Annotated in this window: 109 protein-coding genes, 8 tRNA genes and 2 other annotated features (2 of these 119 running past the window's edge); of the genes, 56 read left to right on the top strand and 61 right to left on the bottom strand. The window is 39.9% G+C overall.

Translation table 11 applies throughout. From position 1 onward, the window contains the following. The 4 genes from ACSYTJ_RS01130 to ACSYTJ_RS01115 all read right to left on the bottom strand — a co-directional run. On the bottom strand, window positions 1-7,701 hold the beginning of the coding sequence (locus ACSYTJ_RS01130; RefSeq protein ID WP_491719948.1) for a DUF5776 domain-containing protein. The gene continues 20,607 nt to the left of window position 1, outside the view; 7,701 of the gene's 28,308 nt are visible here — the first part of the coding sequence; its start codon is at window positions 7,699-7,701; its stop codon lies beyond the left edge, outside the window. A 264-nt stretch (window positions 7,702-7,965) separates the two neighbouring features. Then, on the bottom strand, window positions 7,966-9,654 hold the full coding sequence (gene ade / locus ACSYTJ_RS01125) for an adenine deaminase (protein WP_491719947.1): 1,689 nt from the start codon (window positions 9,652-9,654) through the stop codon (window positions 7,966-7,968). 116 nt (window positions 9,655-9,770) lie between these two features. Further along, window positions 9,771-10,790: an NAD(P)-dependent alcohol dehydrogenase gene (locus ACSYTJ_RS01120; protein ID WP_491717038.1), complete on the bottom strand. Its 1,020-nt coding sequence runs from the start codon at window positions 10,788-10,790 to the stop codon at window positions 9,771-9,773. Between the two features lie 11 nt (window positions 10,791-10,801). After that, window positions 10,802-11,686 (bottom strand): LysR family transcriptional regulator, encoded by an 885-nt coding sequence (locus ACSYTJ_RS01115; protein WP_491717037.1) that lies wholly within the window; start codon window positions 11,684-11,686, stop codon window positions 10,802-10,804. Between the two features lie 139 nt (window positions 11,687-11,825). On the opposite strand from ACSYTJ_RS01115, the gene ACSYTJ_RS01110 reads away from it, so the two are divergent. The 4 genes from ACSYTJ_RS01110 (at window position 11,826) to ACSYTJ_RS01095 (ending at window position 18,137) form a co-directional block, all read left to right on the top strand. Beyond that, complete coding sequence (locus ACSYTJ_RS01110; protein ID WP_491719946.1) at window positions 11,826-13,445, top strand: malolactic enzyme; 1,620 nt, start codon at window positions 11,826-11,828, stop codon at window positions 13,443-13,445. A 154-nt stretch (window positions 13,446-13,599) separates the two neighbouring features. Further along, window positions 13,600-14,940 (top strand): dihydrolipoyl dehydrogenase family protein, encoded by a 1,341-nt coding sequence (locus ACSYTJ_RS01105; RefSeq protein ID WP_491719945.1) that lies wholly within the window; start codon window positions 13,600-13,602, stop codon window positions 14,938-14,940. Between the two features lie 85 nt (window positions 14,941-15,025). Then, window positions 15,026-16,354: a dihydrolipoyl dehydrogenase family protein gene (locus tag ACSYTJ_RS01100; RefSeq protein WP_491719944.1), complete on the top strand. Its 1,329-nt coding sequence runs from the start codon at window positions 15,026-15,028 to the stop codon at window positions 16,352-16,354. A 106-nt stretch (window positions 16,355-16,460) separates the two neighbouring features. Continuing rightward, a complete protein-coding gene (locus ACSYTJ_RS01095) occupies window positions 16,461-18,137 on the top strand; it encodes a glycoside hydrolase family 13 protein (protein WP_491719943.1) in 1,677 nt (558 codons plus the stop codon). 75 nt (window positions 18,138-18,212) lie between these two features. Here the strand turns inward: ACSYTJ_RS01095 and ACSYTJ_RS01090 are convergent, their stop codons facing one another. Then, window positions 18,213-18,548 (bottom strand): hypothetical protein, encoded by a 336-nt coding sequence (locus ACSYTJ_RS01090; RefSeq protein WP_491717032.1) that lies wholly within the window; start codon window positions 18,546-18,548, stop codon window positions 18,213-18,215. Window positions 18,549-18,672: 124 nt separating this feature from the next. Beyond that, entirely contained in the window at window positions 18,673-19,695 is a 1,023-nt protein-coding gene (locus ACSYTJ_RS01085; protein ID WP_491719942.1) for a YeiH family protein, read from the bottom strand. A gap of 114 nt (window positions 19,696-19,809) precedes the next feature. On the opposite strand from ACSYTJ_RS01085, the gene ACSYTJ_RS01080 reads away from it, so the two are divergent. Beyond that, on the top strand, window positions 19,810-20,625 hold the full coding sequence (locus ACSYTJ_RS01080; RefSeq protein ID WP_491720119.1) for a LysR family transcriptional regulator: 816 nt from the start codon (window positions 19,810-19,812) through the stop codon (window positions 20,623-20,625). Window positions 20,626-20,712: 87 nt separating this feature from the next. Continuing rightward, a complete protein-coding gene (locus tag ACSYTJ_RS01075; protein WP_491719941.1) occupies window positions 20,713-21,504 on the top strand; it encodes a DUF975 family protein in 792 nt (263 codons plus the stop codon). Between the two features lie 56 nt (window positions 21,505-21,560). On the opposite strand, the gene ACSYTJ_RS01070 is transcribed toward ACSYTJ_RS01075, so the two are convergent. After that, a complete protein-coding gene (locus ACSYTJ_RS01070) occupies window positions 21,561-21,821 on the bottom strand; it encodes a hypothetical protein (protein ID WP_491717029.1) in 261 nt (86 codons plus the stop codon). Between the two features lie 265 nt (window positions 21,822-22,086). Between ACSYTJ_RS01070 and ACSYTJ_RS01065 the strand changes: the two genes are divergently transcribed. Both ACSYTJ_RS01065 and ACSYTJ_RS01060 read left to right on the top strand, forming a co-directional pair. Beyond that, window positions 22,087-24,738: an HAD-IC family P-type ATPase gene (locus ACSYTJ_RS01065; RefSeq protein ID WP_491719940.1), complete on the top strand. Its 2,652-nt coding sequence runs from the start codon at window positions 22,087-22,089 to the stop codon at window positions 24,736-24,738. 82 nt (window positions 24,739-24,820) lie between these two features. Beyond that, window positions 24,821-25,519, top strand: a complete 699-nt coding sequence (locus tag ACSYTJ_RS01060) for a DUF975 family protein (RefSeq protein WP_491719939.1) — start codon at window positions 24,821-24,823, stop codon at window positions 25,517-25,519. 17 nt (window positions 25,520-25,536) lie between these two features. On the opposite strand, the gene ACSYTJ_RS01055 is transcribed toward ACSYTJ_RS01060, so the two are convergent. From ACSYTJ_RS01055 to ACSYTJ_RS01040, 4 genes are all read right to left on the bottom strand, one after another. Next, entirely contained in the window at window positions 25,537-25,863 is a 327-nt protein-coding gene (locus ACSYTJ_RS01055; protein WP_491717026.1) for a hypothetical protein, read from the bottom strand. Then, window positions 25,851-26,312, bottom strand: a complete 462-nt coding sequence (locus ACSYTJ_RS01050) for a VanZ family protein (protein ID WP_491719938.1) — start codon at window positions 26,310-26,312, stop codon at window positions 25,851-25,853. The genes ACSYTJ_RS01055 and ACSYTJ_RS01050 overlap by 13 nt, the downstream gene beginning before the upstream one ends. 82 nt (window positions 26,313-26,394) lie before the next feature. Next, complete coding sequence (locus tag ACSYTJ_RS01045; RefSeq protein WP_491719937.1) at window positions 26,395-26,823, bottom strand: universal stress protein; 429 nt, start codon at window positions 26,821-26,823, stop codon at window positions 26,395-26,397. Window positions 26,824-26,853: 30 nt separating this feature from the next. Beyond that, window positions 26,854-28,419 carry an Nramp family divalent metal transporter gene (locus tag ACSYTJ_RS01040; RefSeq protein WP_491717272.1) on the bottom strand — a complete coding sequence of 522 codons (1,566 nt, stop codon included), beginning with the start codon at window positions 28,417-28,419 and terminating at the stop codon, window positions 26,854-26,856. 293 nt (window positions 28,420-28,712) lie between these two features. Between ACSYTJ_RS01040 and ACSYTJ_RS01035 the strand changes: the two genes are divergently transcribed. After that, entirely contained in the window at window positions 28,713-30,083 is a 1,371-nt protein-coding gene (locus tag ACSYTJ_RS01035; RefSeq protein ID WP_491719936.1) for a class II fumarate hydratase, read from the top strand. A gap of 327 nt (window positions 30,084-30,410) precedes the next feature. Further along, on the top strand, window positions 30,411-31,415 hold the full coding sequence (locus ACSYTJ_RS01030; RefSeq protein ID WP_491719935.1) for a GH25 family lysozyme: 1,005 nt from the start codon (window positions 30,411-30,413) through the stop codon (window positions 31,413-31,415). 99 nt (window positions 31,416-31,514) lie between these two features. On the opposite strand, the gene ACSYTJ_RS01025 is transcribed toward ACSYTJ_RS01030, so the two are convergent. The 8 genes from ACSYTJ_RS01025 to ACSYTJ_RS00990 all read right to left on the bottom strand — a co-directional run bounded on the left by ACSYTJ_RS01025 (window position 31,515) and on the right by ACSYTJ_RS00990 (window position 36,575). Further along, a complete protein-coding gene (locus ACSYTJ_RS01025; protein WP_491719934.1) occupies window positions 31,515-31,985 on the bottom strand; it encodes a C40 family peptidase in 471 nt (156 codons plus the stop codon). A gap of 191 nt (window positions 31,986-32,176) precedes the next feature. Then, a complete protein-coding gene (locus tag ACSYTJ_RS01020) occupies window positions 32,177-32,407 on the bottom strand; it encodes a PspC domain-containing protein (protein WP_491717019.1) in 231 nt (76 codons plus the stop codon). 16 nt (window positions 32,408-32,423) lie between these two features. Continuing rightward, window positions 32,424-33,110 (bottom strand): CPBP family intramembrane glutamic endopeptidase, encoded by a 687-nt coding sequence (locus ACSYTJ_RS01015; protein ID WP_491719933.1) that lies wholly within the window; start codon window positions 33,108-33,110, stop codon window positions 32,424-32,426. Between the two features lie 13 nt (window positions 33,111-33,123). Then, the gene (locus tag ACSYTJ_RS01010; protein ID WP_491720118.1) at window positions 33,124-33,876 is read right to left on the bottom strand and encodes a sulfite exporter TauE/SafE family protein; all 753 of its coding nucleotides are present in this window, start codon (window positions 33,874-33,876) and stop codon (window positions 33,124-33,126) included. 90 nt (window positions 33,877-33,966) lie between these two features. Then, entirely contained in the window at window positions 33,967-34,368 is a 402-nt protein-coding gene (locus ACSYTJ_RS01005; protein ID WP_491719932.1) for a DUF3021 domain-containing protein, read from the bottom strand. Further along, entirely contained in the window at window positions 34,365-34,820 is a 456-nt protein-coding gene (locus tag ACSYTJ_RS01000) for a LytTR family DNA-binding domain-containing protein (RefSeq protein ID WP_491719931.1), read from the bottom strand. Before ACSYTJ_RS01000 ends, ACSYTJ_RS01005 begins: the two co-directional genes overlap by 4 nt. Continuing rightward, the gene (locus tag ACSYTJ_RS00995) at window positions 34,810-35,685 is read right to left on the bottom strand and encodes an ABC transporter permease (RefSeq protein WP_491719930.1); all 876 of its coding nucleotides are present in this window, start codon (window positions 35,683-35,685) and stop codon (window positions 34,810-34,812) included. The genes ACSYTJ_RS01000 and ACSYTJ_RS00995 overlap by 11 nt, the downstream gene beginning before the upstream one ends. Then, window positions 35,685-36,575, bottom strand: coding sequence for an ABC transporter ATP-binding protein (locus tag ACSYTJ_RS00990; RefSeq protein WP_491719929.1), 891 nt, complete (start codon window positions 36,573-36,575; stop codon window positions 35,685-35,687). Before ACSYTJ_RS00990 ends, ACSYTJ_RS00995 begins: the two co-directional genes overlap by 1 nt. A 180-nt stretch (window positions 36,576-36,755) precedes the next feature. On the opposite strand from ACSYTJ_RS00990, the gene ACSYTJ_RS00985 reads away from it, so the two are divergent. Further along, a complete protein-coding gene (locus ACSYTJ_RS00985) occupies window positions 36,756-37,706 on the top strand; it encodes a hypothetical protein (protein ID WP_491719928.1) in 951 nt (316 codons plus the stop codon). Window positions 37,707-37,762: 56 nt separating this feature from the next. Here the strand turns inward: ACSYTJ_RS00985 and ACSYTJ_RS00980 are convergent, their stop codons facing one another. The 4 genes from ACSYTJ_RS00980 to ACSYTJ_RS00965 all read right to left on the bottom strand — a co-directional run bounded on the left by ACSYTJ_RS00980 (window position 37,763) and on the right by ACSYTJ_RS00965 (window position 41,438). After that, window positions 37,763-38,665 (bottom strand): CAP domain-containing protein, encoded by a 903-nt coding sequence (locus ACSYTJ_RS00980; RefSeq protein ID WP_491719927.1) that lies wholly within the window; start codon window positions 38,663-38,665, stop codon window positions 37,763-37,765. Between the two features lie 22 nt (window positions 38,666-38,687). Then, window positions 38,688-39,590 (bottom strand): CAP domain-containing protein, encoded by a 903-nt coding sequence (locus ACSYTJ_RS00975; protein ID WP_491719926.1) that lies wholly within the window; start codon window positions 39,588-39,590, stop codon window positions 38,688-38,690. Between the two features lie 22 nt (window positions 39,591-39,612). Beyond that, window positions 39,613-40,515, bottom strand: a complete 903-nt coding sequence (locus tag ACSYTJ_RS00970; protein ID WP_491719925.1) for a CAP domain-containing protein — start codon at window positions 40,513-40,515, stop codon at window positions 39,613-39,615. Between the two features lie 92 nt (window positions 40,516-40,607). Beyond that, window positions 40,608-41,438 carry a CAP domain-containing protein gene (locus ACSYTJ_RS00965; protein ID WP_491719924.1) on the bottom strand — a complete coding sequence of 277 codons (831 nt, stop codon included), beginning with the start codon at window positions 41,436-41,438 and terminating at the stop codon, window positions 40,608-40,610. Window positions 41,439-41,825: 387 nt separating this feature from the next. On the opposite strand from ACSYTJ_RS00965, the gene ACSYTJ_RS00960 reads away from it, so the two are divergent. The 4 genes from ACSYTJ_RS00960 to ACSYTJ_RS00945 all read left to right on the top strand — a co-directional run bounded on the left by ACSYTJ_RS00960 (window position 41,826) and on the right by ACSYTJ_RS00945 (window position 44,803). Beyond that, window positions 41,826-42,326: a hypothetical protein gene (locus ACSYTJ_RS00960; RefSeq protein ID WP_491719923.1), complete on the top strand. Its 501-nt coding sequence runs from the start codon at window positions 41,826-41,828 to the stop codon at window positions 42,324-42,326. A gap of 692 nt (window positions 42,327-43,018) precedes the next feature. Next, window positions 43,019-43,558, top strand: a complete 540-nt coding sequence (locus tag ACSYTJ_RS00955; protein WP_491719922.1) for a hypothetical protein — start codon at window positions 43,019-43,021, stop codon at window positions 43,556-43,558. Window positions 43,559-43,643: 85 nt separating this feature from the next. Then, on the top strand, window positions 43,644-44,066 hold the full coding sequence (locus ACSYTJ_RS00950) for a ribonuclease H family protein (protein ID WP_491717005.1): 423 nt from the start codon (window positions 43,644-43,646) through the stop codon (window positions 44,064-44,066). A 212-nt stretch (window positions 44,067-44,278) separates the two neighbouring features. Further along, window positions 44,279-44,803 (top strand): hypothetical protein, encoded by a 525-nt coding sequence (locus ACSYTJ_RS00945; RefSeq protein ID WP_491717004.1) that lies wholly within the window; start codon window positions 44,279-44,281, stop codon window positions 44,801-44,803. 959 nt (window positions 44,804-45,762) lie between these two features. On the opposite strand, the gene ACSYTJ_RS00940 is transcribed toward ACSYTJ_RS00945, so the two are convergent. The 4 genes from ACSYTJ_RS00940 to ACSYTJ_RS00925 form a co-directional block, all read right to left on the bottom strand. Further along, entirely contained in the window at window positions 45,763-46,086 is a 324-nt protein-coding gene (locus ACSYTJ_RS00940) for a carboxymuconolactone decarboxylase family protein (RefSeq protein WP_491717003.1), read from the bottom strand. After that, window positions 46,086-46,523 carry a cupin domain-containing protein gene (locus tag ACSYTJ_RS00935; protein WP_491719921.1) on the bottom strand — a complete coding sequence of 146 codons (438 nt, stop codon included), beginning with the start codon at window positions 46,521-46,523 and terminating at the stop codon, window positions 46,086-46,088. Before ACSYTJ_RS00935 ends, ACSYTJ_RS00940 begins: the two co-directional genes overlap by 1 nt. Before the next feature lie 14 nt (window positions 46,524-46,537). Further along, on the bottom strand, window positions 46,538-46,945 hold the full coding sequence (locus tag ACSYTJ_RS00930; protein WP_491719920.1) for a MerR family transcriptional regulator: 408 nt from the start codon (window positions 46,943-46,945) through the stop codon (window positions 46,538-46,540). Window positions 46,946-47,054: 109 nt separating this feature from the next. Continuing rightward, window positions 47,055-48,611 carry a hypothetical protein gene (locus ACSYTJ_RS00925; RefSeq protein WP_491719919.1) on the bottom strand — a complete coding sequence of 519 codons (1,557 nt, stop codon included), beginning with the start codon at window positions 48,609-48,611 and terminating at the stop codon, window positions 47,055-47,057. Between the two features lie 130 nt (window positions 48,612-48,741). Between ACSYTJ_RS00925 and ACSYTJ_RS00920 the strand changes: the two genes are divergently transcribed. Next, window positions 48,742-49,473, top strand: coding sequence for a gamma-glutamyl-gamma-aminobutyrate hydrolase family protein (locus ACSYTJ_RS00920; RefSeq protein ID WP_491719918.1), 732 nt, complete (start codon window positions 48,742-48,744; stop codon window positions 49,471-49,473). 220 nt (window positions 49,474-49,693) lie between these two features. Beyond that, entirely contained in the window at window positions 49,694-49,987 is a 294-nt protein-coding gene (locus ACSYTJ_RS00915) for a hypothetical protein (protein ID WP_491716998.1), read from the top strand. Window positions 49,988-50,113: 126 nt separating this feature from the next. Here ACSYTJ_RS00915 and ACSYTJ_RS00910 read toward each other — a convergent pair whose 3' ends face one another. After that, complete coding sequence (locus ACSYTJ_RS00910; RefSeq protein ID WP_491719917.1) at window positions 50,114-50,794, bottom strand: class I SAM-dependent methyltransferase; 681 nt, start codon at window positions 50,792-50,794, stop codon at window positions 50,114-50,116. Window positions 50,795-50,901: 107 nt separating this feature from the next. Beyond that, complete coding sequence (locus tag ACSYTJ_RS00905) at window positions 50,902-51,522, bottom strand: YdhK family protein (RefSeq protein ID WP_491719916.1); 621 nt, start codon at window positions 51,520-51,522, stop codon at window positions 50,902-50,904. A 171-nt stretch (window positions 51,523-51,693) separates the two neighbouring features. Between ACSYTJ_RS00905 and ACSYTJ_RS00900 the strand changes: the two genes are divergently transcribed. Then, entirely contained in the window at window positions 51,694-52,761 is a 1,068-nt protein-coding gene (locus ACSYTJ_RS00900) for a hypothetical protein (RefSeq protein WP_491719915.1), read from the top strand. A gap of 56 nt (window positions 52,762-52,817) precedes the next feature. Here ACSYTJ_RS00900 and budA read toward each other — a convergent pair whose 3' ends face one another. Together budA and ACSYTJ_RS00890 are read right to left on the bottom strand one after the other, a co-directional pair. Beyond that, on the bottom strand, window positions 52,818-53,528 hold the full coding sequence (gene budA, locus ACSYTJ_RS00895) for an acetolactate decarboxylase (protein WP_491716994.1): 711 nt from the start codon (window positions 53,526-53,528) through the stop codon (window positions 52,818-52,820). A 131-nt stretch (window positions 53,529-53,659) separates the two neighbouring features. Then, window positions 53,660-54,661, bottom strand: a complete 1,002-nt coding sequence (locus ACSYTJ_RS00890; protein WP_491719914.1) for a C40 family peptidase — start codon at window positions 54,659-54,661, stop codon at window positions 53,660-53,662. 335 nt (window positions 54,662-54,996) lie between these two features. On the opposite strand from ACSYTJ_RS00890, the gene ACSYTJ_RS00885 reads away from it, so the two are divergent. The 9 genes from ACSYTJ_RS00885 (at window position 54,997) to ACSYTJ_RS00845 (ending at window position 56,105) form a co-directional block, all read left to right on the top strand. Continuing rightward, window positions 54,997-55,134 (top strand): hypothetical protein, encoded by a 138-nt coding sequence (locus ACSYTJ_RS00885; RefSeq protein WP_491716992.1) that lies wholly within the window; start codon window positions 54,997-54,999, stop codon window positions 55,132-55,134. A gap of 120 nt (window positions 55,135-55,254) precedes the next feature. Beyond that, window positions 55,255-55,326: transfer RNA gene (locus tag ACSYTJ_RS00880), tRNA-Asn, on the top strand. Window positions 55,327-55,364: 38 nt separating this feature from the next. Beyond that, window positions 55,365-55,436 (top strand) — tRNA-Asn (locus ACSYTJ_RS00875). Between the two features lie 40 nt (window positions 55,437-55,476). Continuing rightward, window positions 55,477-55,548, top strand: a tRNA-Asn gene (locus ACSYTJ_RS00870). 41 nt (window positions 55,549-55,589) lie between these two features. After that, window positions 55,590-55,661: transfer RNA gene (locus ACSYTJ_RS00865), tRNA-Asn, on the top strand. Window positions 55,662-55,700: 39 nt separating this feature from the next. Continuing rightward, window positions 55,701-55,772, top strand: a tRNA-Asn gene (locus ACSYTJ_RS00860). Between the two features lie 40 nt (window positions 55,773-55,812). Continuing rightward, window positions 55,813-55,884 (top strand) — tRNA-Asn (locus ACSYTJ_RS00855). Between the two features lie 39 nt (window positions 55,885-55,923). Next, window positions 55,924-55,995: transfer RNA gene (locus ACSYTJ_RS00850), tRNA-Asn, on the top strand. A gap of 38 nt (window positions 55,996-56,033) precedes the next feature. After that, window positions 56,034-56,105: transfer RNA gene (locus ACSYTJ_RS00845), tRNA-Asn, on the top strand. Window positions 56,106-56,153: 48 nt separating this feature from the next. Here ACSYTJ_RS00845 and ACSYTJ_RS00840 read toward each other — a convergent pair. From ACSYTJ_RS00840 to ACSYTJ_RS00830, 3 genes are all read right to left on the bottom strand, one after another. Beyond that, a complete protein-coding gene (locus tag ACSYTJ_RS00840; protein ID WP_491716991.1) occupies window positions 56,154-56,405 on the bottom strand; it encodes a hypothetical protein in 252 nt (83 codons plus the stop codon). Between the two features lie 81 nt (window positions 56,406-56,486). Then, complete coding sequence (locus tag ACSYTJ_RS00835) at window positions 56,487-56,852, bottom strand: TIGR02328 family protein (RefSeq protein WP_491719913.1); 366 nt, start codon at window positions 56,850-56,852, stop codon at window positions 56,487-56,489. After that, on the bottom strand, window positions 56,853-57,233 hold the full coding sequence (locus tag ACSYTJ_RS00830; RefSeq protein WP_491719912.1) for a YbgA family protein: 381 nt from the start codon (window positions 57,231-57,233) through the stop codon (window positions 56,853-56,855). Window positions 57,234-57,481: 248 nt separating this feature from the next. Here ACSYTJ_RS00830 and ACSYTJ_RS00825 point away from each other — a divergent pair, with 248 nt between their 5' ends. Then, window positions 57,482-57,844, top strand: a complete 363-nt coding sequence (locus ACSYTJ_RS00825) for a hypothetical protein (protein ID WP_491719911.1) — start codon at window positions 57,482-57,484, stop codon at window positions 57,842-57,844. Between the two features lie 19 nt (window positions 57,845-57,863). Beyond that, a complete protein-coding gene (locus ACSYTJ_RS00820; protein ID WP_491716987.1) occupies window positions 57,864-58,727 on the top strand; it encodes an aldo/keto reductase in 864 nt (287 codons plus the stop codon). Window positions 58,728-58,767: 40 nt separating this feature from the next. Here the strand turns inward: ACSYTJ_RS00820 and ACSYTJ_RS00815 are convergent, their stop codons facing one another. Beyond that, entirely contained in the window at window positions 58,768-60,162 is a 1,395-nt protein-coding gene (locus ACSYTJ_RS00815) for a flavocytochrome c (protein WP_491719910.1), read from the bottom strand. A 147-nt stretch (window positions 60,163-60,309) separates the two neighbouring features. On the opposite strand from ACSYTJ_RS00815, the gene ACSYTJ_RS00810 reads away from it, so the two are divergent. The 8 genes from ACSYTJ_RS00810 (at window position 60,310) to ACSYTJ_RS00775 (ending at window position 70,234) form a co-directional block, all read left to right on the top strand. Continuing rightward, complete coding sequence (locus ACSYTJ_RS00810) at window positions 60,310-60,753, top strand: CopY/TcrY family copper transport repressor (RefSeq protein WP_491719909.1); 444 nt, start codon at window positions 60,310-60,312, stop codon at window positions 60,751-60,753. A 356-nt stretch (window positions 60,754-61,109) separates the two neighbouring features. Beyond that, window positions 61,110-63,158 carry a heavy metal translocating P-type ATPase gene (locus ACSYTJ_RS00805; protein WP_491720117.1) on the top strand — a complete coding sequence of 683 codons (2,049 nt, stop codon included), beginning with the start codon at window positions 61,110-61,112 and terminating at the stop codon, window positions 63,156-63,158. 197 nt (window positions 63,159-63,355) lie between these two features. Further along, a complete protein-coding gene (locus ACSYTJ_RS00800; protein ID WP_491719908.1) occupies window positions 63,356-64,354 on the top strand; it encodes a CAP domain-containing protein in 999 nt (332 codons plus the stop codon). A gap of 203 nt (window positions 64,355-64,557) precedes the next feature. After that, window positions 64,558-65,901 carry an aspartate aminotransferase family protein gene (locus ACSYTJ_RS00795; protein WP_491719907.1) on the top strand — a complete coding sequence of 448 codons (1,344 nt, stop codon included), beginning with the start codon at window positions 64,558-64,560 and terminating at the stop codon, window positions 65,899-65,901. Window positions 65,902-65,921: 20 nt separating this feature from the next. Then, window positions 65,922-67,376, top strand: coding sequence for an APC family permease (locus ACSYTJ_RS00790; RefSeq protein WP_491719906.1), 1,455 nt, complete (start codon window positions 65,922-65,924; stop codon window positions 67,374-67,376). 68 nt (window positions 67,377-67,444) lie between these two features. Beyond that, entirely contained in the window at window positions 67,445-68,029 is a 585-nt protein-coding gene (locus tag ACSYTJ_RS00785) for a TetR/AcrR family transcriptional regulator (RefSeq protein ID WP_491719905.1), read from the top strand. Window positions 68,030-68,126: 97 nt separating this feature from the next. Next, window positions 68,127-69,386: a YhgE/Pip domain-containing protein gene (locus ACSYTJ_RS00780; RefSeq protein WP_491719904.1), complete on the top strand. Its 1,260-nt coding sequence runs from the start codon at window positions 68,127-68,129 to the stop codon at window positions 69,384-69,386. 98 nt (window positions 69,387-69,484) lie between these two features. Beyond that, entirely contained in the window at window positions 69,485-70,234 is a 750-nt protein-coding gene (locus tag ACSYTJ_RS00775) for a DUF1003 domain-containing protein (protein ID WP_491719903.1), read from the top strand. Window positions 70,235-70,347: 113 nt separating this feature from the next. Here ACSYTJ_RS00775 and ACSYTJ_RS00770 read toward each other — a convergent pair whose 3' ends face one another. Continuing rightward, complete coding sequence (locus ACSYTJ_RS00770; RefSeq protein ID WP_491719902.1) at window positions 70,348-70,638, bottom strand: hypothetical protein; 291 nt, start codon at window positions 70,636-70,638, stop codon at window positions 70,348-70,350. A gap of 670 nt (window positions 70,639-71,308) precedes the next feature. On the opposite strand from ACSYTJ_RS00770, the gene ACSYTJ_RS00765 reads away from it, so the two are divergent. Together ACSYTJ_RS00765 and ACSYTJ_RS00760 are read left to right on the top strand one after the other, a co-directional pair. Next, entirely contained in the window at window positions 71,309-71,584 is a 276-nt protein-coding gene (locus ACSYTJ_RS00765) for a type II toxin-antitoxin system Phd/YefM family antitoxin (RefSeq protein ID WP_491719901.1), read from the top strand. Further along, the gene (locus ACSYTJ_RS00760; RefSeq protein ID WP_491719900.1) at window positions 71,584-71,907 is read left to right on the top strand and encodes a type II toxin-antitoxin system mRNA interferase toxin, RelE/StbE family; all 324 of its coding nucleotides are present in this window, start codon (window positions 71,584-71,586) and stop codon (window positions 71,905-71,907) included. The genes ACSYTJ_RS00765 and ACSYTJ_RS00760 overlap by 1 nt, the downstream gene beginning before the upstream one ends. A 310-nt stretch (window positions 71,908-72,217) precedes the next feature. On the opposite strand, the gene ACSYTJ_RS00755 is transcribed toward ACSYTJ_RS00760, so the two are convergent. The 7 genes from ACSYTJ_RS00755 to ACSYTJ_RS00725 form a co-directional block, all read right to left on the bottom strand. Next, complete coding sequence (locus ACSYTJ_RS00755; RefSeq protein ID WP_491719899.1) at window positions 72,218-73,081, bottom strand: NAD(P)-dependent oxidoreductase; 864 nt, start codon at window positions 73,079-73,081, stop codon at window positions 72,218-72,220. A gap of 123 nt (window positions 73,082-73,204) precedes the next feature. Next, window positions 73,205-73,330, bottom strand: a complete 126-nt coding sequence (locus tag ACSYTJ_RS00750; protein ID WP_491716975.1) for a hypothetical protein — start codon at window positions 73,328-73,330, stop codon at window positions 73,205-73,207. A gap of 30 nt (window positions 73,331-73,360) precedes the next feature. After that, on the bottom strand, window positions 73,361-73,834 hold the full coding sequence (locus ACSYTJ_RS00745) for an S-ribosylhomocysteine lyase (protein ID WP_491716974.1): 474 nt from the start codon (window positions 73,832-73,834) through the stop codon (window positions 73,361-73,363). A gap of 42 nt (window positions 73,835-73,876) precedes the next feature. Continuing rightward, the gene (locus tag ACSYTJ_RS00740; RefSeq protein WP_491716973.1) at window positions 73,877-74,752 is read right to left on the bottom strand and encodes a MetQ/NlpA family ABC transporter substrate-binding protein; all 876 of its coding nucleotides are present in this window, start codon (window positions 74,750-74,752) and stop codon (window positions 73,877-73,879) included. Window positions 74,753-74,764: 12 nt separating this feature from the next. Further along, window positions 74,765-75,436, bottom strand: a complete 672-nt coding sequence (locus ACSYTJ_RS00735) for a methionine ABC transporter permease (RefSeq protein ID WP_491716972.1) — start codon at window positions 75,434-75,436, stop codon at window positions 74,765-74,767. After that, window positions 75,426-76,466 carry a methionine ABC transporter ATP-binding protein gene (locus ACSYTJ_RS00730; RefSeq protein ID WP_491719898.1) on the bottom strand — a complete coding sequence of 347 codons (1,041 nt, stop codon included), beginning with the start codon at window positions 76,464-76,466 and terminating at the stop codon, window positions 75,426-75,428. The genes ACSYTJ_RS00735 and ACSYTJ_RS00730 overlap by 11 nt, the downstream gene beginning before the upstream one ends. Window positions 76,467-76,524: 58 nt before the next feature. Continuing rightward, window positions 76,525-76,738, bottom strand: a binding site (T-box leader). A 6-nt stretch (window positions 76,739-76,744) separates the two neighbouring features. Then, window positions 76,745-77,890 (bottom strand): 5-methyltetrahydropteroyltriglutamate--homocysteine S-methyltransferase, encoded by a 1,146-nt coding sequence (locus ACSYTJ_RS00725; RefSeq protein WP_491719897.1) that lies wholly within the window; start codon window positions 77,888-77,890, stop codon window positions 76,745-76,747. A 57-nt stretch (window positions 77,891-77,947) separates the two neighbouring features. Beyond that, window positions 77,948-78,179 (bottom strand) — a binding site (T-box leader). 406 nt (window positions 78,180-78,585) lie between these two features. Here ACSYTJ_RS00725 and ACSYTJ_RS00720 point away from each other — a divergent pair. From ACSYTJ_RS00720 to ACSYTJ_RS00700, 5 genes are all read left to right on the top strand, one after another. Next, window positions 78,586-79,617, top strand: a complete 1,032-nt coding sequence (locus ACSYTJ_RS00720) for an ABC transporter ATP-binding protein (RefSeq protein WP_491716969.1) — start codon at window positions 78,586-78,588, stop codon at window positions 79,615-79,617. Next, a complete protein-coding gene (locus ACSYTJ_RS00715) occupies window positions 79,614-80,591 on the top strand; it encodes an ABC transporter ATP-binding protein (protein WP_491716968.1) in 978 nt (325 codons plus the stop codon). The genes ACSYTJ_RS00720 and ACSYTJ_RS00715 overlap by 4 nt, the downstream gene beginning before the upstream one ends. Then, window positions 80,591-81,550 carry an ABC transporter permease gene (locus ACSYTJ_RS00710; RefSeq protein ID WP_491716967.1) on the top strand — a complete coding sequence of 320 codons (960 nt, stop codon included), beginning with the start codon at window positions 80,591-80,593 and terminating at the stop codon, window positions 81,548-81,550. Before ACSYTJ_RS00715 ends, ACSYTJ_RS00710 begins: the two co-directional genes overlap by 1 nt. Before the next feature lie 11 nt (window positions 81,551-81,561). After that, entirely contained in the window at window positions 81,562-82,506 is a 945-nt protein-coding gene (locus tag ACSYTJ_RS00705) for an ABC transporter permease (protein ID WP_491716966.1), read from the top strand. Between the two features lie 235 nt (window positions 82,507-82,741). Further along, on the top strand, window positions 82,742-84,520 hold the full coding sequence (locus ACSYTJ_RS00700; protein WP_491719896.1) for an oligopeptide ABC transporter substrate-binding protein: 1,779 nt from the start codon (window positions 82,742-82,744) through the stop codon (window positions 84,518-84,520). A gap of 78 nt (window positions 84,521-84,598) precedes the next feature. Here the strand turns inward: ACSYTJ_RS00700 and ACSYTJ_RS00695 are convergent, their stop codons facing one another. Next, complete coding sequence (locus ACSYTJ_RS00695) at window positions 84,599-85,561, bottom strand: NAD(P)-dependent oxidoreductase (protein ID WP_491719895.1); 963 nt, start codon at window positions 85,559-85,561, stop codon at window positions 84,599-84,601. A gap of 268 nt (window positions 85,562-85,829) precedes the next feature. Between ACSYTJ_RS00695 and argF the strand changes: the two genes are divergently transcribed. Genes argF through argD form a run of 5 tightly spaced genes read left to right on the top strand, consistent with a single transcriptional unit; the run spans window position 85,830 to window position 91,000 of the window. After that, a complete protein-coding gene (argF, locus tag ACSYTJ_RS00690; protein ID WP_491719894.1) occupies window positions 85,830-86,876 on the top strand; it encodes an ornithine carbamoyltransferase in 1,047 nt (348 codons plus the stop codon). 21 nt (window positions 86,877-86,897) lie between these two features. After that, the gene (gene argC / locus ACSYTJ_RS00685; protein ID WP_491719893.1) at window positions 86,898-87,926 is read left to right on the top strand and encodes an N-acetyl-gamma-glutamyl-phosphate reductase; all 1,029 of its coding nucleotides are present in this window, start codon (window positions 86,898-86,900) and stop codon (window positions 87,924-87,926) included. Between the two features lie 11 nt (window positions 87,927-87,937). Further along, the gene (gene argJ, locus ACSYTJ_RS00680) at window positions 87,938-89,125 is read left to right on the top strand and encodes a bifunctional glutamate N-acetyltransferase/amino-acid acetyltransferase ArgJ (RefSeq protein WP_491719892.1); all 1,188 of its coding nucleotides are present in this window, start codon (window positions 87,938-87,940) and stop codon (window positions 89,123-89,125) included. 5 nt (window positions 89,126-89,130) lie between these two features. Then, complete coding sequence (gene argB, locus ACSYTJ_RS00675; RefSeq protein WP_491716960.1) at window positions 89,131-89,856, top strand: acetylglutamate kinase; 726 nt, start codon at window positions 89,131-89,133, stop codon at window positions 89,854-89,856. Window positions 89,857-89,869: 13 nt separating this feature from the next. Then, window positions 89,870-91,000, top strand: a complete 1,131-nt coding sequence (gene argD / locus ACSYTJ_RS00670; RefSeq protein WP_491719891.1) for an acetylornithine transaminase — start codon at window positions 89,870-89,872, stop codon at window positions 90,998-91,000. A gap of 59 nt (window positions 91,001-91,059) precedes the next feature. Here the strand turns inward: argD and ACSYTJ_RS00665 are convergent, their stop codons facing one another. From ACSYTJ_RS00665 to ACSYTJ_RS00640, 6 genes are all read right to left on the bottom strand, one after another. Continuing rightward, complete coding sequence (locus ACSYTJ_RS00665) at window positions 91,060-91,953, bottom strand: tyrosine-protein phosphatase (RefSeq protein WP_491719890.1); 894 nt, start codon at window positions 91,951-91,953, stop codon at window positions 91,060-91,062. A gap of 171 nt (window positions 91,954-92,124) precedes the next feature. Continuing rightward, complete coding sequence (locus ACSYTJ_RS00660; protein ID WP_491719889.1) at window positions 92,125-92,358, bottom strand: SHOCT domain-containing protein; 234 nt, start codon at window positions 92,356-92,358, stop codon at window positions 92,125-92,127. 54 nt (window positions 92,359-92,412) lie between these two features. Continuing rightward, window positions 92,413-93,114 (bottom strand): hypothetical protein, encoded by a 702-nt coding sequence (locus ACSYTJ_RS00655; RefSeq protein ID WP_491719888.1) that lies wholly within the window; start codon window positions 93,112-93,114, stop codon window positions 92,413-92,415. Window positions 93,115-93,525: 411 nt separating this feature from the next. Beyond that, window positions 93,526-94,167 carry a JAB domain-containing protein gene (locus ACSYTJ_RS00650; protein WP_491719887.1) on the bottom strand — a complete coding sequence of 214 codons (642 nt, stop codon included), beginning with the start codon at window positions 94,165-94,167 and terminating at the stop codon, window positions 93,526-93,528. A gap of 104 nt (window positions 94,168-94,271) precedes the next feature. Then, window positions 94,272-96,113 carry a DUF262 domain-containing protein gene (locus ACSYTJ_RS00645; protein WP_491719886.1) on the bottom strand — a complete coding sequence of 614 codons (1,842 nt, stop codon included), beginning with the start codon at window positions 96,111-96,113 and terminating at the stop codon, window positions 94,272-94,274. Between the two features lie 16 nt (window positions 96,114-96,129). Further along, window positions 96,130-97,881: a DUF262 domain-containing protein gene (locus ACSYTJ_RS00640; RefSeq protein WP_491719885.1), complete on the bottom strand. Its 1,752-nt coding sequence runs from the start codon at window positions 97,879-97,881 to the stop codon at window positions 96,130-96,132. Between the two features lie 334 nt (window positions 97,882-98,215). On the opposite strand from ACSYTJ_RS00640, the gene ACSYTJ_RS00635 reads away from it, so the two are divergent. After that, window positions 98,216-98,551, top strand: coding sequence for an ArsR/SmtB family transcription factor (locus tag ACSYTJ_RS00635; protein ID WP_491719884.1), 336 nt, complete (start codon window positions 98,216-98,218; stop codon window positions 98,549-98,551). 154 nt (window positions 98,552-98,705) lie between these two features. On the opposite strand, the gene ACSYTJ_RS00630 is transcribed toward ACSYTJ_RS00635, so the two are convergent. Continuing rightward, entirely contained in the window at window positions 98,706-99,293 is a 588-nt protein-coding gene (locus tag ACSYTJ_RS00630) for a TetR/AcrR family transcriptional regulator (protein WP_491719883.1), read from the bottom strand. 134 nt (window positions 99,294-99,427) lie between these two features. Between ACSYTJ_RS00630 and ACSYTJ_RS00625 the strand changes: the two genes are divergently transcribed. Together ACSYTJ_RS00625 and ACSYTJ_RS00620 are read left to right on the top strand one after the other, a co-directional pair. Beyond that, window positions 99,428-100,870: an MDR family MFS transporter gene (locus ACSYTJ_RS00625; RefSeq protein ID WP_491719882.1), complete on the top strand. Its 1,443-nt coding sequence runs from the start codon at window positions 99,428-99,430 to the stop codon at window positions 100,868-100,870. 13 nt (window positions 100,871-100,883) lie between these two features. After that, window positions 100,884-101,675: a DUF4811 domain-containing protein gene (locus tag ACSYTJ_RS00620; RefSeq protein WP_491719881.1), complete on the top strand. Its 792-nt coding sequence runs from the start codon at window positions 100,884-100,886 to the stop codon at window positions 101,673-101,675. Between the two features lie 29 nt (window positions 101,676-101,704). On the opposite strand, the gene ACSYTJ_RS00615 is transcribed toward ACSYTJ_RS00620, so the two are convergent. The 4 genes from ACSYTJ_RS00615 to ACSYTJ_RS00600 all read right to left on the bottom strand — a co-directional run bounded on the left by ACSYTJ_RS00615 (window position 101,705) and on the right by ACSYTJ_RS00600 (window position 105,247). Next, window positions 101,705-102,223, bottom strand: a complete 519-nt coding sequence (locus ACSYTJ_RS00615) for a GNAT family N-acetyltransferase (RefSeq protein ID WP_491719880.1) — start codon at window positions 102,221-102,223, stop codon at window positions 101,705-101,707. A 3-nt stretch (window positions 102,224-102,226) separates the two neighbouring features. Then, window positions 102,227-102,676, bottom strand: coding sequence for a GNAT family N-acetyltransferase (locus ACSYTJ_RS00610; protein ID WP_491716950.1), 450 nt, complete (start codon window positions 102,674-102,676; stop codon window positions 102,227-102,229). 249 nt (window positions 102,677-102,925) lie between these two features. Further along, window positions 102,926-104,329 (bottom strand): glucose-6-phosphate isomerase, encoded by a 1,404-nt coding sequence (locus tag ACSYTJ_RS00605; protein WP_491716949.1) that lies wholly within the window; start codon window positions 104,327-104,329, stop codon window positions 102,926-102,928. Window positions 104,330-104,353: 24 nt separating this feature from the next. After that, window positions 104,354-105,247 carry an ROK family protein gene (locus tag ACSYTJ_RS00600; RefSeq protein ID WP_491716948.1) on the bottom strand — a complete coding sequence of 298 codons (894 nt, stop codon included), beginning with the start codon at window positions 105,245-105,247 and terminating at the stop codon, window positions 104,354-104,356. 232 nt (window positions 105,248-105,479) lie between these two features. On the opposite strand from ACSYTJ_RS00600, the gene ACSYTJ_RS00595 reads away from it, so the two are divergent. Continuing rightward, window positions 105,480-106,376, top strand: coding sequence for an ROK family protein (locus ACSYTJ_RS00595; RefSeq protein ID WP_491716947.1), 897 nt, complete (start codon window positions 105,480-105,482; stop codon window positions 106,374-106,376). An 87-nt stretch (window positions 106,377-106,463) separates the two neighbouring features. Here ACSYTJ_RS00595 and ACSYTJ_RS00590 read toward each other — a convergent pair whose 3' ends face one another. Beyond that, the gene (locus tag ACSYTJ_RS00590; protein WP_491719879.1) at window positions 106,464-107,651 is read right to left on the bottom strand and encodes a metal-dependent hydrolase family protein; all 1,188 of its coding nucleotides are present in this window, start codon (window positions 107,649-107,651) and stop codon (window positions 106,464-106,466) included. Window positions 107,652-108,161: 510 nt separating this feature from the next. On the opposite strand from ACSYTJ_RS00590, the gene ACSYTJ_RS00585 reads away from it, so the two are divergent. The 3 genes from ACSYTJ_RS00585 to ACSYTJ_RS00575 all read left to right on the top strand — a co-directional run bounded on the left by ACSYTJ_RS00585 (window position 108,162) and on the right by ACSYTJ_RS00575 (window position 110,827). Further along, the gene (locus ACSYTJ_RS00585) at window positions 108,162-109,511 is read left to right on the top strand and encodes a glutamate--cysteine ligase (RefSeq protein ID WP_491716945.1); all 1,350 of its coding nucleotides are present in this window, start codon (window positions 108,162-108,164) and stop codon (window positions 109,509-109,511) included. Between the two features lie 163 nt (window positions 109,512-109,674). Continuing rightward, window positions 109,675-110,250, top strand: coding sequence for a TetR/AcrR family transcriptional regulator (locus tag ACSYTJ_RS00580; protein ID WP_491719878.1), 576 nt, complete (start codon window positions 109,675-109,677; stop codon window positions 110,248-110,250). After that, entirely contained in the window at window positions 110,240-110,827 is a 588-nt protein-coding gene (locus ACSYTJ_RS00575) for a TetR/AcrR family transcriptional regulator (protein ID WP_491716943.1), read from the top strand. The genes ACSYTJ_RS00580 and ACSYTJ_RS00575 overlap by 11 nt, the downstream gene beginning before the upstream one ends. Window positions 110,828-110,860: 33 nt before the next feature. Here ACSYTJ_RS00575 and ACSYTJ_RS00570 read toward each other — a convergent pair whose 3' ends face one another. From ACSYTJ_RS00570 to ACSYTJ_RS00550, 5 genes are all read right to left on the bottom strand, one after another. Continuing rightward, complete coding sequence (locus ACSYTJ_RS00570; protein WP_491719877.1) at window positions 110,861-111,217, bottom strand: MerR family transcriptional regulator; 357 nt, start codon at window positions 111,215-111,217, stop codon at window positions 110,861-110,863. Continuing rightward, window positions 111,217-111,960, bottom strand: coding sequence for an SDR family oxidoreductase (locus ACSYTJ_RS00565; RefSeq protein WP_491716941.1), 744 nt, complete (start codon window positions 111,958-111,960; stop codon window positions 111,217-111,219). Before ACSYTJ_RS00565 ends, ACSYTJ_RS00570 begins: the two co-directional genes overlap by 1 nt. Window positions 111,961-112,035: 75 nt before the next feature. Beyond that, complete coding sequence (locus ACSYTJ_RS00560; protein WP_491719876.1) at window positions 112,036-112,560, bottom strand: GNAT family N-acetyltransferase; 525 nt, start codon at window positions 112,558-112,560, stop codon at window positions 112,036-112,038. A gap of 165 nt (window positions 112,561-112,725) precedes the next feature. Next, window positions 112,726-113,544, bottom strand: coding sequence for a zinc ribbon domain-containing protein (locus ACSYTJ_RS00555; RefSeq protein WP_491719875.1), 819 nt, complete (start codon window positions 113,542-113,544; stop codon window positions 112,726-112,728). 57 nt (window positions 113,545-113,601) lie between these two features. After that, a protein-coding gene (locus ACSYTJ_RS00550) for an AAA family ATPase (protein WP_491719874.1) crosses the window boundary here: on the bottom strand, window positions 113,602-115,343 show its 3' portion. The gene runs 754 nt beyond the window's last position; 1,742 of the gene's 2,496 nt are visible here — the last part of the coding sequence; the start codon falls outside the window, past its right edge; it ends in the stop codon at window positions 113,602-113,604.

Below are 115,343 nucleotides of genomic sequence, written 5' to 3'. Positions count from 1 at the left end.
AGCGGCGGCAGCATAAGATGCAGCGTTGCTGGTAGCTTGGCTAAGGGCAGTATTCGCTTCATCAGCAGCTTGACTAGCAGCAATGGCATCTTGGCTAGCTTGGTTAGCAGCACTGGATGCTTCTAACGCCTTGGCAGAGGCACTTGCAGTGTCAATTGCGGCATTACTAATGGCTGCAGAAGCACTCGCAACTGATGCGTTATTGCTATTCAGGCTGTTTAAGCTGTTCACCACGCTGGTTGCACTGTTAACAGCACTACCATTTGGTATGGAGGCGGTGGAAGCAGCGCTTGCTTGTGATGAAGCATCTGTAATTTGTGTTAAATCATTTTGGGCATTACTAATCGCAGTCGTTGCATTTTGACTGTTTTGGGTGGCTTGTGAATTAGCACCAGCTGCGGAACTGGCGTAACTAGCTCCACTCCCTGCGTTGTTGCGAGCGACATCAAAAGCACTCTGAGCAGCATCACGCGCCTCACTAGCGATGTTACTTGCACTATTGGCTTTACTTAAAGCAGCGCTAGCAAGCGACTCTTGAGCGGCCGCATTCGAATTAGCTTCGCTAGCCTTAATGGCTGCAGAACTAGCACTACTTGCTACCAACGATGAGGCATTCGCAATTGAAGAAGCTAGGTCAATATTGCCATTAGAAACAGCACTGGCAACTGCTGATGAGGCACTAGCAGTGTAGCTAGCGGCACTAGCAGCAACGTAAGCAGCAACAGAGGCCACCTGTGAGTAGCCATCAGCAGCTTGTTTAGCACTATTAGCATCTTGCACCGCTTGGGAAGCGTCAGAATCAGCTTGTGCAGCAAAGCTATTGGCAAAACTGATGGTGCCAGAAGCACTCTTGATCACTTCGTTATTTGGATTATTAGCTGCCATTGAACTAACATCGGCTGCAAAACTAGCAGTGGAGCTATGAGCGCTAAACACATCTGGATAGACACTGCTGGTGTTAGTAGCTAAATCAGAAGCTGAATCAGCATGTTGGCTTGCTCCAGAAGCATCGGATGATCCAGAGGCAGCTAGACTGGCAACGCTATTGGCAACGGAAGCCACACTGCTAGCCTTACTAGCGACTGTGTTAGCACTATTATTGGCAGCAGTCACAGCTGAACTAGCGGCATCATTAGCATCCTTAGCAGCTTGGGCGGCAGTCGAACTAGCAGAAGCTGCCGTACTAAAGGCCGTACTTGCTTGTTGATCAGCAGCTTCAGCGGCACTATAAGCAGCGTTAGCTGAATTAGCAGCATTGCTGGCCGCAACTTCTGCAGCGCTAGCCTGGTTCGCATAGCTGTCTGCAGCAGAATGATCACCAGCTAAGGCAGCACTGGATGTTTGCGACGATGCTAGTGAAGCCTGTTGCGCAGCTTCACTGGCTTGACTAGCAGCGATCGAAGCATTGGAATAGGCAGTCGCAGCGTTACTCTTAGCAGTTTCAACTTGCTGGGTTGCATTCGAAGCAACGCTAGCGGCAGAAATAGCAACGGAATTAGCTGAACTAGCCTTGCTATTCGCTGAAACAACATCGGCATTATCAGAATGATTGTTCGCTAAGCTACTAGTTAGTTGATTGGCTTCATTGGCAACCACGGCGTTGCTATTGGTTGCAACGTTATCTTGATTGACTTGACTAGCGTATGAATTAATTGCATCAGAAAATTGGCTTGCCCCAGAAGCATTGGATGAACCGAAAGCTGCATGACTCGCAGCACTATTTTCAACACTTGCAGCTGAATTGGCAGAGCTGGCCTTACTATTTGCAGAACTATTGGCCCGTGAATTAATTACATCAAGCGCAGAACTAGCGGTATTAAAGGCATTTGCGGCATCTGTTTGCGCTTGTGAGGCCGCGAGTGATTGTTGCTTAGCAGTATCGCTGGCGGCTGCAGCAATCACACTGGCACTTTGCGCACTCGTGGCTGCAATGCTGGCATGGATAACGGCTGCACTAGCAAGTGAGGCGTATGATTGAGCAGCTACGGTGTCGTTAGCACTCAATGCTGAAGAAGCTGCATTGACAGCACTTTGAACGTCACTAGCGGCAGCGTTGGCACTGGAAGTGTATTCGGCTGCAGCGGAAGATTGCGCAATCGCTTCGTCAGCTGCGGATTTAGCAATTGTAATTGCACTAGCCGCACTCTTAGCGGCATCATTGGCGCTACTTAAGGCTTCAACATTGACCTTAGCGGCACTTTGAATCACATCGTCAGTTGGGTAAACGGAGGCGATAGATTGGGCTTGCGTATTCTTATCATTAGTTTGAGCAGCGTAAGAACTAGCTGCATTTGAAAAATCAGAAACCACTGTCAAGGCTGATTGGGTCGCACTAGTATTAGTATTCACACCTGTGGCAGCGCTACTTGCTAGGTTAACGGCTGAACCAGCTTGACTGGTGTAATTCGATAATGCTGTATCGATATCACTAGCTTGGTTGTTCAGCTCTTTGACACGCTCACCGATCTGGTTCAATGCATCGTTAGCTGCATTGGCTGCATCTTCAGCATCCTTAGCAGCCTGTTGAGCAGTGGAATTTTGTTGATCTGCAGTTTGAGCGGCAGTCTTAGCTGCATCTTGGGCCGTTTTAGCACCTGAAGCAGCGGCACTAGCCTTATCGGCAGCAGTGCTGGCAACGGAAGCATAGGAACTAGCCAGGGAATGATTTCCATTGCTGAGTGCTTCGTGTGCAGCATCAGATGCCGCCTTAGTTGCACTCTCTTGAGCAGCAGCATAAGAAGCATAAGAAGCAGCAAGCGATGATTGGTTAGTCGCTTCATCACGGGCACTTTGAGCAGCACTTAAGGCATCGCTAGCAGCCGTGCTGGCAGCGGAGGCCTTAGCAGAAGCGCTACTTGCTTGTTGGTAAGCGTTATTGATGACTGTATCACTTGGGTATTGACTAGCGACCGATTGGGCGCCATTAGCGGCACTACTGGTGTCGCTAGCAAATGAACTGGTCTTGTTTTGCGCATCAGCGGTACTTGCAGCGTCACTTTGGGCTAAGCTAGCTTCCTGGCTTGCACCATTAGCGGCACTACTACCATAGGCTGCATAACTAGCTGCTTGAGCAGCAGATGATGCTTGGGAACTGGCCGAGTCTAGCGCTCCCGTGTTGATCTCATTGATCCGTTCTACAGCCTGGCTGGTCGCATTACTAGCATCAAGCGCTGCTTGGGACGCAGCTTGTTGCGCATTGGAAGCATTGGCTTGTGCAGTTTGGGCGGCATTAGCAGCAGCATTAGCATTATCGTTAGCTTGATTTGCGACATTTGCAGCATCACTAGCACGTGAAGCGGCTTGACTAGCGACTGCAGCGTAAGAACTAGCTAATGAATAATCACCATTTTGTACGGCTTGACTAGCAGCTGAAATTGCCGACTTAGTTGCTGAATCTTCATTAGAAGCAACAACAGCTTGGCTAGCAGCAATCGCAGCCTGACTATTAGCATCGTTTTCAGCACTTTGGGCAACGCTAGCAGCTGCAGAAGCAACTGATTGAGCACTACTTGCCAATGATTGGGCACTGTTAACAACCGATGCAGCACTACTAATGACCGCATCACTAGGGTAAGCACTAACCATCGATGAGACTTGACTACTGTCAGCGCTAACTTGATTTTGGTATGAAGTGGTTTGACTATTTTCAGCTGACGCACTATTGGCGTAGTCAACGGCAGAATTAGCATGTTGACTGGCCCCATCAGCATTCGACTGACCAACGGCAGCGTAACTAGCGGTTGAAGAAGCAGCTGACGCCATTGAACTAGCAATTGCATTACTACTACTAATTAACGTTGTTGCTTGTGATAACGCATCAGCAGCTGCGTTCGATGCAACTTGGCTGGCGGAGGCGGCGGCACTACTTTGTTGAACCGCACTATTCGACGCATCGTTAGCAGCTTGGGAGGCAGCATAGGCACTTGAAATGGCTTGTGATGCAACAGAAGCAGCCGTGCTAGCTGCACTCGCAGCATTTTGTGCGGATTGAAGCGCTGTCGATGCTTGAGCTGAATTACCAGCAGCAGAATAGCTTGCCACTACGCTCGCGGCATCAATCGCACTTTGCTTGGCAGCCGCAGCACTCGACAGTGCATTGGAAGCTGCCTGGCTAATTGAGGCGGCAGAATTAGCAATTGAAGTAGCAGCAGAACTAAGGGCGGTTGCCTGTTCAGAAGCACTTTTTGCGTCAATTGCGGCCTGACTAGCCACGCTGTTAGCACTACTGATCGTCGCATCGTGCGGATGTAGTGAAGCCAAGCTAGCAGTCACACTAGCAGCCGAACTAGCTTCAATATTGGCATTCGACACACCTAAAGAAGCCGATGCAATTGCACTTGAATCGGTTCCAACGCTATTTTCAATTGAGTTGACTTGTCTTTGCGCATTAGAAGCATTAGAAGCAGCTAGCGAAGCATTATTAACTGCTTCACTCGCCGCAATATTGTAGTCTTCCGCGGTGATCGAATTAAATAAACTATTGGCATTACTGTAAAGGGAAGCTGCTGAACTAGCCGCTTTACTAGCATTAGAAGCTGCATCAGAGGCAATTGAACGTTGCGTACTTGCAGAAGCAGCAGCAGTTGAGGCCGCCGAATTAGCAGCACTGGCTGCAGAGGCCGCAGAAATTGCTGCACTAGATAGGCTTGCGTATTGACTATCATCCCGAACCGAAGCAATTGCACTGGCCAGACTTTGTGCCACTGAGGCCGCAGAACTGGCAACGTTAGCTTGACTACTTGCATCTACGGCAAGTTGATTGGCAACGGAATTAGCTGCGGATGCTGAAGCAGCGTAGGAACTCGCGTTGCTCTTGTAGCTATTCAAAGCACTTTGGGCACTACTTAACGCTGCAGAAGCAGAAAGGTAGTCATCACGATTAACCGCATTACTATTTTGATCTAAAGTCCCCAGCATTGCGTTCAATGAATCGTTCAGTTCATTGATTGCATTCGAGTTGGCAATTGTTTGTTCGTTAAATTGGTTGGCCCCACTGTAAGCTGAAGAGAACCCGTGGGCCGCTTTACTAGCTTCGGCAGCATAGCTACTAGCGGTATTAGCTAAGGTCGCTGCTGAACTCGCATTCGAAGAGGAGGTATCCTTTTGCGCATTATTAGTGATCGTTCCAGTTTGAGTACCAGTATCAGCAACGTCAGGCGTTTTACCTGGGTTATTAATCGTCGTTTCTGTCGTGGTATTGTTCCCAGAATTCTTGATCGTATTACTTTGGTTTGACACCCCAAATTGCGCTGTCACCGTAACCGTAGTCGGTGTAGTAGCACCAACAGCGTTCAATGGCTCAACTAACGTGTAGGTGTAGCGGCCATCCGCTTGTTTAGTAAAGGCGGAAAGTGGCAGCTTAATTGTATATTGATTGGAGTAATTACCATTATTAGGAACGGTACTAGTGGCGGGTTGGTATGGGTTGGTGATCATTCCACCGTCTCGGACTTCATTCTTCCCATTCGTGGTTACCCGAACGTAAATTTCCTTTGAAGAATTAGGTAGTTCACTTAAATTAGCAGGAATATTAGCCAAAATTAACTTTGTAACCACATCGTAGCCAGAAGCGGCGTTGTTAACGGTGGTCCTTAGGTTCGAATTCCCGTTAAAGAATACACTTGGCACGGCTGAGAATTTCAGGTAGGTCGTGGTCCCATTGTTAAACTGACTTAACACACTGTTAGTGACTTCCTTACCGGAGGCATCTAGGACCTTAACGCTATTGTTGTTCACGTTAACGTAAAATTGGGCATTACTATCAATGGCCTTGTCAACTTGAGTCACAACTGAATAAGCGGTTAACGGAATTTTAGCAAATAAGGTCCCGGCACCGGTCGTGTATTGGTTATTGACCCCGTTCAGACTAAAGATCACCCTTTTCCCGGGGTTATTGATCAAAATGTTTCCTTGATTACTTAGTAATGTAAATTTAGACCCAGTCGCTCCATCGGTGGAAATTTCGGCATTCCCATCGTTCAAGACGTTCAAGTTCCCAGAGATGCTAATTAATGACCCAGAGTTAGAATTAACGGCAGAACTCCCGTGGGCGATGAAGGTCCCCCCGTTATTCACGAGCACCGTCCCGGCAATTACGTTTGGGTTGGCAGACTTAGGGTTATCAACGTGTTCAATGTCTAAGACCCCGTTATTGGTAACAGTAATGTCTCCGCTAACGTTGATTCCAGAAGCGTTCGCTTGCGGAGCGACCTTTAACGTGGCGTTATTGATTGTCACGTTGGCACCCTTCCGAACGATTAATCCGACGGAGTTGGCTCCATCAACGTTATCTTCAGGCGTTCCACTCCCATTTTTAGGCACCAGGTTCATGGTTGAGCCTTCATTTAACGTTAACCCACCGGAAAGGTCGATTACGTTCCCCCCGAAGTCATACCCATTGTAGGTACTGCCCTTCATTAAGGACATTTGTGAAATTTGGAGATTTTGTTGGTTGACAGAACCGTCATTTCTGTTTCCCTGGGTAACAACTGTCTGGAAGTCATTTCCATTGATCACACTGGTGTATTTCCCGACCGAATTAACGTTTACGGTTCCAAAAATCTGCACGTTAGCGTTGGTGGCGTTCACCAATTGTGATCCAGTATAGGTAATATTAGAGTAGTTGATCGTTCCGGCTTTATTGGTCCCTGCGGTCCCAATCTTAACCGGGCCATAGTAGTTGGTCCCGTACATGGTAAGGTTCTTCACTGTTACTACGGCATTGGCAGCCCCACCGTTAAATCCATAACCAGCGGCCCCAAAGTCAATTGAGTGCCCCTGCCCATCAATGGTGATCGATGATTTACTACTAAGGTTAATATTGGTTCCACCAGCCCCCTTATTCCCAAAGTCATCGGTGACCTTAATCACCGCAACACTGGTGTTTCTCATGGCAGCATCAAACGCAGCCCAAGTTCCAACATAGGCAACACTGCCGGATTCGGCAGGTAGGCTACTGTAGTCGGCACTATCAGAAGTGCTGGCTGCTCGATCGGTCAAACTATTGGTCGTTACATCAACATCAGAAGTCGTCTCAACGGCCGCTCTAGCTAACAAGTCGCTTTCGTTGATTCCAGATAATGAATCAGCGCTGACGGTAACGGCGGAGAGTTGGTTCACGCTGGCAGAAGATGCACTGCTATTAGCATCTTCTGCGCTGCTTGAGCTGACGTTACTGGATGATTGACTGCTTTTCGATGCTGATGAAGATGCATTAGAGCTCTTTGAAGTCGTTGAAGAACTGCTACTGCTCTCTAATGAAACTGATGCAACACTGCTAATCACGCTGGCAGAATTACTACTACCACTTGATTGATCGGCTGAACTAGTATCCGTGCTTGAACTGTTACTGCTGATACTATAATTCATGATCGTTGCATCTGAAGATGCGCTGACCGTGCTTTCACTGGAATTATTTTCAGCACTGGTAACGCTAGCGGCACCGCTTTGTTGGGAAGAAGCAACCGTTGGCTGGCTACTATCACTAGCGACACTACTAGTGTTATTACTATCGCTATCCTCATTAGATGAAGAATAGTTAGAAGAACTGGTATTCGCATGTGCTAAAACGGATTGTCCAGACAACACGCCCGCACCTAATACAGTAAACATTGATAGTGACACCACTACCCATTGTTTTTTAACCTTCCGAAGTACTTTTTTATCATTTACTTTATTAATTTTAAATTTGTTATAGAGCAAAATTATTAGGCCCCTTTCTTTCTTTTCCGATTAACTAGATCGATTCGAACTATAATTGATATTTGTTTATGTAATTATATTATCATTTTATCGTGGAGTTTACTATACAAAAAGTCCATCAAAGGCTGATATTAAAGAAATAATAAAGGATTAGTCTTGTACAAAATATCAGTCTAACGATTATTGATTTATTTTTGCATTTACAAATTAATAAATGAAAATAAAAAAGATTAAACTAATCGTAGATAGTCTAATCCTTAGTAATTATTTTATGCGATTTGATTTATTTTGTACATTAATAAATGATTGTTTTTCAAAGTCATAGAGCCCTTGATCAGTGAGCTTGATCGTAGGGATGACGGTCAGTGTCAAAAACGAGAGGGTAATGAATGGATTAAAGTCGATTGCACCACTAATTTGTTGGTAGGCATTGGTAATCTTGGTCAAATCCTCACTGGCTGATTGCCAATCTTTGTTAGACATTAACCCGCCGACTGCCAGTGGCATTGTTGCCAATTCTTTTTCATCGTCGACCACGCTAATGCCGCCACCCACTTTGGTGACAGCTTGCAGTGCTCTAAAAATTGCATCATCATTCGTTCCGACAACGACTAAATTATGTGAATCATGGGCAATCGTAGTCGCCACCGCACCCGATTTAAGGTTAAAGCCGTGAACTAATCCAACCCCTACCGTTCCTAAGTCATGGTGGCGTTCCACCACGACCATTTTCAAAATATCATTTTTTAGATCCGCACTAAATTGCCCATCATGAACTGGAACGGGTAAAACTAGGTGATCCGTTTCAATGTGATTATTTTGAATCCCGATCACATTACATTCTGGATGCTCGCCAACTAACGGTAATTTCAGATCTGCTTTCGTAACGTGGTGATGAACCGAATCTGCCGCAAAGGCAAGTGGTTTAGTATCTAAATCTTGTGCTTTAATCCAATGTCCCGCCTTCATTACCCGTTGAACATCAACTTGATACGGATCAGAAACGATTAATAAATCAGCAGCGGCATTCGGGGCTAGCATCCCTAAATTCTGCACCCGATGTGCTAACGCCGCATTATAACTAGCCATCGTATAAGCGGTTTCGGGCCGAATACCAAACTCAATCGCAAGGCGGACGCAGTAATTAATGCCCCCCTCATCTAAGATGGTGTTGACGAACTTATCATCGGTACAAAACGAAAATTGTTGGGCATTGCCTTCATTAACGACTTGGATCGTATTTTGTAAATCACGTTCCACGGTCCCTTCACGCAAGAAAATATTAAAGCCCTCCGCCAGACGCGCTGCAATTTGTGATTGGTTCACGCTTTCATGATCGGTATTGATCCCCACCTGACGGTATGTATCTAACATTTGACGATTAAAACCAGCCCCGTGACCGTCAACTTGGTAGCCTAGGCTTAGAGCATCATTAATTTTAGCCATAATGCCAGGACTGCGCTTTAAAACGGCTGGATAATCCATCACTTCGGCTAACCCCTTGACCTCTGGTTCACGATAAAACGGACGTAAGTCATCAGCGCTCAAGGTTGCTCCGTTATTTTCAAAGGGCGTCGCAGGAACTGATGATGGTAACATTACATCGACATCCAAAGGGGTTTGTCGCGCATCATCAATCATATATTGAACCCCAGGCACACCAGCAACGTTTGCGATTTCGTGTGGATCGGTAAAAATAGTCGTCGTCCCAAGTGGCAAAATGACCTTCGCTAGTTCGGAAGGGACTAATAAAGAACTTTCCACGTGAACATGACTATCAATAAAACCTGGAACAATGTATTGATCATAAGCATCGTAGGTTTGTTCGGCAGTGAATGGCTGGTCTCCAGTCGCAATGATCTTGCCCCCATCGATCCAAAGTTGATTCGCCTCAAATCGGCGTGCGTAAACATTTAAAACATTGTTTCCCTTGACTAGTAAATCAACTTGCATTTAGATTCCCCATTTCAATCAAATTATGTAAAATTATTTCAATTATCAATCATCGAAATTTCTTTGTCAACACTCGATGCAGGACAAACAAAAACACCACTGGATAACCAATGGTGCTAGCGTTCTTCATTATATTTTTGATCATCAAAATCCATTGTGATCGAAATCTTACCGTCGATCGGATTTTTAATCGCATACTTAATCGCATCTTTAATGTAACGCACTGAAAAAGTAGCATCGATTTCTGGATGCAAAACGCCCCGTTGAGCGAGATTGGCTACTTTCCAAAGCCAATCGGGTCTAACAAAGAGGTGTTCAAAATGCCCTTGATACCATCTAAAGCCGACTTCCATCATGTCGCCGAATGGATTCGTTTCAATCCCGCGCTTTCCTTGATGGATTTCAACGTAGTAACCATTCGGATTTAAGAAGCGCCGAATGTAGCTAGGCGAACGATGCCCATTGACCACAATGATGCTATCAAATTTACCCTTCAATTGCTTTTGCCAGTTCGGTTTCGCCTCGATCAAATCTGCTAAATAAAAATTGGCAGCCACGTTTAAATTTTCGGTGGCACAAACTCCAGTGACCTCGCCACCCAGTGAGCTGGCGTATTGCAGTGCGAATTGTCCAACCCCACCACTGATTCCAATAATCAAGACCCGTTTATTAAAATCAATTTTGGCCCCGTTCACAGCGGTAACAGCAGTCCCAGCAGCCATTGGTAAGGCTGCACAATCCCTAAAGTTTAAATTTGAGGGCGTAAAAGCAACGTTATTTTCGTTCGCACAAACATAATCAGCCCACGCTCCGTATTGAAAGTCATCGGTGATTCCGAACACCTTATCACCAACTTGGATATCGCGAACGTCGGTGCCGACTCCCTCAACGATGCCAGCAAAATCGCAACCCATGATCTTATTGATTGCGGGGTTCACGAAGCGGTCGAACATTCTAAAATTAAGTGCCTTTCGACTAGCTCGTTCAGGCTTAGCGTAACGAAAATAATCTAGGTAGTTAATGGATGAATTTTTTACCCTGACCAACACCTGATCAGGAGCTGGTTCGGGGCGATGTACCGATTCAATTTTTAGGTCTGCTAAACGCCCTGATTTAGTAGATACTACTCCCTTCATTTTTTCACCTCCTATTTATTAATCAAAGCAGCCCTAATCTGATTTAAAATTTCAGATTGCAGCTGATTAAAAAGATGGGAACGTCGATAGACAATGCTGGTAACGAAACTAGGCACATCTTGATCCAATAGGTCGACCTTGACCACATCTGGATTCCGATCAGACACAAGGGTGGTGAAACACCCAATTCCGACGTTTTCCCGAATCATGTTCAAGATACTATGAATCCCACTGGAACGAAAAATAATTTGTGGCCGAAAGTGATTACGTTTTGCCATCGCGTTAATAACATTATTATGAATAAAACCGCTTTTAAAAAGAATAAAGGCCTCGCGTTTTAAATCCTGAAAGAACACCCCCTGCTGTTGTGCCAAAGGATTGTCTTTTGAGACATAGATTGCGAACGGACGCCGATCAAATTCCTCTGAAATAATCGTCGCTTCTTCCAACGGATTAACCGAGCCCAGCAATGCTAAATCGATCTGACCGCTTTTAAGCGCATTCAAAGTAGCAGCAGAACCCAATTCAACGGTCTCAATTTTATCTAATAAGTGATGCTGCTTCAAGCGCGCTGCGACCTTAGCAAAGTAATGGTTTTCGATCGTCGGTGGAAGCCCCAATATTAACTTTGCACGCTTAAAATTGGCAATTTCAGCCTTAGCTAACTGAACGTTCTTAATGATCGATTTAGCATGGAGCAATAATTGGTTTCCGCTATCAGTGATCGTCAGCTCTTGACTGCGGTATCTAATAATTAATTTACTATCCATCTCACGTTCGAGTCGTTGCAAGGCAAATGTGATCGTCGGTTGACTAACCTTAAATTCATGAGCTACTTTAGAAAAATTTTTAATTTCTGTCAAGGCAATAAAATATTCTAAATCGCGTGTATTCATTCAATACCCCTTTCACCAGTGTTCAACGACTCCTTATAAAAATATTTTATCACAAATTTAATCTTTGACTATTAAATAATGTAAGGATTAATATTAATTTATTATAAATACTTTAGCATCTTTACTAGGAGGACTTGCAATGGGATATAACATTTTAAATGATCCATTCAAAAATAAGGGCACTGCTTTCACGATGGCGGAAAGAAAGGCCCTTGGCTTACAAGGATTGCTGCCACCATTCGTTCAATCACTAGATGATCAGGCTACCCAAGCATATGGACAATTTCAATCCAAACCATCAGCGATTGAAAAGCGCGTTTTCTTAATGACGCTCTTCAACGAAAATCGGGTGCTATTCTACAAGTTATTTAGTCAACACGTCGTTGAATTCATGCCGATCGTCTACGATCCAACGATTGCCGAATCAATTGAAAACTACAGCGAATTATTCGTTCAACCACAAAACGCTACCTTCCTATCGATTAACGATCAAGATTCGATTGAACAATCACTAAGAAATGCTGCTGACGGGCGTGACATTCGCCTGATCGTAGTTTCCGATGCCGAAGGAATCTTAGGGATTGGTGATTGGGGCACGAACGGTGTCGATATCGCCGTTGGAAAACTGATGGTTTATACTGCCGCTGCTGGGATCGATCCATCGCAAGTCCTTCCCGTCATCTTAGATGCTGGCACTAATAATGAAGCGTTGTTGAACGACCCGTTATACCTTGGTAACCACCAAAAAAGAGTTTACGGTGAAAAATACTACGCATTCGTTGACCAATTCGTAGAAACTGCCGAAAAGCTATTTCCTGACATGTACCTACACTTCGAAGACTTCGGGCGTTCCAATGCTGCTAACATCTTAAACAAATATAAGGAACAATATACCGTCTTTAATGATGATATCCAAGGAACTGGGATCATCGTATTGGCAGGAATCCTGGGTGCTCTTAACATCTCAGGCGAAAAGCTCACAGACCAAAAATACCTCTGCTTCGGAGCTGGGACTGCTGGGGCTGGAATCGTTTCACGGGTCTGTGCAGAATTCGTTCAACAGGGATTGAGTGAAGCAGAAGCTAAAAAACACTTCTACCTCGTTGATAAACAGGGGCTTTTGTTCGATGACGATGATACGCTCACCCCAGAACAAAGACCATTCGCCCGCTCACGTTCTGAATTTGATAATCCAGATGCACTCACCGACCTATCCGCAGTTGTCAAAGCTGTCCACCCTACCATCATGGTCGGAACTTCGACTCAACCGGGTTCATTCACCGAAGACATCATCAAGGAAATGGCCGCCCATGCCGATCGGCCAATCATCTTCCCAATCTCCAACCCAACTAAGTTAGCGGAAGCAAAGGCTGAAGACCTCTTGAAGTGGACCGACGGTAAGGCATTGATCGGTACTGGTATCCCAGTTGATGATATTGAATATAACGGGGTTACCTACCAAATTGGCCAAGCTAACAACGCATTGGTTTATCCTGGATTAGGGCTCGGGGCAATTGCTTCGACCGCAAGCGTATTAAACGATGAAATGATTTCTGCAGCCGCCCATTCATTAAGCGGCATCGTCGATCCTAAAAAGCCTGGTGCTGCTGTTTTACCACCTGTTTCTAAGCTCTATGCATTCTCGGAAACGGTTGCTAAGGCCGTTGCCAATAGTGCTGTGCAACAAGGATTGACCCGTGAAAAGATTCAAGACGTTGACCAAGCCATTCAAGATACAAAATGGGAACCTAAATATTAATTGCCAATTAGGCGCTGGTGTATCAACACTTGGCGCCTTTTGATTTTCAATGAGCAAATGCTTTGTACACAAACAAAGTAAATGCTAGAATAACAATGTAGTAAAAATGTAGAATAAAAATGGATAAAAAATAACTTAATTGGAGGCATTTTTTATGGCTACAAATTACGATTATGATGTTCTTTATTTAGGTGCCGGTCATGGTACTTTTGATGGTGCGATTCCTTTAGCAGGCACTGGTAAAAAGGTTGCTGTTGTTGAAGCTGAAGCAATTGGTGGGACTTGCCCTAACTGGGGATGTAACGCTAAGATTGCTTTGGATGCACCCGTTGCTTTAACTCGTGAACAAGAAAGAATTAAAGATCAATTGAATGGTGAACAATTAACCATTAACTGGACTGCTAATATGTCACGCAAGCATTCCATTATTGATGTTTTACCTGGTGCCATCGAAGGTTTGATGACTAGTGCTGGCATCGATGTTATCAAGGGTTACGGTAAATTAACAGATCCTCACACTGTTGAAGTTGACGGCGAAAAGAAGACTGCTGATAAGATCGTAATTGCTACTGGACTCACTCCCCACAAGCTAAATCTTCCTGGAACTGAATTAACCCATAATAGTAAGGACTTCCTTGCATTAACTCACCTTCCAAAGCGGATTACGATTGTCGGTGGTGGTTACATTGCCATGGAATTTGCTACCATTGCTAATGCCGCTGGTGCTGACGTTACCGTTATGCTCCACAGCGACGTAGCATTACGTCCATTCTACCAACCATTCGTTAAGAAGGTCTTAGTTGACTTACAAAGACGTGGTGTGCACTTCGTCAAGAACAGTAACGTTCGTGGATTCAAGAAGGATGGCGACGCATTTGCTGTTGAATACGGTGAAAACGACACCTTAGCTACTGACTGGATCTTAGATGCTACTGGTCGGGTTCCTAACGTTCATGGCTTTGGCCTTGAAGAAGTTGGCGTTAAGTTTGACGAACGTCACGGAATTAATGTTAACGACCATCTCCAAACTAGCGTTGAAAACATCTACGCTTCAGGAGACGTGATTAACAGCAAGCAACCTAAGTTGACCCCTACTGCTATTTTCGAATCCACTTACCTCACTGGATTACTATCAGGACAAAGCGATGCTCCAATCGACTTCCCTGCCGTTGGTACTAACGCCTTTACTTCCCCACGGATCTCAGAAGCTGGAGTTTCAGTTGCTGAAGCCGAAAAGGATGATAACTACAAGGTTGTTAAGACTGACTTAAAGGATGACTGGTACTACCAAGTTGATAACGACACAGTTGCAGAACGGGCATTGGTATTCGATAAGGAAGGCCACTTAGTTGGTGCTTCTGAAGTTAGTTCCCATGCTGTTGAATCAATCAATACCTTGTTGCCAGCAATTGAATTTAAGTTAACGAAGGAACAAATCGGGCGGATTATCCAAATCTTCCCATCAGTTGCTAGTGATGTATGGGCAACCATCTAATTTAAAATTAACTAATCAATAACTAACGAAAAAACGAAGTACAATTAGTGCTTCGCTTTTTTGTTACATTAAGGAGGAATTGCGAATGACAAAGTATGATTATGACGTCTTATTCATTGGCGCTGGCCATGGTTCCGATGGAGCTCCGCAACTGGCTAAAGCTGGCTACCACGTTGCAAAGGTCGAAGCGCAAAGAGTCGGCGGCACCTGCACTAACTGGGGTTGTAATGCCAAACTAGTATTAGATGGTCCAGTCGAACTAACCCGCCAGCAAGAACGAATGCAAGCAGTCGTGAACGGAAAATTAACATTGGATTGGGCTGCTAACATGCGCTATAAGCATGCGGTCATCGATCCACTCGCTGATGGATTGGAAAATAAGTTCACCAACTTGGGCATCGACATGCTCCATGGCTGGGCGAACATGCGCGATCCACACACCGTTGATATCGATGGAAAAGTCACGACTGCTGATAAAATTGTGATTGCAACGGGATTACACCCGCATCAACTTGCAGTCCCAGGCACCGAGCTAGCACATAATAGCAAGGATTTCCTAGCACTGGATGAACTCCCCAAAGACATTGTGATTATCGGTAGCGGCTACATCGCCATGGAATTCGCGACGATTGCTAACCAGTTCGGTGCCCACGTGACCGTGATGATGCACGGTGACAAGGCGTTGCGCAAGTTCTACCAACCCTATGCTCAAGCAGTGGTAGCTGATTTGAGTAAACGTGGGGTGCAATTTGTCCCGAACGCTAACGTCAGTGGCTTTACTAAGGATGGCGACCGTTTCTCCGTTGAATATGGAGAGCATCAGATTCAAACTACCGATTGGATCTTAGATGCAACGGGACGGGTCCCAAACGTTGCTGGATACGGACTGGACGAATTGGGGATCGAATATGATCAACATGGTATTAAGGTCAATGAACACCTACAGACCAACGTAGCAAATATCTTCGCCGCTGGTGACATTACGGATACCAAGTACCCTAACCTCACTCCATCGGCAACCTTTCAATCCAAATACATCGCTCGCTTCATTAGTGGTGAAACCAATCAACCGATTGAAGACCCCGTCATTCCATCGGTCACTTTTACATCGCCACGAATTGCGGAAGCGGGCGTGTCAATTGCACAAGCAGAGGCTAGTGATCAATATCAGGTCATTCATGCCGATTTAACGAAGGACTGGTTCCGTCAAGTTGACCATCAACACCTTGCTAAACAAGCATTGGTATTCGATAAAGCCAAACACTTAGTCGGGGTCACTGAGATGAGTGAACAAGCAGATAACGCCATCAATTCGCTATTGCCAGCGATTGCACTCAAGATGAATCCAAAGCAGATTCAATCGATCATCCCGCTATTCCCATCCATCACCCATGAAGTCTGGAAAAAGCTATAGCGGCTGTTCATTATTTTTACTTTAAGCCAATTCATTTAGTTAAGGCGTTCTTTTGAACTATGCTAAAATATAGTCAATACTTAATTACCAAGGAGGAGTTTGGAATATGTCAAAAAACGATTGGTTCAAGGATTCAGTTGTTTATCAAATTTACCCAATGAGTTTTCAAGATAGTAACGGCGATGGAATCGGTGACTTGAAGGGAATCGAAAACCGCCTCGATTACATTAAAAAATTAGGGGCCAACACGATTTGGTTAAACCCCATTTATAAATCACCTAACAAGGACAATGGTTACGACATTGCAGACTACCAAGCAATCCAACCAGCTTATGGATCAATGGCTGACTTCGACTCACTGCTAAGTGCGATGCATGAAAAGGGCATTAAGTTATTAATGGACCTCGTGGTCAACCATACTTCTGATCAACATGAATGGTTCCAAGAAAGCAAGAAGTCCCGTGATAATAAGTACGCTGATTTCTACATTTGGCGTGACCCCGTTGACGGCCACGAACCAAATAACTGGGGATCCAATTTCTCTGGTTCCGTATGGACGTTCGTTCCAGAACGGGGCCAATACTACCTCCACTGTTTTGCGGAAGGGCAACCCGATTTAAACTGGGAAAATCCTGAAGTGCGCGAAGCGGTTTACAGTCTGATGCGTTTTTGGCTCGACAAGGGCGTTGACGGTTTTCGAATGGACGTTATCAACTACATCTCAAAACCTGAGGGTCTGCCTAACGGTCCCGTACCAAAGGGTTCAGAATTTGCGCCATGTGAACCAATGACGACTAACGGTCCCCACCTATTGGAATACCTGAATGAAATGAACGATAAGGTATTATCTAAATACGACGTCATGACGGTCGGCGAAATGCCTTCTACGAACCCCGAAGATGCCGTTAGATATGCTAACTTGGACGGCAGTGGCTTGAACATGATCTTCCAATTCGAACACGTCAGCTTATCATTTGGGACGACCAAAGCCCTCGGAAAATGGAACGATGCGCCTGTTAAATTGACCGAATTAAAGCACTCGCTTTCCAGATGGCAAGAAGGCCTCGACGGTAAAAGTTGGAACAGTCTTTACTGGAACAACCATGATCAACCACGGGCGGTTTCTAGATTTGCCAACGACGAACCAGAATTCAGAGTACGGGCTGCGAAAATGCTTGGAACGACGCTACACATGTTGCAAGGAACCCCATACGTCTATGAAGGTGAAGAACTAGGGATGACCAACGGCCATTTCACTAGCATCGATCAATACGAAGATATTGAATCATTAAATGCTTACAAACAACTCGTTGACCAAGAACACTTGATCAGCTCGGATAAGATGCTTAGCTTCTTGGCCTCCCGTTCTCGTGACAACGCCAGAACCCCAATGCAATGGGATAATAGTAAGTACGCTGGCTTTACCACCGCTGCTAAACCTTGGTACCGCCTCAACGCTAACTACCCTGAAATCAACGCAGCGGATGAATTAGTCGATCAGGATTCCGTTTTCTACTATTACCAAAAATTAATTCAACTCCGTAAGGACAACGACATCATTCGCTACGGTCAATTTGAAAAATTAGACCCAACAGACGATGCAGTCTTTGCCTACAAGCGCCACTACAATGATCTTACGTTAATTTCAATCAATAACTTCACGGCTGAAGATGTTTCCCGTGATTATCAAGTCCCACAAGGTGCCCAATTATTGATTGGGAACTACGCAGATGATCAAGGAACTGAACTCAGACCATTTGAAAGTAAGGTTTACCTCTTCTAATTTCAATTCACAACTAAAAAACCAGTTTAGTTAGGATACCCCTGACTAAACTGGTTTTTAATTTAGATTTTAAAATTATTTAACTGGATCAACGGCACCGTGATCATCAACGTGATCGCCGTGAACGTGTTGAAGCCGACCGTTAACTAAGTAGTCAACGTGGTCGCCATGGTCAACCTTTTGGTGGCCACAGTTATCATCATGTAATTCAGCGTCAACAACATGCACTTCTTGATCTGGGTGCACACTATCAACCGCAATTTCACATTCGTCAAAGTGATCGCCATCAGCGTGGTGTAAGTGACCGTTAGCTTCTACAAAATCAACGTGGCCGTTGTGTAATAACTTCGTGTGTCCACACTTCATTGAGTGAACGTGGGTTCCATTTTGTTCTGCGATTTTATGTTCCATAATAACTTCCTCCATATTTTCATATAATGATATCTTTATTTGTTGATATAAGAATATCACAATTTAAAATCAAAAAGCAACCTTTTTTAACAAAAAAGTTGCTTTTTTTTATAATAAAAGTATATTAACCATGAATTAGCAATTTAATTAGGAGTAATGCAGCAACGACTTGCACCGCCCCGACCCCGAGACTATAAATCGCAAACCGCTTGCCAGCCTTCAAAAAGGCTTGCAAGTTCAACCGTAGTCCAATTGCGGCTAAGGCAATGATCTCACACCAGCTACTGAGGAAGTGAGCAAACGCCCCCACAAAATTAGGCAAATGGATCAAACTATTGGCAATACAGAAAATCAAGAACCAGAGTACGTACCAAGGGAGAAAATCAATCTTATGCTTCTTGACATCTTGCTCCACTGCTTCCATCGTTTGCTTCTCACTGACGTTGTGCTTGTGAATTCTGGCAAAGACCACTACGATCACTACCAACATGATGATCCGCATGATCTTGAACAGCGTAGCAAATTCGACCGTGGGTTGATTGACCATCGTTGCACTCGCAATTACTTGCCCGACTGATTGAACGGTCCCCCCGATCAAAGCCCCGCGGGTCAAATCAACGTTGCCGAACACCACCGTTCCTAAGATCGGCAGTAAGATCATCAAGACGGTCCCCATGAGGTTGACCAGCGTGATCGCCATTCCCGCATCTTCGTCACTTGCGTTGATGACCGGCTTAATCGAAGCGATCGCAGAAGACCCACACACTGCATTCCCCCCAGCCATTGAAAGGTAGATTCCATCGTCGAATTGCAGCCACTTTCCGATCATGATTGCTGCGGTAATCGTAATGCTCATTTGTAAGATCACGAATAATAAGCCCGTCCAATGCAGTTGAATAATCGTTTGGAACGTAATCGTCAGTCCTAATAGCATTACTGAATATTCCAGCAATCGTTTCTCAGCAAATTTAGTTCCAGCACCTAACACCTTTTGTTTTACAAAGGTGTTGCCCAGGATAATCCCTAGGATAATTGAAATTGTGGCAGCTCCCACATCTGGAATGAACAGCGTTAGCAGTTGGCTCACGATTGCGACTAATAAGGCCACCGCAAAACCTGGCGTCCGTTCTTTCAGCGTATTTACCATTTAAATCAGCTCCTATGTAATTAATAATTAAATTATAACAATTGACTTTTGATAAGAGAAGTTAATAATTATAATAGTTACTATTATAAAATCGAATAGAAAGGATGATCAACCATCTTCAAATATTTCTTAGCCTTTCGCGCCGTGTATGAAAATCGAAACTTTTCACTCGCAGCTAAACAAATCTTCGTATCTCAATCATCAGTCTCCCAACAGATCAAAAAACTAGAGGAGCTCTTAGGAGCCAAGTTGTTCACCCGTAATTCACGCAGTCAGGTCACCCCGACCGGCTTAGCTGATCAACTTTATAACGACGGCGTCAGCATCTTCGAAAAAGAACAGGCCCTTCAGCGTCAATTGACCAACCACCATCCCCATAAGATCCAATGCCGCATGGGGATTTCCAACACCACCGCCGATGTAGTGATTACGAACGTTTTAAAGCAGCTCACCCTACCTCAATCGGTCAATCTCAAGATAACGGTGACTAACTCAACTAAGATTGCCGAGCAAATGGAGAACCATCAACTTGAGTTCGGGTTGATCGAAAAGGCGATCGTTACCCCCGCGATTGAACGAACGGCTTTTCATACCGACGTATTAGTTCATGCTGGAAACTTCGCTAGCGATACTTGGTTGGAGCGTGAAAATGGCTCTGGGGTGTACCACTATACCGAAGAATTTTTTAAACAACGGAATGTTAACCCTACCAAACGCATCCTCATTGATAATAACGATTTAATCGTGCGCTTGTTGGCCGCAGGGATCGGGCAATCGATTATTTCTAGGGATGTATTGCCAGTTGGCATTCCCTTTGAGCCATTAAGCAGCAACTTCGAACGGCAATTCTTCTTTTTGAATCGCGAAAGCTATCCGTTTCACGAATTAATGGAATTAAAGAAAAACATTCTAAATTTAATTCAGCAGTAACGACCATGAACCCTTAAATATTAAGATTGCTTTAAACTACAGCAGTAATTATGTATAATAAAAATATCATTATAAGGAGTGGTATTTTTGAAATTTTCTGATTTAAAATCTGAAGCGAAGCAACAATTAGTTCATCACTATGGGTTCTTATTAATGCTGTTGGTTCCAACATATCTTTTTGGCATAATCTGCTCTGGAGCTTTATTTGTATATATTTATACATCTTTTCATAATGTGATCATTGGGAATTTTAGTAATATTACACAAAACAGTAATCAATTATCTAGCATTACTTTCTACATTAACAATGCACTACTACTCAGTGCAATGTTAGTAATGATCAAAGTCATGCGGGGCCAAGAAACCGAATTTACTGGTGGTTTCAAGAAGGCCCTTAACATCTTTACCCGTGGGGATTATTTCTTTGGCGCCTTCGTGGTCGGGGTCATTAAGTATGCTTATATGTTCGCTTGGACAGTCCTCTCGTTGATAGTTACTATCATAACATATAGTGCTGCAGTTAAATTTGGAAGTAATAACAGCACTATCTTTATCGCCATCGTAATTATCATGGCCCTCGTTTCAATTGCTTGTACAGCATTTGTTACAGCTAAGGGAATCGCCTACTCCCAGGCCCAATATATCTTTCGGGATTCATTAGATGCTGAGAACCCAGTTGGTTATAACCAAGCGGTTACTATTAGTCGCAAATTGATGAATGGCCACAAACTTGAGTTCTTCCTCTTGGTGTTAAGCTTCATTCCTTGGTACCTATTAAGCTATATTACTGCGGGAATCGCGGGGATTTTCTTCGTGACTCCATACACTAAGCTAACCTATGCTAACTACTACGTTAAATTATCACAATCAGCTAAATAGTTTTAAAACAAAAAGCTAGTCAGGAAATTTCCTGGCTAGCTTTTTAACATTAATAATTATTTAGTGTTTGGTTTTGGTGTTCCTTGAGTTGGAACTGAATGGTTTGATTTAAGATGCTTAAATTTACTCAAGCCTGCTAATTTCTTTGACATGTTAAAGTGGCTCATTCGTTGAGGGCGACTATTCCGTCTCATTCTACTAAATTGGCCAGCAGGCGCATTAGTAGCAGCATTAACATTAACAACACCAGAAACAACAGGTGCGGCAACTAAAACGGTTGCGATGGATAATCCAATTAATAGTTTTTTTGATTTCATATGCGAAGCTCCTCTATATTTTTAATAACTTTATTTTAGCAGTATTTATAGCGACTTTCCATCAATTTATTAAAAAAACTTAAAATATATACAAAAAGTTCATTGATTCTGGTAAAATAATTATCAATATACAAGGAGGTGTAGCACATGGATAGTGGCCCTGATCTTTTAAGACCAAGGTTCATCATTGCCCTTCATTATTTTCTAATTGAGTAATTAAATCATGATTTTAACGTTTTGATTTAGACTTAAAGGAGATTATATTATGAAGGATTATCAATTAACTGACCAGGAAATTCAGAATAAGTATCAGATTAAAGATTTTGAAAGCGGACTGACAAGCTCACAAGCAAGTGAACGATTAGCCCAAAATGGACCGAATGAACTCCAGTTCAAGAAGGATTCCAAACTAAAGCTATTCCTACGCCAATTTAATGAAGTCATTATCTATGTACTAATCATTTCTGCTGTCATAACCCTATTAATGCGTCACTACTCAGACTCACTAATCATTGCATTGGTGGTGTTAGCAAATGCAATTATTGGTTATTATCAAGAAGCAAACGCTTCCAACGCATTAGAAAAAATCAGATCGATTCTAGCCACGAATTCCACGGTTTATCGCGACGGCAAGCGAATCGACATCCCCACCAAAGACATTGTGGTCGGCGATGTTGTGTTCCTTGAAGCCGGAGACCGTGTTCCCGCTGACTTACGACTAGTTGATACTGATAACTTACGGATTCAAGAATCGGCCTTGACTGGTGAATCCGATTCGATCGAAAAAGATGCAGCCGTCATTACTGCTGCCCACCCTTCGCTTGCTGAACAGGCTAATATCGCCTTTTCATACACTTCCGTTACTTCTGGAAGTGGGACCGGGGTGGTTATCGCCACTGGGAACGGGACTGAAATTGGTCAAATCTCACAAGAAGTAAATAACGCGACCGAAAGAAAGACCCCGTTGATGAAGGAATTAGATCAACTCGGGAAGTGGGTCTCATACGTCATCATGGGCGTTTCGGTACTGCTATTCTTAATCGGCCTATACTTTGAAACCTACTCCGTTTCAGTATTAGCCCTAGCCGTAGTTGCCATGGTCGTGGGTTCAATTCCTGAAGGATTACCCGCTACGACTTCCGTAGTGTTATCACGTGGGGTTAGCGACATGGCTAAAAATAAACACACGATCGTCAAAAGTTTGCCAGCCGTTGAAACGCTGGGGTCTGTCGATGTCGTTGCAACCGATAAGACGGGGACGTTAACCCAAAACGAAATGACCGCCACTGACGTGTTACTACCGAGCGGGACTTACCACGTTACTGGGACTGGTTATCAACCCAAGGGCCTTATTTTAGATGCCAACGATCAACCAGTGCATAGCAAGGCGCTTTCGTTATTCCTGACCGCTGGTTTTGAGGCTAATGATACGACCTTAAATCAAGAAGCTGGTGCTTGGGAGATTAATGGTGAACCCACCGATGGAGCCTTCTTGACCCTTTATCACAAGGGGATGCAATCAATGGATGCTCCTAACTACCAAGAAGTCGACCTACTGCCGTTCGATTCTGCTTTCCGTTACATGGGGAAGGTCGTGGTTGATCCAAAGGGAAATAAACAACTCTTCGTAAAGGGATCACCAGATAAGGTTTTAGCCTTAGCTAAAAAGACCGATCCAGACTTTGACGTTGAAAGTTGGGAAACAAAGGTCCATGCGCTTTCCAAGACTGGAAAACGGGTGATTGCCGTTGGTTACAAGCCAGTTGATAAGAACACAAATGAAATTAACCATGAATTGATCAACTCTGGAATTCAATTCCTCGGGTTGGCTGGAATCATCGATCCACCGCGCGAAGAAGTGGTGCAAGCACTAAAGGAAATGAACGCGGCTGGGGTAGAAGTGAAGATGATCACTGGTGATAACCCCGTAACTGCTAAGGCAATTGGTGAAAAGCTCGGATTGACTCCTGAAATTCATGCGATTACAGGTGCTGAATTGGATCAACTAGATGATGCCGAATTCACTAAGGCCGTCTTAGAGAACCAAGTGTTCGCTCGGACTACGCCACAAAACAAGCTGCAGATTATTAAAGCACTCCAAGCTGCAGGTAAGGTGACTGCAATGACTGGGGACGGGATCAACGACGCCCCCGCTTTAAAACGGGCTGATATCGGGGTAGCCATGGGGATCAAGGGAACCGACGTTGCCAAGGATTCCGCTGACATGGTCTTGACCGATGATAACTTCGGGACGCTTTCGACCGCCATCAAGGAAGGACGCAGAATCTACGATAACATCAAAAAGAGTATCCGATTCTTACTGCCGACCTCGTTTGCCGAAGGGTTAATCATTGCATTTACGATTTTGACTAAGAACGATATGCCGTTGAACGCTACGCAGTTACTATGGATCAACATGGTGTCTGCGATCACGATTCAATTCGTGTTCATCTTCGAACCAGCTGAAAAGAACATCATGCTGAAGAAACCGCGCGATAACAATAGCTCGCTGTTAAGTAAGGCTGATATGATTCGAATGGCCTATATTTCTTCGATCATGGCAATCTGTGGAATCGTGGTCTTCGATACCCTAATCGCTAGTGGTTGGAGCATTGAGGTCGCAAGTACCGTCGTCGTCAACGTAATCGTGTTTGGGAAGATCTTCTACCTGTTCTACATCAGAACGAGTGAACCACTCTTCTCCAAGGCCCTGTTCAGTAATCCAGCTGCTTTCTGGATCATTGGCGCAATGATTGGCCTCCAAATTATCCTAACCTACGTTCCATTCATGCAAGAACTATTCAAGACTGATGGAATTCCGTTGTCAGGTTGGCTAATCTCAATTGCCGCTGGGATCGTGGTATTAACGCTTTCAGAATTAGATAAGTGGGGTTCTAAACGCTTTAAAATCGACTAATCAAACTAACGCCAGGAGGCTTCAACGCTTCCCGGCGTTTTTGTGTTAAAATAATAATAAATTAAATTTATGGAGGCCCGCAATGAACTTCTCAACGTTGAAACAAGATGCTAATCAAGAATTTCTGAAGCATTTTCGTTTCTACTTTATTTTATTTTTACCGTATTTGATTCTAGAGTCAATTGGTGGAATCCTTTCTAGTCAGATTTCTAGGGACTTTTTGAGCAACATTAACCTTGGTAGTAGTGCCGTTGCATCATACTACAGTCAATTTCGAGTCCAAATTAACTTTTTATACCTGATTTCGATCATCACCACAATTGTATTAGTTGGGATCTCATTTCAAATTTTAGATATCATTAGAAATAATGCCACTAGGGAGCATCCACTAGATAAATCGACCAAGCTCTTTAGCACACCAATGGTATTTGGTGTAATCATTACGATTTTGATTCAATTTATCTTTATCATCCTTTGGACCTGCCTACTTATCATTCCAGGAATTATTAAGTCCTATTCTTATTCGCAGGCAATTTATATTTACCGTGATGCCTACGTGAGTGGTAATAAAATCTCGCCACTTCAAGCAATCACCAAGAGTCGTCAGATGATGGTTGGGCACAAGGCTGAATTACTATGGCTCCAGTTAAGCTTCATTGGCTGGTGGATCCTATTGAACATTTCTACTTCGTACACGGTGATTCCAATTTTAGGAATTTTCGTTTACCCCTACTTCCAAATCACGATGATGAATTACTATTACCAATTAAGAAATTCATAATAAAAACGATGTTGAAATTAATCAACATCGTTTTTATTTACATCTCCATTTGCACTTACTTGGAAGGTGCCGACTTCCCCGTCGCCACCGGCTTGAATGAGTTGCTTGTCGAGAACCTGGATGATAAAGATCAACCGTTCTGGATCAAAAGCAAGCGGGACCAAGATGGTGGCATCAGCAGTTAACTTTAATTTAGTTAATAAATGGTTATCAGCATCATCAAATGATTGAATACGCGCATCACCAGTCAGATTCGTCGAAGGCCAAAAGTAGCCGAACTCCCCGCGATACTTCACTTTAATCAAATTATGGTGCCGTTCTAAGACTCGCATTAATTCCGCCATTGAATCCACTTCCTCATTATAAATCGCAAAAGATAGTACCCCACTACCACCCCGAACCAATTTGAAATCACATCATTGATATCAACGGTGCGTTGAAAATTAGCTAGGTTATCTAAGAATAACTGACCAAATTCGATGAAAAATCCAGTTAATATGCCCAGTCCACACACTTGCTTGAGCCCCATTGGTCGTGGGTTTAGCAACCACACAAAACCACCTAATGGAATGGTCATGATTACATTGAGCCAAAAGCCCTCCGTAAATAACTCCTGAAATGGCATATAAACAACCTGGGCGTGCCCATAAGTGAACGACGCTAATTCTGGATAGCTACCTAGTTGCACGTTGACGGGGAACCGCGGGGTAAAACATAGCCAGGCTATCACCAATAAGTAGCAACCACACAGTATTTGAATTCCCCGATATTGCCAAGTATTCGTTTTAATCATCCTATCAAATCCCTTTACCACATTATAAACAAAAAGCCCCGCCATTCCATAATAGAATGACGGGGCTTCATATTAATTTAAACTATCTAATCACCATTACTGAAGTTGGTGAGTACTTAGCCATGTAAGAAGCTTGGCTTCCAAAGTGACGCGCAATTCCCTTTTTGGAATGTGATCCGATCACTAATAAGTCTGGTTCAACATGCGGAATCACGTCCTTAACGATGGTTTCTCCGGCATCACCAGAGGCAACGATTGCTTGAACATCCTTGACCCCAGCATTTTTGGCTTGTTCAACATACTTTTGCATATGTGCTTCCAAGTCCTTCTTTTCACCGTGTACGTAATCCCTAGATAAAGCTTCGTAAACGTTAATTTCTTCGGTTTCCAAAACGGAAACTAAGATTAATTGAGCATTATCAGCCTTAGCACGTTCGATTGCGTAGCGAAAGGCTAAAATCGCGTCGTCGGAGTCGTCGACTCCCACTAAAATCCGTTGAAATTGATCCATAACTTACACCTCTTATTTAAAATTGGTTGATTATGCGTTACCCTTTGATTGTGATTGTGATTGTTCTGCTTGGCGTTCAGCTTCGATCCGCTTGTTACCAAAGTAGAATTCAACCATCGTCCAAACTAATAATGCTAAGATAAGGAAATCTAAGATGTAGGCAATCGTATTTGCCATGCTAGTTTGAGCTGCGGTTGGGTTATCACTGAAGAACCCAGCAACTGCTGATGGAAGTCCATTTAAGTTCAAGTAAATCAAACCAAGGACGGAAATCCAACCTAAAATTTTAACCCAGAGGGTATTCTTAAATTCTTCACCCATTTGACTCTTGTTATCAGTCATTAAGATCAATGGTAACATTGAGAATGGTAATGCCAATGCCAAGAAGATTTGTGAGTTTTCCATCAGGTTATTCAATGCGGTATGTTCTTGTAATTCTGATTCACCACTAGTAAGCGATACACAGATTAAAACGGGAACAACGGAAAGCATCCGAGTAACCAAACGTCGTAACCATAGTGGCATCTTCATGTGAATGAATCCTTCCATGATTACTTGTCCAGTTAAGGTCCCAGTAATCGTGGAGTTTTGTCCAGAAGCTAATAAAGCAACGGCAAACAATGTTGATAAAATACCAGATTTAGCAACGCTAATTAGAACTGGGTTACTTAAAGTTGAAGTGTTGTTCAAGGCATCAAACAATCCGAAGAATGATGAATCCTTAACGGCACCAGTCTTAAATACGGCAACCCCCATGATCAATAGCAATGCGTTAACGAAGAATGCAAAGGTTAATTGGATGTTAGAATCCCAAGTCGTAAACTTGATTGCTCTAGCAACGTCCTTCTTATCCTTTGGATCGTAATCACGAGTTTGTGAAATAGCTGAATGTAAGTAAAGGTTATGTGGCATAACAGTTGCCCCGATGATCCCTAATGCTCCAGCATAAGGAGTTAATCCATCGGAAGCCTTTCTTGATTGTGAAAGGGTATCTGCAGTTGGGATTAATCCCTTGAATACGCCACCCCAGTCAGCATTTGATAATGCCACTTGGTAGGCGAACACTACTAAGATCACAATGATCAAACAAACAACGATTGCTTCGATCTTTCTGAACCCAATCTTGGTAAGTAAAAGCAGTAGTAAAACATCGAATACGGTGATGAACACTGAAACCACAAGTGGAATGTGGAATAACAGGTTCAATGCAATCGCACCCCCGATAACTTCTGCGATATCGGTTGCCATAATGGCAAATTCCGTCATGATCCATAAAACAATTCCAAGCGACTTTGAAGTCCGCGTCCGAATGGCTTGCGCCAAATCCATCTGCGTCACAATCCCAAGTTTAGCCGCCATGTATTGTAGTAACATCGCAATCAAACTTGAGATTAAGATAATCGACATCAAGAGGTACCCAAAATCTTGTCCACCAGTGATTGAAGTCGACCAGTTACCTGGATCCATGTATCCAACGGCAACTAATGCCCCAGGACCTGAATAAGCAAACAAGGTCTTCCAAAAGCCCCAATCTCTAGGTACGGTAACGGTATGGTTAATTTCTTCCAAGGAAGGACCGTTAGCGTAGTGAATCATACTGTGTTTTTCACTCACGTGAAACTCCACCTTTCTGTAAGGTATCATTTTCTGATTGATACAATCTAAATATATAAAAATTTCTTAACCAATGAATATTGTACACTATTTTAATAATTTTTAAAGTCTTTTTTAGGTAAGTCTAAGTTTTTTAATTTTTTAGTTAACATTAGTTAACGATTGAAGCAAAATCGATTAACAATCTAAATATTTTTATAAATCTGCTTAAGCTTTGACATGTTTTTAATTCCCTAATTATAATTAGAAGTAAATTAGTTAAGGGGTTGTTTAAGTTGGAATATCGAATTGAAAAAGATTCACTTGGTGAAGTAAAGGTCCCTAAAAATGTCCTCTGGGGGCCCCAAACCGAACGCAGTCATAATAACTTTAAGATTGGCCAAAAGATGCCAGACGCGGTGATTGATAACCTCCTGCAAATTAAAAAAGCTGCAGCAATCGTCAACCATCAAATCGGGAACTTGGATGCAGAAAAGCAAGATTTAATTAGTACTACGGTTGATCAAATCCTAAGTCAACCACATCAAGATGCATTCCCACTCGTGGTCTTCCAAACTGGTAGTGGGACTCAAACCAACATGAACGTAAATGAAGTAATTGCCCACATTGCCAATCAAAAGGCAGGCACTGCGGCCATTCATCCAAATGATGATGTGAACCGATCACAAAGTTCGAATGATACTTTTCCGACTGCAATGATGATGGCAGCAACCCAATCCATTGATCAATTAATTCCAGCCCTCGCTGATTTAATCGATGCATTTCAAAAGAAACAAGCTGAGTTTGCCGAAGTGGTGAAAATTGGCCGCACCCACCTACAAGATGCGACCCCGATCACCTTTGGGCAAGAAATCAGCGGCTGGGTCAGTGCACTACAACATGATTTAGACTACCTTAGGGACAACCGCGATACCCTATTAGAACTCCCGATAGGTGCTACGGCAGTTGGGACAGGTTTGAACACCCCCACTGGTTTCGATCAGGCAATGGTAGAACAACTAAGCAAACAAACGGCAATTCAATTTATAGTGGCCCCTAATAAATTCCAAGGGCTGGCTAACCACACGGGGATTACAATGGTGCATGGAATCCTTAAAACGCTTGCAACCGACTTGATTAAAATCGGTAACGATATTCGCTTCCTAGCTAGTGGGCCACGTGCAGGCTATAACGAATTGAACATCCCTAGCAACGAACCCGGTTCATCGATTATGCCAGGAAAGGTCAATCCAACTCAAGTCGAGGCATTAACGATGGTGAGTGCTCAAGTGATTGGCCATGATACAACCATTAACATTGCAAATAGTCAGGGAAACTTCGAAATGAACGTTTATAAACCCGTTATCATTTACGACTTTTTAGATAGTAGTAATTTATTAACTGAGGCCATCAACTCATTTAACGAACACTTGGTCCAGGGATTATCGATCAACCAATCTCGCATGACTGAACTTGTCGATAATTCACTAATGCTAGTTACCGCCCTTAGTCCACACATTGGGTATGAACGCAGTGCCAAAATTGCCCAAAAGGCGCAAAAAGATGGCTCTACGCTTAAAGCTGCTGCATTAGCAAGTGGTGTCACAGAAACGGAATTTAATCAATGGGTCAACGCTAAGGCCATGACTAACGTTAAGCGAAATTAAGATAGAAAGCGAATTATTATCATGAAATATTTTACAGGTAAAAATCAGGAACACCGTGCCAATAAGGTCAATGCTAAGGAACGTATCAAATGTTTTGGCTGGGCTGCACTGGTAACTGCCATCTTATTTTTATGGCGCTATATTGATTAAGAAGGGGGAATTAACCGTTAAAATGGTTAATTCCCCTCTCTTAATAATTTTCAATCAAAATAAAACTATTACCATAAAGTTACAATCTGGTTTTAAAACGATTGCAAGGCCTTTTTATCCATTCTTTAATGTTAAACTAGTCCATAGTAATTAAAATAATATGGAGTGAAAGAAATAATGAATAAAAAGTTAAAAATGCTTTGCAGCTTGGTCGTAGTTTTAGGGCTCGCCATTGTTGCACCGATATTCAGCGCTACTGCTAGCGCTGCAAGTAAACCGATCTACGATTTATCTGAGTGGCAAGGTAATCTAAGCGATAGTCAAGCTAAGAGATTAAAATCAGAAACTGAATTTTTAATCTTACGGGTGCAATACGGTTCTAGTTACAGTGATCGTGTGTTCCAAAATAACGTTAAAAAACTTTCTAAGTATGGCGTTAAATATGGTGTTTACAGTTACAGCCTTTATAAGAACGCTAACTCAGCGGCTAACGAAGCATCTACCTTAATTAAAGCCGCACCGAAAGCATTGTTCTACGTTAATGATGCAGAATCAAATAACGTTACATCTGGGACGATGAATGGTGCAACGGTCGCATGGGCAAATCGGGCTCGTCAATTAACCGATCGACCAATCGTGCTTTACAGTTACCAATCATTCATGGGGAATTTCACCTCTGCTAAAAGTGCTTACGATGCCATTTGGTTGGCAAGTTACACTTCGGTTGCGCCATCCACTAGTTACAAGTATGACTTATGGCAATATACCGATAAGTATTATAGTTCTGCATTAGGCAAGCGCGTGGATGCAAGTAAAATCCCTGCTAATGGGAAGCCACTTTCATTTTGGATCGGTGGTAGCACTACCTCTGCTACTGCTAGCCAATCTGATTCTGCTTCGAAGGTAAGCACCACTGTTAATAAGACCGTACAGAATCCACACGTTGTCCAAATTTCATCAAGTAATTACATCTCCACTGGAACCGAATTTAAGGTTTTGAGTAATAACTTAAATGAATATACAGATGTTAAATTAACGAATCGGGCATCAGTAACACTCCATAAGGGTGATACAGTTAAGGGAACCCCAGTCAAGTTTGGTAACACTTACAGAATTAAGACTGATAATGGGACTTACTTCTCTGCTAACAAGAACCTAATCGAAATTGTGAACATCAAATAAAAATAAAGCCGTTGATTATCAAATAATCAGCGGCTTTATTTTTTTGGTTTCAAAAAGGCGGAACCGTTTATTTACGATTCCGCCTTATTTATTGATCAATTAAGGTCTTGAATATCCAACGATACTCCACCATGGAGCATCAATGCTTTCGGTAATTACCCCATTATTTTGGGCATCGATCATTTGCCCATTTCCGATATAGAAACCAACGTGGCTAATTGAACTTGAATCATCACCGAAGTATACCAAGTCACCCTTCTTAAGGTTACTTCTTAATACTGGCTTAGTCGTATTGTATTGTCCCTGAGCTGTCCGAGCAATTGAAACGTTCGCTTTTTGATATATGTATTGAGTAAATCCTGAACAATCAAATGAAGTGGGTCCAACAGCACCGTAAACGTATGGTGAACCTAGCTTTGATAAAGCAACTTTGTATGCTACTTTGACCGCTTTCTTGCTAGCAGCATTAGCGGCTGGTTGATGTGCTGTAGTCGCACCCGCAAAAATGGTAACTGAAGCCAATGGTACTAAAATCAATTTGATTATTTTTTTATAATTCAATATCTTCATCCCCAAATAAATGATATTTTGATTAGTTTATTATTCATAAATCTTTAACTATTGTCATTATAGGAAAAAAATAATACTAAATTAAAACAAAACTAATACAGACTGATTTCAATATTGTTACATTCAAGTTACAAAAAGATTTAATAAACAAAAAAACTCCGAATGTTTCATCCAGAGTTAGTCTTAAAAATTTAATTTTTGGAATCATATTCATCAGCATCGATATTCCGACGATTAGGCTGATCAGGGATTATCAACGTCGCAACAATGTAAAAAAAGATGCCTGGAAAGAAAACACTAAAAATCGTAATTGCCGCATATAAAAGTCGCACCCACGTTGCATCCCAACCAAAGTATTCGGCAATCCCACCAAGCACGCCTGTCAAGATCCGTTGATTCGAACGGTATAATTTTCGATTCATTCTAATATACCCCCGCTTATTTAAATAGTAATGGTAAAAATGAAATTGATGCTAGAAGGTTATTTAACATGTGGAACGTAATATTTGCTTTAATCGTCCCCGTTTTACGGTAGATAAACGCCATTCCAGCACCCATTGAAGCGTAAACCATAAATAAAAACGGATTACTAAATGCATGGGCGGTCGCAAATGCTGCCCCACTGATCACCATTGCCCAAATTGTGGAAACGTTGCTTAATAATCCATCAATAAGCATCCCCCGAAATACTAGTTCTTCAAGTACTGGCGAAAGGACGATAATCCCTAATAACATTGAATACAGAACAATTTTATTGGAAGCCAGTAAACTATTAATTGCATTTTGGTTACTGGATTGTTCTTGATTGAAAAACTTTTGCGAGAATAAAACCATTGCGACACTAAATACCCTCACAATTAGAAATACTGCAATCACCGTCCAAAATGCGTTACCATTCATTTTACCGATGGGCGCGGGATGGTATTTTCTGTAATAATGCCAAGCAATTGCAATCATCACCGCATAAAAAATGAAATAGCCAACCACCAATAAGAGCTGTGCCACTGGTTTATGATAGTGATTAACCAGTGCGATCGGCACTTGAATAAATTCAATCAATAGTACCATGATGATCATTAACAAAATCCGATTGCCGTATTCCCCGATGCTAAGTTTTTTGTGCAATTCAAACTCCTCCTTAAATAATTGTCGTGATTGCCATAATAATCATAACAATCCCCATAATCGGCCGCAGCGTTTTGGTGACCTTACGTGGATCGAAGTGATTTAAAACAAATGGCATTAGTGCAGCTCCGGCAATTGCCCCAATCATTAATGCTGAACCTGGCAACCATGCGATCCGCCCAGCAGTAGAGTGCATTACAATGCCCACGATCGACGTAATGATCAATACATATGAAGAGGTGGCTGCTGCTTGCTGCATTGATAAGCCCATCAATAACATCCCCGCTACTAGCGGACTACCACCACTTAAACCGGCGATTCCTACCATCAGTCCACTGAGGGCCCCAAAAAAGAGGGCTTTGCCTAGACTTAATGCGGGGACCATCGCTTGTTGATCAGCTGAACGGGGTCGGAAAGATTGCCATAGAATCTGAGCACCTAAGCAAAGGAACAAGAGGAACAACAAAACTTTATAAACGGTTTCAGATAAATAACCCGCTAAAATACTACCAATCACGGTAGCAGGAACAGCGGTAATCAACATGCGATTACCAAATTTAAACTTCATATTCCCAGTTCGGTAGTGGCTGTATGCACCAATACATAATGACGGTAAAGCCGTGAACAATGACGTTGCTGTTGCACTGGCTGGTGAAATATGCATTAACCCGGTCAACACCCCCAGGTAAAATGCAGCGCCACCGCCCCCCATTGAGATGATAAATCCACCAATAATAAATCCAATGATAACCAATAACAATAAAATCATACTAAACTCCTTGTTTTATATTATTTACTAATATAACACAACAGTCACCCCAATTATGGCGTGACTGATAAATATTTATTAAATTGATTAACGCTGGTTTTGCTTCCGCTTTTGAATCAGACGATTAACATCACTGGCATCGCGCGCATAGATTTTATACTGAACAACTACGATTATCACATATACGATCGCCAACGTAATAATAAACGAAATCCAGTTATCGATCCAGTGATTATAAATTCCGGTCACGATCACTAAAACGTTCGTTCCGAGGTAATGGATCACTAATTTAGCTAGGTACGGCAAGCGGCTATAGCGAAAAATCATTGATAACTCACCGATCAAAAAGCTCATTAGTAAAGTGGTAAGGATGTCATAACGAGTAATTAGCGATTGGCGATAAACAGCGGCACTTAACATAAAAATGAAAGAGCCAATACACATTCCAATTAACCCAAATCGCACACACTCTTTCACTATTTTTTTCACATTCGCAACCTCGCTTTCAAATCTGGTAGGTATTTTCGACTAACGTTCAACTTCACTTCATGGTCTAAAAACGCCGTCATATTACCAGAGAAGCCGGCTTCCAGTGAATTGAGATGGTCAATATTAATTGCGGCCCCCCTAGCAATCTGGATGAACCGCTGGTCATTAATCTTTGCTAAAATATTTTTCAACTGGCCGTGAAATGAGTATTGATGGCTCGTAGTTGCAATCGTTAGGTCACTGCCAAAGACTTCGATCGAAATAATATCATTTAAATTAACCATTTCGACTCGGTCATCAATGGATAACGGCAGGACCGAAGCTGAATTGGTTGGTATTTCGGCCAATCGATTGATCAATTCCACGACTTTTGGTGTTAGCTGCTTGGCACTAACTAATAGTTTGATTTCATCTGGTGATAGTTGATCATCTTGGTGAAAATCAACTTGCATGGACCCCCACTTCTTTCGTTCTGAGATAGTTTGCTACTAATAAAGATACAATAAATAGCAGTAAGAAACCACCCAAAACGAGCAGAACATCTGTAAATGTTAGTAGGGTACTCTTAATTTTTAAGTCGACGCCCATCGAAAGACGGAAGTTTTTAAGCACGGATGCGGGTAGATGCTTAAATGAAGCATGTAGTTGTTCCTTCATTAAAACATCCCGATATGCAGCTGAAACGTATGGTGATGGGGTAAACTTCATAATCGTTTGTGCAATACTAGGCATCGTACTGATTGGCACGTACACCCCTGCCATGAAACCAGAAATGGTTCCGATGATCGAAGATACGGTTGGGACCATCTGTTGTTTATTAATAAACGAGTAGATCAAAAGGTTAAATGCCGTCCAGACAAAGCTACTGAACAACGCGATCAAAAAGATGGCGGCACTTTGGTCCCAGGCAATCTTGATGCCATCGACAAATTGGAAGTAAATACTCATGATCAAAAAGGCCACGATTTGGTTCAAGGTCCCGATGACGACCGCCCCAACCAAATAGCCCATTTGAATCTGGTTAGTTGATAGATCGGTCATTTCAAGGTCATTTAAATGATTATATTCACGGTCCTTGACCATTTGACTAATGGCCGCCCCAATTGAAGTCAATCCAGTAACCGATAAAGTTCCCCCAATCAACCAGGGGTCCAAAAGCTTGCTGGTTCCTGGAACCGACTGCCATGATTGTTGCATCCCGTTCTTTAAGAACAATAAGTATAGAACAAATGAAATCAATGCAGCAAAGATGGAGAAGAAAACTACGCTGCGGTTAGCAAAATAGATCGTTAAGTTCCGTTTAATTAAATTAATCATTATCTGATCTCCTTTCCAGTTAGGGCGACAAAGATGTCGTTCATATCGCCACGTTTGAGTTCCATTTCTTTAATCAATGGCCGCGCGGTGTTCAAGAATTGAATCGTTGCATCGACATTTGGTACCATTATTTTTACCTGCTTTCCATCGACCTTCGTTGGCCAGTCCTGATTGACTAGTGCAACCACTTGGTCAACGGAATCAGTCGTAATCGTCAAAACGTCCTTAGCATACTTTGCCTTTAGATCAGCAACGGTATCAGCCGCAATGATTTGGCCGTGGTCAATGACGTAAACGTAATCGGCGATGTTAGCCTCTTCCAGGTAGTGGGTCGTCAAAATGATCGTGAGCTGATATTGCGCTCTGAGTTGGTTCAAGACTTCCCAAATTTTATTGCGCGTCTGGATATCCAATCCAGTTGAGGGTTCATCTAAAAATAACAAGCGTGGTCTATGTAGCAATGCCCGTGTGATATCGACCCGCCGCCGTTGCCCACCAGAAAGTGAACCATATTTTTGCTTGGCGATTGAAGTAATATCAAACGCCTTCATTAGGCGGTCAACAAAATCATAGTCGATGTGCTTATACATCCCAGCCCGCCACATTAAGTTCTGTTTAACGGTCAAGTCGCGATCTAAAACACTGTCTTGGAACACGACACCAATTTGATGACGATATTCATGTTGATTAGGTTTCAAGCCATCTAAGCTAATCGTACCGGCCTTGGGCTTTTTGATGCCCGTCAACATGTTAATCGTCGTTGACTTCCCAGCCCCATTTGGCCCTAAGAATGCCACCAATTGACCAGCTTCAATGTTTAAATCAATATTGTTAACAGCTATTTTATTGCCATATTGTTGGGTTAAACCATTTACTTGTAATAATGCCATTACGATTCCCTCATTTCGATTTATGATTATTATCATTATAGTTGCAAAGCAATTTAAAGTTATTGATTATTGGCAAGTGGTTAAAATCAGCAAACGAGTGGTAAATAAGGATAAATAAAATCAAAATTTGCAACTAAGGTGTTAAAATACATTTAGAATACTTTTAAAGGGATGATTTATGTGGACGTTATCACTACTGAGCAAGTTGAACAATTAGATGGAAATAAAAAGTATCAATTTAGTGGGACTTATGCAGGAGTTTATCTACCTGTAAGTTCACCAAAGGATTCAAATGAGCATTATATTAACACCCGAATCCTTTTAAAGGATTTAAACATTACAGTAAACAATCAAGTGTTTTTGTTCAATCAAATTGGATGCGTTCCATACAGTAGTTCAATTCAAGAGTTGGGTAATCTCAACGAGGGTGATGCAATCAGTTTCCAAGCTAAAGTTGCCCCGATGAATTATAGTTCTCTACAATCATATAAAATCAATGACAGAAGCGATTATCATGTTGCTGCCCCTTATAATGCAACCAAAAATGGTAAAAGCGGATCTAGGAACAATATCCTAATGGATGAATATTTTCTACCGGGTTATTTTCTAGATAGCAATTATCCCTTAATTGTAAATATGGATGAACTAAATCAATATCCCAAAGCTAAAAGAATCAAAATAAATATGTATAAATCAGACTTTTTTGATGTCCCCTTAGCAAATAGGGGTAAGCGTGAAATATGGGAAACCATGAAGAAGTTTCGTGATGAGAATCCAGATCTTTTTTTTAACGCTAATTTAATTACCGACGAATATGGTAGAGAGTATGATTTTATTAAAGCAAAGAATATTCTTACTAGTGACGAAGAAATTAAGTTATGTTCGCAATTAATCGACTATTTAATGGACGGTGACCCAATCGTGCGCCAATTTTTATCTCCTAAACAAACCGAAGCTTTTGAGGCGGGAGAGTTTGAGTATTTAATACATTCAAAAGAATCACTAATTAACGGGATAAAACGGAATCAAAGGAAATTTAGACATTCTCTAGCCTATTATAATAATAAGGTCATTACTAATAAGGATGTTTGTGATATATTAATTCAGCAACAAAAAACGCAAAATGGTTAAATGTATAAAAAAGCGAGTGATGATTATCACTCGCTTTTAGATTGGTAATATTGATGCTATTCGAATAAAATGGTTTGGTAATATAGACCGTCATGGTAAGTGGTTGCTATGGCCATTTGTGTAGCGTCACTTCTTAAAATATTTTCACGATGTCCCCAGTTTTCCCCGACGGCATCGTTATACATGAATTCGTTAATTATGTTAATTATGGTATCTCTAGGATTATCAGTTGATCCATTATCAGCAATATTTTCTCCCATTACATAATCATTCCATCCGTGTTGTTGAACTAAATTATCTACTTTCCATGTTCCATCACTATTAAAATGACTCATACTATTTGTTTGTTTAACACTTTGAATATTTTCTTGATTTCTTTCTTGAGCTAAAATGTAAAGATGATTATTCCAAGTTAATGTGCTTTGATTATGTTGACTTCTAATATAATTTACATAATTAAGTCCGACATTTTGATTATCAGTATCAGTAATGGTGGTATTATTTTTATTAGGATTTTTTTGTAATCTTAAATCTGAGGCTAAAACCCAATAGGATTTTTTAGTGTTATTAAATTTAATTTTGTAATACATAATTCCCCAGTCACTCATATACTTTTTTATTACTGTACCTTTGGTTTCAGTTTTAATTTCACGAGTTCCATATTGGGTATCAGTTTCATTTGTCGGTAATTGGGTGAATTGTAAACTAGTATTAGATATTTGATAAATTACTTTAGTTCCCTTTTTATAATTTGCGTTAGCCATGTATGGATTGGGATCATATAGTAAATAACGATTTGGAATATTTAAATTGAAATTATTTAGAATTGCATTGGTTACTCTTGGATCCGCATTAGCTAATGGATTGCTATCAGCATGGGCGTTCGTCGCGACTGTACTAAAGGTCAAGACGGTGATCATCACCGTCAAAAAGCTTAAAAGCGTGTTTTTAATTTTCATTGTAAAAATCTCCTTGGTTATTCTATTCGAATAATGTTGTTTGGAAATATTTTCCGTTAGCATAGGTGGTTGCTGTTGCCATTTGGGTGGCATCACTTCTTAAAATGTTTTGACGGTGTCCCCAATTTTCCTCAACAGAATCATTGTATGTTAATTCATTAATCATATTAACAATGGTTGTTTGTGGTGTATCTGAAGAATAGGTGTTAGAAATATTTTCACCTATAACGTAATCGTTCCAGCCATGTTGTTGAATTAGTTGGTCTACTTTCCAACTACCATCGGCATTATAATGGGATTGAGTTCCATTTGTTTCCCAGGTATTAATATTTTCTTGATTACGTTCTTGTGCTAAAGTATAAAGGTGATCATTCCAAGTTAATGGATTTTGTCCGTGTTGATCACGTACGTAATTAATATAGTTTAGTCCAACATTTTGATTATCTGAATCAGTAACATTCGTATTGTTTTTATTGGGGTTCTTTTGTAGGTGTAAATCAGCTGCTAGAACCCAGTAAGCTTTTTTATGATTATTAAATTTGACTTGATAATATACAATTCCCCAATTACTTAATTTCTTTTTAATAACTGTACAATTTGCTATTCCTGTAATGACACGAGTTCCGTATTGTGTATCTGTTTCATTTGTTGGGAATTGTGTGAATTGTAAAGTTGTATTTCCACAAGTATAAATTACTTTAGTTCCTTTTTTATAATTTGCGTTACTCATGTATGGATTGGGGTCATACATTAAATAACGATTTGGTAAATTGGCATTAAAGTTATTTAAAATCGTGTTGATAACTTTTGGATCGCCCCCTGCTAATGGATTGCTATCAGCATGTACGTTCGTCGCTACGGTACTAAAGGTCAAGACGGTGATTATCACCGTCAAAAAGCTTAAAAGCGTGTTTTTAATTTTCATTGTAAAAATCTCCTTGATTATTCTATTCAAATAACATGGTTTGGTAATACATGCCGTGACTATAAGTGGTAGCCATGGCCATTTGGGTGGCGTCACTTCTTAAAATATTATAACGATGTCCCCAGTTTTCAGTAACTGCATCGTTATATGTGAATTCGTTGATCATGTTGATCATTGTATTTGTTGGTGTATCTGATGAGGTAGTAGCTGCAATGTTTTCACCTAATACATAATCATTCCATCCATTTTGTTGAATTAAAGTGTCTACTTTCCAGCTTCCATCAGCGTTAAAGTGTGACATTTCATTATTGTTTTGCCATGTTTGGATATTTTCTTGGTTGCGTTCTTGTGCTAAAGTATAAAGATGGTCATTCCAAGTTAATGGAGTTTGTCCGTGTTGATCACGAATATAGTTAACATAGTTGAGTCCCACGTTTTGATTATCAGCGTTAGTTACTTTTGTATTGTTTTTATTTGGATTTTTTTGAAGCATTAAATCTGATCCTAATACCCAATAAGTTTTTTTAGGACTATTGAATTTAATTTTATAATACATAATTCCCCAGTTGCTCATTTGTTTTTGAATTACGGTTCCTCTAGTATTATCTTTAATTTCACGAATTCCATATTGGGTATCTGTTTCGTTTTCAGGTAATTGAGTAAATTGTAAACTTGTAGTAGAAAGATTATAAATGATTTTGGTTCCCTTTTTATAATTGGCGTTAGGCATATATGGATTGGGATCATACATTAAATAACGGTTTGGTAAATTGGCATTAAAGTTATTTAAGATGGTATTAATAACTTTTGGATCGCCACCTGCTAATGGATTGCTATCAGCATGTACGTTCGTCGCGACGGTGTTAAAGGTCAAGACGGTGATCATCACCGTCAAAAAGCTTAAAAGTGTGTTTTTAATTTTCATTGTAAAAATCTCCTTGATTATCCTATTCGAATAACATGGTTTGGTAATATCCGCCGTGAATATAGGTGGTGGCGATTGCCATTTGGGTAGCGTCAGTTCTTAAAATATTTTTGGCCCCAGTGTTCACCAACGGCATCGTTGTACAGAAACTCATTGATGGTGTTAATCATGGATTCATTAGGGGTGTCTGTTGAAACAACATCAGCGAAAATATTTTCACCAATTACGTCGTCATTCCAGCCATGTTGTTGAATTAAAGTATCAACCTTCCAACTACCATCGGCATTGTAATGAGATTGGGTTCCCGATTTTTGCCAAGTTTGGGCATTTTCTTGATTTCGTTCCTGGGCTAACGTATAAAGATGGTCATTCCAAGTTAATGGTTGTAACCCATGTTGATCACGAACGTAGTTGATATAGTTGAGCCCCACATCTTGGTTTTCGGCATCAGTGACCGTGGTGTTATGTTTATTGGGATTCTTTGTTAGACGTAAATCGGCGGCTAGGACCCAATAGGGATTTTTAATATTATTAAATTTAACTTGATAATAAACAATTCCCCAGTCACTTAATTTCTTTTTGACAATCTTACCATTGGCAATTGCACCAACGTTACGAGTTCCATATTGAGTATCGGTTTCATAGGTCGGAAATTTTTTAAATTGTAAACTGAGGTTTGACTCACCATAAATGACTTTAGTCCCCTTTTTATAATTAGCATTGCTCATATATGGATTCGGATCATAAAGTAAGTAGCGGTTGGTTAAATTGTCATTAAAGTTATTTAAGATCGTGTTGATGACCCGAGGATCCTTGCCGGCTAGTGGATTACTATCAGCATGGGTGGTCGTCGCGACGGTACTAAAGGTCAAGACGGTGATCATCACCGTCAAAAAGCTTACAAGTGTGTTTTTAATTTTCATTGTAAAAATCTCCCTTGTTTATGCAGTTATATAAACGTTTATGTATCAATGTTTCAAAGCATCTGCTATATTTTTAATTATATCATCTAACTTAAATATGTTATAAAATTCAAATAAATATTTGTGATAATATATTATAAAATAATTTTAATCAATCTACTTCGATCCATCAAAATCACATCAGAAAGTTTGTTAAGTAATCTTTTGACAAACAGGTGTGCATTTAAACGAGAATTAAGGATAAATATGTAGTTATATAATTGTTGAATATGAGACTGGACCCCAGAAAAGGCTGGCAAAATTGTACTTATTTTTTAATTTAAAATTTTTATACATCGTAATATACTATTAATTGTAAAAGTTAATTAAAATATCGGAGGAAGCCATATGAAAATAAACAATCTAGTAACGGCATCAATCGTAGGAATAGCTTTATTCACAACTGGAGCATCATTTACATCTGCAAATGCTAGTACTTGGCATAAGGGCGTTCCTAGTGCAATCACTAATGATGAAAAGCACACTTGGTTGAGCAATAAAAAGATCAAAGGAAAGAATAATCTTTATTATCGTACGAATATAAGCTTTAACTATGGGACTGTGGCTGCTGATGCTAGCGTTTTCAAAAATAACGGGAAGGGTTATAAAACTCTGCACTCTGCTTACCCAATCTTAGGGGTTCCATATTATAAGAAAATCGGTAAGAGCACCTACCAATTAAAAGCAACTCACACTCAATCTACATCAGATGCTAAAGATATGATGAAAGTCACTAAAAGTGGCAAACATTTAAAGATTTGGTTGAAAAATACTAAACAATGGAAATTTTTAGGAACTTTTAAATTAGTTAAGGATGAATTTACCTACAAGGTTGATCCTTTCAAATAATCAAAACCCGCCATGAATGTGGCGGGGTTTTTTTATCAACCGCTAGTTTGACAAGCACATTTGTTTAGGTGTAAACTTGAACCAATACTAGGTTTGGTGGCACTATATAGCTACCCGTAGATTTCTGCGTGAGAGGTTAAAGCAGCCTAACCATAAAATGTTTCGTGAGTGAAAATAATTTCATTCCGTAAGTGCTGGACATGCGAACGACAAATACAGCACAATAAACAAAATCTCTGTTAGGGCAATGCCATTGATTGAAAAATCACGAGCTATGAGGGTAAAAATAAGTAGTTCCATAATGATCGTTAATCGAAAATTATGTTGGCTGATGAGCAGAAACCAGGTGAGGCTGGCTGCTTGTAAGGACGTTTTTACTATAATTATAGGAGAAATATTATACATAATTAAGTTTTACTATTTAAAAAAATAATATTGATAAGTGGACTCCGCTTAAGTACGCGGAGTCGTTTAACCAATTTTGTAATAAATGTTATATGTTTTATATCTAATTTTATTACTAATAAATGTTTGTTTCACTTAAGTACAAGTGGATATTGCACTAGCTATTAGTCAATGTGCACAATTAAGGATAATGCACACCAAAATTAAATATGTAACTGTTAAAAAGTAGCTGTAATGTGTTTGCAACTACTTTTTTTGATATCAATTTTAGAAAGGATGCTTCTAATATGAAAACTAAAGATTTCTTAATCGAGCTTCAATGTACTAATGACCCAATTGCCTTTAACAAAATAAAATCCCTATTAGATAATATCATTTTAATAAACAATGAAAGTCCTAATAAAGAGTTCCAACTTTCAAATAATATTGATCAAAATAAGGATTGGAAAAGGTTAATGATTAAAATGAACCTTCTTGCAATCACAAGCAATCATTCTCAATCAGCAACAAAAGTTTTAAAATTTCAATATGAAACACTGCTACTCAAAACTTTCTCGACCAAATTGATTGCACCGAATCGAGTATATGTTAAATGGATGCCAAAAGATCAAATGTATTGTATGAAGAATACTGCATTTAATAAAGCTTTTCGTGGTTATCGAGCGCTTTACAATCATTTTGAAGCCATTAATCATAAAATTGTATTCTATGATAAAGATGAAATCTTAAATAATAGTTTTGATAAATATCCAAAATCAATTACTTATAGCGAATTCGTAAATCGGCTCAACAAGTTGAATAACACTCTTCATTATTCAGAAGAATAGCATTGAGTAACTAGTTCTGGTGAATTTAGGAGCGTTCGATTCGTTCCCTAGCTGTTAAAATTTATAAATCAAAAGGAGTGATAACATGGGAGAAATAAAAATATATACTAGATCAAATTCCAAGACAGTAAATAAACCAAAGGGAAAGTCTTTTACCTATGACTATGTAATTGAATTTGATACAGCAAGTGGTAGTAATCGCTTACGTCAAAGTAGTAAGCATCCGATTAGAAACTCAAATCGAAATCAAATGGCGGTTTATGCACTTTATTATGCATTGATTAAAGCCAGGCAAGATTTTAATCTCAGTAATAATAATTTATACGTAACCACTAATTCAAAGTTTGTCTATAATGCAACAAATTCATGGTTAAACAAGTGGTTAAAGAATAACTTCAATGGTATTCAAAACGCTAAACAGTGGGCAAGCATCGTTAAAATGTTAGCTAGTGCTAATTCATGGAAACTTGAGTTAGTTGATTTCAATCAAGCCCTTAGCCACCATTAAAAAGATCAATCTTCAAATGGGACTGTGGGTTAGGTGCGCCCACAGTCTAAAATCAAATCTGTAAGGATTGAAACATAAATATTTTAGAAAGCAGTGGTAATAATTATGAACCATTGCTTTTTTGAATTAACTGAAGTGCGGCTAGAAAGGCAGCCGCACTAAAACCAATTATGAAAGTTATGAAAGTTATTAATAGAAAGGAAGTTTTATAAATGAACACTAAAGAAGTATTGAATAATATTAACATTACATCTAACCCTAATGAACTACAAACTATTGTAAATGCAGTTGAAAAAATTAAAAATGATAATCAACTAGATAAGAAGCTACTCTGTTCCCCTAATTCAGATAACAGTCCAGCTTGGCATCAACTGTTAACTAAAATGAACATTCTGCCCAGCACTAGTAATTATTCTGGTTCAGCAACTAATATTTTAAAGGATAGATATAAAAAAAGATTATTAGAGTTATTTGAAACTAAGATTGACCATTCAAATGAAGTTAATATTAAAATCAATTCTAGTCGAGATGGTTATTGTATTAAAGATAAGTATTTATTGAATTCATATAGAGGATACTCTTCAGTTCGCCACTATACCAGTCAGATTAAATCATTAATCTCATTTTTTGATAAAGATGAAATCATTAAGATGAAGTTTAATAGCTATCCTAAGGCAATCACATACAAAGAGTTTGTAAATCGATTTAATGCATTGAGTCAACTTGTTCAACAATAATCTAGAATTCAAGGCTAGGTTATTAACAGCTAGTTTCGGCAAATTTAGGAGCGTTCGACTCGTTCCCTAGCTATTAGGTGTGTTCATCCCACCTATCATCAACTCCTTTCCAATTTGATATAGTCTATTATTTGGTTACGGCAGCTAGTTTCGGCAAATCCAGGAGCGTTCGACTCGCTTCCTAGCTATTAGGTGTGTTCATCCCACCTATGATCAGATTCCTTTCTTTTGGACATAGTTTATTATTTGGTTACGGCAGCTAGTTTCGGCAAATCCAGGAGCGTTCGACTCGCTTCCTAGCTATTAGGTGTGTTCATCCCACCTATGATCAGATTCCTTTCTTTTGGACATAGTTTATTATTTGGTTACGGCAGCTAGTTTCGGCAAATCCAGGAGCGTTCGACTCGCTTCCTAGCTATTAGGTGTGTTCATCCCACCTATGATCAGATTCCTTTCTTTTGGACATAGTTTATTATTTGGTTACGGCAGCTAGTTTCGGCAAATTTAGGAGCGTTCGACTCGCTTCCTAGCTATTAGGTGTGTTCATCCCACCTATGATCAGATTCCTTTCTTTTGGACATAGTTTATTATTTGGTTACGGCAGCTAGTTTCGGCAAATTTAGGAGCGTTCGACTCGTTCCCTAGCTATTAGGTGTGAACTCCCACCTATAATTAGACTCCTATTTCATAGCAATTACTATTTGATTATGGCAGCTAGTTTCGGCAAATTCAGGAACGTTCGACTCGTTCCCTAGCTATTAGGTGTGAACTCCCACCTATAATTAGACTCCTATTTATAGCAATTACTATTTGATTACGGCAGCTAGTTTCGGCAATTTAGGAACGTTCGACTCGTTCCCTAGCTATTTTTAAATATAAAAGCACGTCATCTGATTTTTCGGATAACGTGCTTTTATTTTTTATTCTACCATTAAATTAATATCATTTAACGTTCGTTGCTATTTAGTAGCTCCATATACTTCCTTTGCAATTCCGAATGCTGACCATGCTTTAGGCCAACCAACGTAAAAGGAGAGGTGGGTGATCATTTCAGAAATTTCCTCTTGGGTAATGCCGTTGTTTTTACCAATCGTCATGTGGGGCTTCAACTGAGCGAAGTTACCACCTGAAATCAAAGCGGAAATCGTGATCATGCTCCGATCATGTGCGGAGAGTTTATCCGTTCTGGACCAAACTTCCCCAAATAAAACATCATCGTTCAATTCAGCGAACTTAGGAGCAAAATCACCTAAGTTATCGTGTCCAGCAGTTTGTTTAGCCATTATGCATTATCCTTTCCCTGCTTAAACGCAGCTTCAAATTGTTCGTCTGAAACGGCTTCGAGCCATTCTGGAGTCCCAGTGGTGATTGCAACGTGGGCAAACCAACTATCTGGGGTAGCGCCGTGCCAGTGCTTAACACCATCGTGAGTAACAACAACGTCGCCTGGATGAAGTAGTCGCGCAGGCTTACCAGCTTCTTGATAAAGGCCCTCACCACCTGTGACCAACAAGATTTGGTAGCCATCGTGGTGAATATGCCAGTTATTCCGACAACCTGGTTCAAAAGTAACATTTCCAACGCCTACATTAACTTCTTTTTCAGGGCTCACCAATCCATTTAAGTAACTTTGGCCCGTAAAATATTTTGCGTATGCATCATTTTTGGCCCCTAAACCGAATAGGCCACCGTTTTGTTTAACATCTTCATTTTTTGCCATTATTCAACATCTCCCTAATTATTAAATCGTTGTAAGTAGTGTTCAAAATCTTCTGAGACAGTATGATTGAGCTTACCATCATACCAATCGATCTTATGCGATAACACGACCAGATTGGCTTGCATCTCACGGATTTGAGATAAACTACGGGCTTTGACTGATGCCAATAGTTTACGTCGTTCCGAAATCGTCCCATCCCCCTGTGCCCGTAAATGGACATAGCGTTTGATTTCTTCCATCGACATCCCAGTCCCCTTGAGGTGCAGTAAAAAGCCGATCCACTTAACATCTTGTTCAGTATAGTAGCGGCGGTCACGCTCATCGCGATCTGGTACAATCAAATGCTCTCTTTCGTAATATCTCAGTGTATAGGTAGTCAGGCCAACTAAGTTAGCGAATTCGCCAATTGAATATCTTTGCATTGCAAAACTTCCTTTAATCAATTGATTAGTTTTAATTTACCACTTATAGTTAACTTTAAGTCAAGGATAAAGGACTAAAAAAAGCCGCTTCATTCGAAGTGGCTTTAAATCAATTGTTCCGTTCATATAAGTAGTACTTTAGAACGTATTGTTGAACAGAAGACGTATATTTTAAAACCGTCGCAGTATCAACTAGGTGGTAGTAACGTCGCAACGTTTTATTGGATAATTTCTTTAACGAGCGTTTCGTGGCGCTGCCAGGTTGATCAGGCGGTAATGAGATCGTCAACACAAATTTATTTTTTAATGAACGGAGCTGTTGGCCCTGTGAATGTTTCATTGGTGGATAGTCCAAATTATTTTGCACAAAGTACTTGGAATGGGGAAGCGTGCCCAAAGTAGTATATAAACTCACGTCAATCGTCCGATACGCCAGCAATGAACGGTCACTACTACGGTTAATCAGCTTAGCGAAGCGTTGCTGATATGGCACCGTTGCTTGATGATAAACACTATAAATTTCATTATGCGGATATAGTTTTGAATAACGATAATTATGGTTGGTAGCTAATAAACCACATGCTGAAAGTATCACTAATAGGCAAATCAAAAATGGATTTTCAATTACCATCTTAGGAAGTCCCCTTTGCAACAAACTTCCGATAATCACCACAATCAAAATGCTAAAAACAGAAATTAAAGTGTAATAATAAGTGGCCGTTACCTTTACGGTAATAATCGATAATGTTTCCAAAACTAAACTGGTCAACAGTGCACTTTTAATCGTCCAGTTTACCTTTGGTAAAATTAAAATTGCTAGCATCGTTGCCAATACGATTATTTCGACCCATCGGGCGACCACATCAGTTTGCGGTAATTTAATCAATTGGGTTAGATCAAAATTACTGTGTTGATAGTATTTTACGTTGAACCAAAAGTAGACCTTCAACATTGTAAGTAAACTACCGTGCAATTGATACAAAATAAGTATTGGTAACGTAACGACTGCATACCCCAAGAATCCCCATCCCATCAATTTCAGCAGATCTCGGTATCGTTTTTGCAATAGGTAGGCAATCATTAGCACCAATCCAATCCCAAACCATGGAAATAAAAAGGTGTACTTGATCCAAAATGCGACCCCTACAAAGCATCCCTGAATAAACAAAGTGGACTTAGTAAATTTTAGGTCTTGATGTTTGAGCAACTGATAAATCATTAATAGTAAAAATGGAATCACAATGCTCTCTGGAGTATCACCATGTTGGAAGAAATATTCATTGAACATCAGTGGGATTATAAACAAACTCAATGGATATGCTAAGCGGCGACGCATGAAATGATTCAAGATGCAATAGGATAACACTAAATCAAGGCACAGCAAAAGCGATTCTAGTCCGTAGATTAAAATAAACGAACGATAACTAATTAATGCGTTCAATGAATATAACAGATAAATTAGCGGGCCCCGATTATCAAATAAATTTTGGTATGGCATTAAACCATGCAAGAACCCCTTTCCAACGGTCATCATTATGTTGGCGTCTGGAGATGGGTTGGTTGCATAGAGTGGTGAAGAAGTAGATAAAAAAAGCATTAGGAAGAAACTCACCAATAACGTCCCAAGTAAAGTTGGCCAGTTCAGCCCTGTGTATTGTCGTTTCATTAATTCAAATCTCCAAATTTTAAATATCAACCTTATTATAATCTAAAATACCGCTAGTTGTCTTTACTTTCATTAAGACGGATTTATAATTAGTTGTTAAGTATTTTTTGTAATTGAAAGGAAGCTAAGTATGAGAATTGGAATTACTGCAGACATCAATATGGATGTTACCCCGAATTTTAGAATGACTAGGTCCCACATTGCTCAACGGACCTTGGTCAACGCCCTAACCGAAAATGGCATCGTGCCAGTTGTATTCCCAGTCGTTAAACCAGAAATGGCGCCAGAATTACTCGAAACTGTCGATGGCATTATCTTTACCGGGGGCGCCGATGTATCACCGATCCTATATAATGAAGAACCAGCCGTCAATAGCGGGATCTCATATTTACCCCGTGATTATTTTGAAATGCAGTTAGTTAAATCCGCCATTGAAATGGGCAAACCGATTTTAGCTATTTGTCGGGGACTACAAATTGTCAACGTTACCCTTGGTGGGACCCTATACCAAGACCTAAACAGCCAGTTTCAAGCAACTGACAATCCGTTAATTCAGCATACCCAAAAATCAATCGGCTTCATGCCAACCCATCACATTAACGTTGATAAAAACAGTCAATTAGCCAAAAGTATTGGCACCCATCCCCTCGTTAACACATTTCACCATCAAGCAGCTAAGCAAGTCGCCCCTGCCCTTCACATCACAGCAACCGCTCCTGATGGGGTCATCGAAGGGTTAGAGAACGATGATGCTTCAGTCCAATGTGTTCAATGGCATCCAGAAAACATCTGGAAACACATGCCCGAAGAAAACCAATTATTTAAAGACTTTTTCCAACGCGCTCAAAAAATGAGCCATTAGTTTCGTAAAATGTTCATAAAGCATTGATATGGTCGCACTTTTCTTGTATAATTCTTTTTTGTAATATATTAAGGAGTGTTTAATTATTATTCAACCCGACAAAAATATCGAGCAGTATCATGCTAAAAACAACCGCAAAAATAAGATTTTACATTTTTTATACTATTTTATTGCCATTTGGATCGTTCCTAGTTACCTCGAATTTCTCCATGTTGGTGGAATGAATTTTCCACTGATCTCAATCGTATTATTCCTCACCGTTGCCACGTTTGGAATCATCCATCGTCAACACCTTACGATTACTGGTAACAAAATGTCTGGCACCTTTTTATTCACTTGGGCGATTCTTTGTATCCTAAATTTTGCAATTAATTTATTGAATAATACGATGATATCTACGTTAGGCAACCAAACACAAGAATTTGAAATTGGCTATCTAATCGGATTAGGCTGTTTTGCGATATTCTTATCATACGCAATGACCATCCTAATCTTCTATGAACCAAAAGCATAAAATGATAACGAAAAACGTTTGACTAAATTTGTAATCAATAGTATTATAATAAGCGAAGACAAACATATGTTCGTTCTATCTATAATAAAAAAGATGATTTTCCTCCCCCAAGGTTAATCATCTTTTTTATTTGACCTCAATTTTCAAAGCAGCATAACCAAATTTAAATTTTAATTCTGGATCAGCAATGTAAACTTGAAAGCCTGGCTTTTTACTAAATTCCACCGCTAACTTATGAATTTGCCGTCTGGAGTTCACCATTAAAATCTTGCCACTACCATCCTTTTGGATCAACCTCGCCACTTCATTACAAATCGCAATTCTACGCTTATGGTTAGTAATATAAAGCTCGGTTTGCTTACTATAATTACCAGTAATCACATCAAAGCTATCATCTGGAAATGGTAGCGAGGTAATGTCTCCTCGCATAACATTAACACGATCGCCAACCCGACGCTTATAAACATTATCACGCGCATGGTTAGCAGTGCCTTGATAAGCATCTTCGATTCCAGTAATTTTACCATTTAAAGCGGCCTTGGCTAAACGAATGGTTGAATAACCAGTTCCTACACTTAAATCAAGCCCCGTTCTTACTGACAATAATTCTTGGTCGGTCAAAAGGCTGTTAATGATTTGAAACTTCCGAAATGTTTTAATTACCGCTAATACCGAAATCAATAAAAAGATTATTACTAGCCACCATAACTTCTTAAAATCAGAAGCCGATAATACAATTGCAGAAATAACTCCAGTATAGAACCAGTACGGATCATCTAGCCCATACATATATAGTTTTTTTATCATTTTTAATCACTCTCATTTATACTATTATTATTCTATGATAACAAATTATTTTCCATTGCACCAAAAAAGCCACTACTAAAATGTAGTGACCATGATTTTTAATAATGTTATTTAATACTAGTTAAATCAGATTGAGCAAGCCATTTGTGATTCTTATAAACGGTACTACTATTCGTCGCCTTGAAATCAACCATGTAGGCAGGGCCCTTCTTGATTGAAACAATCTTACCCTTGGCACCCTTCATTCCACTCATGTGATCGGCTTCAACGGTAATTTTGGTGCCAACCTTTAGTTGACCCTTTTTAGCTGTCTTAATTTCTTTATCAACTACGTACTGATGGTTCTTAACTTCAGATCCACCGTTCGTAGGGGTGAAGTCAATGGTATAAAGATCAGTATCGTATGCACCCGTAACTGTGGCAGTGGCTCCCTTCATGCCAGGCATATGGCTAGCCTTAATCCTTACCTTAGTGCCCTTTGGGTACTTGGCATTTTTGGCGGTTTTAAGTCCCTTTGGAGCCTTGCCACCATTCGTTTTCATTGTCATTGAGCTCATATCCATTCCGCTCATGCTACTTGAGCTGCTCTTCATCGAGCTCATATTCATTGATGAACTGCTCATCTTTGAACTGGAATGACCACTCATTGCATTAGCCCCTGCTGGAACAACTAATAATGCTGATAATGCTACAGCTGCGATTCCAACAACCATCTTTTTACTGTTCATTAAGATCAACTCCCATGCTATTAAATTAATTTACGTTTACCATTGTAGACTATTGAAATTTCAGTTGCAAATATGTTGTACACAATCTTTAAGGATAGTTCTAACCTTAGACGAATGTCTATATCCATGTTAAAATGAACCAGAATTAAATATTAATGGAGGAATTAATTTATGAATTACAAAAATGCACTAGTAGCATTAGCTGCTACTGTCACATTGGGAATAACTCCTGCATTAGCAGGTGTAAATGCAAATGCAGCTAGCACCCAAAAAAATAGTAAGAAGACTAGCAAGATTATTAGTAAGAAAACTAGTAAAAAGACTAGTACAACTACTCCAAAGGCATCTTCATCATATTGGACAAAAACTGCTAGATATGTTGAAACAACTAAGGATGTCAAAGGATACGTTGGTAAACTTGTTACCCAAACAGTTAATGGCCAAAAAACAAAAGGGGTTGTTTTGACCAAAAAAACTAAAACAATCAAAAAGGGATACAAATCCTTTATTATAAGAAGTAATAACGTTTGGATGTTTGTTAAGGTTGATAAAAAGAATGTTCCTACCTACTACATCATAAATGATTCTAAACTAACAAATAGCTCAAGTTGGTTGAAGGTAACTAAACAAGCTACTAGTTCTACTACCAATAATAATAGTAGTAGTAACAATAGTAGTAAAAACACTAGTAATAATTCATCAAATAACACTAACAGCACCAACAACAAACAAGTCGTTACAGTAAGTAGTAATTACCAAACCGTTACTCCTGACATTTACCAAGCAACTGACTATGGTAATGCATACCTAGCATTTAATTCCAAGGCATACACCGCTAATGGTGTTACCATTAATCCTGGTGATCAATACCAAGTTAAGGCTATTAATACTGGAAGTTCCCTTCTATACCAACTCCAAATGGGTGGTCAAACGGTAACTGTTCCTGAATCAAATGATCTCCAATTCACTAACATTAATGTTTTCCCATATACTAGTACATCTTCAAGCAATAGCTCAAGCTCAAGCTCATCAACTACTTACTATCTTTCTAAGTATGCTCCTGATTCATCAGATGCAAAGGTATCTAGCACATTCAAAGCATCGAATGGTACTTTATGGTATGTAGTAAAGAATGCTTCAGATAAAACTCCTACTAACATTTACGTTTTCATCTCTGACCAAAACAAATGGGTTAAGCAAAGCGTAAGTAACGGTCAAATTGTTTACGACTACAAATAAGCAAAATTAAAAGAGGCTCTGATTTAAAATCAGCACCTCTTTTTTTATACATATTTTTATTCAGACGCTTCGATCGCACCAGCAATGTCATCCTTTGAGAAATCATGATTCTTAAATTCGGCATTGTTAACTGGTAGAGATTGGTCTAGATTTTCAAACACTTGAATTTCAGCTGCACCATTAAAGCCAGTGAAATCAAGGATGTGTCCACCTTGTGAGAGATCATCCGCTAAGAAGTGGCTATGAAAGCCCCCTACGGCAACCCCGTTGAACAATTGAGGAGAGTAATAAGCAACCACGGTCCCAGTTTTATCAGCTCCATCAAAGACGTGTTGCTTCCCGGCACATTCAGCTAAGGTTGGGTATGGCTTTTCTTGCTTGTAGATCGAACGGGTCTTCATGGTCTTGAAAGTGCCATGAAGCTGAATTGAAAAGAAGCTGTTTTCCAAGCCCCCTGCACTAAGGATTGCTTCTGGAAACTTAGCAAAGTCTAAATCAGTAAACTGCTTAAAAGGCTTGTAATCAGCAAAGTGCATGTTCCCGAATGGCAGTGTAAAACTACTGTCTAGCTTGTTGACGTTGCCTGCCCCATCAATTTGGTAAGGAGTGCCATCAACAACTATCAATTCGCCATCAAGACCCTCTCCCGTTCCGATTCCAGTATCACCATGTTTCATAAATTCGTCCATTTTAATAGTTCCATCAAAAAGACCAGGAACTAGAAGGGCTAATGTTCCGTGTTGAAATAATGTTTTGGTATCTTTCATTTCAAATCCTCCTAATTTAACACGTAGTAGCTACGTTACTTTAATATTGTTTCATAATTTGGGTTATTATACAAAAATTTAAAACCTGACAAAAAAAAAACATTGCCATCATAGCAATGCTTTCAATCAATTTAAACGATCCGTCTAACTACGTGATTGACCCTTCTTGACCAGTGTGGATCTGATAAGCTAGAGATGCCAACCCCATGCGTATCGGTCGATGGGGAGTCATTTAAGAACAACCCCCGACCAAGATAAATTCCAACGTGACAAAATGCCCCCTCCTTCTTATCGTTAAAGAAGAAGATGTCACCACGTTTCATACTATTGTAGTTTACCGAACGTCCTTGCCTAGCTAAAGTATAAGTAGTAGTAGATGCTACTGGACCAACGTTGACCCCTGCTTTAGCGTAAATATATCTAATGAATGAGGAGCAATCAAAATGATGCCCAGCAATACTGGCTGCATTTCTACCTCCACCCCATGAGTAAGGTGATTTGCCAACCAATGCTTCACCAGCTTTAATTGCAGCTTCAATTTTAGCATTCCCACTATCTAACCCACTAAGGTTAAATTCCATGTCTTTGCCATCAATATAATAATCAGTGCCATCCTTAGTTACTCGGAAATAGCCTTCTTTTTTGTTGGTGTACTTACGGTAATTAACGGTCAACCATTGATCAGTTAACCCTAGGCTACTTGCAGTCCCCAGTTTTTCAGCATCCTTAGTTTTAGCTGGCGCAGAATAAACATTAGCATCTGCATTCGTAACTTTCATTTTTGCACTCATGCTGCCTTGTTCTTTAACATATTGCTTGTCTGCACTTAACTTACTGACATTATTAGCTTTCAAAGTGCTACTGTTGACAGCCTTACTTGCAGCTGCACTTAACTTATATGACTTTGCATAACTAGCACTAGTTTGTTGCCGATTATCAACCGAACTTGCATTACTACTATTGGATTTAGTTGAATTTGTACTATTTGAAACGGGTTCGCTCTGCCCACTAGCGGCTGAGCTTGCGCTACTACTATTAACATTAGCATTACTGCTTTGCGTAGATGTAACAGCTGCATTACTAGCAGCACTAGCATTCGTATCCGCTAACACACGGCTACTACCAATTGTCAATGCGCCAATAAAGGTCGCAGTTGTAATTGAAAGCGTATAGATGCCGCGCTTTATTTTATAATTTAAGATTTTTAATCACTCCCGTACTTTCCGAAAAAACAACATCATAATTATATAATATTAAATATTCTGTTATAAAGATTAATCATAAAATGTAATCTAAATGTAACAGCGGCTTTAAAAGCGTTTCATTAACTAAGGGCAGGGTTTGAGATGAATTATCATTAAATTCTCATATATGAAAAATAACTTAAATAAAAATAAACCTTGACATTCTTTTCTAATCATATTATTATAAAAACATCAATTAAATCGAAATATAAGGAGGCGAAACCATGCTAACGAAAAAGATGATTGTAGCAAATAAGTCATTTAATAATAATACCAATTCAAATTACAATAATAATAATCGAAATAGTAATAATAATAATTGTAATTCGTATGGGTATTTCTTTAGCGTGGTAACCGCCTAAAACTAACTTGTATCCATACTTAATCGGAAGTGTGGATACCCTTTTAAATTCTGTAATACCAAAAGGACCCGCATTTCACTTAAAAGATGCGAGTCCTTTTTATTTCAATCAAGTTATTATTGCCCCGTAGTTCAATGGTAGAATACCGCACTGTTAATGCGTAGGTTGTTGGTTCGAGTCCAACCGGGGCAGTTGCTTCCCACTTTGGGAGCATAATTAGATCACTTCATTGCTCAATAGTTCAATGGTAGAATACCGCACTGTTAATGCGTAGGTTGTTGGTTCGAGTCCAACTTGAGCAGTTGTCTCCCGCTTTGGGAGCATAATTAAATCTTACTTTCTTGCCCCGTAGTTCAATGGTAGAATACCGCACTGTTAATGCGTAGGTTGTTGGTTCGAGTCCAACCGGGGCAGTTGTTTCCCACTTTGGGGAGCATAATTAAATCTTACTTTCTTGCCCCGTAGTTCAATGGTAGAATACCGCACTGTTAATGCGTAGGTTGTTGGTTCGAGTCCAACCGGGGCAGTTGTTTCCCACTTTGGGGAGCATAATTAGATTACTTCATTGCTCAATAGTTCAATGGTAGAATACCGCACTGTTAATGCGTAGGTTGTTGGTTCGAGTCCAACTTGAGCAGTTGTCTCCCGCTTTGGGAGCATAATTAAATCTTACTTTCTTGCCCCGTAGTTCAATGGTAGAATACCGCACTGTTAATGCGTAGGTTGTTGGTTCGAGTCCAACCGGGGCAGTTGCTTCCCACTTTGGGGAGCATAATTAAATTACTTCATTGCTCAATAGTTCAATGGTAGAATACCGCACTGTTAATGCGTAGGTTGTTGGTTCGAGTCCAACTTGAGCAGTTGTCTCCCCTTGGGAGCGTAATTAAATATCACTTTCTTGCCCCGTAGTTCAATGGTAGAATACCGCACTGTTAATGCGTAGGTTGTTGGTTCGAGTCCAACCGGGGCAGTAAGAAATCCCATGCTGTTGATCTCAGGCATGGGATTTTTGTTTAGAACTATTTAATTGCGTTCAAAGCATGGGTAAAGCAGTTTAGTGAACAGTTGATTTCAGCCTTGATAATTGAGTAATTATAATCAACATCTTTTTCAGTAATTTGATCTAGTGGGGTCGTATTCAAAAAGTTAACGAAGCGGTCAATATCTTTAATCACATTACTTTTTTCATTCGTCCCATCCAAAGCGTTGATAATGTGAGAACGGGTTCTCCGTAATGACGTTAAAACCTCTGTTTGTCTTGCTTGATCCATCATAAAATCCCCTTTCATAACTATCTTGTTAATATTATAAATAGAAATGAACTTTTAGCAATTAATTAGCACACAACCTATCTATTCAATTTCAATCCCCTTCGTTCTTAAATTGGCTAAACACTCTGCCAGGTACGCTGCATCGTGTTCGGGATAGATCGGCGTTGTTAGATCAACTGGTGGCAGGTCATGATATGGCTCACAGGTACTACCACGGTAATTCGGATCTACCCACCGTTCGTCTGGGTGGTAAACACGCCGATGCATTTCAGCCATTACCAATTCATGAAATTGAAATAGCTTATACGGCGAATAGTTAAATACATAATCAACGGTCGCATGCTTCTTTCCCCATCCATTTCCGCGTAGTGCACACGCTTCACGGTGCTGCCCTAATAATTGTTGGCGGGGCAATTTGGTAATCAAACTCTGGTGCCAAAGTCGCATCTAAGTATCCCTCCTTAGTTCTTGAATTATTCTAGAATCCAACAGATAATCCACTTGATATTTATCAGTCAGTGTCACTAAAAACGGTCCCAATCGATCATCATCTGGGGTTAATTGATCCAACAACTGAACGTATTGGTTCCGTTCTTCAGGAGTCGCCACCTTCTTAAAGTAGCCCCAAACATGCTGGTAGGCAGTCGTAAGCGTCGCCTTCGTCGGCTGGAGATGCTCTAAATCCAAAAGGAGCTGTTGATACTCAATACGCTTGGCAGCCGTCCAATCATTATTCTTAGCCAGTTGGCGAATATGATTATACGCCTGTTGAGAATGCGCCATTACCCAATATTTATTGTAGGCCCAATCTTTTTGCCATTGTTCCAAGTAAGTCACCATCCCATCTTATGATAAAAAAATAACAGGTAATAGTGACTTAACACCGTTTACCTGTTATCATTCTTAGCCGATATTCTCGATTCGTTTGTTTCTACTTATATAATACCGCAACCTAACAAAATGTCAAGCTAACCTGGAATTTATTTAATTATTCCAGAATCAAATTCATATTAATATAATCTTGAATGGGGTTGTGCTAAACTAAAATCAAAATCTTAAATAGTAAGGTGATAAGTATGTCATACAAAAATGATAATGACGATGTTGATAACATCGATGATTTAAATGATATTTTTGATGAAGATAATTACAGTGATGAAGACGCAGATCCACTCGAAGATTTGAGTGGTGATGGAAACCGCGTTGTTAATGATAATGCTCCCGATGATAACAACGACAATTGGGACGATAACGACGATGATACGACCGATGACTTTGACACTGACACTGCCGATGATGATGATCGTGACATCACGGATGACATTGGCGAAGATACTGCCGAAGATCGCGATGACTATGACAATCCAGTTGACGACGATCCTGACGATTCTGATGAACAAAATTTTAATAACCCAGACGATACTGATTCCTGGGAATAAATAATGGAGGAAATTTAGAATGGAATTCTTTGAATTAAATGATGGTAACAAGATGCCAGCAGTTGGTTTTGGGACTTACAAATTAACTGATCCCGCTAACACTGCCGACATCGTTGATGATGCAATTAGTGCTGGTTACAGATTGATCGATACTGCACGGGTATATACTAATGAAGCTTTAGTTGGCCAGGGAATCAAACAAAATGGGATTCCACGTGACCAGTTGTTCGTTACTTCCAAGGTTTGGATCAGCGATAACGGGTACGATAAGACCAAGAAAGCGATTGATAGTTCCCTTGAAAAATTACAATTAGACTACCTCGACCTCTACCTCATTCACCAACCTTATGGTGATAACTATGGTTCCTGGCGGGCAATGGAAGAAGCGCAAACCGCAGGTAAGATCAAATCGATTGGGGTTTCTAATTTCCCTGATTACCAAATTACCGATTTAGCGCAATTCAACAAGGTTAAACCAGCGATTAACCAAATCGAAATCAACCCTTGGAACCAAGAAAAGGCCACGGTCGATTACCTTAAGAGTTATGGCATCCAACCAGAAGCCTGGGCCCCATTTGCACAGGGTTACGACCATATCTTTACTAACCCGACCCTTTCGCAAATTGCCGAAACTCACGGTAAGGGCGTGGGTCAAGTAATGCTCAGATGGTTGTTCCAACGCGGCATCGTTTCAATTGCCAAAAGTGCCAAACCAGAAAGAATCAAGGAAAACGTTGATATCTTTGATTTCAGCCTTTCCGATGATGAAATGAAACAAATCGATGGGCTTGATAGAAAGGACGGGGTCTCAGCTGACCATACCGATCCCAAGACGGTCTTACGACTCAGTCAATACACTAATAACTTAAACGGTTTAGACTAATTTAAAAACCATTTCCGAAAATTCGGAAATGGTTTTTTGTTTAATCATGTTGCAGATATCGATAAGCCTGTTGCCCCGCCTGACGCCCAAAAATGACGGTTTCTGCAATCGAGTTTCCACCAATTCGGTTATCACCATGTAAACCACCGGCTACTTCACCACCAGCGAACAATCCTGCAATTGGCTGCCCATTGTGATTCAGTACCTGGGTCAGTTGATTGACCTTTAAGCCCCCCATTGTGTAATGAACCGCTGGGGCAACGTGGATCGCAAAGAATGGGGCATGGCTCAATTGCCGCTCCATTCCCGTCCTTCTCCCAAATGATTCATCGAAATGATTTGCGACCGCGTGGTTCCATTGTTCAACGGTTGCTTGCAGTGTTTCTGTATCAACACCGATATTTACGGATAGTTCGGCTAAACTAGGGCCATGTTCAACCAGCCCAATTGAGTCGTAAAATTCAATTGCCTTTACCTGTTCACGAACGCCCTGATCAAAAATTAGATAGGCACTCTTATCCGCCAGTCCATTGATCGCAGCGATGACATTCTTTCGGGTCGCTAGTTCATTTACGAACCGTTTCCCGTTCGCATCAACTAAAATTGCTCCCTCTCCGCGCACCGCCTCACCGATTAAAAAGGCATGGTCGTTATCCTGCTGAACGGTGGGATGGACTTGAATTTTATCCATGTCAACAAGGGCCGCTCCGATATCGGTTGCTAATTTGAGCCCATCGCCAGTCGCCCCAGGTTGATTCGTGGTGCGGTAGTGAACGAGGTCGGGCCGATACTTTGCAATAACGGACTTGCTAGCGCCAAAGCCCCCCGTTGCCAGAATCACGGCAGATCCGTTAATCTGCTTTTGGGATCCATCGGTTAGCTCTGCAACCACCCCAGTAACCTTATCAGCATCTTTAATCAATTTTTGAACAGTGACTTGATTAAAAACTGGAATGTGGGCTTTTTCAATCAACTTTAAAAGCGAAGTGACTAAGAAATTACCAATTGGGGCCATACTGCTAGGACGGTGCGTCCGCTTCGTATTCATCCCGCCAGTGATCGTAACATCATCCAATTTAATTCCATGGTCGGCGAGCCAGTCAATTGCCAATGCCGCGTGCGTTGTAAAGTAATGCAGCATCGCTTGGTTGTTCTGCTTGTCCCCGCCAATAAAGGTATCGTTGTAAAAAGCATCAAAACTATCCACGATGTGATGATTTAACTGCACCTCAGTTTCGGCAGCATTCATCCCTGATGATGCCCGATTGGTATTCCCACCGAGTTGACCCATCTTTTCTAAAATCACTGGATGTACCCCCAACTCATATGCTTGTAATGCAGCGACCAACCCAGTTGATCCAGAACCAATCACGATCAAATCGTACTCATTAGCAAGTTCTGCGATCGGATTGGGGTTAAAAATAAACTTTGCCATTAAAATTCCTCCTGCGTAATTATTAATTTCGTTAATTCAATTTAATCATAAATTGATTCAAATTGCTGATTGAGCGTTTTTGTTTACACATGTAAACCAAAATGGTATATTATACCCGTAGAACAGTTCGATAAAGGAAGTGATATGGTGAATGATACAGTTAGTATTACTAATTCTGAATGGTGCGTAATGCGAATCGTTTGGACGCTAAAGCAGTGTACGAGCAGAAGCATCATTGATGAAATGGAAAAAAAGAACCGCTGGAAGCCGTCAACTACCAAAACGTTAATCACTCGGCTCAAGAATAAAAACTATCTGAACACTAAAAAGAACGGCAGTGGATACATCTACTCACCAAACATTAGTGAAAAGGATGCCATGAATGCTGTTTCAGTCGACTTATTCAATAACATGTGTGAGATGAAAGTGGGCAAAGAAGTCGGGACGATTATCGATAATTTTTCGATCAGCAAGGATGATATCCAAATGTTAATCGATAAATTGAACGAAAAGAAGAAAACGGCTCCCGATAAGGTTCAATGTAACTGTTTAGATGATCAATACATGAGATGTGGAGATGACATGGAATGAAAGACGATAAGATGAATGGTATGAAAATGAATGATAAGGATATGCAAAAGATGCACCATGATGATAAGCATGATAGCTGCTGTACGGTTGATGAAAATGGTCATAAGCACTGCAGCCACGACCATCAACACCATGATGACAAGGATTCAGAAGACAGCGGTAATGACGATCAAGACCACCACGGTATGAAAATGAATCACGATGATCATGATATGAAAGGCATGGACATGGGTCATGGTGATCATGATATGAAGGGCATGGACATGGGTCATGGTGATCATGATATGAAGGGCATGGACATGGGTCATGGTGATCATGATATGAAAGGCATGAACATGGATCACGGTCATCATGATATGAAAGGCATGGACATGGGTCATGGTCACCATGATATGAAAGGCATGGACATGAGCGGTGGCGGAATGATGATGATGCATGGTGGCCACATGATGAACATGGGAAATCTAAAACAAAAGTTCTGGGTCTCCTTTGTCTTAATGATTCCAATTTTGATCATGTCACCAATGATGGGCATGAAGCTGCCCTTCCAATTCTTCTTTAAGGGATCGGATTGGGTCGTTGCCATTTTAGGGACCATCTTATTCTTCTATGGTGGCAAGCCATTCTTTAGTGGTGCTAAGGGTGAATTAGAATCGAAACAACCCGCCATGATGTCATTAATTTCAATGGGGATTTCGGTTGCGTATGTTTACAGCCTTTATTCAGTGATTCACAATAATTTATCTAATAGTGGCACGATGGTCAGCAATTTCTTTTGGGAATTAGCTACCCTGATCGTCATCATGTTATTGGGGCACTGGATCGAAATGAATACGATCATGAATGCTGGCTCCGCCGTTGATAAACTTTCTAATTTATTGCCTAACACCGCCAGTGTGAAGCAACCTGATGGTAGCTTTAAGGCGATTTCATTAAATGACTTAAAAAATAACGACATCGTGTTAGTCAAAGCTGGTGAAAAGATTCCAGCCGATGGTGTGATTATCGATGGTAGTGGTAAGGTCAACGAATCGCTAGTTACTGGTGAATCCAGAAGTGTTGACAAGAATGTCAATGATAAAGTGATTGGTGGTTCTACCAATGATGATGGTAGTATTCAATTCAAGGTTACAGGGACTGGTGATTCTGGATACCTTTCCAAGGTAAAGGACTTAGTTTCCAGCGCCCAAAACAGTAAGTCGAAGAATCAAAACCTTGCTGATAAGGTGTCTGGCTACCTCTTTTACGCTTCATTATCCATCGCCATTGTTGCATGGCTGATTTGGAGCTTCGTAAGTGGTGTTTCATTTGCCACTACCACTGCCGTTACCGTTTTAATTATTGCATGTCCCCATGCATTGGGGCTGGCAATTCCACTGGTCGTTTCACGGACGACAGCCCTTGCGGCTACCAATGGATTATTGATTAGAAATCGGGATGCATTGGAAGGAACCAAGAAGTTAAAATATGCACTAATGGATAAGACTGGGACACTAACCCAGGGGCAATTCAAGGTCAACGTGGTAAAGAGTCTTTCTGATTCACTTTCAGATTCCGATGCCCTTAAGTTAATCGCTAGTGCCGAACAAACCTCTAGCCACCCGTTAGCCAGTGGGATCTTAGCAGCTGCTAAGGAACGGAAGTTGCAGCTAGAAAGTGCTGAGAACGTTAAGCAAATTACTGGTGCTGGATTATCAGCAACCATTAATGGCCAGGATTACCAAGTGGTTTCTAGTAAGTATCTCACTGAACAAAAGATTCAATTTGATGAACAACAATTCAACCAAGTTGCTTCACAGGGGAATACGGTTAGTTATTTAGTTGCTAATGGTAAAGCTCTTGCCCTAGTTGCTGAAGGTGATCAAATCAAGCCTGATTCAGATAAGATGGTCAAGTACTTGATTTCCCAAAATATCCAACCTGTAATGTTGACTGGTGATAATGCGCAAACTGCGAATAAGGTTGCCAAAACGCTTGGTATCACTAAGGTGGAAGCTAATTTGAAGCCAGAAGACAAGCAAAAATTAGTTACCAAGTATCAACAAGCTGGTGCCGTCATGTTCATTGGTGACGGGGTCAACGATGCCCCCAGTTTGGCTAAGGCTAACTTAGGAATTGCGATCGGTTCTGGAACCGACGTTGCGATTGATTCAGCCGATGTTGTCTTAGTTAATAGCGATCCAAAAGATGTCATCGCCCTGTTGAAACTAGCTAGATCATCTGAAGATAAGATGGTCCAAAACCTCTGGTGGGGAGCTGGATATAACATTATCGCCCTCCCATTAGCAGCTGGTATCTTAGCATTTGCTGGAATCATTCTAAGCCCAATGGTTGGAGCAATTTTAATGTCAATGAGTACGGTGATCGTTGCCATCAATGCAATGACCCTGCATATCGAAAAATAAGTTGCTTTTACTTGATGTTTAATAAAAAAGGGTTAGGATAGATATTGACAAGGACGTTTGGATATATCGATAAAAACGAAGCCAATTAAATGGCTTCGTTTTTTTTATGTTCTAAAAAATTTCGAAATTAGATTTAAAATACGTTATACTAAGTTTGTTAATCCAATATAATCTTTCATAATTAAGGGGTCCTTTGTATGAGCAATCATAAATTTTTAATTATCAGCATTTTAGCATTTGTAACTTTGTCCAGCTTTAAAGTAACTGAAAGTGCTCAAGCAAAAGAAACGATTACATACCAATCAAAAGTTAAAAAAACAACCATGTACAATAGTTTACCCACCTCTAAAAAGGTAAAGGGGAAAAGCAATTACAAGCTCTCTGGGTCATTTTCATCAGCATCGATTGCTTCGGTTCATGGGGTCAAATACGCACTCCTCACTAAAAATGGTAATAAAGTCGGCTGGTTCAAATTAAGTACTCTTAATAAGATCACAACTAAGACAACTACCGTTAAGAAAAAAACAAACCCAAGCACTAATACAACAAAAACATCTACCGCGGTTCAAAACACGAATAGCAATCCATCAACGGATACAAATCAAACAACCAATACCGATCCGAATGCATCCACTGCAATCCCTAACATGGATTACAGTAACGCCGCTAGCAATAACCCAAGTAGCACCGTTTTAAGTTTAATGAATCAAAGTGGCGTTAACTGGGACGATCCTAATACCCTTTCCGCAATTTCTCAATCAGCACTCAACCAACTTAACGCAATTAGAAATGCTTCAGGGATTGCTTCACTAACGATCAATGACCAATTAACTAAGATTGCTCAAATGCGGGCACAACAAATTGCATCTAACTTCAACCATCGGGATGCGAACAACAACCTAATTGCATATGATGATGCACAACAACTAGGCCTTGATATTAATAAGCACTCTACTTTCCTTGCTGAAAATCTGGGGAAGTCCTTCTACGTTGGCGGTGATACCCCCGCTTCTGTTAGCAATAAAATTATCACTGCCTTTCAAGCTGAGGGTCCTGAAAATGGTGACGGTAATGAACATGGTCACTACGTCAATGACATGGATTCAAATAATAAGGAAGTCGGGATTAGTTTTTATCATGCTGCTGGCACTAATGATTTATATATGGCAATGGAATTTGGTAATTACTACAATTAAATATGATTAAATATAAAAAACGGGCTGAGTCGCAAGCAATTGCGCTTCAGCCCTTTTATTTTAGTAAGTTATCAAGGTCCATCACTCAATCTCGATTTGACATTTTAATAAATCCATATATAATTAAAAACTAATTAGAATCAATTATCAATTTTAATTTTAATCACATCTAAATTGATAAAACTAATGAAGGAGTTGTTCACATGGCAAACGAAAATAAGCATTTAACAAAAGAGGAGCGTAAATATTACGCAAAAGCTTCCAGAATTAAATACTTTGACATCGTTATCAAATCTGGTCAGGGAGCCATTTTAACGGATGCTGACGATAATAAATATATTGATTTATTATCCAGCGCTTCATCCACTAATACTGGTCATTCCCATCCCAAAGTTGTAAAAGCCATTCAAGATCAAGCTGCTAAGCTAATTCAGTATACCCCCGCTTACTTTGCGACCGAACCGGAAACTAGGCTTGCAAAAAGATTGGCTGAAATTGCGCCAATCAAGGGGGCTGCTAAGGTTACCTGGGGAAATTCAGGTTCAGATGCTAACGACGCAATCATTAAGTTTGCGAGAGCCTATACAGGACGTCAATACATAGTTAGCTTCACCGGTGCTTATCACGGTTCTACTTATGGTTCCATTACAACATCAGGCGTGAGCTTAAACATGACTAGAAAAATTGGGCCATTGTTACCTGGTGTTGTAAAGGTGCCCTTCCCTAGTCCTTGGTACAAACACGAAGGTGAGACTGAAGACGAATTTATCGATCGAATGTTCGAAGCCTTTAAATTACCATTTGACACTTACTTACCCGCTGATGAAACAGCGTTAATTGAAATCGAAGCCATTCAAGGTGATGGTGGATTTGCTAAGGTCCCAGAAAGATACATGAGACAGGTAGCTGAGTTCGCCCATGAAAATGGCATCTTATTAGCAATCGATGAAGTTAACCAAGGGTTAGGACGAACTGGTAAAATGTGGTCAATTGATCACTTCCCAGATATCCATCCCGATCTAATTGCAGTTGGTAAGTCAATTGCTTCGGGATTACCACTCAGTGCCGTAGTGGGACGGAAGGAAATTATGGATTCATTAGGAACCCCTGGGAATGTTTATACGACTGCTGGAAATCCGGTTTCAGCAGCAGCAGCTCTTGCTACTTTAGATGTTATTGAAGAAGAGCACCTCGTTGAAAGAAGTCATGAACTCGGTCAATATGCCGAACAGTACTTCCAAGACTTAAAAAAGCAATTCAATTTCATCGGGGACGTACGATTATACGGTTTAAATGGTGGAATTAACATCGTTGACCCTAATACTGGAAAGGCAGATGATAAAGCAGCAACTAAGTTAATTTATCGCATTTTTGAACTAGGAGCGTTAATGATTACCGTTCGCGGTAATATTTTAAGGTTCCAACCTCCGTTAGTCATTACTAAGGAAGAACTATACGAAGGATTAGAAATTATAAAACATGCCATGAATGATTTAAAGAATGGTATAATTAAAGATTCAGCGGCCTTGAAAGGCATTGGCTGGTAAAAATAAAAGGAGTTTTGTGTATGTCTGTTTGGAAAAAAATGAATGAAAAAGTGGACTTCCGCTTTTATCAAAAGAAGGATCAGGCCCTCGAAAAGAATCTAACCGTTAAGGACTTCTTGGCATTAGGACTTGGGACCATCCTTTCTACCTCAATCTTTACGCTTCCAGGAATTGTGGCTGCGCTACATACTGGTCCAGCGGTTGTGTTCTCATATTTAGTTGCTGCCATCGTTGCTGGTTTAGTTGCCCTAAACTATGCTGAAATGGCGTCATCATTACCATTTGCCGGATCCGCTTATTCATGGGTCAGCGTGGTGTTTGGAAAGTTCTGGGGCTGGATCGTCGGTTGGGCGTTGCTAGCTGAATACTTAATTGCCGTTGCCTTCGTGGCATCTGGGCTCTCCGCCAATGTGAAGGGATTAATTTCACCATTAGGTTGGAAATTACCTAACTCCCTCGCATATGGACTAGGAACTAACGGTGGGGTCGTTGATATTATTGCCGTCCTAACCGTTGCAATCGTTTCTTTCATCCTATTCTTAGGTGATGATAAGAGTTCTAAGGTTGCTAACCTATTGGTTGTACTTAAGTTACTTGCCATCGTTACGTTTATTGTGGTTGGTGCTACTGCCATTAAGGCGCAAAACTACGTTCCATTTATTCCTGCTAATAAGCCAGGAACTGATTTTGGTGGTTGGCAAGGAATCTACGCTGGTGCTTCAACCATCTTCCTATCCTACATTGGGTTTGATTCAATTGCTTCTAACTCTGCTGAAGCTAAGAACCCTAAGAAGACAATGCCTCGTGGTATCATTGGTTCATTGATCATCGGTACGATTTTCTTCGTCTTTGTTTCATTAGTATTGGTTGGAATGTTCAAATACACTAACTACGCTAACAACGCTGAACCAGTTGGTTGGGCATTGAGACAACAAGGTCACGTAATCATTTCTTCAGTTGTTACTGCAGTTGCCGTTCTTGGAATGTTCACTGCATTGATCGCCATGATGATGGCTGGTTCACGTTTGATCTACTCATTTGGTCGTGACAAGATGCTTCCTAAGGTTGCTGGTAAGCTTAACAAGAACCACTTGCCAAGTGTTGCCCTTTGGGTTATCACAATCGTTGGAATCGTCATGGGTGGGGTTTTCCCATTCACATTCTTGGCTGAATTGATTTCAACTGGGACTTTGATCGCATTCATGTTCGTATCCCTTGCAATGTACCCACTTAGAAGACGTGAAGGTAAGGACTTGCCAGTTGCACCATTCAAGGCACCATTTTACCCAATCTTCCCTGCCCTTGGTTTCTTGGGTTCACTCGCCATCTTCTTAGGGCTTGATTACGAAGCTAAGGTTTACTCCGTCGTTTGGTTCATCATCGGGGTAATCATTTACTTCACTTACAGTATCTCCCATGCTAATTCAGCAATTCCTGATCAACGGGATCAAGAAACTAGCGAAGAAGTTAAATAGTTAAATCGATAAAGACCATCACATTTCTAATGTGGTGGTCTTTTTGTGTATAATTTAAATTTAAGGATGTGATCACTATCGGAGTTTACGAAAAAAAGGCCAACCAAACTAGAACTAAACTAATTGATGTAACCTTAGAATTACTGACCAAGCGCCCGCTAAATCGAATTTCTGTCAATGATATTGTTGAACAAGCCGACGTTAACCGCAGTACCTTTTATCGTTACTTTGTTGATAAGGAAGCGTTAATTGAATCCTATGAAGATCAAATGATTGAAAAATTAGAACAGCAACGTTATCGAATAATTGATCATTTTCAAGCCACCCATTCACTATTTGATGAAGATAACATCCGTGGTATTTTCGATATTTTTGCAAATGATCAGCATAACCTTAGCATTTTAATTAGCCCCAGATCACAAAGCGGCTTTCACGACCGTCTTGAAAATAAGCTATTTGATATGGTTAAAAATTCCATAAGAGAAATCAATCCCAATCGTTCTGATTCAGAAATTGATTTAATTTGTAGCTATCACGCTACGGGATTAGTTGGAATCATTAAACTTTGGTTAAGTAAGCCCCAGTATAGTGAAGAGCAAATTTTATCCTTTATTAACATTGTGACCAACAAAGGCGTTTTTAATTTGTTTTGAAAATAAGACATTTATCGTAAATTGATGATTGAATCACCTTTAGAATAATTTAAGATAGTATATAGAATCTTAAATTAATTCAAAGGGGATCATTAATATGTTCAAAGTTATTAAGAGTAAAGCATTCTGGCTATACGTCATTTTAATGATCGTAGTCCTTGGACTATTCTCAGTCGCACAGGTTGGTACCAATACCACCATGAAGATGAAACAACTTCCAGTCGCATTGGTAGATAGTTCAAACGGCACGACCAGTAATAAAATTAAAAGTCAGTTGGAGAAAAAATTTGATAAAAAGTCCGCTGCAATCAAGTGGGTCAAGGTCAAAAATGAATCAGAGTTAACCGATGGCTTTAAGAATAAGAAGTACTACGGGGCCGTGGTAATTAAGAAGAATTTTGATGATAACTTAACCAGTCAACAAAATTACTTGAAGGCAACGGTCATCAGTCAAAAACTCACCGCTGCTCAACAAAAGACGACCCTCCCTGCACAAATGCAAGCTCAACTGAAAGCTGCTACCGCTGAATTAAGTAACAAGCCTGCAGCTGCTGAAATTAACGTCATCATTAACCAAGGGATGAACGCAACTGCTGCTAACACTTTAACCACTGCCCTTACAAACATGGGACAAGCATTGAACCAACGGGTGACCCAACAAAAGCAAGCTGCACTTGCCAAGCAGAACGTTTCATTAACTGCCGCTCAATGGGCTGCCGTCAACAACTCGATCAACGTCAAAACGACTACTGTTCATAAGATTCCAAGTAAAAGTGCCCATGGTGTTGCTCCAATGCTACTCGTAGTGCTCGCTTGGTTCGGTTCAATGCTACCAGCCATCCTATTATGGCGTGAACACAAGAAGGCTAGTCCAGATGGCCACTTCTCAGTTTCTGAAATTAACAGTCAAATGTTATCTGGTGCAATTATGTCGGTTGTACTATCATTTACCATTTACTTCTTGCTCAGCGCATACGGCGTTCCGTTCCCGAATGTTAGCCAGGCAATTCTATTGCTATTCTTCAACATGTTCGTATTCTACCTAATTCAAACCACAGTTCTAGACTGGACCGGGTTAGGTGGTTGGCCAATTCTAATTGTGGTTTGGATCTTCTCCACTTCAATGATGAGTTATGCTCCAGAAATGCTGGGTTCATTCTACAGAACCTTCATCTACAGTTGGTTACCACTGCGCTTCAGTCTCCAAATGTTCAACAATTCCCTTTACTACCAAAGTGGATCTGCAACAATGGCCCCTGCCGTATGGGTAATTTTGATCATTGGAATCGTGGCTGCAGGTTTAATCTACCTTTCAAGTCTATTGAAGCATAAGGAAGATAACGCACCAAGTATTTAGTAAAAAAGAAGTATTATCATTAATTTTTGGTGATAATGCTTCTTTTATACCCTAAAAATTATATCTAATTAATTGTTATAAAGAAGATGAGAATTATTATGGAAAAAAAGAAATGTTTAGTGGATGGAAAAGAATTTAATATTAAGGATGGTTATTTAATAAAGGACGTTGGATCAACTGTACTAGGACACATTAGGGCAGATTATCCTAAAGTACGCGGAGATGATTTCATATGTAAACACCATGCGCTGCACTACCAAATTCAAATTATCAATCAATTAATTGATAATAATGAGACCAAGAATAATAAAATTAACCGCAAGTTAACCGAATCATTAAATGCTAGTGATTATAAAATTGAAAATATTAATAATCAACTCAATCAAGATGCCACCTTTGGTGAAAAAGTAGCTGATATGGTTGCTAAGTTTGGTGGTAGTTGGAGCTTCATTATCGTATTTACAATGGTTCTGTTAGCATGGATGTTTATTAACGTGGTTCATTTATTTGGCGCAAAATTCGACCCCTACCCGTTCATCCTTTTAAACTTAGCACTAAGTTGTCTGGCGGCGCTTCAATCTCCAGTTATCATGATGAGTCAAAATCGAGCTGGTCATCGCGATCACCTATCTTCAGATAATGACTATCATGTTAATCTCAAATCTGAAAGTGAACTTAGAATTTTGCATGCTAAGATTGATCAACTTAATAATAATTCAATTCCTAATAGCTTTAAGATTAATCAAGTTCAACTTGCTTCCATTGGAGAAATTAATGATAAACTTGATAAAATGAGTAATGAAATCAATGAATTAAAGGAAATCATAAGGAAGCAAAATAACGTTTAAATTATTGTCTAAGCCTCCCTGGCTAAATAATATCTATGTAATCATCTAAATTTTAAGTGAATCCAAAAAGCGCCCACAAGTTATGTTTAAAAACTTGTGGACGCTTTTTAATTTTAATTGCCTAGTAAATATAACGATGCCCCAGTTAATATCAAACCGAGAATCAATACCCAAATTCCAGCTTTCAGTACCTTGCCACCCCATCCATCCCAGGCTGGCTTATTTCTAAGGGCGCGGAATTTAAATAGTGACCAGCCGACGCTAACCATAATCACTCCAACCAATAGGATGAGGTATGAAATGATGAGGGCAATGCTTTTAAAGTAGTTGATTATGAACCATCCCTTTGTAGTGTAATGATGATAAGTATTTTTATATAGATCGTATAATTTTAGGTGAAACAAAAAAGACGCCCCAGACTTTTGACGAAGTGAAGCGGGCGACTAATTCTATTTAATATCTAACTGAGCCACTGCTCTTAAAGCAGTTTGCTAATTAAGGAGTCCTGACTGCAATCAGGGCTCTTTATTTATCTATATGATATAGCTTCGCTGAGTAGAAAGTCAATTTAAATGTTTAGATCTAACTCAATATTTACATATGGTATAATTATTTTCAATTAGCATTTAGTTTTGAGGGCGGTGGCTCGGACTTTGATTGGAGGTGATGCTTATGCATCATAAATCTAATGGAAGGCAACGAGTCAGTTACGATGAACGCTTACCAAGCGTTATCATTGTTGATGCAAGAACTATCGTTATTATTTACGATGTTTGTGTATTTCAACGATCGAAAGTAACAAAAAAGCCGCCCCAAGCTTTTGGCGAAGTGATACGGGCGACTAATTGTTATAGTTGTTTGTAAAATGAGCCACTGCTCTTAAAGCAGCTTGCTAATTAAGGAGTCCTGATTGCAGTCAGGGCTCTTTTATTTATCTATATGATATAGCTTCGCTGAGTAGAAAGTCAATTTAAATGTTTAGATTTTAAATAGCAAATAAAATAACTATCAATTGAATCAATGTACTAAATAACGTACAATTACTATAAACAATCCACAAGGAGGACTGGTAAAATGACGCTAGCTATTACCCAAAGCAACTTTAGAAATGAACTAAAAAAATATTTAGATCAAATTAATAATGAAAATGAAACTATTTATGTAACTAGAAGTAATAATAAATCGATTGCAGTGGTAAGTCAGGAAAAATTAAATTGGCTTGAAAAGTTTGCTCAATCAGAACCAGATACAAAAATACATGCCATTGCGCGTGACCAATTAATTCGCCAGGGAATCATTGCTCCTGATCCGATTGTTAAATCTAATGATGAGTACTGGAATCAGTTTTAATGGCAAAATTAAGATTTAGACCTAGCCCCGAGTTTAACCGAAACCTTAAAAAGTTGGCTAAACTTGATAGATCAATAGTTAGCGAAGTTCGTGAGGCCATTGATGTACTTTTAGATATGAATAGTTTGCCAAAGGAATTCAATGATCATCAGTTATCTTACCAACTAAGCGATTACAGAGAATTTCACATTAGAGATACTCCTAAGGGAGGTAAATCAAATCCATTAAATGATATTATAGTAACTTATTCTATTAACTATGGTAATTTAATTGTAACTACTATCAATATTGGTACTCATGATGAAATGTTTGGTGATAATTAATTTAATAAAAATGAACAGTTACACTATTAATTAGTAAGAATTAATTAAAACAATCACTAGCAAGTTACAATCAAAACAATAATATATTCGTGTATTTCAACGATCGAAAGTAACAAAAAAGCCGCCCCAAGCTTTTGGCGAAGTGATGTGAGCGGCTAATGGTGTTTAATATCTAACTGAGACACTGCTCTTAAAGCAGTTTGCTAATTAAGGAGTCCTGACTGCAATCAGGGCTCTTTATTTCTCTATATGATATAGTTTCGTTGATTAGAAAGTCAATTTATATCCTTCTACGTTTTATTAATTCATCTTACTTCTCATACAACTTCACCAACCCCTGGGTTCCATCGTTGCCCAGGTTCATTTGATCGACCATCTTTTCGTAGAGTGACTTGGCCTGCTCAGTTGCTGGAAGTGGCACATCCATCTTTTCGGATTCCTGCAGAGCAATCCGAAGGTCCTTCAAGAAGTGCTTCGCCGCAAACCCAGGCTTGAAGTCGCCTTCTAAAATCCGTGGCCCGTAGTTATCCAGGCTCCAGTTGTCCCCACTACCTTGGGAAACGGTCTTGACCAACGCGGTCAGGTCCAACCCAGCCGCCTTTCCGTAGGCCAACATTTCAGAAAGCCCGGTCATGGTCCCCGCAATCATGATTTGGTTGGCCATCTTAGTGTGTTGCCCCTTGCCGTGGCCACCGAATAAGTTGACGTTACTACCCATCGCGCTTAGAACTGGCTTCATTTCGTCAAAGACGTCCTGATCACCACCCGCCATGATGGTCAGCGTCCCCTTCTTAGCACCAACATCACCACCAGAAACTGGTGCATCCAGGGTCTTAATTCCCTTGGCATCAGCAGTTTGAGCAATTTTAACTTCCAAACTCGGCTTACTGGTGGTCATTTCGATCAACGTTTGGCCCGCCTTGGCAGATTGAAATAACCCGTCATCGCCATAGTAAACTTCCTCAACATCCTGTGGGAACCCGACGATCGTTAACACTACGTCGACTTCAGCCGCTAATGCCTTAGGAGTATCCGCCCACTTAGCGCCTGCATTCATAACGGTTTCAGCATGTGATTTCGTCCGATTATAAACGGTTACGTCATAATCATGCTTGAGTAAGTTAAGAACCATTCCAGTTCCCATGACTCCAGTACCAATAAATCCAATTTTCATTTGAACGCCCTCTTTAATTTATTTGATGCCCATATTATATGCGTTCAAATTCATTAATTTCAATCAATCTGCTTTCAAACCAAAAAAAGATGAACCCGCCATCTCGTGACGAGTTCATCTTTTTTACTTATGCTTATATTTTTGATCCGATGGTTTCTTGCGAAACGCGAACTTAACGAGGGCCAGGTATGCCACCCAAAAACCCACCAGTAAGATTGCGCGAACGATGTAGTTGTCAAATAGTGCCATGCCGATCCCTCCTCAGTTAAATTAGCCTAATTAAATCGTTTTCCGAACGTATGGGTCGGTACTAATCTTTTGATCCAAGATCGTGTTTGCCCATGCCTTAGCGGAGAAGAGCGAATGATCACGCCAGTTTCCACAACTTTCAGCAGTTGTTCCTTGAACGTCCTTCCATTCAACGTTGTTAGCAATTTCTTCTAAGGAGCTCTTCAATGCCTTGGCAACGTCTTCAGTGGAATGTGAACCCCAAGTGATTAAATGAAAACCAGTCCGACAACCAAATGGGGAACAGTCGATCACGCCAGTAAGGCGGTCACGAAGCAAGCCTGCCAAGAGGTGTTCGATGGTGTGCAACCCAGCGGTTGGAATTGCTTCTTCGTTTGGTTGAACTAAGCGGAGGTCGTAATTGGAAATTACGTCGCCATGTTCACCCTTTTCTTCAGTAATTAAACGAACGTATGGAGCATGAACCTTTGTGTGATCGAGTGTGAAACTTTCTACTTTAGCCATAAATAATCAACCTTCCTGTTTTTAAAATTTAAGTTTATCGAATTAGTAATTAAATGCTGGAACATCAACGCCTTGGTATTCCTTCTTGATTAAATCATAAACTGCCTTAGAATTGTATGCTTTAACCACCTTCTTAAATGTAGCGTTGTTCTTTTCTGATTCCCGTGTTACCAAAATGTTAATCCAAGGCTTGTTGTATGGATCTTTAATATCAGGTGCGATTTGGAAAATGGAATCCTTAGCTGGATTCATGTGGTTAGCTTGAACGTAGTTAGCATTCGTAATTCCAGCTGCAAAGTTTGGTAATAACTTCAAGATGGCAGCAGGGTCAACTTCAATAATGTTAAGGTGCTTAGGGTTGCTAGTGATGTCAGTCAAAGTTGGGGAGTAACCCTTCTTAGGATTAGTCTTGATCAAACCGGCCTTTTCAAGCACCTTCAAAGCCCGTCCAGCGTTGGTTGGGTTGTTTGGAATTGCGATCTTATCGCCATCCTTGAGGTCCTTAACGCTCTTGATCTTCTTGGAGTAGATGTTCAATGGTTGGATGTATGTTTGTCCAATGACAGCAAACTTATAATGCTTTTGTTGTTCTTCTTGCTTTAGAAATGCATAGTGTTGGAATGAGTTAATATCAATTTGCCCGTTGGCAGTTGCTTGGTTCAACGCATCCCCATCACTAAAGACCTTGACCTTGGCGTAAATATGTTCCTTGGCCAATTCCTTGTTGATTTCCTTCCAGATTGGAATATCGGTCGAACCAGTAACCCCGACATTCACAACCTTGGTCTTGCCACCATCAGAACTAGAACTAGTTGAATTTGAATTTCCCTTTCCTGAGAAAATCACGAATCCTAAAATAACGACTAATACTCCGACAATCCCTAAGGATGTCCATTGTAATTTTTTCTTCTTGCTCATTTATGCCATCTCCTAATGTTTTAATGTTTCAGATATTAATGTTCCTAAAATTTGGACGATCGTTACGATAATCAATAACACGATAATACATGCCAACGTTACGTCGAATTGGTTTTGTTGATAACCATATTGGATGGCAAAGTTTCCTAAGCCCCCACCACCAACAACTCCGACAATGGCGGTCAACCCGACCAGACTCACAATGGTCGTGGTGGTCATTCTGGTTAAACTTGAGATACTTTCGTGCAGGTAGATCGACTTAATGATTTGGAAATTGGTCAACCCGATTGCTTCACCAGTTTCGACCAAACCAGAATCGGTATCGTTCAATGCTGATTCAATCTGTCTGGAAAAGAAGGGCGTGATCCCAATTACCAGTGGGAAAATGGTCCCTCGTACCCCAATCGCAGTTCCAGAAATCGCGGTCGTAAGTGGAATCAACGCAACGATCAAAATGATGAATGGAATCGATCGGAAGAGGTTGATCAACTTATCCACGATGTTCCAGACGACCCGATTGGGTGCAATCCCATCAGACTGGGTAACCACTAAGATAATTCCTAACACTAAACTCACGACGAAGGATATCAAACCAGCGATGATCACCATTTCAATCGTTTCTAGGATCGATTCTGTAAATGCTTGCCAGTTAGCACCAACGTTTGGAAAATACTTATCTAGCATTATCAATCACCTCCACTTCAACGTCTTTTTGTTGTTGTAAATATTGTTCAGAAGAATCAACATCCGCCTGCTTACCATCTAAGACGATAATCAAACCACCCAATAGTTGCTTTTGAATCAATTTGATATCCCCAATGATGATATTTGCGTTCACATTGAATTTCCGTGAAATATCGGAAATCAATGGGGTCACCGTCTCACCATCCCGATAACTCAATCTGATTAATTTCTGTCCAGGTTTCAAATTGATCGTGTCGACCAGTTCTTGTGAAATTTTCAGGTTCGAAGTGGTGTTGATGAACTTCTTCGTCAACGCTTCCTTCGGATCAGAGAAGACCGAGTAAACATTGCCTTGTTCAACGATGCTCCCCTTGTCCAACACCGCAATGTCATCACAGATCGATTCAATCACGTGCATTTCATGGGTCACGATGATGATCGTAATCCCGTAGTCGCGATTCAACTGCTTTAATAAATCCAAGATCGAATCAGTCGTTTCAGGATCCAAAGCACTCGTTGCTTCATCACAGAGCAACACTTCTGGGTCATTGATCAACGCCCGCGCAATTGCGATCCGTTGCTTTTGCCCCCCTGACAATGAAGAAGGATATGCGGAATACTTATCTGGTAACCCGACTAAGTCCAATAGTTTACGGACTTTGCTGGCCACTTCTTCTTTGGAGAAGCCGCGGTACTTGATCGGTAATGCGATGTTCTCAGCAATCGTTCTACCAGGCATCAAGTTGAATTGTTGGAAGATCATGCTGATCTTACTGCGCAAGTTCAACAATGATTTGTGGTCTAGTTCGTTGACCGTTTGATCATTGAACGTTACCGTTCCATCGGTTGGCTTTTCTAAGCCGTTGATACAACGGATCAAAGTGGACTTTCCAGCTCCACTGTAACCAATCACCCCGAAGATTTTGCCCTTCGGAATTGAGAGGTCAATGTCTTTCAATACGTGGTTAACACCATCATCGGTGTCGAAAGACTTATTAACTTTTTTGAAATTAATTACATCTGTTGCCATTCTTATCACCCTCGTTTACTAGCAATTAAAAAACGCCCCCAGATTCACACTTAATGAACCTAGGGGCGTAATTCATACGCGGTACCACCCTACTTAGTGGCCGTTCGACCACCATCTCTTCGTTGGTAACGCGTTCGACGCGCCGTTAACTTGCTTAGTCGCTCGTTAACGATTATTGATCCAGGACCATTTTCACTAACCCCTCCGTACTGCTTTCCATCAACCGCAGCTTTCTGTGACGGGGGCAATTAGTTACTCATCCCTTCAGTGAATGCGAATTAGTTTTGCACCGTTTGCCAAACTTCATTCGCAGTATCGATTACTAATTTAATTTTCTTCCATTGTTGTTTTTCGGTTAAATGGTTACCCTCTTCGGTTGAAGCAAAACCACATTGGGTACTTAATGATAAGTTTTCCAATGGGACATATTGAGCTGCTTCATGAATCCGGTTAACCAAGTTAGCTGGTTCTTCTAATTCTGGTTTCTTGCTGGTAACTAGCCCTAACACGACTTCTTTACCAGGGGTAACTTCCTTTAATGGTGTGAAATCACCGGAACGGCTATCGTCAAATTCCAGGTAGTAGGCAGAAACGTTTTCTTCGGCGAACAACGTGTGGGCAACTGGTTGGTAACCGCCGCTCGCAGCCCAAGTCGAAGCGTAGTTCCCGCGACAAACATGGGTGCTGACCCGCAAGTCATCAGGTAAGTCCTTGAGTGCTTCGTTGTTAAAGCGTAAGTAGAGCTTTTGTAAATCTTCGATGTCGTTATAATTATCGGTCATCGTCTTCCAGAAGTCCTTATCAGCAAGCATCCCCCAAGTACAGTCGTCAAACTTCACATCGCGACAACCAACTTCATAAAGGGCGATGATCAAATCATGGTATGCTTGACCAATATCATGAACCAATGCATCGGTATCCTTACCATAGAACTTTTCCAAGGCAGCGATATTTTCAGGGCCCCGCACTAGTTCTGCATATAGTTGCGCTGGAGAAGGAATGCTTTGGCGCGCTACGATCGAGTCATCATCCTTCGTCAAGTTGTAGAGGAACTTGTAAGCAACTAGGTCCGGATGGTTCGGGTTAAATTTAATCTTCCCTTCGACTTGGGCCGAATCATTTCTGGTTTCAACATCATGGAAGATGTACCCGTGTTCTTGCTTGGTATGCTTGATTCCATCAAAGCCCCAGAAGGTATCCAAGTGCCAGTAGCTGCGGCGGAATTCTCCGTCGGTCACGATCTTTAAGCCGACTTCTTTTTCCTTGGCAACTAACTTGGTGATTTCTTCGTTTTCGACCTTGGTGAGTTGATCATGGTCGATAGCATGGTTTTCAAAGTCTTTTCTAGCATCCTTTAATTCTTTTGGTCTTAAGAAACTTCCGACAATATCGTAGTGCAATGGTTGTCCGTTAAATTTTGGCATATTGTTACTTCCCTTCGATTCATAATTCAAATAAAAAAATCCGCTCCTAGTGTATATACTAGAAGCGGATTTCCGCGGTACCATTCTATTTCGATAATTGTTTACACAAATATCCTCACTAACGTCTAACAACGTGTGCAGTGAATAATGGTTGCCACCCCATCGACGTTTAAATATCAACGCCGCCAAATTACAGGCCATCTTCACGAATATCGAATCGGTCTACTCACAGCAACCGTAGACTTTCTGAACCATCTTTAATCGTTACTCTCCTGATCATCTTGTTTATTTGAATTCGATTTGATTAATTGATTACATTCTACGAAGTTTAGTTGGGAATGTCAACAGTTTTTCTAATTCTTTTTTAATTTAGTCCCAAATAGGTTAACCAGAATCCCCTTTCAACGTTGATATACAAACTATTAACGGGATTTAAAATATTTTCAATTAATTAAATTCAAATTGGATTTAAACTCCAATTATGATTAAATTACTCATCAAAATATTCCTGTTTGGATTTAAATCGACCAATCTAATTTAATTTTAATCATTCAATTTAGATAAAAATAATCATTTAATATAAGATTGTTATCATTTTCAAATCATCCTTGCTTTTTGATTAAATTATCATTAGAATATAGTGCATTAATGAAATAATTATTAAAGGTAATAACAATTGAAGGGTGAGGTTTAAAATGACAGATGCAAGTAAAGCTCATCAACAAATTCTAGATATCCAAAATGTTGGGACGTCCTTTAAAATCGATGGCAAGTATTATCCCGCCATCTCAGGGATTAATCTTACGGTTAACAGAGATGAAATTTTAGCACTTGTTGGTGAATCTGGTTGTGGGAAGAGTACCCTTGCCACGACCATCATGGGATTACAAAATCCCAATGATTCCAAAACTTCGGGGAAAATTATTTTTGAAGGTAAAACAGACTTACTTTCATTAAACGAAGCACAGTACAATCGAATTCGGGGTGGCAAGATTGGGATGATCTTCCAAGATCCATTGTCAGCATTGAATCCGCTCAAACGGATTAGTGATCAAATTGGTGAGACCCTCTTTTACCATACCGATTTAAACGCTAAGCAACGTTACGACCGTGCGATCGAGTTACTCGACCAAGTTGGAATCCATGATCCAAAATTAGTGGGGCATCAATTCCCCCATCAACTTTCCGGTGGGATGCGACAACGGGTGATGATTGCAATTGCGATCGCATGTAAGCCCGACTTGATCATTGCCGATGAACCCACGACGGCCCTTGACGTTACGATTCAAGCCCAAATTTTGGACCTGCTTCGTAAAATTCAAAAGGAAAACCACATCGGAATCATCTTGATCACCCATGATTTAGGGGTGGTTGCTGAATCAGCAGACAGAGTGGCGGTTATGTACGCTGGTGAGATTGTTGAACTGGGGAGCACAAAGCAGGTTTTCACGCACCCCGAACATCCCTACACCCGTTCGTTGATCCGCTCGATTCCGCAAGCAGATTCTGAAAACGATGAACTATACGTGATCAACGGAATGGTGCCATCACTTAAGAAGATGCCTAAGACTGGTGATAAGTTCGCCCCACGGATTCCATGGGTCCCAGCTGATCAACACGAAGAACACCCAACGATGCATGAAGTAGAGGCCGGTCACTTCGTCAGATGTATCTGCTATAAGAACTTTGCGTTCCCAGATGAAGCTAAAGGAGGCCGTGCTGTATGAGTTTAGTAGAAGTTAAAGACTTAAAAGTGTACTACCCAGTGCGGGGTGGTTTTTGGAACCGCATCGTAAACAACGTCAAGGCCGTTGACGGGGTCAGCTTTAAGATTGAAACTGGCCAAACGTTTGGCCTCGTTGGCGAATCCGGTTCTGGAAAATCAACAACTGGTAAAACGATCGTTGGTCTGGAACAAGCGACGTCTGGAGAAGTCATTTACGACGGGCAAGATATTACCAAAAAAAGCGTCCGCAATAAAATGCAATATAATAAGGATGTCCAAATGATTTTCCAAGATGCAATGTCCAGTTTGAACCCTGAAAAACGGATTTACGATATCATTGCTGAACCGTTGCATAATTTTACTGATCTAAATAAGGAAGAGATCAAACTACGGGTGATCGAACTCCTCGATATTGTTGGGATCAGTGCCGAATCAATTTATAAGTACCCCCACCAATTCTCAGGTGGACAACGACAACGAATTGATATCGCTCGGGCCGTTGCCACTAACCCTAAGTTGATCGTGGCGGATGAACCAGTTTCTGCCTTGGATCTATCAGTTCAGGCGCAGGTCTTGAATTTCATGAAGAAAATTCAACGGGAATTCAACGTTTCATACCTATTCATTTCCCATGATCTAGGGGTTATTCGGCACATGTGTACCAATATTGCGATCATGAATCGGGGGCGGTTAGTGGAAATTGGGACCCGTGATGAAATTTACAACCATCCCCAACACATCTACACGAAGCGCCTCCTTGCTGCGATTCCAAGTACCAACGTCGATGAACGCGAAGCCCACCGCAAGCACCGCCTTGCAATTGAACAAAAATACCGTGAAGAAAGCGATCAGTACTACGATGACGAAGGATTGGCCTTGCCCCTTCAACAACTATCGCCTACTCACTGGGTGGCATTACCAGCAACAGCCATTGCTGAACTTAAAAAATCCAATGATCAGGAGGTGGCAGACTAATGTGGAAAACAATTTTAAGACGGGTCTTAATTATGATCCCAGAACTATTTATCCTAAGCATCCTTGTGTTCCTATTAGCAAAGGCCATGCCTGGTGATCCATTTACAGGAGCCATTAACCCTAAATTAAATGCCGTTCAGATGCATCACTTGATGAAGATCAACGGACTATATGATCCATGGTATCAACAATACTGGAATTGGTTAGTCCACTTATTCCACGGTAACTTAGGGATGAGTTATGAATACCAAGAACCAGTTACAACATTGATTGCGCAACGGGGTGGTAACACCCTTTGGTTAGCACTTGCTACCATGGTCCTTACATACGCAATTGGGTTGCCACTCGGGATTTATGCCGGGAAGCATGAAGGTAAGTGGCAAGATTCATTGGTACGAATCTACTCATACGTAACCATGTCAGTTCCATTCTTCGTTATTTTGGTGCTTGGGGTTTGGATTTTTGGATATGGACTCGGCTGGTTCCCAACTAGCGGCTCCGTTTCCCCAACCGCCAGCGGACTTGGTGGTACCTTACTTTCCAGAATTGGGCACATCATTTTGCCCGCCCTTTTAGGAGCATTCTTTGGGACCACTGGAATCGTGCAATACCTTCGTTCTGAAGTGATCGATGCTAAGCGTTCCGACTACGTTAAGACGGCCCGTTCTAAAGGGGTGCCAGTAAAGGACATCTACAAACACCATATCTTTAGAAATTCGCTGTTGCCAATTACCGCATTTGCGGGTTATTCGATCACAGGACTATTAGGCGGTTCCATCTTTACGGAACAAATCTTCTCATACCCTGGAATGGGGCTCTTATTCCTAAATGCAATTAGCTATCGTGATTACACTGTTATTACCGCTCTTGTGCTACTATATGGATTCTTGAACCTCCTTGGGACGTTGTTATCTGACATCATCTTAAGTGTCGTTGATCCAAGAATTCGGGTTGAATAGGAGGGGTAAAAATGAAGAACAAAACTTTAAACATTAACAACTTAAGTGCTGATGATTTAGCACGCCTCACTAAGGAAGCTGAGGAAAATGCCTCGCCCTCCCAACTGAGGGTGATTTGGAACGAATTTAAGGCCGACAAACTCGCCTTAATTTCACTTATTGCATTAGTATCATTTATTTTATTTACGGTGATCGCATCGTTTTTCATCAACCAAAGTGCCATGATGCAAACTAACATCATGGATAGTTTCAGCAAGCCATTCACTCCAGAATATTGGTTAGGAGCAGATGCTTCTGGGCGTTCGATCGCCAAGCAACTGATCGTTGGTTCTAGAAATTCAATCGGCATCGCAATTGGTTTGACCATTATTTCGTCCACCTTTGGGATTGCCTACGGGCTGATTTCAGGTTACTTTGGTGGGTTTGTTGATTTAGCAATGCAAAGACTCTATGATTTTATGATGATCATTCCAATGCTAATGTTCATCATTGTTTTGGTAACCATCATTCCCCATTACAATGCCATTACGTTGACGTTAATCCTTTCGATTTTCTACTGGATGGGGACGTCTCGGCTAATTCGTTCGAGAACATCTTCAGAAGCGCACCGCGACTATGTATTTGCGGCTAAAACTTCTGGCGCTAGCAATCTAAAAATTATCTTTAGCGAAATTATGCCTAATATTTCATCACTCATCATTGTTGATACGACCCTTTCCTTCGCCGAAAATATCGGGGTTGAAACCGGACTATCATACCTTGGGTTTGGGCTCCCATTGAACACTCCTTCACTAGGGACATTAATTGGAAACGCCAGTGACCCTACTAACATTACGCAATACTGGTGGAACTGGTTGCCAGCTGCTGCAGAAGTGGTGATCATGTGTCTTGCCATCAGTTACATCGGGCAAGCAGTTAGAAGATCAACTAGCGTTATGCAAAGACGTGGTAACTAATCTTTTTTTAATTTTATAACACACTGAAATCGGGCAAACGCCCGATTTTTTAGTTATTTTTAACTTTATTAAAAATAATCTTAATAAAACACTTGAATTTTAATTAAAAAATGATTAGAATGTTATCTATAATATTTTTATTAAAAAATAATTAATAGATTTACATAACAGGTGGTGAACATTGTTTATGAGTTAGTTTCAAAAAAATATCGTTTCACTATTGGAGGAATTGTTTATGATTAAACATAAAAAATGGCTGACAGCAGGAATTGCGATGCTATCAGCACTTACGTTAGCTGCGTGTTCAAACAGCAGCAATAATAGCGGCAGCTCAAAGCATGCCGATTTACCCACTTCTTATAATGCCTCAGGAAAGGGAACCACTAGTGGGAACAACAGCACATTAAAAGTTGCTGAAGTTAATAATTCACCATTCGCCGGAATTACATCTCCTACATTACAAGTTAATGCTGAAGATCAAGATGTATACTCACCAGGTCAACAAGCACTGTTCAATGTTGATGCGAACTACAAGATTGTTGATGGTGGTTTAGCTAATTTGAAGCTTGATAAGGCTACCAAGACCGCGACCGTTACCGTTCGTAAAGATGCTAAGTGGTCAAACGGGATGAAGGTTACCGCAAAGGACGTTGAATACGCCTACGAAATCATTGCGAACCCTAAGACGACTTCCCAACAATACTCAGCTGATATGAACAAGATTGATGGGTTAGCTGAATATCACGCTGGTAAGGCTAAGACAATTTCCGGATTTACATACCCAGATGGCCAAAACGGCAATGTCCTTAAGATTAAGTTCAATAGTTTCCCACCTTCGTTGAAGTACTTAGGTAATTCTACGATGTGGCAAGCTGCTGAACCATACGAATACTTTAAGAACGTTCCAATTGACAAGCTTGCTTCCAGTGCTCAAGTTCGGAAGAACCCAATCTTCGTTGGTCCTTACAAACTTTCTAAACAAGTACAAGGTGAATCAACTACTTGGGTTCCTAACAAGTACTACTTCGGCCCAACTCCTAAGATCAAGAACATCACGATCCAAGTTGTTTCACAAAGTAACTTCGCCGCTGCATTTAAGGCTAAGAAGTACGACTTCGCATTTGGTGGTGTAAGTAGTCAATATCCTCAAGTCAAGAAGTTGAGTGATTACACTGCCGTTGGTTCCCCTGCCCTTTCATTTAGTTACTTCGGTTTCGTCCTTGGTCATGCGAACAAGGAAGGCGTTAGTGTTACCGACAAGAACGCTAAGATGGGTAACAAGAACCTTCGTCAAGCATTGATGTACTCACTTAACCTTGATCAAGTTTACAAAAAGTTCGGTTACGGACTTAGCTGGCACGCTAACACGCTCCTTCCTCCAGCATTTAAGAAGTACTACGACAGTAAAGCTGCCGGATTCCCATACGACTTCAAGAAGGCTGAAAAGCTCCTTGATGAAGCTGGTTACAAGAAGAAGGGCAAGTGGAGAACCCAACCAAATGGGAAACCACTTACGATCTACTACGGTGCAATGCAAGGAACTAGCACTACCCTTGCAATTCAACAATACGAATTGCAACAATGGCACAAGCTAGGCTTGAACGTTCAATTCGCTGGTGGTAAGCCAATGGAAATGAACAGCTTCTACGCAATCCTACAAAAGCCACAACAAAACAAGATTGATTTCTATACCGGTGCCTTCACTACTAATAGTGAACCAACCCCTACTGGAATCTTCGGTACCTCAGCAGCATTTAACATGGGACACTTTGCAAACAAGCAAAACGACCAACTCTTGGCTAACATGAACAATGACAAGGCTTGGAACGAAAGTTACAGAGTAAAACAATTCAAGGATTGGCAAGAATTCATGAATGATCAAACAGCTTACGCTCCTAACGCATTCTCACTTTCATGGTCACCAGTTAACAAGCGGGTTGTGAACTACACTACTTCCCCTGCTAACAACTACTTCTGGAGTAACCTTCAATTGAACAGCGCTTCTACTAAGTAGTCGATCATAATTAGCGATTCGCTAAATTAAAATAAGCTCCATCAGGAAATTTCTGATGGAGCTTATTTTTTATGGTTTTTAATACCCCTTATTATAATTTACTTCATTAACTGCCACTGTCCCATCCTGCTTAAACTGCGCCAAGTTTTGGTTCAAAATCTGCAATGATTCTTCTAAATATTCAGCATGGATTCCTGAGATATGCGAAGTGATCAACACGTTCTCCCGTTGCCAGAGCGGATGGTCAGCAGGCAGTGGTTCTGGATCGGTCACATCTAGTCCCGCTGCCCCTAATTTACGATTATCGATCGCCGCCAATAAATCATCGGTATTGGTGCTAGGCCCGCGCCCAATGGTAATGAAGATCGGTTGATTCGTTAAAGAATTGAAAAACGCTTCATTATATATTCCCTCAGTTACACTGGTTAGTGGCAGCGCGTTTACAATGATGTCAGCCGCGGTAATGGCGGGATTTTGCAAGTTAGTATTACTAACGGTGTTGGCGAAGCCAGCGACGGAATGACCATCGTGGTTCACCCCCGTCACCTGCGCCCCAAAGGCATCCAGTAATTCTGCAATCCGTTGTCCAATGTGGCCCGTGCCGAAGATGACAGCATGCTTACCATGAATCATCTTCAAGGTATGGGTTGGCTTTAGCCATCCCTGCTTGCGAGCTGATTCTAATAGGAAGCGATATTGACCTAAGATCATGCCAATTGCTGATTCGGCAATTGGTTCAGCATGGATACCATTGACCGTGGTCAAAATCACCCCCTTAGCCTGCATCTTCTTTAGTGGGTAGTAATCAACCCCGGCGGAAAGGGCTTGAACCCACTTTAAGTGCGAGTTGGCACTTTCCAACATGTAATTCAATTCATCATGACCATAGCCGATCATAACGTCAATTTGATCTAGATCAACAGATGGGTTTTCAAAATCATAGTAAAGCTGGTCATTAGCAAAAGCTTGATCCTTATCAAACAACTGCTTAATTTGATCGATTTTAAAATTATCATTTGCAATTGCAACTAAAATATTCATTATTATTCACCTCATCACCTAACTTACGCCCATTCAAAAATCAACACAATTGATTTGAATGAATAAAGATGTATGCATAATAAAGGCTTTTTAGCCGTTAAAATGAATATTATTAGTATATATATACAATTAATTAAAATAAAACGGCATAAAAATACACAAAAAAGTTGAATAATGTTATGATTAGTGATAATATAATGAATATAAATTCTAAATAAGCACATTATATACATATAGCTTGTATATTAAATTTAACGGAGGAATCATTATGCAAAATCAATTCAATTTCTTTTCAAATCAATTCCATGGCAGAAGCATTCTTGCTGAAACTGACCTTACCCCAAGCGAAATGAACTACTTAGTTGACTTCGGGCTCCACTTAAAAGCAGAAGCAAAGCGAAATAACTACACTAAGTACCTTGAAGGTAAGAACCTCGCCCTCATCTTTGAAAAGAATTCAACACGAACTAGATCTGCATTCACCACTGCTGCATTTGAGCTTGGTGCTAACCCCGTTTTCTTGGGGAAGGATGATATCCACCTTTCACACAAAGAATCAGTTGCCGATACTGCTAAGGTATTGGGTAGTATGTATGACGGAATTGAATTCCGTGGTTACAAGCAATCAGACGTTGAAACACTGGCTAAGTACTCAGGCGTTCCTGTTTGGAACGGTCTAACTGATGAATGGCACCCTACCCAAACGATTCCTGATTTAATCACGATCAAGGAAAACTTCGGTTCGTTCAAGGGTGTGAAGCTCGCCTACCTCGGTGATGGTCGTAACAACGTTGCCCACAGCCTCCTCGTTGGTTGTGCAATGGTTGGTATTGACGTTGCCATCGTTAGCCCTAAGGAATTAACCCCTGCCTACGATGTAATCAAAATCGCACAAAAGTATGCCGATGAAAGTGGTGCTAAAATTGAAATCACTGCTGATCTTGACAGTGGTTTAAAGGGTGCCAACGTAGTAACTACTGACGTTTGGGTATCAATGGGTGAAGATAACTGGCAAGAACGAATCAATCTGTTAAAACCATACCAAGTTAACATGAGTGCCCTCAAAAAGACCGGTAACATATATGGATATAATGAAAAATTAATCGTAATGCACTGTCTCCCAGCATTCCACGACTTAAATACTGAAGTGGGCCAAGAAGTCTTCGAAAAATACCACCTCAGTGAATTAGAAATTACCGATGAAGTCTTCAACAGTAAATACGCTCGCCAATTCGACGAAGCAGAAAACAGAAAACATGGAATCAAGGCCATCATCGCCGCTACGCTCGGTAATATGTATATTCCCAAAATTTAGAAATCGAAAGGTTGTTTTAAAATGAACGTTGCAATTATTGGAATCACAGGTTATGCAGGAATGGTATTGTTCGGACTCCTTCAAAAGCATCCCGGCATCATTAAAATCAATATTTATCAACATGATCTTAAGGAATCCGTTCCATTGAAAACATTAGCCCCACAATACGCTTACTACACTAAAGCGGTTAAGCCATATGATGCGAAGCAAATCATCACTGAAAACGATGCCGTTTTCTTTGCAACACCAGCTGGCATTACTTCTAAGCTAGCTGAACCATTCTTTGCTGCCGACTTTCCAGTAATTGATCTATCAGGCGACTTTCGGCTAAAGGATCCAAAGGAATACGAAAAGTGGTACCAAAAACCAGCTGCTCCACAAACCGAATTAGACAACGCTTATTATGGTCTCGCAGATATTACTAACAACCCTGGTAAGAATTACGTCGCTAACCCAGGTTGTTACGCTACTTCAGTGCTATTAGGACTTGCTCCACTGATCAAGGCGGATATCGCCGATCTTGATAACATCGTCATCGATGCAAAATCTGGCTTATCGGGAGCTGGCAAGAAATTGACTGAATCAAGCCACTTCGTACAAGCCCATGATAACCTGCAAATTTACAAGCCAAATGAACATAAGCACATCCCAGAAATTATGGCAATGCTCAAGCAATGGAATCCAAAGATTGACCACATCCAATTCATGACCACCCTAGCACCGTTCAACCGCGGGATTATGAGTTCGATCTATGTAAAGATTAAAGATGGAATAAGCGAAGAAATGATTCAAGAACAATTTGCTAAGTTGTACAAAGATCATCCATTCGTAAAGGTTTCTACAACCGAATTACCAACCGTTAAGAGCGTCGTTGGTACCAATGAATGCCACATCGGACTTAGTTACAACCCCGTTACTAAGTACCTATTGGTCGACAGTGTGATCGATAACATGATCAAGGGTGCTGCGGGCCAAGCCATCCAAAACTTCAATCAACTCTTTGCATTTGACGCTGACTACGGGCTTAAATTAACCCCAGTATTACCATAGGAGGATCCAATATGAAAATCATCGCATTTAAATGGCCTAAGGGCTTCCAATCTGGTGCCGTTCACGCTGGGTTTAAAGCTGATCAGAAATTAGACATGTGTTGGCTCGTTTCTGATCAACCATGTGCTGCAGCTGGGGTCTACACCAAGAATCAATTTCAAGCAGCCCCCGTTCAAGTAACTAAGCAACACATTAATGCTAAGCATCAGCTAAAGGCCGTCGTGGTCAACAGTGGGAACGCAAACTCATTTACTGGCGAACAGGGAATTCAAAACGTGAACACCGAAGCCAAGTGGGTTGCAGATAAACTCAATGTAAAACCAGATGAAATCGGAATTGCCTCCACTGGAATCATTGGCAAGCAACTGCAAATGGACGTTATCGAAAATGGATTAAATCATCTCACCCTCTCTGATAGCACGGACGCTCCAGAAGCAATCATTACCACAGATACCACTTCCAAGAAGGTTTGTGTCGAAACTGAAATTGATGGTCAAACCGTAACCGTCACTGGGTTTGCCAAGGGGTCAGGAATGATTCATCCGAACATGGGAACCACCCTTAGCTTTATTTCGACCGATGCAAACATTGAAGGATCAGTCCTCCAATCGATCCTCAGTGCTAAGATCGTAAATTCATTCAACCAAATTACAGTTGACGGTTGTATGTCCACCAATGACATGGTAATCGCCCTTGCTAATGGTGAAGCGGGTAATCACCCCCTCAATGCTACCCATCCAGAATTCAATGAATTCGTGAACGCATTCAACTATGTCCTCACTGGCCTCGCAAAGTTAGTTGCCCGTGATGGAGAAGGATCATCCAAACTAATCGAAGCAGACGTTAACCATGCTGCTAGTCAAGTAGATGCCAACCACGTTGCAAGAGCAATCGTTGGCTCCAACTTAATCAAGGCGATGATTTTCGGTGAAGATGCTAACTGGGGAAGAATCGTTCAAGCCCTTGGCCAGACCGAAGCTAAGATCAGCCTGGACCAATTAGCGATTAGCATTGAAGGCACCGAAGTCGTTAAGAACAGTCAACTTCAAGATATCGACATGGATGCACTTAGAAAACAACTAGGCAATGATGAAATTAACATCACAGTAGATCTAGCTGCTGGTAATTACAGCGGCGTTGCATGGGGCTGTGATTTAACTTATAAATACGTTGAAATCAACGCAGCATACGAGGAGTAATGATTATGATCGTAATTAAAATTGGTGGTAACATGGTTAAAAACTTAACCACAGACTTTTTCAACTCAATTAAGACCCTTCAAGAACAAGGCGAACAGGTCTTAATCGTTCACGGTGGGGGTAACCTCATTTCTGAATGTGGTAAATTCATCGGTCAACCAGCCCATAAAATCAACGGGATTCGGGTCACTAATGAACAGATGATGGACATTACGAGCAACGTTTTAAACCGCATCATTCAACCAGAACTTCACAAACAGTTTAGCGCCCACGGCATTAAAAGTACTATGATGAATTCTGATAACTACCCATTTTTATTGGGTGACTACATTGATAAAGCTACCTATGGTGAAGTTGGTGCAATCAATCAGGTCAAGGCGAACTACATCGATGTGATGACATACCAATCAGTTGGTCTTTGCTCATCCATCGCCATTGGTCCGGAAGGCCAAAAGCTCAATGTGAATGCCGACATGGCTGCCGAAGCAATTGCTAGCATGGTCAATGCCGACCAATTGATCCTATTAACTGACGTTCCTGGGGTAATGCTAGATGACGAGGTGTTAAGTCAACTCGACCACCAAACCGCAGTTAAACTCGTTGAAAGCCAAAAGCTAGTTAACGGGATGATTCCAAAGGTCAATGCTGCATTCAAGGCCGTTGATAATGGCATCAAGCACGTCTCAATCACGAACGACTTAAGTAAAGTCGGCACCGCAATCGTAAATTAGGAGGAAATATTTAATGACAAGTTTAATTAACACATACGCACAATTTCCGATCGAACCAGTTGATGGTCATGACTACCATTTAATCGATCAAAACGGCAAGGAATACATTGATTTAACTTCTGGAATCGGGGTCTGTAACCTCGGTTACAGTAACCAACAGGTTAAGGATGCCGTTAAAAAACAAGTTGACCACATCTGGCATATCTCTAATCTATATGTCAATAGCAAGGCTGAACAAGTAGCTGAAAAGCTTTGTCCAAAAGGTTATCAAGCATTCTTCTGTAACTCTGGTACCGAAGCCAACGAAGCTGCAATGAAGTTAGCACGGAAAGCCACTGGCAAATCCCAAATCGTTGCCTTCAACTTTGGATTCCATGGTCGGACCTACGGATCACTTTCCATGACTGGCTACCCTCACATTAAGGATGGCTTCGCTGCATTGGTTCCAGACATTAAGTTCGAAGAATACAATGACGATGCTTCATTAGCAGCGATTACTGAAGAAACTGCCGCAGTCATCTTAGAAGTCGTTCAAGGTGAAGGTGGCGTTAACGTTGGTAATAAAAAATGGCTACAAGCCGTTCAAGCTAAGTGTCATGAAACCAACACCCTCTTGATCATTGATGAAGTGCAATCAGGGATGGGACGGACTGGATACAAGTTCGCATTCGAACAATTCGACTTACAACCAGACATCATTACGGTTGCTAAGGGACTTGCCAATGGGCTCCCCGTTGGTGCAATGTTGGCTAAGGAATCCGTTGCAAAGGCCTTTCAACCTGGTGACCATGGAAATACCTTTGGTGGCAACAAGGTCGTTATGGCATCAGCAAACGCTGTTTTAGACCAACTAACTCCAGAATTTTTAGCAACGGTTCAAGCTAAGGGTGCTAAATTAGCTGAAATGCTAAATAATGAAATCAAACCACTCGATCACGTTAAAATTATTTCTGGCACTGGTTTAATGATCGGAATTCATTTGACTGATGATGTTAAGGTCGGCGATGTAATCAAGAAACTCCAAGATGATGGAGTATTAACCCTCTCTGCACGGGGCAACACGTTAAGATTATTACCACCATTAATTATTGACGAAGCTGCATTAGCAGATGCAGTTGCGAAAATTAAAAAAGCAATTGGATAATAAAAAGCATTGCAAGGAATAAAATCCTGCAATGCTTTTTTAAATGGATTAGTTAATAATTACTTGGTTAAATATTTGCTTTGTAGCTTTTGAATATCAGCATTCGTAAGACCGAGCCCCTTCTTCAAGTAGCCCATCATTGAACCATATTTCTTTTCAGCAAGTGAATAAGCCTTATCAAGATATGGCTTTTCAACGATATCGTTGTAGTATTCATTCTTAATATCCTTAGCGGATGAACCATTCTTCTTCATTTCAGCTAAGTCAGCCTTAGTAGCAGCTGCACGGTACTTGTTGGAAAGAAGATAGTCCTTGTAGATGGTCTTCTTATCAAAACCTAATGCAGTTAAAATTAATGCAGTGGCGAAACCAGTCCGATCCTTTCCGTAACTACAGTGGTAAAGAACGGCTTTATTATCAGGAGCACTCAATAATTCATTAAATAATTTCCGATATTCAGTCCGTCCGGTTTTGTTAATAAAGTAGGTGTAGTAGAGAATCATTCCCTTTTCACCATCCTTATTATAAACCTTGATGTCTTCTTCGTTTTCCTTGTCTGAAACTACTGGGGCCTTAACGTACTTAACGCCCTTGATTTTAGGATCTTTGGCTTTAGCAACTTCCTTGGGAGTTCTAAAGTCGACATCGACGCCAACATGATATGTATCTGTTAACTTCTTAATATCGCCCTTAGTTAAGTTGTTCAATTGGGCACTTCTAATCAACTTCTTGGCCTTGATGGTTTGACCCTTACTATTAGTGTAACCACCAAGATCACGAACGTTAACAGCTCCAGAAAGCTTAATTTGCTTTCCAGCTTGCTTTTTAAGGGTGCTAATTGAACTAGCATTAGCAGTAGTGGTAACGGCGTTAATTAGTGAGGGAGTAACACTGGCGAATAAGGTCAACGAGGTTGCAGAAACAAACACAAATTTTTTGAATGGCTTTATCATTTTCTCTTTCACTCCTAAGTTTATGATGTCTTCATTATAGCCAACCATTTTAAATTTAAAGTAAATAGATTGTAAAAGTAATGTATTAAATTGCAAAATAATTTTTTTACAACTATATCCGTAAATAAAAATCGACTGACGAGCAATACTCATCAGCCAATCTTCTAATTATTAAATTTTATTTTTTAAGATTTTTTGTTTTGATTGTTGATAGTCTTCACGATCAATCGCACCCGAATCAAGCAGTTGCTTCAAGTGCTTTAATTGAACGTCATTATCATCACTATCTTTAATCACATCAACCCGATGCTGAACCTTTTCAGCTTGCCGTTGTTGATGCTTACTAGCTCTCCAAATATAAATTCCGAAGAGAATTGCTAAAATAATTATAATTGCGTATAGCATTAAAAATCTCCCCCCATTTATCTATATTATATATGGATACAGCCAAACAGTAAATTATCGTTTATCTTCATCATAACATTGGTAGATGTCATTCGGATTCATGGTATTAATATCTAATTCACCTTGACTAAACCATGCAAACGTCATTGCATAGGTCCCCGCAATCAACTTCTCCAACTTATCGGCGTTGGCATTTTGATAACGATGCCAAACCCGATTCAATATGTTAATGATGTCGCTATCTAGTCCATCATCAGCATGATTTGGATCAAGCTGCCGATAATTTCCATGAATATCTTTGGAGACAGACAATTGACGCAGGCAATTAGGGCCATACCCTTCAACTGAAATGCTGCGGCTGAACAAAAGTTTTTTAATATTGTCCTTGCTATGATTATGGACCATTAGATATTCAACAAAGGCAAGGTATACCAAATAGTTTAACTTACGATGATCTAATCTGTCCTTACTCAAAAAGAAGCGGGCAACTTCAGTGGATGTACTTGCAAAAAATGGCCGATATCCATCAAGTCGGCGCTTAATCATAGCATCTTCGTTCAATTCAGCAGTCTTGATTTCACCAACTTCGCTCAATGGAATTCTAATTATGCCGTCTTTAGCTTTAACTGCAAATGCAGATACAACGTAGGGTGGGATGTTAACCCCATCAGCTCCAACGGTAAGTTCCATTGGCATCGAAATCGATCCATCATCATCAGTTACAACCAAAATATAGATATTGTCATTTTTTCTCAATATAGTCCGCTCCCTTACTTACCTTGATTAGATTCTCGACGTATAATTAAGTAATTAATAATCTCTAGGATGACTACTAGTGGTCCTAAGAAGAATGAACACAGATAAACTGGAATTGATAGTATGCATATCAGGTACCACTTAAAAAATGTCCCATATTTATCGGGATCTTTCAAACATAATCTGAAATCATGCCACATTTCTTCAAGCTTTAAATTTGGGATTACTTTAAGATCCATATAACAGAATGGAAAGCAAATCATATTAACCATCAACATCATATTACTAGGCATTAGTTTACCACCGAAGTTAAACGGAATTTGTAATAAAATAAAGTGAATGATTCCAGCCATTAATGCATAGATGATAATAACCGGTCTGCCAAATACATTTTTTAGGTGCGTGAGCAAACTAGGCGTCCCCCTTTGAATGTCTTGAATGTCCCTTAAAGTTCTTACCAAGAAGGTCAGTTTCAAGCGCAAAGGAGTAGCTATCATTCCCAGAAAAGATAATACTATCAATTAATGGAACGCCACAGATATCAAGGACCTGCTTTATAAGTTTCATGGTCTCAATATCATCTTTAGAAGGCTCAGCGCTATCTACTGGTGATGGGTGATTGTGAACAAAAACAATCGCATCAGAACGTGATTCAGCAGCGAATTCAACAATTTCTTGGACGTTAATGACCGCCTTTTCACCTCTCCCGTTTCCAACGGATACATAATCGACTAATTTACCATCACCCTGAATGCCGTATACAATGGCTTCTTCATAACGTTTCCCGTGATAATATTGCTTTAATCGATCAGTGAAGTCATCAATGTCAATTAGTTTTCGACCAAAGTTAAGTGATTCGTCATTACAACGGTAATATAGCTGACGGATCAGTTTCCACTGTTCAAGCTGTTCATCATTTAAATATGAACGGTCTAAATGTTTTGTGGCAATTAGCTGCAGCAGGTTCGGATTATGCTTAAATGCAGTTTCAACCTGCTGATCGCTTAAATGCAAAAGTGACTGTAAAATCTGGGAATCTGATAAGTTTGCCATATATAATCATTCTCCTTCACAAAATCCTTAGAAGCGCGACTGTTTTTTATTATACACGAGTTCAGGCAAAATGTCGGGAATTACACTTATAAATTTTTTCAATCCTAATAGCGGCTTAACTTGTTAGAATCCTGTTCAGGAGCAGTCCGATGAAATACATTATTCCGTGCATCCAATCCCTCAATAATGCTTTTCGCCATTTCTTCAGAACGCTTGTCAATTAATTCGTTAACTTGATTAAACTGTTTATTCTCAAGTTCCAGAAAAATTTTATTAAATTGATTCTTTGAAAAATAATCAGATTCCTTAATTAAAGAACTGTAGTCAAAGTTTGGATTTTTAATATTATATTCATATAGCGTATTAGAACTTTTTTTATTATTTAATTTTTTGGGTAAAAACATCCCATTCCCTAAACTAGCAATATGCGTAAAATTTGGCTTTGCATCATATTTAAGAATCCGCGCCCTTGGGATCACGTGCTCAAATTCGTAGTCTTCAGATGTTGGCACCCCAGATTTAAGGTACGTTAAGTTAGCGTGAATCGTAATTAGCGCTCTCACTTCATCGTTAAATTTAACATGAACATTGGGATTGTCTATAATCCATGCTTTAAATGCAGTCTGAAATGTTTTGGTATCAATCGGCTCAAGGTAGTTCCTACGCATATTACTACTATAGTAATCAAATAACCGCGTATCACCATGCCCGTTCCATACCTTAGCAATACTATCATATACATAATACGCCGGAATATTGTCTAGCGTTTTCTTAACATCGCTTTCATCTAAATTCCACATACTAGCAAAATAGGAAAGAACTTTAAATGTTGATGATAAACCATATGCATACTCATCTTTTTTAGCATGCCCATCGTCGGAGTAAAAAATATTTTTATTTAGGATTCTCTCGAACATCGCATTAATTCGCTTTGCAAATACATACGCTTTATCAACAATGGGATTAATGTTTTTTTGAATGAAGTCCTTTTTATTATGAATGATTGCGATCCGCTTATTATCGACATTTGTAATAATGCCCATTAAGCCAAAGCCAATTTCATCAATCACCGAAGAAGTGGATTTAATCAGTGCTGGCAAGTTGTTTACGACCAACGCCCCCAACGTCTTGGCGAATTCAGCTAGGTTTATCTCCCGAGTCCTTGTGATATCATCTTCCGAAAAATCAGAAATTGCAAAAGTGCCATCTTGAATTAATTCATTATAGTAATTTTTGACTAAGTTTAATATTTCATTTCCATGTAAACTTTTTTCAGGAATAACAATCTTTTCATCAAACCAAGAAGCACTCAATATTTCATACTTATTTAATGGGACCCCACCCTTATTTAGATTCTCATATACTTCTGGTAGGTCAACCTCATCGCCAGTAAATTCTAGGACTGGAATATCTAAATGGTCTAAGTCAATATAGTCCCTCACTTCAGCGTTCACACGATTAATAAAGGGCAAAATGGTTTCATCGAACGCCTCATAAAGTTTAATCCGCTTTTCGTCATTATCTTCTAGTTTAACCTTTTCAATCATGTCTTTCCGCCAATGACTAACCTCTGATTCATTATCAATTAATGAGTCAAAGTCCTTTTGCTTAAGCGGTTTAACATCAGTTTCCTTTAAAATTTGGTTGAATCGATTAAATAAGTCTAAATAATGTTGCTTATCCAGTTCCTTCCAATATTTGATCTTGTTATTATCATAATCCTTAATTGTAGATAGGCGTTGTTGCCCATCGAGCAAATTATACTTCTTATCCCTTCCCTGAATCGGGGTAATAAGCAGGGAACCGAATGGAAAATCACGATGCAAAGTAGTCAATAAATCAATTTTTTGATGCTTTTTCCAAACTAATGAACGTTGAAACTTGGGAATTTGAATATCTCTTAAATCCTTAGAATAAGATAAGTTTTTATAATCATAATTACTCATTTAATATCTCCCCACTTTAATACCAGATACTAGTTACATTTTTACCTAATTCTTTTTGCATTTTTTCAATATCTGATAGGTTCCATTGATAATCATTGTTCTTAATTTGATCAGCTAGTCTTTTATTAGATTTCAAACTAGATTTTTCAAGCATTGCCACCGTTTCTTGAATATTATATTTTTTAGATGGATTTGAATAAATCGTATTTTCTATAATTACCCAATTCCCCAGGTAGTTTCTCAGATCCTCAGGTTCAATTTCTTCATTAATATGCATTGGGACGTAATCATTTTTGGCAAAAACAGTATCATACATTTCAATGTCTGATTTGAAAACATCTTCAAAAGTGGATTCATAAATACTAGCTAACAAATAATCTAAAACCCAACGTTTTTGACCAGTTGAAGAACCCTCCTTATGACAGTTAGTGAATGAAGAATTAACTTCATTGTCGCTAACGTTATATCGATTCAAATCTGCTACGATTGCATCCGAATTATTCAACTCACCGTTCCAGATTTTAATTGCTACATTTGAAAAACCATTTTCCAATGAATTCGTCGTCTTGTTGCAAATTAAACGATACCTTACAAATATAGAAATTATCTTATATAGCACCCTTAGGATCGTATCTTCAGAAAATTTATTATGTGCTAGTGAGAGCATAATTGGATAGTAAAGGGTAAAATTAGCCTTACTTAAAATACTTAAGATGTAATTAATTCGCGGATTTTTATATTCCTTCCGATTGCCATAGTCCTTCAACAACTTGTATAGATGTACTAAGTCAGAGGTTTCTTTTAGAAATTCTTGCGCATCCGCTTGCGTGTTTATTGCTTTAATGACCTTACGATACAATTTATTTTCAGTTACATGGGCAACCTTTGCTCCCCAATAGGAGCGAATAAAATTATTGATTTTTTTACTATCACTGCCCAGGGTTCTATCAACAATATTCCATTCGGAACTTGCCGATTCAGAGCCACTTGATTGGTTGGGTTCGCCATTATTAACACTCATTAGGGAAATAATGTGACTCTTGATAATATCAGATGCAGTTAAGTCAGCTCCGCGACTATTTAAAGTTTGGAAAATCGTAAACGCATCCTGTCTATTGGGTGCTAGAACCTTCACAACATAAAAGCGATTGTAAAATGCATCATAAATGGCACTCAAGCGTTTAGCTTGCTCCATTAAGTTCATCTTTTTCAATTCGCCACTAATTTTAGTATCAAATTTTTGATAGGTATTCTTCATGTTATTAATGGCCTTATTAGATGAAGGATTATTAATAACAAGTCCATTGCGCAACAAATTATTGAAAGCATCCTGGACGCCGCTTTCGTCGCTAGACTTACTAATCGTTAATCGATTCCCACTATCTAAAGCATTATTCAACGCTGATGTAATGGTAGTAATTAAACCAATCAAGTTTCGATTTGTATCATTATTATTATCAAATAATTCGTTTTGAATTTGATTGGCATGCTTACTGATCACGGCAAGTAACAATTGGCTGGTAGTGATTCTTTGTTGTCCATCTATAATCTCTTGACGACTATCTTCCGTATCAAAAGTTACTAACTGACCAAAGAAGTGAGAATCACGAGCCCCATCTACGACTTCCATCAAATCTTCCCACAGATCTAAAACTTGGTCATCTTCCCATGAATAACCCCGTTGATAACTAGGAATCCGATAACGATTCATACTAAAAACATCGGAAATACTCTGCACACTTGGATTAACCTTTTCTCTAAAATCCATTTTTACACCCCATATGTATATATTTTTTTGGATCAACTGTATTCATTCTATCTAAATAAATTTTATCAAAGTTAGATCCAGTGTGCTAGATCAAGGATGAAAATAGTTTGGAATATTTGAAGGCACGAAAAAAAGGCCTAATTCCCTGATGGAGAATCGACCTTAGATATACCATGAATTAATATTGTCCTGTATTAACATACTGGTATATCAATAATGATACTATATTTTTGCCATAAACGAAAGGAATTAAGGCAATGTAAATTTCTTTTAACATTCTTTAAGAAGTTGTTTTGCAATTGCAATTTTTGATAATATATTATTAATATGAGGGGTGATTCATTTGAACTCGAAATTTAAAATTGACGAACAACATTTATTAGAAGTTCAAGCTATCTTTAAAATGCTTAGTAACGTTAACCGTTTAAAAATCTTATACCTGTTAGATAACGAGGCTAAAACGGTGAACCAATTGGTGGCTGCCCTAGGACTTGAGCAATCAGCCGTTTCGCATCAATTAAAAATTTTGCGTGACTTTCAACTGGTCAGCGTCAAGCAAGTTGGCAAGTCCAAAGAATATAAAGTTGATGATCCGCATATTTTTGACATTATTAATGAAGCAGTTGAACATTCTGATCATGTTATGCGTGGGGTTGGACACGGAAAGTAGCCATAATCAAACGCACCCAACTTGGCAGTAAAGCGTAATGTGAATTTAAAATTGTTACACGTGAAACATTGGATGATAACGTTATTTTAACTATCATTTATTATTAATGAAGCACCCACTATTTATCTAACGATTAGCGGGTGCTTTTTATTTTCTAATCCATTTCAATATTTTTAAGCTCACTGACTCTAATTTTCATTATAAAGTATAAAACGTCCTGCTTAGAATATTCATCATTATGATCAAGCCACAATCTAATTATCGATAAAATTGAGCCAGCCGTATAATAGGCAAACATCTTCTTATAACGGTCATTTTTATTTGGGATTAGTGAATCCCAAGATTCATAGGTCATTTTTAAAAATAGTTCTACCATTTTAAAACCAAAATTATGATCACCATGTTCACTCATAAAAAAAGAAATATCATCTCGATTATTATCGATCACGGTTAGTAAAGTATCAAAAACAGCCATTCGATTATTGATGCTAAATTGATAGTGTTTCTCCTTTAACATTCGATTGCGGTGTTCATAAATTCGATTCAAAAGCATTTGCTCAGCCTTTTCGATCAAATCATACTTATCAACAAAATGACGGTAAAAAGTGCTTCGGTTGATGCCAGCTTCAGTGATAATATCACTTACGGATACCTTATTCAGTCCCTTTTGTTTTGCGATCACAATCATACTTTTGATGATCAATTCATCGGTTTTCAATCGTTTATTTTGATAATGGGGCATTCTAAATCACCTCTATGAAATAAATTCTAAACTTATAATCTCAAAATGCAACAAAATGATTAATTTTAATGATTGTATTAAGTTTAATCAAAACATAAAATGAATGTACCAATAATCATAAAAGGAGTAAAAAAATGAGTAAAGAAAATAATAACGCTAAAAGTGGCGGGACTGGTCTTATCTCGGCCATCCTGCTAGTTGGGACATTTGCGTGTGTCCTTTCACAAATGTTATTGACTACTGCCCTTCCTAAGCTAATGACCGCTTTTGACATTAACACGTCAACTGTCCAATGGCTTACAACTGGATTTTTAATGGTAAACGGGATTATGATTCCGATTTCTGGTTTCCTAGGTCGGCGAATCAACACTAAATGGTTGTTCGTAGGAGCCATGACCGTCTTTTTAATCGGTTGTATCGTTGCCTACGTTGCTCCGAACTTTGGGACCCTATTCGTAGGACGGATCATCCAAGCATTCGGAACTGGGATCATGATGCCATTACTACAAACGATCATGTTCTCACTCTTCCCGCCTGAAAAACGGGGAGCTGCATTGGGACTCGTCGGAATCGTCGTTGGGGTTGCCCCAGCAATCGGGCCTACCCTTTCAGGTTGGATCGTCGATTCATTTAACTGGCGTGATTTATTTGGAATGGAAATTCCAATCATCATCGCTGTTATTATCTTGGGGATTTTATTCATGCGGCCAGTATTGCCAACTACCAAGGAAAAGATTGACATCGTTTCAATCGTGCTTTCAACAGTTGGTTTCGGGGGCTTACTTTATGGTTTCTCATCCGTTGGTAACGATGGTTGGGGATCAACAAAGGTAATCTCATCCTTAATCATTGGTGCAATCGTGGTAGCCATCTTCGTTTGGCGGGAACTCAAGCTCAAGAAACCATTCCTAGAAATGCGGGTCTTCAAGTACCCTCGCTTCACCCTTGGAACCATCTTAAGTACGATCATGATGATTGCGATGTTCGGGGTTGAAACCATTCTACCAATTTACTTCCAAAATGTGCATGGATTAAGCGCACTTGATTCAGGATTAAAATTACTAATTGGGGCATTGATGATGGCATTAATGAGTCCAATCACTGGAAAGGCCTTCGATAAATTCGGTGCTAGAAGATTAGCAATGGTTGGGGTCTTATTACTAACCGTTGGAACAATTCCATTTATGTATCTAAATGCTACCACCCCAGTTATGTTCATCGTGTCATTCTACACCCTTAGAATGATTGGGATTGCAATGGTATTGATGCCCGTAACTACTTACGGAATGAACGCTCTACCAAATGATTTAATCTCTGATGGGACCGCTGCTAACAACACCGTTCGGCAAATTGGTGGTTCAATTGGATCAGCAATCATTGTATCAATTCTTTCCAACGTTACTTCAAATGCTAAACCAGCTCACCACCTCTTGACTGAAAACCCAATTGCATACAAGGTAAAAGCAATTAGTGCTGTCATCGATGGATACCATGCTGCATTCCTGTTCGCAGCGGTATTCTGTGTGCTCGGTTTAATCGTAACATTCTTCTTAACTGACAAGAAGAAAGCTAAGTAGGGAGGAATTTGAAATGATACTAGTTACACTATTAATTGGTGTATTCGGAACGTTCATTAGTTTTGTATACGTTAAAAACATTCCATTGAGATCATTATTAACCGCGATTTGTTTAGTAATTCTCTTTGGCTCAACATGGGCTTCGATCGCTAATGACAATAACCACTTCATGATGGAAAAGAAAACAACCACTCATTCAAAGCAAATCTATGCTACCAATAGCAATAACGGTCTGAATCTAATGGTTTACCAAAACTTGGGGACCGAAAAGAAGCATGATGTCCAAACTTACAAAAAGACCAAGGATCAAAAGACCCCTAGTCATACTCAAATTGATGAATTTACCACTAATAAGATCAAATATGTAAGTGGTGATAAGGCGACTTTAAAGACTGCTACTACTAATTGGGAGTTCACCAAAGCAGGTAAGTTCTGGTTTGGGATCAACGATTGGAAGTTAGGCAATGACAAGAGCGACTTTAAGATCGTTAAACGGGTCAACACCTTCTATATTCCAAAGAGTTGGATCCACATTTCTAAGAACCAAGCTCAACAACTTAGCAATCAATTGAAAAAGGCTCAATCAGGAGCAAGCGCTAAGCAACAAGAAGCAGCATTGAAACAACAAGCCCAAGCATACGTTCAAGCAAAGGTTAAAGCTGCGGTAACAGCTAATCCAAAATTAGCGACCAATAAAGCAGCTCAACAAAAATTAGCCAAACAAGCTGCTGCTGAATTCCAGGAACAACTAGTGCAAAAGAAAACTGCGCAAATTAAGACGATGCTCAAATCAATTCAAGAATAATCAAAAAAGACGTGCAATGCACGTCTTTTTTATAGATTCAATTCGTAAGCTAAGCGCTTTGGATCATCAGTATTATTAACTTCAACAATCCCGCGGTATTTAAAATCAAAACGCTCTCCAGCAGCTTGCATTGCCTTATTCAGTCGATGAGTATCAAAACGAACATTTTGAATCCCATTAATGGCAGTCACCGTAATTAGGTTGGATAGAAAGTAGGAACTAAGGTGCTGACCACGAAACTTACTGGCAATTGCAATCCGATGAATCGTTGAATAGCGATCGGTCGGCTTTTGCCAAGCTCCGTCAATATCATGGTAAGTGGGTTCAACATCAAATAGTAACGATGCCGTTCCCGCAATCTCTCCAGCATCAATTAAGACGTAGTTAATCCCATTTTCAATATCTGCTTGTAAAGTCGATTCGTATGGATAGCCAGCTTGCCACTGGGTGCTCCCACTTTCCTTTAATAACTGCTTAGCATCATTAATGACCTGCATAATTGCTGGCAAGTCAGATAGTGTACCCTTCCGAATATAAACATCAGCCATTCATTATTCCTCCCGTGCTTCTTTAACCATTGTAATATGGGGTGTTTGGGCATGAATAAAGACATCCCCCTGGGTCTTAAATCCAAATTTTTCATAGAAGCCCTGTTTGTCCGCCTGGGCGGTAATCACAATTTTACGATGACCAGGGTACACCCGCTCAATTTGAGTTAGCAAGTAATCCATGAGTTGCTTGCCCATTCCCGTTCCACGAACGCTGGGCACAGTCAATACCCTTCCAAAGTCTAGTACACCATCGACTTCATAAAATCGGGCATACGCAACCAACTTGCCTTGATCATCAAATCCCATCACGTGGTAGGCAGTCAGGTCTTGTTCATCTGCATCAACGGTCGTGCGGTTTTGTTCCACACAGAACGTTTCAGCACGAATGTGGTACATTTCCCAAATCTGGTGGTTCGTTAATTCATCAAAACGTTTACAAATCCATTTCATCGTTAAAACCTCTTTCTATCTTATTCGATTCCAAATTCAACAGAAATCGGTTTTAACACCGCTCGAAGGCGGTCAATTACAATCACAATAATTTTCATTTTTTTAGCAAGTAGCAATAACTTCAAAAGATTTGAATGCATTGACCTACCCTCCCTTTAAAATAATTATTAATATTATAGCGCTGTTCAACTACCATTGCATACAAAAAGCCCAGCTAACATTAGCTGGGCTTTTTTAATTCTAATCACACTACTTAGCAGCGTCTTTTGATTCTTGACTATTAATGGCTTGCTTTTGGTTCTTAGCAGCCGCATTAATTTCAATTTGGTGCTTCAAATCTTCATAACCAGGCTTGCCAAGCAATGCAAACATGTTTTGCTTGTAGTCTTCCACTCCTGGTTGATTGAATGGGTTAATGCCGTTCAAGTAAGCTGAAACAGCAATCGCGAATTCAAAGAAGTAGATCAATTCACCTAAGCTATAAGCACTTTGGTCCTTAACGGATACGACCATGTTAGGTACGCCACCGTTAGTGTGGGCTAGAATCACACTTTCAAAGGCCTTCTTGTTAACGTAGTTCATCGTTCTTCCTTCAAGGTATTCGATTCCATCACCGTTATCACCAGTCTTTGGCACGTCAACGTCAGAAGCTGGTTGGTCGACCATCACAACGGTTTCCATTAGGTTTCTAACCCCTTGTTGAATGTATTGACCTAATGAATGCAGGTCAGTAGAGAAGTTAGCAGAACTTGGGTAGATCCCCTTATTGTCCTTTCCTTCTGTTTCACCAGCAAGTTGCTTCCACCATTCTGAAAGGTAACGTAGGTTTGGTTCATAGTTTTCCAAGATTTCGTTAGTGTAACCCTTCCGATAAAGAATGTTACGGTATGCAGCGTATTGGAGTGCCCCGTTTTCAGCAAGTGGCTTAGCATTGTAGTAGTCTTGTGCATCAGCAGCCCCTTGCATTAATTCTTTAATATCCACACCAGAAGCTGCGATTGGTAATAAACCAACTGGACAAAGGACTGAGTAACGACCACCAATTCCATCTGGAATAATGAATGATTCGTAACCGTTAGCCTTAACTTCTTGTCTCAACGCACCGTTCTTAGCATCAGTGGTAACGTAGATCCGTTGCTTAGCAGCAGCTTCACCATACTTTTCAACTAATAACTTTCTAAACACCCGAAATGCGATTGCAGGTTCAGTGGTGGTCCCAGACTTTGAAATGACGTTCACTGAAAAATCACGGTCGCCGATCAACTTCACAAGGTCGTTAACGTATGAGCCACTAATTGAGTTCCCTGCAAAAATCACTTGTGGAAATTCACGTTGGTCATCAGGAGTTGCTTCATAGAAATTATCGTGAAGAAAATCTAATGCCATCTTTGCACCAAGGTATGAACCACCAATTCCAATTACGACGAGGACCTTTGAGTCGGATTGAATTTGTTTAGCAGCCTTTTGAATCCGCGCAAATTCTTCCTTATCATAGTCCTTTGGAAGGGTGAGCCATTCACGCATTTGGCTTTCCACTCCCGTCCCGTTGACTAATTCATCACGAGCAGTGTCTAACATTGGCTTAATTTCTTTAAGTTCGTTTGGTGCTACAAAGTTTGTTAATGCTGATTCATCAAATGATACATTTGTCATTACAATCACCTCATACAGATTATATTAAATTTTAACGATATTTTCCTTGTAGTATTGCTTGAGTGCTAACGAAAAGTTCCCAACGGTGGCCGAACCATTATGGGCTACCTTAGGCATTTGAATGTATTCATTCAAGTCACCCACAGCAACATAGTCGTTAAAGATGTTCTTGAAGTGAACCCGTACCATATCCAAGAACTCTTCACTTACGACTCCCCCACCAAAGATGATGCGTTCAGGACGGATGAACAGCGTTGCTTGAACTGCAGCTTGAGCAACGTAGTAAGCAACGTAATCCCATGCAGGATCAGTCAATGGTACGAATTGACCCTTCTTACCAGTCCGTGCTTCGAAAGTAGGCCCTGCGGCAAGCCCTTCCAAACAATCACCATGGTAAGGACAAATTCCCTTGAAGTCCTTGTCACCTTCTGCACGCTTCATTTTAACGTGCCCAGCTTCAGGGTGGCCAATGTAGCCTAAGAAGTGACCGTTATTAACGATCCCAGCCCCAACTCCAGTCCCAATGGTGTAGTAAACTAATGAATGCACTGGATTATGATTTTTAATCGAGGTGATGTATTCACCATATGCAGAACCGTTAACATCAGTCGTCCAATACATTGGGACGTCAAAGTACTTCTTCATGGTTCCTAAAAAGTTGGTGTTTGACCAGTGCTTTTTAGGCGTATCAGTAATATAGCCATACTTTGGGTTATCTACCCGCACTTCGATTGGGCCAAATGATGCAATCCCAATCGCCTTAATTTCTGGAAATTTTTTAAAATATTCAACACATTGACCGATCGTTTCTGATGGGGTCGTTGTAGGAATATGGATGCTATCTTTAATTTCAAAATCTTCATTGCCGACTGCACAAACGAACTTAGTTCCACCGGCTTCAATACTTCCAAATAACATTGTAACCACCTCTAATTGGTTCAAATTATTTTACTTATTTTTATTTCAATCAATAGAATTTTTCTTTTCTACAAGTAAAAGATAGCATTACTTGAAAGCGTTTTCAATAAAAAGCACCTTCTTTTTTTATTTTTTCTTTTTTTAGGGCAAAATAATTGAAAGCGCTTTCTTAATGTGCTATTTTTAAACTATCAAATGTTTTAAATTAACCTGTGAAAAGAGGAATCGTCTCATGCTATTAGGCAGTATTGAATTTCGCGATAATGAAGTAACCTGTGCCGTTGGTGATGGACATGTCGACATCAAAGACAAAGTTGATTTTCCACTATTAGATCCCAAAGAGACGTTGAGAAAAGTCGTGAACTATTTTCAGGGCTTCGATCAAATTAAAGCAATCGGGGTTTCATCATTTGGCCCCCTCGAATTAAGAAATTATTCTTCCAAGTATGGCTACATTATGGACTCATCGCGCAAGAACTGGTCCAATGTGAACCTATTAGGAACCCTCAAACAGTATCTCAAGTTACCAATGTCATTCACCACCGATGTAAATAGTACTGCCTATGGTGAATACATTATTTCAATCTTAAAAAACGACCCCGTCTTATCACTAGTATATATTACCATTAGTAAGGGGGTCGGTGCTGGAATCGTGAACGATGGCGAATTAATTGGCTATCAAGGTAGTCCTGAAATTGGCCATATTTATCCAGAACGCCATCCAGATGATCAAACCTTTCCAGGAACATGTCCCTACCAGGGCGATTGCTTAGAGGGCTTAGTATCTGAGCCAGCATTTGAAGCCCGCTTTGGAAAAAGTTATCGGGAAATTTCGATGTTCAACCCCATTTGGGATATTTGTGCTTATTACATTGCACAATCGGCGGTCCAAGCAACGTTAATGGTCCGTCCACAAAAAATTATTATCGGCGGCGACATCGTTAACGAAGTTGAACTCGAAAAAATCAAAAAACAATTCGCTAAGGTGTTAAATAACTACGTTGACGTTGGTTCGATCGATGATTACATCGTCGCTCCTTCCAATTCGAATCGGAAGTTATCGATTATTGGAAATCTTTCATTAGCCAAACGTGCTTATTATTCAGAATCAGACTCATATAGCGAATAGATTATTCACATTGCAAAATTAAAAGGCATCCAGAAATGGATGCCTTTTTTCTGCATTGGCAAAGTTATAATTTTAAACCTTTTAACCCTAAAATTCCCTAATTCCATTTTTATAGACGGCCTTATCAACTTGTTGAACCGCCTTTATATCAGTAAGCGGATCGTTATCAATAATTAGAAAATCAGCAACCTTACCGATTTCAATCGACCCATAGTCCTTATCGATTTGCATCAATTCAGCGGCACGATAGGAAGTATACAAGGCATCAAAGTTCGTGAAGCCTTCCTTTTCAACTAATAACTCTAATTCCTTTGGTGTCGTAATTGTAAAATCATTATATGGCGTCCCAGCATCAGTTCCCAATGCAATCTTGGCACCATGTTCATATGCCATCCGAATATTAGAATAAACATCTTCAATTGCATCATTCATCTTCTTATGTTCCCACTTCGGTAATTCATCTGCACCATACGTAACAACTGACCAAGCAGCAGTAATCGTTGGGACGATGTAGATGCCTCGTTGCTTGATTTCTTCAACTTGCTTTTCAGTTACATAAAAGCCATGCTCAATCGAATCAACACCCGCATCAATTACATTTTGAATCGATGAAGTTCCCTCTGCATGTGCAGCAATAATCGCATGTTTGTTATGAGCCTCATAAACGGCCACTTTAATTTCATCAACGGTCAATTGAGCTTCATCCATCGCATCCCACGGTGACATTACACCGCCACTAGCCATAACCTTAATGCTATCAGCACCTAATTTGAAATTTTCCCGCACCTTTTTGCGCATTTCATCTTCAGAATCAACAATGTAGCCACCATGCGGATAATCACCATGCCCACCAGTCATGGTAAATGCTCGACCAGAAGCCATCATATTGGGAACGTGTTTGATTTTTCCCTTTTTAATTAGGTCGTTAATTTGAATATCGACTCCATAAGTACTCCCACACTGCCGAATATAAGTACAACCAGACTTTAAAAACTGATGCATGAAATGAATTGCATCAACGATCGTCTCAGTAATGTTTTTCACCCCACCGTCACTCTCTGATGGGTCATCCGTAATATGAGTATGGGCATTGATCATTCCAGGCATTATGTACTTGGCGCCCACATCAATTACTTGATCAGTCGTTGGCATCGTCCCCGAACCAATTTGTTCGATTCGCCCACTTTGATCATCAACGACCATCCAAGCTGCCCTTTGAATCTTATTATTCACCCCATCAAAAATGTTTGCATTCTTAAATCCTATCTTACTCATTTATCCAAACTCCCTTCGAATCAAAAACGTCCCTTAGCATTTAGCTAAGGGACGTTCGAACGCGTTACCACCCAATTTTAAGTCATCTTCACAGATGCCATCTCATACAGAAACAGTAAATTCTGTCGTGCGATAATGGGCACCACCAGTTCATCTCGTAAAATAAACAATAATAATCAATCTTTAAGTCATTAGCTCTAACACCCTTCCATCCAACAGTGCTCGCTGAATAGAACTAATAACTGAATCCATATAATTAATTTACATCTTTATTATCTTAATAATGTCTAATATTCTATCTACCAATCATTAATAAGTCAATCTAATTTACAGTAAAGATACATTAAAAAAACTAATGATTAAATTATAGTTCATAATAAAATTGATATATCAGTGTTCTTTTAATCAAATTACTTAATTTAATCTAACAATCATAAAAATTAATTTTACTTATAATTATTTTAGTAATATCATTATCCATAACTATAGTCAGTCAAGGGAGGAATTATTATGTTTAGTAAAATTGGACAAGTTATATTTGAAAACGAAGCCGTTTCAAAAACATCAGACTTTAAAATGGGTCTGGAAGTTGAAATGGATCGTGCCGATGAAACTGGCCACCTAAGTACAGAACCATATCCAAACACCATTGGTGATGAAACCACCAACCCATGGATAACTAACGATTTTCTAGAGGCAATGTCTGAGGTCGTTACCCCTCCTGCTAAAAATGCCATTGATGCGGTTCACTACTTATACGGGATCAATACTTCATTACGGACTGCCCTTTCTCCTGGTGAAATTTTATGGCCATTATCGATGCCACCAATCATGCCTAAGGTTAAGGATAAGACTCTCATTGCTCACACCACTCCTAAGAAACAAAAATACTTCGAAACATGGTTAAAAAAACACAGTATTTCTGAAGGTGCTCCTTGTGGTACCCACATTAATTTAAGTATTCGTCCACACATTATTAGCATTATTTATAAGAACTTTCCAAATCGGTTTAAGTCTGAACAAGAAGTTAAGAACTACTTGTACATGACGATGGCGCAAGGATTCATTAGATATCGGTGGTTAATTACATATCTATTCGGTGCTAGTCCAATCGCTGAAGAAAACTACTTTGACAGTGATAATCGTCCTAAACATCCCGTCCGTAGTTTACGGCAAAGCACCAGCTTCGGATTTGGGGCTAAGTTCTTTGCTGACTACACTAACTTAGATACCTATGTTGATTCAATGAATGAAGCCGTTAAAAATAAGACTTTATTAACCACCGCAGAAGGTCAAGGACCCGTAAGACTCCGTGGTGATAATGATTTGGATAAGATGAAAAAGTCTGGGATTCAATATATTGAACTCAGAATGTTAGATTTGGATCCAAGTAGCTCAGTCGGTATCAGAACGGGTACCATCCGATTCCTAAGATTAATGGCCACTTACTTTATCATGAGTCCATCACTAAAGCCGAGCGAAGTTGTTAAAACGCTTGACCGAGCTAATGAAATGAATGATAATGTGGCACTGGAAAAGCCAGATGAATGTACGTATAAATTACATGCTGCATCATTGATTCGGCAATTAAAATTTTTTGTTAATTCAATTCAAGCTGGCCCTGAATATCAAGAAATTATTCAAGATATGGAACTACGGGTTAAATATCCACGCCTTACCCCTAGTGGTCAACTTCAAGAAAAGATCAAGGATAATTCATTAGTTGAATATGCTGTTAAGCTCGGCCGTGAATACCAAGATGGTGCCCTCCAAGCACTAAAGCCATTCCGTGGGTTTGAAGATAATCCATCTGCAGAGGACTTAAAAGAATATCTTTTTGGTGGCAGCTGGGAAGTATAATAAAAAGAAGCGCTCAATCACTAGCACAGTCAAATGTTAAATTTGTTGTTAGTAATTGAATCGCTTCTTTTTTTTTGTAATTTTTTTATTTTATAATTTTAGTTGACCACTATCTAATTGAGATTATAATATTGACAATATTATTTAGGGAGCGTTTGTTAAATTGGAAACCAAAACTAAAATTATCAAATCTTTTTTTGATTTAATTCAAGAAAAGTCCATTTTTGAAATTAGCAACGATGATATTATTAAAAAAGCTAAAATTTCAAAAAGAACCTTCTATAATTACTTTACCTATCGTGAAGATATAATCAATGCAATCAGTAAAACAATTGAAACTAAAATGATCATCCCTATCAACCAGAAAATTGAGGATAGTGTTTTTGATAAAATTGAGAATGTTAATCAATATACTAAACTGTTGCTTGAAATTTTATTACCCGTCTTCAATGAAAATCTGGAATTACTTTATGACCTCGATCGATCTAAATTAAATTACCTCTGGAAGAATCCGCTACAAAAGGAGTTGTACGACGCGTTGCTTACGACCATGATCAAACACCAAGTAAGTAATTTAATTATGCAACTAGTTACAATGTTTACCACTTCTGCAATTGAAATCTGGATTCAAGAAAAATCCGCCTCAGATTATGACACGATCAATTTAAAGTTAAATAAATTAATTAACTCTTCAATTAATGGAATTGTGGAAGGAGCTGAATTTTTAAATGCAAGGTAACGAGGGCAAAATCATTGATGCTTTCTTAATTTTAATCAATCAAAAGTCATTGACTGAAATTACAGATAGTGAAATTATTTATACTGCTAATGTTTCGCGAAGTACGTTTTATAAACATTTTAATAATAAAATTGACATTCTCAAAAGGTTTGAAAAAGATTTTTTAAACCTTATTGTTAAAAATTACTATCATAAAATTAATTCAATGGGGATTCAGAAAATCACCCCGCGCAATCTCTTAGACATTTTTGTGGAAATAGTAATTCCAATTATTTATGAGGAACGTGATCGCTTAAAGATTCTCCAGACCTGCGATGCGAAAGAAATTTGGCTATCATTCGTTAGAGAACGGGCAATTTATTTAGTGACAACACTAATGCCAAACGTTAATCATTATCAGTTAAAATTGGTTGTTAGCAACATTATTGATATCCTTACCGTTTGGTTAGACAGTGAAATTCCAATGTACTATCAAAATTTCCAGTTACTGTTCAAAGAAATCTGTGGAATTCAATTTTACGATTTGCTAAACAAGCATACCCACTACAACTATTTAAGAAATGAACCCTATAAATAAGAAAAGATAACGATTAAATTAATCGTTATCTTTTTATTTTTTAAATAGTTCATCGTAATGTTCAATTTTATATTTTAGGAGTTGCTTAGCCTTACGCAAAGATACCATCTGGTGATCAATATTTTTCAATTGTGCGGTTAAAATGGCTTTTCGATCATCAATTGTTGATTGTCCCTGCTGAAACAACCTTAAATATTCTTGAAGCATTACAATTGGCATCCCCGTGCCACGCATGCAAATTACAAAATTTAATTGTTCTAAGTTAACCTTATTGTAATCACGATAACCACTCTGATCCTTATTGACATCGGTTAATAACCCGATGCGTTCCCAATATCGAAGGGTTTGTGGTGACACGTTAAATTGCTTGGCAACCTGATTGATTCGCATTAAACGCTTTGTCCAGTTGGTCTAACAAGGATTTCATTGACATCTACCGTGTCTGGTTGACTCATCATGAAAATTGCTGCATTTGCAACGTCTTCAGGACTTAATGCCATGTTCTTATTCGCAACCATTTTTCTTAAGTTCGCTGCGATTTTTTCGTTCCCCACACTATCGAACAGATTCGTGTTCACGGCCCCTGGTGAGATGATCCCCGTCTTGATACCATTGCCATGTTCTTCTTGGCGCAGGCCTTCCATAATTGCACGAACAGCGAACTTAGTCCCATTATAAGTTGCAGAACCTGGGTATAACACATGTCCAGCAACTGAATCAGTGGCCATAATTAACCCATGTCCCTGCTTATGCATTTGGGGAAGACTGGCCTTGATTCCATTCAAGACCCCAATGATATTGGTATCAACCATTTGTTGCCAGCTCTTAGGGTCACTATCGGCAATTGTATCTTGGGGCATAATCCCAGCATTGTTGTAAATAATATCTAATTTACCAAATTCATCAACAGCAGTTTTAACTAATGCCTCAACTTGGTCTAATTGATAAACATCGGTTACCTTAGCGATCACATTTTCTGGATGACTAGTACTTTGCTTTAAAGCGTTTAACTTGTCAGCGTTTCGTGCACCAATTACTAGCTTAGCTCCCTGATCAACGGCTAACTTGGTCGTTGCAGCACCCATTCCAGAACTAGCTCCCGTGATTACAATTACCTTATCTTTTAAAGTCATATTAAATAACCTCCTTTATATTTATCAATATCATAAACCTTATAGTTAACTATAGAGCAAATAAAAAGGCTTCGTTTAAAGTGTCTTTTTCATTAAAATATCACGTTGCTTATCAGATCCGACCATAAAGACATGGTCACCAAATGGCACAAAGCCCTTGTGCGCATAAAAACCCTTCGCATTTTCATTATGTTCCCAAACGCCCAACCAAATTTCAGTCTTATGGTGTTGTTTTGCTTCCGAGAGCGCCTTAGCAAACAATTGGCTCCCCAGTCCTTGGTGCTTATATGCGGATTCAACGTAGATTCGTTCGATTTCTAAGGTATCAGGCCCCATTGCTTCGGTTTGGGCAGGGCCCATATTTAATTTCAGGTATCCGGCAACTTCTTGATCCACCCTAATAAAGTAAAAGAATGAATCAGGATTTTGAATTTCTTTCGTTAACTTGTCGATATTATATGCTGCTTCTAAATATCTAGCCATGTCCTTCGGGGTATTATCTGCGCCAAAAGTGTCAGCAAAGGTATTGCGACTAATTGATTGTAGTTGGCGAACATCATTTACGGTACATTGTTCGATTGAAGCCTCGATATTAAACATCTCCTTGTTTTTCACTATCCTTATAATTATATCAAATTTTTATTTAAAAATAACGATTATAATTTAAGATGTTAAATGCTTCAGCACATGAGATGCCAAATCCGTTCAAAATTACCGCAAATAAAAAAAGCTGCATCGGTATTTAACCGTAAGCAGCTTTTTTCATTAGTTGTTTTCATCATAATCGGATGTTGGTTTAGAGGCTCCCGCTAAGGTTTGAATCTTTAATTCACCACCATTATCAATCATCTTGGCAGTAAAATCATAGATTTGAATATGGTCTGGCTGACCACCAGTTTGTTCAAAATCATACTTAGCCTGGAAACTTGCCACGTTGCCACGAGTAGTTAAATTCTGCACTTCAATATTAACGGAGGCTACGTTAGAGTTTCCACTTTGTAATTTGACCCAACCATTCATATCTTGGTAGCTACTATTGGCAGTTCCATCAACAAAGCTATCGGCAATATCACTTGCATTCCCACTGTCAGAAACATCTTCACTAACTGAACTAAATAAGTTCCCTAAAACATCATTGGCATCATCAGCAGAGATCGTAACGTTAGAGGTACTGTTCGATTGGCTATTATCAGCAGAACTGGTACTAACTGAGGAGCTACTGCTAGCAGAAGCGCTACTGGATGAACTACTGGAACTAGCACTATTTTGTGTTGCTGAATTATTGTTACCTGGACTAAATATGAAGATGTAAGCAGCACCAATTCCAATCAAGACCAAGATGACGATCACTGTGATTAATGTAATCACCAATTTGTTCGCTTTGCTTTTTGGTTGCTTTTGTTCTTCGCCATTGGAAACGTTCACGTTTCTAGCCCCTTCGGCAAGGTTATCATTTTGCTCAGCAGAATCATAAATATGATGTTCCGCACTGCTTGTTGCTGATTCGTTAAATTGATAACCACAATTGGGACAAAAGCGCGTATCTTCACTTACTAAATCGCCACATCTAGGACATTTTTTCATTATAATTCCCTCCAGATCAGTTTCAATTTATTTCCATATAACATGAGACAATGAATATTACCACCTAATACTTTCAATTAACAGGCTATCTTGAATATGGAGATAGTCATCCCCAACTTCATCTAGGTGCTCACCCAACCAAACCTTTTGCTCTTTGACCAATTTTTGCGCAAAGTTACGGGCCCAACGACCGTTTGAACGTTCGTTTTGGGGCAGCTGTTCATACTTATTAGCAACGATCGATGTTAATAATTTATCGTTTACTTGCCAGTCTTTATCAATAATGGCTTTAACGATCTGCGCCACTTCTTCAGGTGTGTAGTCATCAAATTCCAACGTTAATGGAATTCTAGAACGGAGTCCCTCATTAGCATCGAGAAATTTGTTCATATCGTCAGTATAGCCGGCAAAAATTGCAATGAATTTATCACGATTATTTTCTAATTCAGTAATAAACGTTTCTATGGCTTCCTTCCCGTAGTCACTAGAGTAACCACTATTCGTTAATTGATAAGCTTCATCAACGAACAAAACTCCACCCATTGCATCTCTAATTACCTTTTTAGTCTTTAACTCGGTTTGTCCAAGATATCCTCCAACCAAATCAGGACGTGATACTTCGGTCACGGTATCCTTAGGTAAAATCCCTAAATTGTAGAATAACTTAGCAATTATTCTAGCAACGGTGGTCTTTCCAGTTCCAGGTGCCCCAGAAAAAATCATGTGATAAGTAGCATTATCTTCGGGGATTTTACCCTTTAGTTTTTGCTCCAATTTAACTTGATTGACTAAATTGTTCACAAAATCCTTAACCTTTTGTAATCCGATCATTGAGTTCAATTCATCCAACAAGGCATCTACTTCTTGCCCCTTCTGTTGTTTATTACCACCTGTTAATTCATCAATATCGGAATTTTTAATTGTCGGAACATCTTCAGATTCATCATTGGTTTGATTAGAAATAAAGGTTGAAATCAATTTTTCATTAAAATTACGAACCCATCTTCCATTACTATTATCATTATTAGATTTGAATGCTTCCTTAATTGCATTGGCATAGTATTCTTCATCAACATTAAATTCATGATCATGAAGATATAAGATTCCAATTTTGGCAATTTCATCTGGCTTATAATCATCAAAATAAAATTTATTTGGTATCCGAGAAGATAAGCCAGGGTTCATGTTCAAGAAATCATTCATTTCTTTCATGTACCCGGCAAAAATAATCATAATCGTATCACGATGGTCTTCCATATACTTAAGGATCGTATCAACCGCTTCTTGCCCAAAATCACTCCCCCCACTTTTAAAAAGGGTATAGGCTTCATCAACAAATAATACGCCCCCGTTGGCTTTTTCTAATACTGCTTGGGTCTTAGGAGCAGTTGAACCTACCGTTTGGCCCACTAAATCCTGACGACCTACTTCAACGTAGTTTGCTTTTGGCAATACTCCCTCTTCAAACATTACCTTTGCCACTAACCTAGCAACGGTGGTCTTACCAGTTCCAGGGTTACCAAGGAATACTGAATGTAAAGATTGATTAGTCGTTTTAGCCCCTTGAGCTGCTCTTTTTTGATTGAACTTGGTAACTTTTATAAATGCATCAACTTGCTTTTTCAGATTTGGCAATCCAATCATTTGATGTAATTGATCAATTGCTGGTTCATCAGTGGCATCTAGTTCGTCTAGATTATCCTCAGGAACGTTAATTTTTTCATCATTTAGGGGGGTCGGTTGATTTAATTTTAAATTAATTGATCCTGGAACATTAACATTACAGTTATTATTACTAA

The sequence above is a fragment of the Nicoliella sp. ESL1113 genome, assembly GCF_058509245.1.
This window is presented reverse-complemented; position numbering and strand designations above follow the sequence as displayed.

Excerpts from the sequence above, each read along its gene's own strand:
- argJ (WP_491719892.1), top strand. The coding sequence starts at position 87,938 with ATGAAAATCATCGCATTTAAATGGCCTAAGGGCTTCCAATCTGGTGCC.
- ACSYTJ_RS00585 (WP_491716945.1), top strand. The coding sequence starts at position 108,162 with ATGTTTAGTAAAATTGGACAAGTTATATTTGAAAACGAAGCCGTTTCA.
- ACSYTJ_RS00700 (WP_491719896.1), top strand. The coding sequence starts at position 82,742 with ATGATTAAACATAAAAAATGGCTGACAGCAGGAATTGCGATGCTATCA.
- ACSYTJ_RS00645 (WP_491719886.1), bottom strand. The coding sequence starts at position 96,113 with ATGAGTAATTATGATTATAAAAACTTATCTTATTCTAAGGATTTAAGA.
- ACSYTJ_RS00615 (WP_491719880.1), bottom strand. The coding sequence starts at position 102,223 with ATGGCTGATGTTTATATTCGGAAGGGTACACTATCTGACTTGCCAGCA.
- ACSYTJ_RS00595 (WP_491716947.1), top strand. The coding sequence starts at position 105,480 with ATGCTATTAGGCAGTATTGAATTTCGCGATAATGAAGTAACCTGTGCC.
- ACSYTJ_RS00620 (WP_491719881.1), top strand. The coding sequence starts at position 100,884 with ATGATACTAGTTACACTATTAATTGGTGTATTCGGAACGTTCATTAGT.
- ACSYTJ_RS01120 (WP_491717038.1), bottom strand. The coding sequence starts at position 10,790 with ATGAAGGGAGTAGTATCTACTAAATCAGGGCGTTTAGCAGACCTAAAA.
- ACSYTJ_RS00555 (WP_491719875.1), bottom strand. The coding sequence starts at position 113,544 with ATGAAAAAATGTCCTAGATGTGGCGATTTAGTAAGTGAAGATACGCGC.
- ACSYTJ_RS00565 (WP_491716941.1), bottom strand. The coding sequence starts at position 111,960 with ATGACTTTAAAAGATAAGGTAATTGTAATCACGGGAGCTAGTTCTGGA.
- ACSYTJ_RS00910 (WP_491719917.1), bottom strand. The coding sequence starts at position 50,794 with ATGATAAAAAAACTATATATGTATGGGCTAGATGATCCGTACTGGTTC.
- argF (WP_491719894.1), top strand. The coding sequence starts at position 85,830 with ATGCAAAATCAATTCAATTTCTTTTCAAATCAATTCCATGGCAGAAGC.
- ACSYTJ_RS01065 (WP_491719940.1), top strand. The coding sequence starts at position 22,087 with ATGAAGGATTATCAATTAACTGACCAGGAAATTCAGAATAAGTATCAG.
- ACSYTJ_RS01115 (WP_491717037.1), bottom strand. The coding sequence starts at position 11,686 with ATGAATACACGCGATTTAGAATATTTTATTGCCTTGACAGAAATTAAA.
- ACSYTJ_RS01070 (WP_491717029.1), bottom strand. The coding sequence starts at position 21,821 with ATGAAATCAAAAAAACTATTAATTGGATTATCCATCGCAACCGTTTTA.
- ACSYTJ_RS00840 (WP_491716991.1), bottom strand. The coding sequence starts at position 56,405 with ATGGATCAAGCAAGACAAACAGAGGTTTTAACGTCATTACGGAGAACC.
- ACSYTJ_RS00705 (WP_491716966.1), top strand. The coding sequence starts at position 81,562 with ATGAAGAACAAAACTTTAAACATTAACAACTTAAGTGCTGATGATTTA.
- ACSYTJ_RS00945 (WP_491717004.1), top strand. The coding sequence starts at position 44,279 with ATGAACACTAAAGAAGTATTGAATAATATTAACATTACATCTAACCCT.
- ACSYTJ_RS00975 (WP_491719926.1), bottom strand. The coding sequence starts at position 39,590 with ATGAAAATTAAAAACACGCTTTTAAGCTTTTTGACGGTGATAATCACC.
- ACSYTJ_RS00815 (WP_491719910.1), bottom strand. The coding sequence starts at position 60,162 with ATGGCAAAGTTTATTTTTAACCCCAATCCGATCGCAGAACTTGCTAAT.
- ACSYTJ_RS00930 (WP_491719920.1), bottom strand. The coding sequence starts at position 46,945 with ATGCAAAGATATTCAATTGGCGAATTCGCTAACTTAGTTGGCCTGACT.
- ACSYTJ_RS01040 (WP_491717272.1), bottom strand. The coding sequence starts at position 28,419 with ATGATTCACTACGCTAACGGTCCTTCCTTGGAAGAAATTAACCATACC.
- ACSYTJ_RS00725 (WP_491719897.1), bottom strand. The coding sequence starts at position 77,890 with ATGCCAAAATTTAACGGACAACCATTGCACTACGATATTGTCGGAAGT.
- budA (WP_491716994.1), bottom strand. The coding sequence starts at position 53,528 with ATGAAAGATACCAAAACATTATTTCAACACGGAACATTAGCCCTTCTA.
- argD (WP_491719891.1), top strand. The coding sequence starts at position 89,870 with ATGACAAGTTTAATTAACACATACGCACAATTTCCGATCGAACCAGTT.
- ACSYTJ_RS00825 (WP_491719911.1), top strand. The coding sequence starts at position 57,482 with ATGTCATACAAAAATGATAATGACGATGTTGATAACATCGATGATTTA.
- ACSYTJ_RS01025 (WP_491719934.1), bottom strand. The coding sequence starts at position 31,985 with ATGAAGATATTGAATTATAAAAAAATAATCAAATTGATTTTAGTACCA.
- ACSYTJ_RS00755 (WP_491719899.1), bottom strand. The coding sequence starts at position 73,081 with ATGAAAATTGGATTTATTGGTACTGGAGTCATGGGAACTGGAATGGTT.
- ACSYTJ_RS00715 (WP_491716968.1), top strand. The coding sequence starts at position 79,614 with ATGAGTTTAGTAGAAGTTAAAGACTTAAAAGTGTACTACCCAGTGCGG.
- ACSYTJ_RS00795 (WP_491719907.1), top strand. The coding sequence starts at position 64,558 with ATGGCAAACGAAAATAAGCATTTAACAAAAGAGGAGCGTAAATATTAC.
- ACSYTJ_RS00605 (WP_491716949.1), bottom strand. The coding sequence starts at position 104,329 with ATGACAAATGTATCATTTGATGAATCAGCATTAACAAACTTTGTAGCA.
- ACSYTJ_RS00935 (WP_491719921.1), bottom strand. The coding sequence starts at position 46,523 with ATGGCAAAAAATGAAGATGTTAAACAAAACGGTGGCCTATTCGGTTTA.
- ACSYTJ_RS00600 (WP_491716948.1), bottom strand. The coding sequence starts at position 105,247 with ATGTTATTTGGAAGTATTGAAGCCGGTGGAACTAAGTTCGTTTGTGCA.
- ACSYTJ_RS00710 (WP_491716967.1), top strand. The coding sequence starts at position 80,591 with ATGTGGAAAACAATTTTAAGACGGGTCTTAATTATGATCCCAGAACTA.
- ACSYTJ_RS00740 (WP_491716973.1), bottom strand. The coding sequence starts at position 74,752 with ATGAGCAAGAAGAAAAAATTACAATGGACATCCTTAGGGATTGTCGGA.
- argC (WP_491719893.1), top strand. The coding sequence starts at position 86,898 with ATGAACGTTGCAATTATTGGAATCACAGGTTATGCAGGAATGGTATTG.
- ACSYTJ_RS00925 (WP_491719919.1), bottom strand. The coding sequence starts at position 48,611 with ATGAAACGACAATACACAGGGCTGAACTGGCCAACTTTACTTGGGACG.
- ACSYTJ_RS01105 (WP_491719945.1), top strand. The coding sequence starts at position 13,600 with ATGGCTACAAATTACGATTATGATGTTCTTTATTTAGGTGCCGGTCAT.
- ACSYTJ_RS01110 (WP_491719946.1), top strand. The coding sequence starts at position 11,826 with ATGGGATATAACATTTTAAATGATCCATTCAAAAATAAGGGCACTGCT.
- ACSYTJ_RS00920 (WP_491719918.1), top strand. The coding sequence starts at position 48,742 with ATGAGAATTGGAATTACTGCAGACATCAATATGGATGTTACCCCGAAT.
- ACSYTJ_RS00760 (WP_491719900.1), top strand. The coding sequence starts at position 71,584 with ATGGCAAAATTAAGATTTAGACCTAGCCCCGAGTTTAACCGAAACCTT.
- ACSYTJ_RS00750 (WP_491716975.1), bottom strand. The coding sequence starts at position 73,330 with ATGGCACTATTTGACAACTACATCGTTCGCGCAATCTTACTGGTGGGT.
- ACSYTJ_RS01060 (WP_491719939.1), top strand. The coding sequence starts at position 24,821 with ATGAACTTCTCAACGTTGAAACAAGATGCTAATCAAGAATTTCTGAAG.
- ade (WP_491719947.1), bottom strand. The coding sequence starts at position 9,654 with ATGCAAGTTGATTTACTAGTCAAGGGAAACAATGTTTTAAATGTTTAC.
- ACSYTJ_RS00610 (WP_491716950.1), bottom strand. The coding sequence starts at position 102,676 with ATGAAATGGATTTGTAAACGTTTTGATGAATTAACGAACCACCAGATT.
- ACSYTJ_RS01055 (WP_491717026.1), bottom strand. The coding sequence starts at position 25,863 with ATGGCGGAATTAATGCGAGTCTTAGAACGGCACCATAATTTGATTAAA.
- ACSYTJ_RS00800 (WP_491719908.1), top strand. The coding sequence starts at position 63,356 with ATGAGCAATCATAAATTTTTAATTATCAGCATTTTAGCATTTGTAACT.
- ACSYTJ_RS00590 (WP_491719879.1), bottom strand. The coding sequence starts at position 107,651 with ATGAGTAAGATAGGATTTAAGAATGCAAACATTTTTGATGGGGTGAAT.
- ACSYTJ_RS01085 (WP_491719942.1), bottom strand. The coding sequence starts at position 19,695 with ATGGTAAATACGCTGAAAGAACGGACGCCAGGTTTTGCGGTGGCCTTA.
- ACSYTJ_RS01090 (WP_491717032.1), bottom strand. The coding sequence starts at position 18,548 with ATGGAACATAAAATCGCAGAACAAAATGGAACCCACGTTCACTCAATG.
- ACSYTJ_RS00960 (WP_491719923.1), top strand. The coding sequence starts at position 41,826 with ATGAAAATAAACAATCTAGTAACGGCATCAATCGTAGGAATAGCTTTA.
- ACSYTJ_RS00820 (WP_491716987.1), top strand. The coding sequence starts at position 57,864 with ATGGAATTCTTTGAATTAAATGATGGTAACAAGATGCCAGCAGTTGGT.
- ACSYTJ_RS00775 (WP_491719903.1), top strand. The coding sequence starts at position 69,485 with ATGGAAAAAAAGAAATGTTTAGTGGATGGAAAAGAATTTAATATTAAG.
- ACSYTJ_RS00955 (WP_491719922.1), top strand. The coding sequence starts at position 43,019 with ATGAAAACTAAAGATTTCTTAATCGAGCTTCAATGTACTAATGACCCA.
- ACSYTJ_RS00965 (WP_491719924.1), bottom strand. The coding sequence starts at position 41,438 with ATGAAAATTAAAAACACACTTGTAAGCTTTTTGACGGTGATGATCACC.
- ACSYTJ_RS01050 (WP_491719938.1), bottom strand. The coding sequence starts at position 26,312 with ATGATTAAAACGAATACTTGGCAATATCGGGGAATTCAAATACTGTGT.
- ACSYTJ_RS00905 (WP_491719916.1), bottom strand. The coding sequence starts at position 51,522 with ATGAACAGTAAAAAGATGGTTGTTGGAATCGCAGCTGTAGCATTATCA.
- ACSYTJ_RS01030 (WP_491719935.1), top strand. The coding sequence starts at position 30,411 with ATGAATAAAAAGTTAAAAATGCTTTGCAGCTTGGTCGTAGTTTTAGGG.
- ACSYTJ_RS00745 (WP_491716974.1), bottom strand. The coding sequence starts at position 73,834 with ATGGCTAAAGTAGAAAGTTTCACACTCGATCACACAAAGGTTCATGCT.
- ACSYTJ_RS01020 (WP_491717019.1), bottom strand. The coding sequence starts at position 32,407 with ATGAATCGAAAATTATACCGTTCGAATCAACGGATCTTGACAGGCGTG.
- argB (WP_491716960.1), top strand. The coding sequence starts at position 89,131 with ATGATCGTAATTAAAATTGGTGGTAACATGGTTAAAAACTTAACCACA.
- ACSYTJ_RS00950 (WP_491717005.1), top strand. The coding sequence starts at position 43,644 with ATGGGAGAAATAAAAATATATACTAGATCAAATTCCAAGACAGTAAAT.
- ACSYTJ_RS00730 (WP_491719898.1), bottom strand. The coding sequence starts at position 76,466 with ATGGCAACAGATGTAATTAATTTCAAAAAAGTTAATAAGTCTTTCGAC.
- ACSYTJ_RS00915 (WP_491716998.1), top strand. The coding sequence starts at position 49,694 with ATGAATTTTCCACTGATCTCAATCGTATTATTCCTCACCGTTGCCACG.
- ACSYTJ_RS00995 (WP_491719930.1), bottom strand. The coding sequence starts at position 35,685 with ATGATTAATTTAATTAAACGGAACTTAACGATCTATTTTGCTAACCGC.
- ACSYTJ_RS00805 (WP_491720117.1), top strand. The coding sequence starts at position 61,110 with ATGAAAGGCATGGACATGGGTCATGGTCACCATGATATGAAAGGCATG.
- ACSYTJ_RS00835 (WP_491719913.1), bottom strand. The coding sequence starts at position 56,852 with ATGCGACTTTGGCACCAGAGTTTGATTACCAAATTGCCCCGCCAACAA.
- ACSYTJ_RS00735 (WP_491716972.1), bottom strand. The coding sequence starts at position 75,436 with ATGCTAGATAAGTATTTTCCAAACGTTGGTGCTAACTGGCAAGCATTT.
- ACSYTJ_RS00570 (WP_491719877.1), bottom strand. The coding sequence starts at position 111,217 with ATGCGAATCAATCAGGTTGCCAAGCAATTTAACGTGTCACCACAAACC.
- ACSYTJ_RS01095 (WP_491719943.1), top strand. The coding sequence starts at position 16,461 with ATGTCAAAAAACGATTGGTTCAAGGATTCAGTTGTTTATCAAATTTAC.
- ACSYTJ_RS00980 (WP_491719927.1), bottom strand. The coding sequence starts at position 38,665 with ATGAAAATTAAAAACACGCTTTTAAGCTTTTTGACGGTGATGATCACC.
- ACSYTJ_RS00990 (WP_491719929.1), bottom strand. The coding sequence starts at position 36,575 with ATGGCATTATTACAAGTAAATGGTTTAACCCAACAATATGGCAATAAA.
- ACSYTJ_RS00560 (WP_491719876.1), bottom strand. The coding sequence starts at position 112,560 with ATGTTTAATATCGAGGCTTCAATCGAACAATGTACCGTAAATGATGTT.
- ACSYTJ_RS00575 (WP_491716943.1), top strand. The coding sequence starts at position 110,240 with ATGCAAGGTAACGAGGGCAAAATCATTGATGCTTTCTTAATTTTAATC.
- ACSYTJ_RS00940 (WP_491717003.1), bottom strand. The coding sequence starts at position 46,086 with ATGGCTAAACAAACTGCTGGACACGATAACTTAGGTGATTTTGCTCCT.
- ACSYTJ_RS00665 (WP_491719890.1), bottom strand. The coding sequence starts at position 91,953 with ATGATAAAGCCATTCAAAAAATTTGTGTTTGTTTCTGCAACCTCGTTG.
- ACSYTJ_RS00720 (WP_491716969.1), top strand. The coding sequence starts at position 78,586 with ATGACAGATGCAAGTAAAGCTCATCAACAAATTCTAGATATCCAAAAT.
- ACSYTJ_RS00695 (WP_491719895.1), bottom strand. The coding sequence starts at position 85,561 with ATGAATATTTTAGTTGCAATTGCAAATGATAATTTTAAAATCGATCAA.
- ACSYTJ_RS00765 (WP_491719901.1), top strand. The coding sequence starts at position 71,309 with ATGACGCTAGCTATTACCCAAAGCAACTTTAGAAATGAACTAAAAAAA.
- ACSYTJ_RS00650 (WP_491719887.1), bottom strand. The coding sequence starts at position 94,167 with ATGGCAAACTTATCAGATTCCCAGATTTTACAGTCACTTTTGCATTTA.
- ACSYTJ_RS00780 (WP_491719904.1), top strand. The coding sequence starts at position 68,127 with ATGTTCAAAGTTATTAAGAGTAAAGCATTCTGGCTATACGTCATTTTA.
- ACSYTJ_RS00900 (WP_491719915.1), top strand. The coding sequence starts at position 51,694 with ATGAATTACAAAAATGCACTAGTAGCATTAGCTGCTACTGTCACATTG.
- ACSYTJ_RS00970 (WP_491719925.1), bottom strand. The coding sequence starts at position 40,515 with ATGAAAATTAAAAACACACTTTTAAGCTTTTTGACGGTGATGATCACC.
- ACSYTJ_RS01045 (WP_491719937.1), bottom strand. The coding sequence starts at position 26,823 with ATGGATCAATTTCAACGGATTTTAGTGGGAGTCGACGACTCCGACGAC.
- ACSYTJ_RS00625 (WP_491719882.1), top strand. The coding sequence starts at position 99,428 with ATGAGTAAAGAAAATAATAACGCTAAAAGTGGCGGGACTGGTCTTATC.
- ACSYTJ_RS01000 (WP_491719931.1), bottom strand. The coding sequence starts at position 34,820 with ATGCAAGTTGATTTTCACCAAGATGATCAACTATCACCAGATGAAATC.
- ACSYTJ_RS00640 (WP_491719885.1), bottom strand. The coding sequence starts at position 97,881 with ATGGATTTTAGAGAAAAGGTTAATCCAAGTGTGCAGAGTATTTCCGAT.
- ACSYTJ_RS00885 (WP_491716992.1), top strand. The coding sequence starts at position 54,997 with ATGCTAACGAAAAAGATGATTGTAGCAAATAAGTCATTTAATAATAAT.
- ACSYTJ_RS00790 (WP_491719906.1), top strand. The coding sequence starts at position 65,922 with ATGTCTGTTTGGAAAAAAATGAATGAAAAAGTGGACTTCCGCTTTTAT.
- ACSYTJ_RS00630 (WP_491719883.1), bottom strand. The coding sequence starts at position 99,293 with ATGCCCCATTATCAAAATAAACGATTGAAAACCGATGAATTGATCATC.
- ACSYTJ_RS01100 (WP_491719944.1), top strand. The coding sequence starts at position 15,026 with ATGACAAAGTATGATTATGACGTCTTATTCATTGGCGCTGGCCATGGT.
- ACSYTJ_RS00660 (WP_491719889.1), bottom strand. The coding sequence starts at position 92,358 with ATGCTATACGCAATTATAATTATTTTAGCAATTCTCTTCGGAATTTAT.